A 115,343-nucleotide genomic window follows, 5' to 3' on the forward strand; every position below is an offset into this window, starting at 1 on the left:
GTCCTCTTGCTGGTCTATTTATGGGCGATTTCGCAAACACCTGTGATCAAGCGGCTATTCCAGTATCACGGTGCGGAACACAAAGTCATCAGCGCCTTTGAAGCAGGCGAAGAGCTGACTGTCCAGAACGTTCAGAAATACAGCCGTCTGCATTACCGCTGCGGAAGCAGTTTTATGATGCTGACGATTATCCTCGGCGTTATTATTTACTCCGTAGTACCATGGGATAATCTTTGGGAACGTGTGATCCAACGGATTATTCTGCTTCCTGTCGTAATCGGTGTTTCGTTTGAGGTTCTGAAGGGTACCAACGCAGTAAGAGAAATTCCAGGTCTCAAATACTTGGGATATCCTGGACTATGGCTGCAGCTGCTCACTACCAAAGAACCAAAGGATGATCAGGTAGAAGTATCCATCGCCTCTTTCAATCGTATGCGTGAGCTTGATGCAGAGATTGAAGCCAGAGGATATACGGAGGCAAGTGTGTCAGGCGGCATATTGGATCCTGCGAAAGGATGAGTGTCCTATGATCAGGCATGCTTTAATTTTTTGGATTTCAGTAATTCTTGCAATATTCGGTTTTGTGATTGGAGTCTTGACTGAGCCTTTCTACACGCTGTCGAAGCTGATTCTCCCCTTAGTATTGTTAGCGATTATCTATTATGCTTACAAAATGGGACCAGGGAAATACGCTCGCAGCAGTAATGGATCTAGAATCAAAGTCAAACCTTCGCAGAAAACCATGACCAAGGTAGCTGGGATTCGCAAGACACAAGCAGCACCAGGCAAACGCAAAAGTTATCCCTTCCAAGTCATCGAAGGAAATAAAGGGAAAAACGATGATCAGCTTCCGAAGTACCATTAACTAAATTATGACAAACACAAAAAAGCATCTCCACGTTTCAAAATAACGTGCGGGATGCTTTTTTTCTGATATTATGAAGCTTGCTTGTTATCGGGGGCGCCATTCCTTAAAGAAGTCTTCCCCTGCTTTCAGTCCGGCGGCATACAATTCGTCGCTTTGCATCTTCGTAATATTAAATTGGGTCGTGCCGATACCAAGCGTTGGGATGGTTACTGTGCGGACATATTTATCATCTTCAATATATTTCTCATCATGAGCAGACAGCATGGTACTGACCATAGCTTGCAGCATACTGAATGGTCCCCTAATCCTGTGGGGCTGCGGGTCGGTTTTACCTACTGTTTGATACCCTACGGTAGGGATTCTTTTCCCCGGCACTTTACTATTCTCGTTCATCCCGTCAAATAGCCATAAAGGAAAATTGCTTAATAATCCTCCGTCCACAACGTATACAAATTGCTCAATAAAAGACTTCCCTCTAGCGGACTGTCCATTTAACCTGAGCATCACTGGATCAAAAAAATAAGGAATACTGCAGCTCATACGGACAGCCTTAGCCACCTCAAAATGTTCAGGAGAGATTCCATACTGTTCCAACCCATCTGGTAAGACCAATATCCGGCCATTGGTAATGTCAGAAGCAATTATAGATAGTTTGCCTGGAGGCAGATCACGAAAAGTGATAATTCCCTTTTTAAGCAAAAGCGATCTCATCCACGATTCCAAGGCTTCACCCGAATACAATCCCTTCTTCAATAACACTCGCAGTGCAGGACCTACCCAAGCCGTATTATAAATGGGAGCTCGCTTCATAAACGATGAAAAAGAAGTTCCTTGGATAATCCGACTCATTTCCTCACCTTCATAACCCGCAGCCAGTAAAGTCGCTACAATCGCGCCTGAGGAGGTTCCAGCGACCTTTTTAAAGGTTCGCCCCGCCTTTTCCGTGGCTTCAACTGCTCCAGCGAGAGAAATCCCTTTTACTCCCCCTCCTTCAAACACAGCGTTAATCTCCATACACAAAAATCCCCCGTTTCCCATAGATTCTATTGCTTATCTATGAGCACGGGGGAGCATTCATGACTCCTTATCTAGAACAGTTATCTTATTTGGACTGAAAATAAAAGGTCAGCAAATTTGATAATCCAAACGGATTGCGGACTACAATGTCATTTGCTCTGAACATAATACTGCCTGCAACCTCTTTATATTTCTCATTATATTTAAGCTGGTTGATGATTTGGTCGCCACTTTGCCATTCTGCTTTCTGGTCACTTGCTCCAACCTTATAAGCAGCTTGCCCAATATAGAGCTTAACATTCGTATTCTCTACCTCTTTAACCCACCAATCTACTAGCTTATCGTAGCGGGCAGTGCTAAAGGACAGACTCCAATAAATTTGCGGTGCGACATAGTCAATCCAGCCTTGCTTGATCCATGTCCGAACATCGGCGAACATATCGTCATAAGCGGTAACTCCAGCTGTGGTATCCGAACCTGTGCTGTCTTTTTTGATATTACGCCATACACCAAACGGACTAATTCCATAAGAAACCTTCGGTTTCACCTTATGAATCTGTTCTCCCAATTGGCGGACGAATTCATTAATATTATCGCGGCGCCAATCCGCCTTAGAGGACAGGTTCTTCGTGTTATAAGTCTTATAAGCAGTATCATCGGCAAAAGATACACCTGAAGGATAGAAATAATCATCCAAATGGACACCATCTACATCATAGCCTTTGACGACCTCCAACACTGTATCGATAATATGCTGGCGGGCTGCTGGGATCCCTGGATTGATGTATTTTTTACCTCCTGCGTCTACAATCCATTCCGGATTTGACTTAGCCACATGATTACTTGCTAATGCAGATGTAGAAGCATCCGTTGTCGCGCGGAATGGGTTGAACCATGCATGGAACTGCATACCGCGTGAATGTGCAGCGCTGACCATATAGCTCAACGGGTCATAACCCGGATTTTTTCCTTGGGTGCCGGTCAGCACCTTAGACCAAGGAACTAGAACAGAAGGGTACAGGCTGTCTGCTGAGGTTCTAACCTGTACAAAAACAGCATTAAAACCAACAGCTTTTAGCTTGTCCAGCAGATTATCAAATTCTTGTTTTTGTTTCGCTTCGTTACCTGCAGAAGCTACTGAAGGCCAGTCCAGATTAAATACTGTAGAGATCCAGGCTCCCTTCATCTCCTTGTTAGCCGACGCACCAGGGATACTTGGAACTGTTGGCGAGGTCGGTTTTGGAGTCGCTGTAGGGGCTGGGGTCGGCGTTGGCGTAACGACTGGAGTCGCTGTAGGTACTGCTGGCGTTTCCGGATCAGCAGCCTGCGGCGGCTCTGTATTAGAGTACAAAGAAATATGTTTGGTAGTCTGATCCCAGATAACCTGTAACCCCAATTGCTCACTTACAAAACGAAGCGGCACCATAACCCGTCCCTGCTTAATCTGTACTGAGGTGTCGAGGGCTACAGAAGCATTATTAACTAATGCACTTTTCTGGCCACTGGTCAGCTTGATCTCTGTATCTCCTTGCGTGATTGTAACTGTCTTACTGCTTTGATTCCAAACTACTCCAGCACTCAACCCTTTACTAATGACGCTAATTGGCACCATCGTTACATTCGAAGCTGTGATATACGGCGGCACATCGCTTGCCAGCGCCTCGCCATCCAGTTCAATGGTAATCTGCACAGCTGCCGCACGTGCCCCAGGAGACCATAAAGGCAGAAACAATACTAATACTAGCAATCCCAACATCCATTTACGATAATTCATAATTCCTCCCCAAATCTAAAATAATATGTATCCAATAAAAAAAGAAAAAACGGATCAATCCTCCAAGTTGATGTACCGATTCCACCCTTCAAAAGAGCGGTATCAATCTCAGCCAGAAAAAGGACTTATCCGTTTTGACGCTAAAAACTGGGAAAGGTTGCACTAAACAAAATAGAAACGGCTATACCATCAAGTAGTTTATGCTCACCAAAGCCTTGCTGGGCATAACTTTAAGGACGGTATCCGTTTCGGGAAAAAACATTTCAAGAATCGCTTGCCAGTTCATTGTGAATAGCATATAAAGTCTGCAGACGTTCTTCATCGCGGCGGAAATATTCCACCAACGTTTCGATACGTGTAATCGAATCCCAACTTAGGTGGTGCTCGATCCCTTCAACATCATTATAGATAAATTCCTGCTGTACTCCGATCAAACCGAGGAATTCTTCCAATAGTTGATGACGATCAACAAGACGTTTCCCTACTTTTTTCCCTTTGTTGGTTAGGACAAGCCCACGATATTTCTCATAGATGAGATATTCGTCCTTATCCAGTTTTTGGATCATCTTGGTCACAGAGGAGGGATGTACTTCCAGTCCCTCGGCAATATCCGAGACCCGCGCATAACCTTTCTCATCAATGAGCTTATATATGCGCTCCAAATAATCCTCCATGCTGGGTGTTGGCATTAAAATTTACCTCTTTTCTATAATGAACCTGGCGCCGAGCCAAACCTTGCTCTAACAATGATACATGTTTCTAACGCCCCTTGGCAAGTCCTTCAAGAGAACATGCTGAGGAGTTACCCATGATTGCCATGCTTCTAATGAGACTCAGTTAGGCATAATAAACTTACTCATCTTTCAGAAGGAGCGTGAATTCATGACTATAGTGACACCTGAGACCCCTCCCGTAAAGAGAACCAGAGCTTGTTTTCTTCGAGCCGGATGCTTTAAATTACCCGAAAGGTGAACGGATCATGGAATGGGTGAAGGCTAACAATATTCCCTATCGCATGACTACATCGCATAACCGCATAATGAATTTCCCGGGTGACACAGAGGTCGAGCAATATAAAATTGCCAAAAGAACACTTGTAGTCGGCCTGCGCAAAACCTTAAAGTTTGACCAATCCAAACCCTCCGCAGATTATGCAATTCCGATCGCAACTGGCTGCATGGGCCACTGCCATTATTGTTATTTGCAGACTACTTTAGGTGCAAAGCCTTACATTCGTGTATATGTAAACACCGAAGACATCATTGACGCCGCCAAAAAATATATCGAGGAACGTAGCCCTGAAATCACGACTTTTGAAGCAGCCTGTACCTCAGATCCATTAGGACTGGAGCATATTACCGGATCTCTGTCAGAACTCATCACATTCATGGCAGCGGAGCCCCTTGGCCGCCTGCGCTTTGTGACCAAATACCAACATGTTGAACCTCTACTCGATTTGCAGCATAACGGACATACCAGAATTCGTTTTAGCGTAAATGCTGACTATGTGATCAAAAATTTCGAGCCTGCTACCTCGCGGTTTGAAGAGCGAATTGAAGCGGCTGGAAAGGTCGCACGTGCCGGCTATCCACTGGGCTTCATCATTGCCCCAATTATTTGGTATGACGGCTGGCAGGAAGGCTACGCGGAGCTGCTGGCCAAATTAGCCAAGACCCTCCCGCCGGAAATAGGAAAAGGTCTAACCTTTGAAATGATTCAGCACCGATTCACCAAAACAGACAAGACTGTAATTGAGAAACGTTATCCGAAATCTAAACTAGAAATGGACATGGAGAAACGTAAAAAGAAATGGGGCCGCTGGGGACAGAACAAATATGTCTATCCGGATGAACAGCAAACCGCCCTGCGAGAATTTATCACAGAGCGGATTTTCGAGCATTTTCCTGAAGCAGGTATTGATTACTTCACCTAAGCTCTAAAAATTCTTGTATTTTAAAAAATTAGCCAATCCGGCGTTATTCCTTGTAGCCACACTGTTATCCGGAACATTTGATCCGTGAACAGCAAAACACCCATAAATACCATTAGGACGCCGCCAATCTTCATCAGCAGATTCGAATACTTGAGGATACGCTTCACTCCGCCAAGGAAAAAGGCTAAAAGAAAAAATGGCAAAGCAAATCCGATGCTATACGCGGTAATCAATGTAAACCAAGTGCCTGGATCGCTTGCCGACAGTGCAATAATTGCCGTCAAAATCGGTCCGATACAAGGTGACCAACCAGCAGAAAAACCAATTCCGAAAATAAAGGAGCCCACATAACCCGCCGGTTTCCATTTTAAATCAAGCTTCCGTTCGCGAAGTAGAAACTGGGGCTGAAAAATCCCAATCAAAAATAAACCCATTACAATAATTAGAATCGCCGACAATTGCCGGATCAGATCACGCTGGCCATTAAAGAATTGCCCGAATAACCCAGCCCCAAAACCAAGTGTGTAAAAAACAGCAGAAAAACCTAATATAAATGCCAATGTATGAGTCAGGGTGCGTACACGAACCTCTTTAGAGTTGCTGCCTGATTTTAATTGTTGAACGGATAACCCGGTAATGTACGATAAATAAGAGGGGTACAGCGGTAAGCAGCATGGCGATATAAACGATGCCACCCCTGCGGCTAAAGCAATTCCTGCATTGATATTAGACAAAATAGCGGCTCTCCTTCCGGCATTCGAGTCACTTCATGGAGCTGCTTATGGCTCCTTTTTTTAATATAAGAAAGGATTAATTTCTCATTATTACTTTTCTTATATTCACACCTAAACGCTTATCGTCCTTACAAGGACACCGAAGGCGTTTACGCTTGCCTAATGCGATACCGATTACTTAATTCGCTGTTTATGCTGGCAATCCCTTTTTACCGATCAAGGTTAATACCAATAATGATATGAGCAAAAGCACAATAGTTGCACCGGGAGCCAAATTCCACACTCCAGCTACTACTAGTCCTCCTACAACGGCAATCTCCGAAATGATAACCGCCAGGATGACCGAGGATTTAAAGCTACGAGATAGCAATAAGCTGATTGCGACCGGAATAGTCAACAAAGCAGATACTAATAGCGAGCCCACAATCTTGATCGCTGTGCTAATCACAAGTGCTGTCAGGATGGTGATCAGCATGTTAAGCAGCTTCACCGGCAGCCCACTTACACTTGCTGCATCCTCTTCAAAGCTAAGCAAAAAGAACTCTTTAAAGAACATCGATACTACTACTACAACAGCTATAGTCACTATGCCTACCACGATCAAATCAGTATTATCGAGCGTATAAATGCTGCCGAACAAATAACTCATTACGTCAGCATTATAACCTTTTCCTAAGGTGAAAAAGAGTGAAGCCAACGCCACTCCGCCGGACATTATAATGGCAATCGACAGCTCCGCATAACTCTTATAAGCCTTGCGAAGCTTTTCAATCGCGAAGGACGCTACCACTGCAAAGATAAGGCCTGCGCCCAGCGGATAAAATCCTGTTAGAAAACCGAGTGCTACCCCCGCTATAGTAACATGAGCCAGCGTATCACCAATCATGGATAATCGTCTAAGCACAAGAAAAACGCCTATAAGCGGCGCCGTTATACCAATCAGCAGTCCGCCCGCAAGCGCCCGCTGAAAAAAATCGCTAAATAGTATTTCCAACTTAAACTCTCCTTCATACAAACTCAAACCATTTTAAAACCATTTTAAAACCTTTTTTAAACCTTTTTCAAACCTTTTTCAAACCTTTTTCAAACCTTTTTCAAACCTTTTTCAAACCTTTTTCAAACCTTTTTCAAACCTTTTTCAAACCTTTTCGATCCCTCCCAAACCCTCCCTTCCAAGGGAGGGCCCCAAGGGCTCTGCCCTCTGGACACCCGTTAAGTGCAACTAGCGTAGGAGTTAGTGTTACTGAACATAGATAGGTCGGGGAAAGATCGCTTTCGTCCCTAAAGGGACACGCTTGTACTTTGGTGGTGCTTAGGTAAGAGAAAATAAGAAATAGGAACAAGGTTAAAATACCTCTTAATAAAACCATGTCTACTGACTAACTTCCACACGCAAGTTATGTATGCCCTGAGAACAGAGGCACCCCTGTTCAGAGTTCAATTATGACTTAAGAGAGCGTGTGCTGCAGGTTCTCTTCTGTGCAATTCTGGAGATCATGTGAGTGGCGGGAGTAAAAGTTGATTTTACCATTTGTCTGCACGGGCTCATGACCTAAATAATTTTTAATCATGTCGATATCATGCGACACCATCAGGAAGGTCATATGATGATGAGCATGCATATGCGTAATTAATTCAAAGAATCCCGCTTGTGATTCGGCATCAATACCCACGGTAGGTTCGTCCAAAATCAGCAGGTCAGGATGGTTAATCAGCGCCCGAGCCAGAAAAACACGCTGCTGCTGACCGCCTGACAGCTGGCCTACTCTTTTCTCCGCAATATCTTGTATCCGCATGACTTCAAGTGCATCCTCACATTGACGATGCTGAGCCTTAGATACTCTGCGGATCAGATTCTTGTTATTATATAGACCTGACAGAACTACTTCACGCACCGTTGCTGGAAACAATGGGTTGAAGGCATTTTTTTGCGGAACATATCCGATCCGTTCCCAGTCTTTAAACTTGCGGACAGGCGTTCCGAATAATTTAATTTCACCACTGCTCGCCGGAAGCAAGCCGACGATCATTTTCATCAATGTTGTTTTACCAGCACCATTAGAACCAATGATACCAAGGAAATCTCGTTCTCTTACACTATAGTTAAGATTCGATATCACCTTCTGTTCCCCATATGAAAAAGAAAGATCCTGTATATCGATGATATGCTGATGGCAGTCCAAGGATACCGATTGCATGCTTAAGTACCGCCTTTCCCTTATACTTTCCTTATTATTGTAAGGCCATAATCAGATTTTGCAAATTTTTCTCCATCAGAGTGAAGTAATTATCTCCGTTCTTCTCTTGCTCCGCAGTAAGTCCCTCTACCGGATTAAGCACCATAGTGGAAACGCCCGCTTCGGCTGCAAGTGTCTTAGCCAGTTTATCGGAGACAAGCTCTTCAAAAAAGATATACTTGATCCCTTCATCTTTTACCATTTTCGCAAGCTTCACTAAATCCTGTCCGCGCGGCTCGGCGTCCGGCGAAAGTCCCATAATCGCATGCTGATCCAATCCATAATCACGGGCAAGGTAAGAGAAAGCCTGATGTGATACTACGATCTTATGGTTGGGCAGCTTAGCAAGCTCCTCTTTGAATTTACTATCTAATGCCTGCAGACGTTCAGCAAGCTTATTGTAACGCTCTTCATAACCTTCTTTATGCTCAGGATCCACGGACTGAAGGCTTTCTTTAATATTCTGAGCCATAGTAATGGCTGATTTTGGACTTACCCAAGTATGCGGGTCCGTATGCAGGCTGTCTCCTGAGGCATTACTGTTATGATCCGTATCCTCATTTTGATGAGACTCTTCCTCACTTGCCCCATGATCATGCCCGTCATCTTCATCGGTCATGATATAATCAATACCTTGGCTTACTTCAACCGCCTTAACTTTACTGCTGCTATCAAGGCCTTTTAAAAAGTTAGGAACCCAGCCTTCTAAGCCTGCACCGTTATATAGAAATAGCTGTGCCTTAGAAGTGTTGATAATGTCTTGACTGCGCGGTGTCCAATCATGTGGCTCCACACCCACTGGAAGCAGGTTAATAGCATTGATATCTTCCCCGCCAATCTCCTTAGCAAACTCGTAAATAGGATAAAAGGTTGTAACTACATTTACTTTCCCTTCAACTATACTTCCACTGCTCTTAGGTCCGCATGCACTTAGTGTAAATACCAGTACCAGTGCAAGGACGAGCAAACTTATACGCGATTTCATTGCTGCCATTATATTGATCTACCCCTCAAATCGTAAATTTTACTATTAGTAGTATAATAGTAATCGTTACGATAAGTCAACAAAGTATCCAAAAAGAAACGGCAATATCGCCTTTAATAAAAAAGGAATGTTCCCTCAGCCAACCCGGCTGAAGAAGCATTCCCTTGATCAAACAACCTCATTAAAAAATTTCTACAACAGTATTGTCTTATTTCACTACTGCTCCGTTTGGCATGCTGTCCGGCACGGTAGCGATCGTTAGCTGGTCACCTTTAGAAGCCGCCAAAATCATCCCTTGGGACAACTCCCCACGTAGCTTCACTGGCTTAAGGTTTACGATACAGATCACTTTACGTCCTACCAGCTCTTCCGGTGTATAGAATTTCGCGATACCAGAAACCACTTGCCGTTGCTCATAACCCAGATCCAGTTGCAGCTTCAGCAGCTTGTCAGCTTTTTTCACTGGCTCTGCAGCAATAACTTGAGCAACACGCAGCTCTGCTTTAGCGAAATCGTCAATGCCGATTTCCTCTTTATGCTCTTCCACTGGCTCGGAGTCCGCAGCAGCAGGAGCAGCCGCTTCCGCCACTTCAGCCGCAGCTTTGCCAGCGCCCATAGCCTCGGCAATATAAGCTACCTCTTGCTCCACATCCAGACGCGGGAAGATTGGATTGCCTTTCACCAGCTTTGTTCCCGCCGGAATCAGGCCAAAAGTCTTACCGCTATCCCAAGTCGTTAACTCACCAGGCTCAATACCCAGCTGTTCCCAGATCTTCGCTGGTGTTTGTGTCAAGAACGGCTGCAGCAGGATTGAAGCAGTACGCAGACCTTCCACAAGATGTCTCATCACAGAAGCCAACTCGGCAGTTCTATTTTCATCTTTGGCAAGTACCCAAGGTTGGGTCTCATCGATATATTTGTTGGTGCGGCTAATGAATGTTCCGATAGCTGTCAGCGCCACGGAGAACTCCATTTTTTCCATAGCTTCTTCTACTTTGGCATAAGTATTCTCAGCTGCAGCTTGAAGCTCACCATCAAATGCTGTTACATTCCCGTCATATGCCGGAATCTCGCCTGCAAAATACTTTTCAACCATAGCCCCTGTACGGTTCAACAGGTTACCAAGGTCGTTGGCAAGGTCATAGTTAACCCGGTCTACAAAGCTTTCCGGTGTGAACGTGCCATCAGAACCAAACGGTACTTCGCGCAGCAGGTAATATCGTAATGCATCCAAGCCATAACGATCAATCAGTGTCACAGGATCAACTACGTTACCTTTAGATTTCGACATTTTTCCATCTTTCATGAGCAACCAGCCATGGGCAAATACCTTTTTCGGAAGGGGTTCACCAAGCGCCATCAGAATGATCGGCCAGTAAATTGTATGGAAACGAACAATTTCTTTACCAACGATGTGTACATCCGCGGGCCAGAACTTGTCATACAAGGTGCGATCCTCGGAACCATAACCCAGAGCAGTAATATAGTTAGTCAAAGCATCAATCCACACGTACACGACATGCTTCTCGTCGCCCTTAACTTTTACACCCCAATCAAAGGTTGTGCGGGAAACTGCCAGGTCTTCCAGTCCGGGCTTGATGAAATTGTTAATCATTTCGTTCTTACGGGATTCCGGCAAAATAAACTCTGGATTCTCCTCGTAAAATTGCAGTAACCGATCCGCATATTTACTCATCCGGAAGAAATAACTTGCTTCCTTCACCAGCTCAACCGGGTGGCCGCTATCTGGGCTTTTTGCACCAGTAATCACACCGTTATCATCACGCACAATATCAACTAATTGCGTTTCTGTGTAAAAGGTTTCATCTGGGATACTATACCAGCCCTCATATTCACCTTTATAGATATCTCCTTGCTGCAGCAACCGATCAAAAATATCCTGTACCACTTTTTTATGACGCTCTTCCGTAGTACGGATGAAGTCATCGTTCGAAATGTCCAGCTTGCGCCATAGCTCCTTAATACCAACAACAATGTCGTCTACGAACTGCTGAGGGGTCTTTCCTGCTTCCTCTGCCTTCCGCTCAATCTTTTGTCCATGTTCGTCTGTACCGGTTAGATAACGCACTTCGTAGCCGCGCAGACGTTTGTAACGGGCCATTGCGTCTCCTGCCACGGTTGAATAAGCATGTCCGATATGTAGCTTGTCACTCGGATAATAAATTGGTGTCGTTAGGTAAAACGTTTTTTTCTCACTCATTCGGTAATCATCCTTTCTTATTAAAAAACAAAAAACTCCCGTCCCCATAATGGGGCGAGAGTATAACTCACGCGATACCACCCAAATTTCCTGTCTCTTCACAGAGCACAGGCTTCGCCAGTTCCCTCGCGGGAACTGTCCATTAACGCTGGATCACGCTGTTATCTTACGTGAACCTCAATTGCAGTCCCCGCTCGAACACAGTTCCTCCCGGACCATATTCAATCTAACGCTCCATACCGGCTTTCAGCACATTCCGGCTCTCTGTAATGGACGTAACGATTTACTTATCCGTTCTTCGGAATTCATACTATTACTTGTGAATATACCCAAAGGTAAGGCACCATGTCAAGTCGCAGGGGCAGAATCCTTCTCAGCAGATTCATCTTGAAGCGGCGGCACAGGATCAAGTCCTCCAGGATGAAAGGGATGACATCTGGCAATCCGCTTAGCTGCAAGCCATGAGCCTTTCAGTGGACCATGGACTTCAATGGCTTCCAAGGCATAGGCAGAGCAGGTTGGATAGAAGCGACAGGTTGCTGGTTTAATAGGGGAAATGTACCTGCGGTACACCCGAATAGGCGCCTGAATCGTTCTGCGTAGGGTCACCATTTCTAAAGTCCCTTTTGTTTATCTGATGCTGCAACTAGTTCTTCTTCCCGGTTCTCTTCACATTCTTTGCAATAACCGAACACCTCAAATTTATGCTTGACTACCCGGAATTGATCGGGTGTATCCGTTAAATTCATCGGGCAGAAATTAATCGGGTAGGTCTTTTGGCATTGAAGGCAGATCATATGATGGTGATGATCCTGATGATTGCAGCTTCCCTTGAACTTCACTCCGTCTTCAAAGACAATCTGTTCAAGCACACCAAGCTCTTCCATTACACGAAGATTGCGGTACACCGTATCAAAGCTAAGCCCGCTATACTTGCGGCCCATATGCTCATATACATCCTTCGCTGACAAATATCCCTTATTCTCGCCGAATAACTGGGCAAGCGTTTTGCGTTGGTCGGTGATTCGCAGTCCTTGCCCCGACATGACTTCTAATATTTGTTCTGTCGACAGCATACGCTCATCTCCCATAAGATCAGTTCATTTATATTTCACTCTCTTAATAATGCCCCAAAATAAATGCCCCGTCAATGAAGCACAATGAAGCACCCCTACATAACCAATGAATTATTATATTTAAACAAAAGCCCGGCTGCGTATTCCTTTACGGAATATTCAGCCGGGCCTTTATTGTAGATAATTCCCCAATAGAGCTTATAGGGATATTCCTATTCTGTTATTTCTTTGCTGGAAGTGGAGTGATGAGGAAATTGACCGGCAAGTTACTGCCTGAAGCTGCTGTGAACAAAATCTCCACACTGCCGCCATACTCACCACTACGATAAACCACACTGTTCATATCAGCATTAGCAAGACTTCCCACGCTTGGCATATGCACGATTTGATTATTAACCATAACCGGCCCCATATAGTTACCGCCACGTGGATTAAACGTAATCAAGGAGTTTGGTGCAACATTTTCGAATCTGATCTTGTATAATACCCCGAAATTACCGGCATTGGATGCTTCCGTACCTGCCATTGGGTCTACGCCAGCCAGGTTCTTATCACTGGAATTATCGCCTAGCAGAAGTTTTGCAGGGGTTTTTCCTACCTCATCGGTAACCGTGATAATACGAGTAGAATCTTCGTAAGTTCCCCGATTATGCACTCCGTCTTGATCCAGAACTGGAAGTGTTGGAAGTGTAGTCAGTGGATCTTTATTCGCATCAATTAACATGACATTATAATCGATTGGATAATCACTAAATAAGTCCGCTTGCAGTGAAACAATTTCACTTGGTTTCATCGCAATTTGGTTTAGATCCGTCAGAATTGAGACGCTTTCCCCGGGTTGCAGAACAATCGTTTTATAATGCTCATTTGTAAGCATAGATTTCCAATAACGTTCTACAGACATTTTACCTGTACCTTCAGGATATGTGCTTGGGCCTGCAAAGCCAACATATTCTGTTGTAAGCGTAGTTGGGTAAAGATTGTTATTCGTAGCAATCACATACACTTTAGCTTTAATATTCAGGTTATTCTTGTGGTGAATCAAGAAGCGGGTTTTACCTAATGAAGTCTCACGGTAAGTAACACCTTCTGTATACACCGTTTCTGGGCTGTTGCTGCGAATTAGTTTATAAGGCTCGGAAGAAAGATTATAAGCTACTTGCTGCCAAGTAGGAACCATCGATCCATCGATGCTAAACACACTGCCCGGAGATGCAAATAATCTGTTGAAATCTTCTTTACTGTACAAGATTTCATCCGAAATATTAACGGTTTTCTCAAAGGTACTGATCGCGCCATGTGAATCTTTTACTTGGACAGCAATTGTCGCTGGACCCGGAGTAAAGAAAGCTTCTGCTTTGTTCGTCCAAGTTACGGTAATTTCATCACCATCAGGATCGTTACTTAGATCGGTATAAGTAATCATTTCACCCATCTTATATGAATCCTTGTCTGTAGTGAAATTAGCAACTGGAGGTGTATTAGGTTTAAGCACTGTGATGGTCATGGAGTAAGGATCACTCCACTGTTGATTCGCATCCATTACGGAATAGGTTACTACATAATATCCTGGTTGATCATAGATATCCTGCTTGTTACCTCCCCAGCTTTCATCCACAATAGCTACACCATTTGGTGACGAGCTGGAGGTAACGAAGGTCACTGGTTCGCCGGCGTAAATTTCAGTTGGCACTGTGAAAGAAGCTTTAGGTTTGTTGTTTAATGTAAGGATTACCCGCTTTTGTACATTATCAACGGTGTAAGGAATGCCCAGTGCCCCAGTTATGGATGTCAATGGAACCATGAAAGTACCCTTGTATTGGTAAGCTGGACCTTTCATTGTCTTCTTTTCACCATTAACTGTATAGACCTTGCTGTCGGTCTTAAAGCGCATAACGTCGCTTCCCTTGGTAACAATGGTTTCTTTCGTTTTATAATCATAAACGTATTTCACACCTACACGTTCTACCATAGCCCGGATCGAAACGTAGGACACGCCGTTTTTCACTGCCATAGGCTGATTAGCTAAATATTCCTGGCCGTTCTGATACATTTTGTTGCTGTTCATCATAAGGATAAGCTGATTGCTAGCCGCAGCACGAGCACCATCTGTAGTTGTAGTAGGTTCTGTAGTAACTCCAGGTGTTGCAGTTGGAAGCGGTGTTGCAGTAGGTTCAATTGTTGCTGTAGGTTCAACAGTAGTGGTAGGATCAACTGTCTCTGCAGGAATAGGAGTTGGTGTTGGTGACACTACTCCTCCTGGCGTCTCCGTCGGCAATGGCGGCAATGGATCGGTAGATTCTGGCATTACCTCCGGCGCAGCTGAAACAACTGTCCCTATTACAGTAGTATTACTTGGGGTATTATTGACAGCTTCAGCAAAAGCCGGCACTGCCGAGGCGGCCTGAGATACAGCCAAAACAGCAACTAACGTTAACTTTTTCAAATCCATGATATAACTCCTCTGCTCCTATTTGTAAATATAAGTAGGACTCTATCTTTTTCATACTCCTCTTATATTCCCCGCAAAATGCTACCACCCACGATAGGGCGGCAAAAAGCTTTTGCCACGATCGTCATAACAAACATAGTATTAGACGCATGCCACTATAAAAAGTTTCATTATTAAGTAAAGAAAGATTAACGCTGTATTAAATAACATTCTACAACCACGCTGTTTCCCCTGAAAAAAATGAGATTTTTTCTATAAATATGTTTATTTTTCGTCTGACTATATTCGCTTTCATTTGCTTTTGTTACAATGTATGGAAGAATATCTTTTACATGCGAGGGATAACATGTCCAAAAAAATCTCCATCCTCGTTCAATTAATCATGGGCTTCTCTCTAATCATCTTCACCATCGTAGGATTCACCATTTTTTTGTCCTACCGCTCTTCCTCTCAAGCTGTTTTAAACCGCTCCAACCAATATATCCTGGAATCCGTCAAGCAACTTCAAGGTAAAATGGACGCAATTCTTCAGGATAACGATAAGCTTTCTTCTACGATCATGTTCAGTCCCTTGATTCAAGAAACCTTGGGAGACTTAGCGTTGTCACGTTCACCTCGTACAGACGCCATGGAAATTACTCGTTACATAGATCAACAGACACGTTCCATAAACTCTGACATCCAGTTCAAGCTGCTCGGGCTGTCCGATGATCAGGTGTATACCAACAGCAGTTCCTTAAAGGTCATCTGGGACAGCGAAAAGGAAATCCGTGATGCTTATTGGTTTCCGGCTATAGCACAGAATAAAGGCCGAATGGTCTGGTTCGGTGTAGATGTATGGCAGAACGGTAATATCCCTGTGGTGATGGGTGCCAGACAAATTAATGATTGGAATGATCTAAACCGGTTAGGAACCCTGTTTCTTGTCCTCCCTGTCGAGGTTATCCATAACGCTGTCAGCCAATTTCACCTCGGCAAAAATGAGAAAATCCAAGTTGTTGATTCATTTAATACCATTGTCTATTCCACAGATCCAAAAGAAATTGGACTCTATATGAACGACGGGCTTCTAAAACAATTCAGCAATCATAAAGCCAGAATCATTCCACAAAAAATAAACTCACGCAATCTATTCGTATCCTATGCCTATTCCGACTATAGCGAGTGGAGCGTTTTTGCTTACATTGATTCTAAAGACGCTGTCAAAGATTTAAATACGATTCGCCGGAATATTATTTTAATTGGCCTGCTGGGGATGGGCGCTGCCCTACTATTCACTTTCTTTTTCTCTTGGACCCTATCCAAGCCCCTTCGTAATCTGGCAACCAAGCTGAGCAATGTCGAACGGGGAACTACTTTACCTTTTGTAAAAACAACCATGAACAAAGAAATGGCTATCCTTTATTCAAGCTATAATTCGATGCTCCAAAACCTGGATCATACTATCGCTGACCTATCCAGCAAGCAGATCAGTGAAAAGCAAGCTCAGATCGTAGCACTCAAAGCGCAATTCCGCCCGCATTTCCTTTATAACACTTTGAATACAATCTATTGGTCGCTCGCCAACAAACGCATGCAGGAAGAGTCCCAAATGGTACTCGCTCTAAGTGACCTGCTCCGCTATAGCATTGACCGCGGATCCGAATTCGTTACAGTTGAGGAGGATTTAAAGCAATTAGAACGGTTCATTTTTCTCCAGAAGCTGCGCTACGAGGACAAATTGCAGATTGATCTTTTTGTAAATCCTGAGGTTATGAATGGCCAGCTTATGAAATTAACCCTTCAGCCACTTGTCGAAAATGCCATTACTCATGGACTTGAACCCACACTTCGGGAAGTATGGCTAATTCGCATACGTGCCTATAGTGAAGGAACATCTCTGGTGTTAACTGTAGAAGACAACGGGGACGGCATGAGCGAGGAAAGTATGGCAGACGCATTAGTCGGCGGTGAGGTTAATCCGGAGAAGCTGCTTCATACCGGAATTGGACTATCCAATCTAAATCATCGCATAGAGCTGATCTACGGACAGGAATTTGGTCTACAGCTATCAACAAGCGAGCTTGGTGGCTTATTTGTGAAAGTCACTGTTCCATTACAGTATGATCAAAGTTAAGGAGGCACAACGATGAATGTGTTAATCGTGGACGACGAAAGTTTTGTTCGCCGTTCTCTGTCAGAAATGCTGGGAAGTGCGAATCATAACTTTAGCATTATTGGCTCGGCAGAGAACGGTTTAGAAGCTGTGCAACTGTTAAAAGAGCATATGGTTGATCTGGTGATATCCGATATACGAATGCCCGGCATGGATGGACTGGAACTTGCAAAGCATATCCATGAATGTTATCCAGACACTGAAACCGTGCTGCTCACAGGTTATCAGGATTTCACCTATGCTAGTCAAGCCATCCGTTATGGTGTAAAGGAATATTTGGTTAAACCAAATTCAGTAGAACATATTCTTGAAGTCGCAACAGGCGTATATGAACGTCTTCAATTGAAGAAACAGCAGAGGCAATTAACGCAGCTGAGAGAAAAAAACCTTCGGGAGAAACGCTTATCTGATCTTCTTTACGGTATCCCGTTACCCTATTTTGAAGAACAACTTATTCCTCCTTTTCATTCCTTTGTAGTCATAACCGTAAACCATCTTGGAGTAGGCATGCCGCAGAACTGGTCGGAACAAGCCATGTATGCAGCGGTCGTTAATATATTAGAAGAATGTTTTGCGCTGTACGCCAATGTTGTTGGTATTCAAGAGGAGCAGGAAGCCATCATGCTATTATTCTATCCTCTTGAGCAGCCTAACGGCGTGGATGAGGTATTGACACAAGAACTGCTGCATAAGCTGTCGGGTATTCTGAAATCGCCATTCTGTGCAGGGGTCTCCAACCCTCACTATCAATTGGGGGCACTCGCGACCGCCTATCACGAGAGTCTGGAAGCTTGTCAGCAGGTCAAAAAAGAGAGTACGCCATCCGTTATCTTTTTCAGAGACCTCACCATACATTCGGCTTCTCCACAGCTCGCTGAACAATTACAAGTAAAGGCAACGCGCAGGGTAATCTCTATGATGATTGAGGTTATGAATTCCCGGCTCCAAGAGAATCTCTCCCTCAAAATGATCGCAGATGAACTGTATATGAATCCTACCTATCTCGGCCGATTGTTTAAAGATGATGTAGGGGAACCTTTCTCTAGCTTCCTTACCAAACTTCGTATTCAAAAAGCTACTGAATTATTAGAGAATGTTACTCTCAAGGTATATGAGGTTAGCGAATTAGTAGGCTTTAAGGATCCTGCATATTTCAGCCTTATTTTTAAGAAATACATGGGGATGACTCCTCAGGAATTTCAGAAGCACAACAAATAAAGTAGAGGTGTGTTTCTCTTGAATGTAAATGGTAAGTTGATTACTGTCCTATTAGCATTTGGCTTATTACTTAATACAAGTGGTTGTCAGCTCTCCCCTTCCAAGGAAGATACCGCTTTACAAGACCCGATACAGCTGAACATCTGGCTCACTGCCGGATCAGGTCTTGAGTCGCTCATTGACCAATATCAATCTCAACATCCCGAGCTAGAGATTCATATTCAAACCTCCACCTCCACGCAGCTTCCAGCCAAGCTACAGACTTCATTCGCAGCAGGTTATAGTTCCCCGGACGTGGCTGCCATTGATATTAGCTATTTGGATCGCTTCAAACAGTTCCCTGATTATTTTTATAACCTAAAAACTTTTGAAGCTGACAATCTGAAGGACCAGTTTCTGAATTGGAAGTGGCAGGAGGTGCTGGGTAATGATTTTATTTTCGGATTACCAACGGAAATTGGACCCTATGCCATGTTATATCGAACGGATATATTCGCATTATCAGGTCTCCCTACTAAACCAGAGGAAGTGGCTAAAGAAATCCAAACTTGGGAGCAATTCCTTGAAGCGGGCACCAAAGTACAGGAGAGAACAGGAAAAGCTTTTGTAAATGACTTGGAGAACCTCTATCTCACCCTTCTACGTCAGTCCAAGCTTCAATATTACAGTCCCACAACGCAAGAATTGATCCTCGACAATAATCCAGCGGTCAAACGAGCCTGGGACTTCTCAATTCATGCCCTTAAGCTAAATCTGTCCGCCAGTATTGCAGTGGATACGCAACGCTGGGGTGCAGGCCTGCTCAACGGAGATTTTGCAGTCATGCTCTGTCCGGCTTGGATGATTGGTCATATCAAGAGCAGCGCTCCAACTGCCAGCGGTTTATGGAATGTAACACAAATCCCAGAAAACAGCGCTAATCGCGGAGGCTCCGTTCTGACCTTACCAAAGACAGGTAATCATCCTGATGAATCCTTTGCTCTTATTAAATGGCTAACCGAACCAACGCAGCAATTGGTTTCTTTCAAGGTACAAGGGGCTTTCCCTTCCACCCCCGAAATCTATGATGACCCAGAGATCCACGATCTGCATGATCCTTATTTTCCTAATTCAGAGCTTGGTCTGACCCTTTCGTCAGCAGCAAAAGCAGTAATTCCGACCTATTACGGCCCTCATCACGCTGACGTGGAGACAAGCATGCTCGAATACTTGACCAAAGCTGAAAAAGGCGAGCTAACTCCTGAACTGGCTTGGACCCTTGCTGTTCAAGCCGCAAAACAAATAGACAGCTCCTTCCGCTAAGTAATATCATAAAAAAGGCTCTCCCCGGCTAAATTAGCCTGCTGGGGAGAGCCTTTTTTTAAATCATTTTCGCTTTATTTTTGCGCAGCCAGGAAAGCATCCAGCTGTTTTTGTTTCTCTGCAATAATCTTATCGAGCCCTGCCTTTTTCAGCTTATCAGCATACTTAGTCAGTACGGTATCAGGATCAACAGAACCCGTATCCAAACTGATGTCGTATTCATCCATTACAGCTTTACAAGCAGCCATTTCAGTCTTCATCGCGGAGGCGTCGAAGTTGAAACCAAGCGCTACAGAAGCTTTACCTTTAGAGTTAAAGGCTTTGAATTGTTCCCATTTGTCTGGAGCTTCACTTTCCCACACGGGGTTCAGGAATTGACTTCCAAGCATCCAAGCTGCAGCCGTATTATAATCAGCTGTTTTGTCTGTAGCTTTGATCGTATCACCACTTACGACTTCATAGTGAACACCTTTTATACCGAAAACAAGCAGATTGTTGATATCTTTATCTGTGTGCAGAATATCTAGCACCATCATAGCCCGGGCCGGATCACCAGAGGAAGCAGAGATCGCAAGCATAGATCCAGCAGCATCACTTGTAGAAATCGTTGGATCATTGAATGCAATTTGTTTCAGCTTGCCAACCAAGCCGGTAGCATTCGCCAGCTCACTATCTTTACCTGGTTTAAGCGATTGCACTGTCATAAAGACATTGCCAGCCTTCATTGCATCCTGAGTCGAATTCGTAGCAACTGCGGCGTCTTTGTTAATGTAACCCTTTTTCATATACTCACGAGTAAGTTTAATGATTTCTTTATAACGATCCATCTCAATCATCGATTGAATCTTAGTATCTGAGGAATCTTTAAGCAGAACACCAGGAATGGCAGCATCACCAAGGGTATCGTATTGTGCCATGTACTGTGAGTTAAAGGTCTCACCTTGTTTGAAATACAATGGAGTCAGGTCAGGTCTTTTCTCCTTCACTACTTTGAGAACTGCATCCAGATCTTGAATGGATTTCACATTCGACATATCGATGCCCAGTTCATCCGCAATATCGGAGCGATAGACAACCCCACCTTGTGCAGCCAGCTCCTTGTTTGTAGGAACAGCATAATTCACACCATTGATCGCTGAACCTTTTAAGAATTGTGGATCCAGATTTTTTAGAATCCCTTGGCCGTATTCATTTAGGAGATTACCATATTTGCCGCTATCGTCATTAATCGGGAGATAAGCGCCTTTAGCTGCATTCGTTACGTAGTTCTTCCATTGAGCTGTAAAGATGATATCGAATTTTTCCTGACTCGCAATTTTCAGATTGACATCATTGTCCCATGGACCCCAATCGATCGGTGCGATATCCAATTTGGCGTTGATTTTAGGTTCCAATAACTTATTGATTTCATCTTCTACTGCTTTTTCATCCTTTTGCACTGCACCGACATAGATTAACTTGACGGTATAAGGCTCCAATTCTTTTGCCGGTTCGGCAGTAGGATCTGCGGCTGGCTCATCCGTAGCAGCAGCATTGGTAGCGGTTGCATTTTCGCTTGGAGCAGGTGAAGCTGCTTCATTATTCCCGTTATTCCCACCGCAGCCTGCTAAACTAAGACTCAGTACCATCGTTAGCAATAGTGTCATTAGTGCGCTTTTTCTAACAGCTTTCATATACACCATAACCTCCCTCAAAATATTTATATATGCTGAATCGGCCGTTCACACCTTAGCATAAAGCGGCCGAATTAAGCCATGACAATCGTCCTTAACCTTTGACAGCACCCACGGTAAGCCCTTTAATAAAATACTTCTGGAAGAAGGAATATACAAACACGATAGGTCCAATACCAATAACAGCCATCGCCATTCTTACCGTTTCTGTCGGAATATTGATCTCTACACCTTGTGCAGCTAAGGCAGCCATCGCCTGAGGACTTGCAGTCAGGAACTGAACATTCAGCATCGTCTTATACATTAGGTATTGTAAATTGACATGACCTTCGGGTGAGATAAAGATCAAACTAAGGTACCAATCATTCCAATAGGCCAGGGTCTGAAACAAACCTACTGTAGCTAACACTGGCATAGACAAAGGCAAAATAATTTGAACGAAGATCCGGAATTCTGGTGCCCCATCGATCTTAGCAGATTCGATTAAAGCTGGTGGTATGGTATTGGCAAAAAAGGTCCGTAAGATGATAACAAAGAAAGCAGAAACCAGCAGCGGCATAATTAGAATCCATAACGTATCCTTCATATGCATCATTCGCGTGTAGACCAGATACCAAGGCACAAGGCCACCATTAAACAACATTGTAAAAAACATAAAAAATGAGAAGAAATTACGATGTGGAAAATCTCCACGTGAGATAGGGTAAGCGTACATAGCCATAATGATAAGACTCAGAATCGTGCCCACCACAGTCACAAATAACGAAACGGAAGCTGCATCGATAATTTGCCAATAATCTTTTAACAGAAATTCATAAGAAGAAATATCCCACTTGTTAGGAAAAAAGCTGTACCCGTTCTGAATAACGGAATTCTCGTCCGAAAACGATACAATAACTACGAGGATCAGCGGCACCACACAAATCGCTGTGTATATCCAAAAGAATATATTAATTAGCAAATTAGATATATTAGATATTTCATTGGGTTGTCTTTGCCGTTTTGTGCGCTTTCCTGTACGCCGTGACGACCCTATTGCTGTTTCTGTCTGGCTCAACACTCCCACCTCCCTTTAAAATAAAGCATCATCTTTACTGATTCGTCGCACTGCTAGATTCGCCAAGAAAATCAATAGAAATCCTACAACAGATTGAACGAGACCCGCGGCTGAAGACATTCCTATATCACCGATTGCAAGGAAGGTCTGATATACATAAGTGTCGATAACCTGCGTCGTCGAGTATAATGCTCCTGCATTTCTCGTAACCTGAAAGAATAATCCGAAGTCTGCGTTAAAAATCCTACCTATCTGCAGCAGCGTCATTACTATAATAACTGGACTGATCAGGGGCAGCGTGATTTTTCGAATCTGCTTCCATTTAGAAGCTCCATCAATAAGTGCCGCCTCATAATATTCATTATCTATTCCAATGATAGCGGCCATATATATAACCGTTGTATACCCAATCTCTTTCCATATCTTCACAATTACAAGAATCCCAGGCCAATATTTAGACTGTGAATACCATTCGATAGGATCTACCCCAAAGAACGGGAGTAATGTCTTGTTCATGAACCCATGCTCTGCACTCAGAAAGCCGTATACTAAGTAACTTACGACGACCCAAGAGAGAAAATAAGGGAGAAACATAGCGCTTTGATGGAATTTCGATAGCCATCTGCTACGCATTTCGTTAAACATAATTGCGAAAGCTAGCGAAAAAAATAGCGTCAGTATAATAAACGCTGTATTATACAATAACGTATTCCTCGTAATGATCCAGGCCGTCTCCGTCGAGATTAAATATTTGAAGTTTGCTAACCCGACCCAATCACTACCCAGAATCCCTTTTTGGTAATTGATATCCTTAAATGCAATTACCGTTCCTAACATCGGTATGTAGTTATTGATGATTAGAATCACTATCGCAGGTAACATCATCAAATAGAACACCCAATATTTCTTCATTACTCTAAGAAAATTCGGCGTTCTTCCCCTGCCTGGTTTCTTTACTTCTGACAAGCTGACGGAAGGATTCGTCACACTCATTTTTGGTTCCCCCATTCTCCATCATCCCATTCTTAAGTCCCAAATACTCTTGCTTGCCTAACGTTTTGCGTATCCTCCTTACACTCTAATTAAAACATATGATAATTTATGGGAGTATAGGGAACATATTATATTTCTATAAAAAAAGAGACGATTATCCTCGAAAATCAAGGAAAACCATCTCTTCAGCCTCTAAATAGAGGCAAAAAATTTAATTAATCATAGCTTATGTACCTTAATCGCATTTATCACAGCCAAGAACTGATCGATAATCTTTGCTCTTTATCACAGCCAAAGGCTGGTTGATAATCTTCGTACTTTATCACAGCCAAAGGCTGATCGATAATCTTTGTACTTCATCACAGCCAAGGGCTGGTCGATAATCTTTGTACTTCATCACAGCCAAGGGCTGGTTGATAATCTTCGTACTTTATCACAGCCAAGGGCTGGTTGATAATCTTTACTCTTTATCACAGCCAAGGGCTGGTCGATAATCTTTTCTCTTCAGCACAGCCAAGGCTGGTTGATAATCTTCGTACTTTATGGTCGATAATTCCTGTCTTAGATTAACTAGGCAATCAGCCCTTGTGTTCTCAGAGAGGCCCACATCCGTAGGTGTGGGCCGGCCCCTATACTACTACGAAGTGGGGTGAGGGAGAAGGAACGGAAAGGAAGTTTGGAACTGTAGGAGCGTAGCGTTCGCCTTTATCCTCGGATTTCAACCGCTAATAGCGGTTTCTAATCAAGAAATCTGAGGATAACAGCGACCGGAAGTCCAAACATTCCTTGTAGCGACGCTAACCTCGCCACTCAGCAACAAACATTCCTTGGAGCGACGCTAACCTCACCACTCACCACTCAGCAACAAACATTCCTCAGAGCGACGCCGACCTCACTGCACTTCGGTCCGGCATCGGTCGCGATACTCCTTAGGCGACATCCCCGTCTGCTTCTGAAATACCTTGGTAAAATAACGCCGCTCCTGATAACCAACTCCCGAGCCAATCATCGTAATACTCTTATCGCTGTTAGTTAGCATAAACTTAGCAGCTTCAATTCGTTGTAGGGTCACGTATTCCACAAAAGTCATAGCAAAACGATTCTTAAATAAGAGACAGAAATAACTGCCACTAATCCCGATCTTATTCGCCACTTCCTCAATCCCAATATCAGAATGGAGATGTTCTGTGATGTACTTAGCTGCTTGGTTCATCAGCTGATCCGGTGTTTTTTTGCCAGAATCATCTTCACCTTCAGGGATTTCCTGAAAAATTGGAATGCTATTATACAGTTTATTCTTAAACTGCTTACTACGGATCTTAGCCCCAATTTCCCGTACCTTATTGCCAAGCTCTTCATAATGTATCGGCTTACAAATATACTCTTTAACACCTAGCCGAATCGCTTCCCGTGCATAATCAAACTCCTGATATCCGGTAAGAAGCAGCACCTCGCTATCCAATCCCATCTCCCGCAACTTACCGATAAAAGTTAACCCGTCCATCACTGGCATACGGATGTCACATAACACAAGATCAGGCTGTTTCTCCTCGGCAATACGCAAAGCATCCATTCCACTTCGCGCCATACCGACAACCTCCATCCCCATCTCCTGCCAAGGCAACACCCTGTTCAGATTATTCAGAATTGGGGCTTCGTCATCAACCAATAATACTTTTAGCATAATGATCTTCCCCCTGCTCGTATTTAGGTATGACACATTGGATAATAGTACCATGACCTGGACTAGAACAGATAAATATTCCGTACCTGTCACCGTATTCAATGCGGATGCGATCTGCTACACTGCGAATACCAAGACCTCTGCGTTCAAGATTCATCCGGTTATCCCGTTCAACCTTAACTTCTTGCTCCACAGGATCATTCACAATATATTGAAAAATAGCTAACTGAGACGGTGTAATACCAATACCATTATCTTCAATACGTAAAATCAAATCCCCCTGCTTCTCCCAAACTTTCACAGAAACATGACCTTTGTAATCAATGCCCTCAAATCCATGTTGAATGCTGTTCTCTACAAGCGGTTGTAAAGTGAGTTTAAGGATACCGCAACTCATCAATTCATTCGGAATATCGATCTCATATTCGAACAAATCTTCAAAGCGGAATTTTTGTATATCCAAATAATTGCGCAAATGTTTAACTTCTTCATCCAGCGTAATCTCTTCCCGATCCTGAATGCTAATTCGCAAAATACTGGCCAGCCTGTAGACCATCTCACTAACTTTTTTACCTTCATTCTGTATAGCGAGAACATTGATTGATTCTAATGTATTGAATAAAAAATGTGGTTTAATCTGTGCCTGCAGAACACGCATCTCAGCTTGATTCTTGCGACGCTGCTCCACATGAATTCTGTTAAATAACCCATTAATTTTATCCATAAGATCATTAAATCCCTTAGCAAGCAGCGTTAACTCATCATTTCCTTTAACTTCTACCCTAGTGGTCAGATCTCCGTCTTCAACCCGGCGCATAAAACGAACAATGACGGCGATGCCGCCGGTAATCCGGTTCATAAAAAATAAATTGAAGATCACAGCTGCCAATAAGCAAAGGAAAATCACAGCGACGAACCAGCGAGCAAATACTGTAACTTCGTGAGACAACGTATTCCAAGAAGTCACAGATACCAGACTCCATGGATAGTCCTTCAAGTGATACATGGAAAGAATGCTTTTCTCCCCGTTGTACTCTGTTTTGAAACTCTGAAACCCTTTTTTAAAGGTAATCTCTTTATCCGCGAAAGACTGGAAGTCCTGTCCATCCAGCTTTTGATCTGGGTCAAAAAGAATCATTCCATCATCATTTACAAGCATAAAGGAAACATCCTGATTGCTATCCCCAATTTTTAGATTGCGAAATATAGATTCGAACTCCCAATTCTTGATCTGCACAACTAGGATACCTATGTTCTGAAAGAAGCTCAATTCCTTCACTAAGCGAATTTGTGTAAACACAGGTTCAGTACCCGTAAGCTCGGGATACTCGTGAGGAGCCAGCCATTTCGGCACACCATTCAAGTCCATAACTTCCTGGTACAGATCACTTTTTTTGAATGTATCATAGGGTAGCGTTCGGAAATTTTCCTTGTTAAAAAGCGACACGATTTCAGAGTTACCTCTACCGTTAAAATTGTACAAAAACGCATAACTGATCGATGGATGATTAAACAACAGACTACGGAAATTGCGCTGGCTCGCATTCAGATTCAGTTGCTCAGCATCAGTCAAATCCTGATTGGTAGGATCATCTGCACTAAGGGCCATATGAAATACCGAGGTAGCAATTCCGTTGTCTGTAACGTTATCCATATCTTTTAGTACATTAGAAATACTGTAGCTAATCGCTTTAAGTGAGTATTCCGACTGCTGGCTGTACTTTTTCTCAATAGAATTATAAGTCACAAAAAACATAAGCATGCCTAGAATAAATAAAGGAATGATAATCAGGCCCAAAAATGCCGTAAATAATTTATAGCGCAAATTCATCGGCTAGTGCTCCTGACTGAGAATAAAGTTATCCTTTTACGCCGCCCGCTGTTACACCTTCAATAATCTTCTCCTGCAGAATAGCATAAATGATAATTACCGGCAGGACGCTGAAGACGATACCGGCTGACATTTGTGCATAGTTCATTTGGTATTGATCACGGAATTGGACCATACCTACTGGAAGCGTTCGCAGCTCGTCATTCGACAGGAAGTAGTTAGCTAGCAAGAACTCGTTCCAATTTCCCAGGAAATTAACAATGAATACAGTAACCATAGCCGGAACCGTTAGAGGTACAATAATTCTAGCAAAGATACCCGGTGCCTTCAAGCCATCCATGACCGCAGCTTCTTCTATTTCTCTAGGTAAATTTCGCATAAATGCTGCTAAAATAATTATGGTAAATGGAATCGCATTGGCGATATAAGGAATGATCAACGCCCAGTGGGTGTTCAGTATTCCTAACTTACGTACAATCGTATAAATCGGCAGCATTAAAGCATTATTCGGAATGAGCATTCCTACTAAAACCAGTGAGAACAAAATAGTATTCCATTTCCCCTGACGCATCCGCGTAACCGCAAAAGCAAACATAGACGCAAGCAGAATGGACACTACAGAAGCAAGTATCGAAATGTACAAACTGTTGAAAAGGTAAGTACTGATCTTGGCATTTACCCAAGCTTCGACGTAGTTATTGAAGACGAATTCCTTTGGAATGCCAAAAGGATTAAGCGCAATCTCATTATTATCCTTTTTCACAGAAGAGAATAATACGAATAGGAAAGGAAACAGGATCACTAACAAATAGAATAAAAGGGCAATATGTGGCAGACTCTTTTTCAGGGCGCGTGGCATCAGTATTCAATCCTTTCTGTACGACGTGCAATCAGCAGCTGATAAAGGACTGTAACCACCAGTGTAAACGCAAAGATCAGGACAGCGATGGCATTTCCGTATCCATACTTAAAGTTCGTGATCGCATATTTAATCATGTATGTTGCCATTACATCGGTTGAACCTGCAGGTCCCCCCTTAGTCATAACGATGACAATATCCGCCGCTTTCATTGCTCCAGCAATGGATAGCATAATTACAACCGAGATGATCGGTACGATTAGTGGGAGCGTGATACGGGTAGCGCGTTGAAATCCGGTTGCGCCGTCAATGGCTGCAGCTTCATCCAATTCACCAGGAATAGCTAGAATCGCCGCTAGGACCATAACGATATAAAATCCAGTCCACTGCCAAGCATTCGTCAACAAAATAGAAAGCATTGCAAATCTCTCATCTGACAGCCAGTAAATAGGATTAATTCCTACTAGACTAAGGAGCTTATTAAAAAGTCCAATGTTGGGCTCATAGATAAACCCCCAGAGAATACCGATAACTGCTGTAGACATAATGGAAGGCATAAAGACTGCTGTCTTATATAAGCCTTTTAACTTCTTCACATTAGAAATCAATAACGAGAAGAATACGATCAACGGTACCTGGATACATACGGAGAAAAGAATAAACCAACCGTTGTTCTTAACGGATATCCAGAATCGTTCATCTCCTAATGCTTTCTCATAATTACTTAATCCGGCTGATTTAACCGTCTCCGATACACCGTTCCAACTGGTAAAACTGTAATAAATAGAACTGAAAATGGGGTAAATGAAAAACATCGTGAACAATATCAATGCTGGAAGAACGAAAAGGAAAAATACCACTGGATTTCTTAATGCTTTATTCATGACTACCTCCGGTTGCTTTGACATCTGGCGAATAGTGAATGCTTCAGATCAAGTGCAAACACATATTTTCTTTGATTTTAAAAATGTACCCTGGATTTAGCACCAGGGTACATTCAGTTTGCAGCTATTTATTCAACTGCTGCGTTTGCTTCTTCTTGTACCTTTTGCAAAGCTTCGCCCATTTTCTCAGGAGTCGTCTGATCGCCAATCAGTTTTTGAATTTGAATGTTACTGATTTCTGTAGTTACATCAGCTTGAACAAGAGAGTCAAATGCTGGGAACGAAGATTGTGAGTTGTTAAGTACACCTACGATTTCGCTCATCAGATCATCAGTAATATTCTCATTCAATACGTTTTGGTCAATCTTCATTGCTGGCAATACACCATCTTCAACAAGTCCACGCAATTGCATTTCTTCATTAAATAAGTTTTTAATAAAAGATTTCACAGCAGCCAATTGACGTGGATCTTTCTCAGCAGATGCAGAGAAACCATAACCATTGTTTACATCGCGCATCAATGCAGTTTGGTCGCCTGCTCCGCCTTCAACTGCTGGGATATTGAAGAAGCCAACTTTACCGATCAAACCTTCGCCAGATTGGCCAGTTTTAAATACGGAGGATTTCCAAGTACCATCATACAGCAGGATCGCTTCACCACTAGTGAATTGTGTTGTGTATTCAGCATATTCAAAGCCAAGTTCGCCTTTTTTGAAATAGCCTTTATCAACCCATTCTTTGTATTTCGCAAATCCTTTTACTACATTTGGATCAGACCATTTAGCTTCGCCTGTTGCAAATTTAGCAGTTACATCTGGACCTGCATAACGTGACCACAAGTGGTTAGCTAACATAAGTGGTACCCAACCAGCTTTGGATGCACCAGCCAAAGGTACTTTTCCATCAGCCTTGATATCAGCCAATTGTTGTTCCAATTCGGCAAACGTTGTTGGAGCCTTCCAGCCCTTGCTTGTATAGTATTCTTTGTTATAGAAGAAGCCTTCACCAGAACCACCGATAGGCAATCCATAGATTTTTCCTTCATAAGTGAAAGGATCAAGATTTGAGAATTTATCCTTAATTCCAAGTTCCTCAAGAATTGGAGTCAGGTCAAGTAATTTACCTTCTTTAGCATAGATCTTGGAGTCAGGGCTACCGAACAGATCGAAGATTTCCGGCGGATTACCCGCAGCCATTTCACCACGCAATTTTTCTTTACGGTTTACATCTGAATCTACCCCATCGAGTTTAAAGGTCAGACCCGGTACATCCTCTTGTACCTTGTTAACTACTTCTTCGAGAATAGCCAGACGTTTCTGCTTGTCTGCACCGATTTGAGTGTGACGAATCGTCATTTCAAATGGCTCGTTATTTACCGGTTCTTCTGTTGCAGGAGCATTTGTAGCGGCTGAATTAGTCGCGGTAGCGTTTCCATCTCCTTTGTTAGAAGACTCATTGTTGTTGCCTCCGCAACCAGTCAGTAAAGCTGATGATACGAAAATCAGGGACAATAGCAAAGTCATACTTTTTTTCATTTCTTGTGACCCTCCCTATATATTGATGTGCTTTACACTTCTTATTATAGAAAACAGACTTCATTATCGTAAGGTTAAGATTCATCCACTATAGGGATAAAAATCTCTAATGTAAGCGGAATCAACTACATTATAAGTTATATTACATAACACAATAATGTTAAATTGCTTAATTTATTTGTTTTTCTCATCACAAAACTTTGTTTTCACTCTAGAAACAATTAATAAAACATCCAAATAGTCACATTACCTGACATATTCATTTATTATCCATCCCATTAACCACGTGTAACTATAGCATGTCTTTATTAGGAATAGTATAAAACCACCCCCTCAGAGGAGCTTTATCCCCTCCCTTTTTACTTCCTCATAACAAAAAACCGCACCTTCAGTGATCAACCACTGAGGGTACGGTCTCTCTTAAAAATATATATCTATTATACCAATGCCGTTTGCTTACGACCTTCTTCTACCAAGCGATATGCCCGTTGCACTTCTTCTTCTGTTGGAGAAGGTACTCCATCCAGTTCATAAGCTTTGCCGAGCATTTCCCATTTATAGATACCCATCTGATGATAAGGTAAGATTTCGAATTTCTCGACGCCATTTAAGGTTCCAATATAACGACCTAAGTTAATGAGATCCTCTTCACGATCATGAATACCAGGTACATATACATGTCGGATCCACATCTTACGATTATGGTCTGAGAGCCAGCGTGCAAGCTTCAAAGTTCGATCATTGGATTTACCGGTTAACTTGATATGCGCTTCTTCATCAATATGCTTCAGATCAAGCATAACCAAATCTGTAACGTCCAATAAGTCATTAATCTTGTCACCTTCGTTGTAGCCATTACTATCTAATGTGGTATGCAGATTCCAACGTTTTTTCACTTCCGTGAATAACTGCTTTACAAATTGCGCCTGCAAGGTTGGTTCTCCACCGGATACAGTTAACCCGCCACCGGATGAACGATAGTAGTTTATATATGGCTCGATCTCCGAAAGCACTTCTTCTAGAGTCATTTCTTTACCTTCATCTAAAGCCCAAGTATCAGGGTTATGGCAATACTGACATTTCAGCAAGCAGCCTTGCATAAACAAGACAAATCGAATACCAGGTCCATCAACGGTTCCAAAGGTTTCCAAAGAGTGTATGCGACCTTTAATCATAGGATGTCATCCTTTCGCCACGACAGACTAACAGTCCCTCTTTCAACGATGAAGCTTCCTGTCTTTGAGACTGTCATATCCCTAAATCGCGGCTATAAAATTTAAAATTTTAACAATTCTCAAACAAGATATTACCGCCCTTGAGACAAGGGCGGTATCTTCCTTGCAATTATTTCAATGTAGTACTAATTCAAAGATCTTCATGACAGAAACAAATTACATCGAACCGTGGAATGTACGGTTGATTACATCCATTTGTTGTTCGCGAGTCAGCTTGATGAAGTTAACTGCATAGCCGGATACACGAATAGTCAATTGTGGATAGTTCTCTGGGTGCTCCATAGCGTCCATCAGCTGTTCACGGTTAAATACGTTAACATTCAAATGCTGAGCGTTGTTATGGAAGTATCCATCCATCATGTGTACCAGGTTAGACTTACGGGAATCCTCGTCTTTACCAAGTGCCTTAGGTACGATGGAGAACGTGTTAGAGATACCATCTTGTGCATCGGAGTAAGGCAGTTTAGCTACAGAGTTCAGGGAAGCCAAGGCGCCTTTCTTGTCACGTCCGTGCATTGGGTTAGCACCCGGTGCGAAAGGTTCACCTTTCTTACGTCCGTCAGGTGTAGTACCTGTCTTCTTACCGTACACTACATTCGAAGTAATGGTCAGTACCGATTGAGTTGGCACAGAATCACGATATGTTTTGTTTTTACGGATCATAGTCATGAAGGTTTCAACCAATTCTACTGCGATGCTGTCTACAGCATCGTCATTGTTACCGTAGCAAGGGAATTCGCCTTCGGTTTCGAAGTCGATCGCAATACCTTGTTCGTTACGAATAGGTTTTACTTTGGCGTATTTAATTGCGCTTAGTGAGTCAGCTGCAACGGACAGCCCAGCAATACCACAAGCCATCGTACGCAGAATGTCACGGTCATGCAGCGCCATTTCGATACGTTCGTAAGAATATTTGTCATGCATATAGTGAATGATGTTCAAAGTGTTAACATAAGTTTTAGCCAACCACTCCATCATCGGTTTGAAACGTTTCATTACTTCGTCATAATCCAGATATTCAGAAGTGATCGCTGGGAATTCCGGTCCAACTTGTGCTCCGGATTTTTCGTCTATACCACCATTGATAGCATACAGCAATGCTTTTGCCAGGTTGGCACGAGCGCCGAAGAACTGCATTTGTTTACCGATGCGCATTGGAGATACGCAGCAAGCAATCGCATAATCTTCACCCCAGTATGGACGCATTACATCGTCATTTTCATACTGAATTGCACTAGTTTCGATGGAAACCTTAGCACAATATTTTTTGAAGGCTTCAGGCAATTTTTCGGACCACAGTACAGTTAAGTTTGGTTCCGGAGCTGGACCCAAGTTGTACAGGGTGTTCAAGAAACGGAAGCTGTTCTTGGTAACACGAGTTGTTCCGTCTTCAGCCATACCACCGATGGATTCAGTTACCCATGTTGGGTCACCGGAGAACAGATCATTATAGTCAGGTGTACGCAAGAATTTCACGATACGCAGTTTCATTACGAAATGATCGACGATTTCTTGTACTTGTTCTTCAGTCAAAGTACCTTCAGCAATATCGCGTTCTGCATAGATGTCCAAGAAAGAGGACACACGGCCTAGGGACATCGCTGCACCATTTTGCTCTTTAACTGCTGCAAGATACCCGAAGTATACCCATTGAGTAGCTTCTTTGAAGTTGGTCGCTGGTCTGGAAATATCCATACCATGAGCGGCTGCCATTTCTTTCAATTCGCCAAGTGCACGAATTTGCTCGGACAGCTCTTCACGCAAACGAATAATATCTTCAGTCATGGAATCAACTTCAAGCTCAGTTTGTTGTTGTTTTTTGTCTTTAATGAGGAAATCAATACCGTACAGAGCAATGCGGCGGTAGTCGCCGATGATGCGTCCGCGGCCGTAAGCATCAGGAAGACCTGTAATTACGCCGGATTTACGCACAGCTCTCATGTCTGGTGTATATGCATCAAATACGCCTTGGTTATGCGTTTTGCGAATGTTCGTAAACATGTCAACGATGTTTTGTGGAAGCTCGAAGCCGTAAGCCTTCGTAGCATCAACCATCATCTTGATCCCGCCGAATGGCTGGATGGAACGTTTGAAAGGAGCATCAGTCTGTACGCCTACAATTTGTTCCTTGTCCTTGTCAATGTAGCCTGGAGCATGTGAAGTGATTGTGGAGACAGTATCTAGGGAAACATCCCATACGCCGCCTCTTTCTCTTTCTTCCTTGCTCAATTGGGAAATAATCTTCCACAGTTCAGTTGTGTTACTAGTAGGTCCTACGAGGAATTCTTCGTTTCCTTCATAAGGCTTAATGTTGCTTGCGATAAAGTTGTTAACGTCAACTTTTCTGGACCATTTACCTTTTGTAAAACTTCTCCAACCGGATTTCACTTCTTGTACATCTTTTTCAATCACCGACATGCTAAATCCCTCCATCTATATTTATATTATATTTGTAGAGATCGCGGGCTTGAAGGTTGATCCCGTGTCTCGTGATCCCAAGAAAAATATGGTTGTTCGAAAATTCACAATCATTGTTCCATATATGGGACCGTTGTTTATATAAACATTTTAGTTTATTTTCTATAAATAGACTGTGACAAATATCACCTTTCCGGTGATATTTGTCACTTATATCTAATCCACAACCATCCTATTATCTACTTAACCAAATATTAATTATCAAATCTTCCGTAGAAAGCGTTACGATATACATCTGCAAGTTCAGATACCAGTGGCAGCTTAGGATTGGCAGTTGTACATTGATCTTCAAATGCACGGTCAGCCAAGTAATCTACATGGGATTCAAAATCCTTAGGATCAAAGCCCAATTGTTGGAAGGATTCTTCGATACCCAGTTTTTTGTTCATGTCGCGAATAGCATTGATCAGGCTAGTTACACCTTCTTCAGTTGTGCGAGCTGGCAATCCCAGAATACGGGCGATTTCTGCATAACGCTCGTCAGCTACGAAGTGTGAATATTTAGGGAACGAAGCGAACTTCGTAGGTTTCTTAGCATTGTAACGAATAACGTGTGGCATAAGGATCGCATTAGTTCGACCGTGAGCAGTGTGATATTGACCGCCCCATTTATGCGCCAAGCTGTGGTTAATACCCAGGAAAGCATTAGCAAAGGCCATACCAGCAAGTGTTGATGCGTTATGCATTTTTTCACGGGCAACTCTGTCGCCTTCAAGAGCCGATTTTTCAAGGTATTGGAATACCAATTGGATTGCTTTAATTGCCAGACCATCCGTGTAGTCACTCGCCATAACAGATACATAAGCTTCGATGGCATGTGTCAATACGTCCATACCTGTATCAGCTACAGCAGTTTTTGGCAAGCTATATACGAACTCTGGATCAATGATAGCTACGTCTGGAGTTAGCTCGTAGTCAGCCAAAGGATATTTAGTGTGTTGTTCAGTTGTTTTATCGGTAATAACTGCGAAAGATGTTACTTCCGAACCTGTACCCGAAGTAGTTGGAATCGCTACAAACTTAGCTTTGTTTCCAAGTTTAGGGAATTTGTAAACCCGTTTACGGATATCCATGAATTTTTGTTTCAGACCATTAAAGTCTGCGTCTGGATGTTCATAGAATAACCACATTCCTTTTGCAGCATCCATTGGGGAACCACCGCCAAGTGCGATGATGCAGTCCGGTTGGAATCTGTTCATCATTGCAGTACCTTTTTCAACTGTAGTTGTTGATGGATCTGGTTCAACTTCCGAGAACACTTCGATTGCTACAGGAGTTTGGCGTTGACGCAGGTAATGTTCAACTCTCTCAACATATCCAAGCTTAACCATCATTGGGTCAGTGATAATTGCGACACGTGTGATATCAGGCATTTTGGTCAGGTACTGAGTAGCGCCTTTTTCGAAATAGATCTTGTCAGGTACTTTAAACCATTGCATATTCACGGTACGACGATTCACCCTTTTCACGTTGATCAAATTGATTGCTGTAACGTTTTGCGACACGGAGTTACGACCATAAGATCCGCAGCCCAGCGTCAACGAAGGGATGTTAGTGTTATAGATATCGCCGATCGCACCATGAGTGGAAGGCGAGTTAACGAGAATACGTCCTGTTTGCAGACGGTTGGAGAACTTCATGATTACTTCTTCGTTGTTGGAGTGGATAGCCGAACTATGGCCCATACCACCAAATTCAACAACTTGTGCTGCGCGTTCGATACCTTGATCTGCGTTTTTAACTTTGTAGCAAGCAAGCACAGGACTCAATTTTTCAGCGGACAATGGATATTTAGTGCCTACACCTTCAAGTTCTGCTACCAGAATCTTAGTGCCGGCAGGAACTTGAATGCCGCACATTTCAGCAATTTTCACTGCGGATTGTCCAACGATTGCTGGGTTAACCGCACATTTATCAACGTTCATAGCGCCGCTAGTAAGTTTGGCAGCTTCTTCTTTGTTAACAAAGTAGCAGCCATTAGCGATCATTTTCTTTTTCACTTGATCAAAGATTGGTTCTTCGATAATAACAGCTTGCTCGGAAGCACAGATCATACCATTATCAAATGTTTTGGAAAGAATGATGTCCGTTACGGCTTGATCGATATCCGCGCTCTTTTCGATGAATGCAGGTACGTTACCAGGACCTACGCCAAGAGCTGGTTTACCACAGCTATAAGCTGCTTTTACCATTGCAGAACCGCCTGTTGCGAGAATAAGTGCAACGTCAGGGTTGTTCATCAAAGCGTTTGTTTTGTCCATCGTTGGCATTTCAATCCATTGGATACAATTCTCAGGTGCGCCAGCTTTTACAGCCGCATCATGAAGAATTCTAGCAGCTGCTGCACTACACTCTTGCGCAGATGGGTGGAAACCGAATATAATAGGGTTCCGTGTCTTAATCGAAATCAACGCTTTAAACATCGTGGTGGATGTAGGGTTGGTTACCGGTGTGATACCCATTACAATTCCGACGGGCTCAGCAATTTTTTGGAAGCTTTCATAAGCATTGTCTTCAATAACGCCTACTGTTTTATCGTATTTAATTCCGTGCCAGATATATTCTGTCGAGAAGATGTTTTTAGTAATTTTGTCTTCGTAAACCCCGCGGCCAGTTTCTTCTACAGCCAATTTAGCGAGGTACATATGTTTGTCGAGTCCAGCCAACGCCATTGCATGAACGATTGTGTCAACTTGCTCTTGATCCAGCGCCATGAATGCCTCATGTGCTTTTTTCGCTTTATCCACTAAAGTCTGAATATACTCTTCAGCGGTAGTTTGTTTAACTTGGGCGGCGACTTCGTTCTTAACTGCCATCTCCCTCGTCCTCCTGTCAATTTTTAGGTTGTTTTTCTCTACACATTTATCTTATCACATCATTTCCACCTTGTATAGTGAAATCTTTCACAAAGTATAAAGTTTTTTTGATTTGTTTTCAAAGCGCTTTCATTCAATCATATTATAGCTTTTTTACCATTATTTATGCTTTATTATTCCTTAAATTTAAAGTTTATGTTTAAAAAGACAAGAACTGATACCCATTTTCTACCTTTCCGCTCGCAAAAATATTTTAAAAAAGCAAATCTAATTTTGTTGACACTCTATTTTTCCATTGGCCTCTAAAAAATAGTCGGATGCCCCCCGTCGTGTTGATTTATAAAAATATCAATAATATAAACATAAAAAAACCGACTCCTATGGAGCCGGTTCTGTTCTTCCTAGCTATTCTACTTTAATTGTGTCGAAGAATTTCTCTTGCACTGTTTTGGCAGCAGCTTCAAGCTGTGTCTTGGAATCTGTTCCTTTTTTGGAGAACAGCTCTTGAATTACATTGGACATGGTTGCGTAGTAGTCCTGTGTATTGTATTGCGCTTCCGGTTTACCGTCCAGCAAACCTAAAATATCAGGGCTGTATTGATATACATTTGTATATTTATCATACACAGCTTTCGTTTTCTTGCCGAAGTCAGAATCTGCAGAATAGTAATCTAAGAGCGGCGGAATAAAGTATTTACCATCCGTTGTACGTTGTTGCAGAACCGCATCCAGTGCTTCTAGACCTTTATCGGAGAAGTAATCAAATGTAATATAACGGAATGCCATTTCTTGCTCGTCTGGTGTTGCATTTGGATTGATTACAAGGTAGTCACCACCAAGTACCCCGGTGTGTTTTCCGCCTTTTTCCATTGCAGGCATTGGATACGTAAGTACATCTTCTGGTTTCAGACCGCCTTGATTCAACGCTTGCTCAATAACACCGTCAGATCCAGCCATTACCATTGCTGTACGACTTTGTTGGAATGCGCCTACAGCATCACCCCAGCCCAGTGCCCAGTCCTGAGGAATCGCGTTTGCTTCCCATCTAAGTTTCTTGTAGAAATCCAGCGCTTTAATCCCAGCCTCAGAATTAAAAGTAGCTACAACCTTACCGCCTTCTATCTTCTGAATTTCACCGCCAGCTTCGAACAGGAAGTTGGTCCAGTTCCAACCTGCTTCATTCCCTTTACCCATTGGAGCAATACCGGAAATACCTTTTTTGGTATCAGCTACGCCTTTGGCGGTATTCAGCATATCATCCCAAGTCCAATCCATAGGTGGAACAGCAACGCCTTTTTCGTCCAGCATTTTTTTGTTGATCATTGTGGTTGTTACATAACCCTTTTGAGTTACGCCGAAGACTTTACCGTCAATGATAAATTGATTTTGGAGAACCGGGTTAATTTGATCCTTAAATTCGTATTTATTCCACAGATCCGTAATGTCAGCTACCCAGCCTTTTTCAACTAGGAATTTTGCTTCTGTAGCGTAGGTGTTAAAGAAGGTTGGAGCTTCATTCGCTGCCATTTTGATGCCGATTTCACTTACATTGTACTGCCAATCGTCTTTGACGATTTCAACATTCGGATATTCCTCTTGGAAACGTTTGATCTTGTCATCTTCCTGTGCTCTAACTTCGGTTAGGTCAGGGGTTGGATAGTGAATTTTGATGGTCACTTTTCTTTGTGTGATATCATCAGTTGGCGCTGCTGTAGCACTGCCAGCATTATCTGTTGCAGCATTCGTTGGCGCAGTAGTCGCTTCCCCTTCCTTGTTTCCTGTCGTGTTTCCGTTATTGTTATTACCGCCGCAAGCGGTTAACAACGATCCGGCCACAAGGAGGCTTAGTAGCACGCTAGAGTACTTACGCATTGAAACTCCCCTTTTCAATTCATAGTTATCTTACATATCGATCATAAAAGAGAAATCGTTTACAAACGAGGTGCATTTATATTCCTTTCATGTGCATGTTTACGATCCGTGACTAAATCCGTCGATCCGCGCTTATCCCTTAACTGCTGATAATGCGACGCCACGCATAATGAACTTTTGGAAGATCAGGAAGACAAGGATCGGCGGCAACGATACGATAAATAGGATGGCGAATTTAATATTCGTATTAAGTGCCTTTACATTAATAACGTATTTATAGATTGCTGTCGCGAGCGTATATTTCTCTTCACTGTGCATAACCAGAGATGGCCAGAACCAGTCATTCCATGCTGTAGAAAAGATAAAGATCGCCAGCGTAGCAAAAATCGGAACCGACAATGGCACTGCAATGGAGAAAAAGCTTCTCGGCTCAGAGGAACCGTCAATCCGCGCTGCTTCAAAAATTTCAGGATGTATCCCATCAAAAAAGTTCTTTAAGAGTAGAAAATAGAATGTATTCGCACCAGCAGGCAGCCAAAAAGCAGCGTACTGATTCAGTAATCCAAGCTCTTTTAGATTGACAAAGTTGGGAATCATATAGCTGGTCGCCGGAATAAACAATGTCATCAGGAAAAAGAAATAAATTGCCTTTCTGTAAGGGACATTCATACGAGAAATGCTGAAAGCAGACATTCCCAATACTACTAGTGTCACGACCATATTCCCCACAAAAATATAAATGGTGTTTTTAAGGAACATCAGCAGATCAATGTAATTCATCGCTTCCTTAAGGTTGCTGAAGTGCCATTCCTGCGGGAAAAAATGCGGTGGGAATGAGTTCACCTCTTGATTCGATTTCAGTCCGTTAAATAACGTCATACAGATCGGATACAGCATGCTGAACACCATAATCAAAATAACCACGCACATCAAGCCATAAACGATCTTATTGCTTGTTTTTTTCAAATCATGTTCTGAGAGAATCCCTCTGTCTGCGCTCTTCATCTTAGTTGTCCTCCTTGTTAAGCTTGAACTGTAAAATGCCCAAACCACCTAGGACAATGAACATTAGCATGCCAAGCGCAGTCGCTGTTCCATAATCGAGTCGCGTAAAAGCATATTTTACGATCAGCAGCGCATAGGTAAGCGTAGTATTATTCGGCCCACCATCAAGCAGCGCCATTTGTGACTGATACCCTTGTGAAGTCCCGATAATCTGTAATATCAACATCAAAATGATCAAATTACGTAGCGAAGGCAATGTGATGTACTTTATACGTGCCCACACACCAGCCCCATCAATCTCAGCTGCTTCATACCAATCCCGCGGAATGCTGAGTACAGCAGCCAAGTATATTAACATCCCTGATCCAAACTGCTGCCACGTCTCCATAAAAACAAGAGAAATCATCGACCACCTTGTATCTGTCAGGAAGGCAACCTGGTCCACACCAAGCGTGCTTAATACCGCATTGATTGGGCCCACCGGATCATAAAGCCATCTCCAGAGTCCATATAGAACCACACCAGGCATAACGAAAGGAAGGTAAGCCGCTACCCGTACAAAGCCCCCAAACCTTCTCAGCTCCGAGATCATAATGGCAAAAGCGATCGGAACCCAGAACCCGATAATAAGACATAGAAGCATGTAATACCCTGTATTTTTTAATGCGGTCAAAACATCTGGATCACTAAGGGCTCTAGCGTAGTTCTCAAAACCAACAAAGCTATTTCTTTTTACAAAATCAACATGGTAAAAGCTGTACAACAAGCCTTTAAAAATTGGCACCCACAGGAACATTACAAAAATAATCACAGCAGGTACGAGGAACATATATCCCCAAAAGTTTTTCTTCCAGCGGTTTTGCTTGTAAGGTGTACCCTTCAGCGCCGGCGGATTTTCGGATACAACTGCGGTTTGATTCATCAGGCTCCCTCATTCCATTTTTCTTTCAGCATTTTTCGCAAAATGCTTCCTACCTTAAATTGTAGAAAATGAGGGTTGTACTGAACATGTCTAAATCTACCGAAGTAGTATGTGTTTTTACTTCTTCAATTCACTGGGGCTAATCCCATAATATTTTTTGAAAATTTTACTAAAATGCTCTGGTGATTCATAACCTACACGCTCGGCGATTTCGTATCTGCGAAGATCTGTGTTCAAAATCATCTCCCGGCTTTCTTCCATCCGCAGCTTAATTACATATTCCCACAGGTTGTAACCTGTATTTTTCTTAAACAAATAGCTCAAATAATTAGGACTGACATGGTTTTTCTTAGCCACTTCATGGATGGTTAATCCTTTTTGCGCATAGTTCTCGTCAATATACTCTCTCGCTTTCTCTACAATCAGATTGCTGCGTGTATGAAGCTCTTCTACTGAAGGATCGGTTGTGTAGCTGTTCCAATTAAAATCCCCGTAGTAAAACACATAATGGTCATTATGTTCATTATTCCAAAGAATGGCTTTGGAGGCTTGACGGTTCAATACAGCCATAAATGATAGACCCTTGAGAATCTGGCTGATGCCGATGACTGCATTTAAGTGCAGATATTTTTGAATATTAAAATGAAGACTGCGGCCAAGAATATCTAGCCTATTGATTTGACTGGCAGACGAATCTTCATAGCTTTTTTCATCCCATTGAATAATGATCGTTATTTCTTCATCCTCTGCGTAAAAGGCTGTCGAGTTCCACTCCTGATCCATCAGCTCTTTGGCGATATTCAGCGCGGCATAACAAAGAAGCCGTCTGTCCCGCAGGGTGTAGTGCTTCTCCTGATTCATTCCAGCCAGAGGCACCTTAATTTTTAAGACGGAAAAATACGGCCCTTGCAGCTTCAGGTTATCCAGCTTTTGTAAGCGTTCTGCATCACACAGTACACCTTCAGGCTCATTGAGCAGCTCATTTAATAACTTGCTGTATTCCGGAAGCGGCTCTTCCAGCCGAAAGCTTTCGTTAATCCCTGACATGAAAATGTCCAATTCTGGTGATGGTTTGCCCATCTTAAGCAGCACATTTCGCACCGAATCCAGAAATTGCTCACTGTTCAAAGGTTTGATCAAATAATCCTTCGCGCCAAGCCTAACCGCCATTTGCGCATATTGAAATGTCTCGTGTGCAGAAATCACGATGGTCTGTACCCAGGGTTTGGCCAATTTTGCATGCTGCATCAGATCAATCCCGCTCATTGCGCCCATCTGAATATCAGTAACGAGCAGGTCTATTTCCTCCATCCGAATGCAGTCCAGCGCTTCAAAACCACTGTTTGCTGTATAAATATGGTCTATGTTTAACCCCGAAGAAGCTAATAAATTGCTCAGCCCTTTACAAATCAAGGGTTCGTCATCCACAACTAATATATTGAACATATCTGTATGCCCCCCTTCCTTAGTCCTGATTCTCTGATTTCGGAAGCTTAACCGTCACCAATGTACCGCCCTCTTTACGAGGCGTATAGCTGATGCCATAATCAGAGCCAAAGTGTAAATGTATGCGCTGGTTAATGTTGCGAATCCCGTAACCGCTGGCCGGATTTGGACTGTCGTCATTCAGCACAGCTTCAATGGCCTGATAATCAACAGACTTATAGCCGTTATCTTCAATAGTGATCTCGACGGTATCGTCCACACAAACTGCGCTAATGATGATTTCCCCATCCTCGCCCATATTTTTGACACCATGAATAATAGCATTCTCAATTAACGGCTGCAGGGTAATTTTAGGAATTAGATTTCTTTTCGTATCTGGGTGAATCTCCATTACAACACGAAATATATAATCATACCGGTGCTGCTGCAGCTTGATATAGGCCGTTGCATGCTCCAGCTCTTCTTCAAGGCTAATCAGCTCCCTTCCCCGACTGAGGCTAATCTTCATAAGCTTGGATAATTCCTTGATCATCTCGGCGGATTCAACGTTGCCTTCCAGCGAGCTTTTCCAGTAAATACTCTCTAAAGTGTTGTAGAGCAAATGCGGATTGATCTGCTGATAGAGCAGTTGAAGCTGTGATTCCTTCTGTTTTAGCTCCATCTGATATTTATAAGTAATTAGTCCATTAAGCCTGCGGGCCATGTCATAGGTAGATCCAATCAGCACACTGACCTCATCGTTGCTCCCTCTTTTTGGCGTCTCAGGGACACGATTGCCTGGCTCAAACTTCCGGACGAAAAAGGCTAACTTTTGCAATGGCGTCATTAATGAACGCCAGAAATAAGTAATCATGATTAATCCAAAAACAGCATAGGCCACAGTTATGTATTGAATCACACTTTTCATTTCGTTTTGTTGCTGCAGCAGTGCTTTTACGGCGATTTTGTAGACTAGCTTCTGTCCTAAGGCGTGGTTATTATTGACCACATAAATAAAATCCGAGGTAATAACATCCACGGTACCTTCCAAATCCTCAGCAATGACCGTTTCCGGCAACGTAATGATCTCACCAGTATTATTCGTAGTAGAAGCGAGTACACGATTATCCAGATCCGTTAAGTAAATATCACCATCAGGCAACGATATGGATTTGAGGGATTCTCCGATTTTCGCGTCCATCTTGGTAATGACTAAGACCCCAATAGTCTCAGCTTTCCTGGAGATGTTATTGACAGCTCTCATATAGGTAAGAGTCTTCAAGTTTTCCGCTTGCGCACTTAGCTTCCCTGTGAATTTTAGAGATCCGCGGCCCTTTTTCTGGACAACCTCCTCGAACCAATATGGCTCTTCCGCTTTGGAAAAGAAATATACCCCCGCCTTCTTAACCTGCGGGAAATTGGGTGCGAAAAAATAATAATCCTCGGGATCGTATATATAAAGGGAATAATAGATGCCGTCCCCACGCTCAGCTCCCTGCGAGTAACTGACCAACAGCTTTTCTATCGTCTCATAGCGTTTAACCCGCTCCAGGATGGTATCCGAACCCGTCATATTAATCTGCTGAATCAGAGGGTTTTGAATTACAGTGGTAGTAATTTTATTTACGGTATCAATATCTCGGTTAATGATGGTGAAGTTTTGCTTGTTCAGCTCTACATAAGCATTCGTCACATGGCGCTTCAGAATTTGCTCAGCCTTCATATTCCCGTAAATGTTCAAAAACAGAATGGGCGAGATCATAATCAGAAACAGCAGGATAAGCTGCTGTTTGACGTTCAGCTTCAGAATCGGCCGAATCAGCCTAGACAACATCGAGATGCACCTCCGGGTTCAATAACTATATCAAAGTGATAAACGCTTACATATGTTTATTTTAAAGTTTTTTATGTTCATTTGTATGTAGTTTTTTCTGTTGGACGGATAAAAAGAGCACGATGATATGTTCGCCACTACGTGGAGCGTTTGGGCTTACGATCGCTGTTATCCTCAGATTTCCTGATTTTATACCGCTGAGCGGTAGAAATCCGAGGATAAAGGCGACCACTGGCGTTTCTCCAGCTCCAAACCTCCACTTCGCAACTCCATCAACGAACTCTTAAAAACCGCAAACAGAAAAAGGGGCGGACGGCGTAAAGACCACTGCGTGGGGCTAGGAGGAATGAACTCTATATGGAAGAAGTGCGATGTATGTTCTTGAACACTTGAACACTCAAGTACTTCAATACTTGAATGTGCTTTGCTGTTGGGCGTCTGGATTACCGGATGTGTGATGGTGCTGTTGTAGGGCGTTGGATTGCTTGATGTGCGATGGTGGTGTTGTAGGGCGTTGGATTGCTTAATGTGCGGATTACTACTTTTTCAGCGTTTTGCATTCCCACACACCCCTTCACGATGAGCGATCGGACTCAGATGCAGCTATTTGGTCAAATTTCAGCTTTTACGGGGAGTTTCGGACTCCAGAGGCGTTATTCGTTCCAAACATGTGCGATATGAGGGCTTTTCGAGCCAATAGCGACTATGGAGTCCGATAGGTTCGCAAATGAGCCGTATTTTGGCTAATAGCGACTATGGGGTCCGATAAACTGTTGAGCTTTTTGACTAACCTTCTGACTAACTATCTGAATTACTTAATGTGCAACTTGCTGCTTGTTGTGCGTTTGGATTACTTAATGTGCGGCTCAGCTGCTTGTTGTGCGTTTTGCATTCCCATACGCCCTCTTCACGATGAGCTATAGGACTCAGATGCAGCTATTTGGCTAATTTTTGGCTTTTACGAGGAGTTTCGGACTCCAGAGGCGTTATTCGTTCCAAACATACGCGATATGAGGGCTTTTCGAGCCAATAGAGACTATGGAGTCCGATAGGTTCGCAAATAAGCCGAATTTTGGCTAATAGCGACTATGAGGTCCGATAGACAGTCTGAGCTAGCTAAATACAGAGACTTTGCACAAAAAAAGACCGCCCCCAAAGTCATCCGCTACTTTGGAGTCGGTCCCTTGTTCATTTAGAAATTTAGTCTGTCAGCAGCTCATACAATCCTTTTACGACCAGATCAGCTTCTTTCAGCACCTCAGGTTTGCCGATACCTACAACCTTCATTCCAGCAGCTTTACCTGCTTGAACGCCTGCCTCAGCATCTTCAAACACAACACATCCATCCGGCTGCAAGCCTATCTCTTGAGCCGCGATCAGGAATACCTCTGGGTCAGGTTTGGCTAGTGACACTTTGTTGCCGTCAACAACTGCATCGAATAAGTCTGTAATGTTCAGCTTATTCAAAATAAACTCAGCGTTCTTACTGGCTGATCCTAGCGCAATCCCAATCCCACGTGATCTCAATCCTGTTAGGTATTCTTTCACTCCAGGCAGCAGCTCCGATTCCTCGAGTCGAGAAATGTATTCTACGTACAGGCGGTTTTTCTTCTCCGCCATTGCCTGCTTCTCTGCTTCCTCAAATTCCAGGCCACCCACTTCCAGCAGGATATCAAGCGATCTCAGCCGGCTCACACCTTTAAGCCGTTCATTATCCTCCTCCGTGAATTTAAAGCCAAGCTCATCTGCAAGACTCGCCCACGCCAAATAATGATATTTGGCTGTATCTACGATCACGCCGTCCAGATCAAAGATGGCGCCTTTCATATTTTCCAACATTGATTTGCTTCCTCTCCGTTGTGTATTAATATTTATACTCCTGTTTCGACAAAGCCAGTCGAAGGTTCTCACCAGCAGAGCACGACTTGCCTTCTCCGCCTTGCACCGAGAATACTAAGTCTCCACTGTAATCAGCAGCTGTGATCACAGTGACTTCATCCTTACTGATCCGCAGTTGGATGGTATCGCCGCGCAGCGTAACCGGAAGCTGAACAGACTGCCAATGTTGCGGCAGAGATGGATTGATGTGCACAACCCCTCCGTCGTAGTCCAGCCCAGCAAAGCCAAGAACCGCAGCCATCCAAGCACCACCATTCGCAGCTGGATGAGTCCCTCCGATGTAGAGATCCCCTACATATTGCTTAGATTCGCCGGTGAGATCGACGGTAGCCGTACGCATAAAATACGGATAGCCCCAATCCGGTGAACCAATATCAGCAGCTACCAAAGCGTAGATACAAGGGCTTAAGCTTGATCCATGTTCCGTACGCGGTTCGTAAAATTCCCAGTTCGCTTGTTTCACTTCCTTGCTAAAGGAGTGTTTAAACAGATTCAGCATCAACACAACGTCTGCTTGTTTAAGTATGGTTGTGGTGGTAGCTAAGCCATTGCCGCCGCCAAAATACTCATTTTTATTAAGCACACGTGATTTCAGCTCTGTTAGCTCTACATCCTCCAAGGTGAGGTACCGGTCAAATTGTTCAATAACAAGACTGGCAGGATCAGGCTGTGGAACATAAAAGCTATCCAGCATCGTTTTGAACTCCTCCAGGAATGGCCCTGAGCTAAACGGAGCGGACAATTGACGGTAGTCCTCAGGATACTTCGCTTCCAGCAAAGCTGCCGTACGCAAGGCAATCTCCAGCGTTTCTTTAACTAGTGCATTCGTAAACGCATTATTGTTCACACGCTCATGATATTCATCCGGACCTGTTACATCCAGAATCTCAAACCGCTGTTTAACCGAATTATAGTAAGCGTAAGAGTAGAAAAAGCGAGCGCATTCCCAGATCACCTCAGCTCCTCCACTAGTAAGCAGACTTTCATCGCCTGTGAATTGAACATACTTCCAGATCCCATGCACAACGTCACCACTGATATGAACCTGCTTATCGCGGAAATAGGTCCGCATCGGCCGGCCTGTAAATACATCGTTCACATTAAACAGCGTACAGGCATCGTCTCCCGTATCCTGACTTTCCCAAGCATAAAATGCGCCCAAAAATCCATATTCCGCTGCCTTACGGCGAGCACCATCCAATGTATGAATCCGGTACATCATCAAGTTCCGCGCTACCTTAGGATCACTGTGCAGGAAAAACGGCAACATAAACATTTCCGTATCCCAGAATACAGCTCCCTTATATACCTGACCCGATAATCCCCGGGCTGGAATAGACACCTTCTCCGAAACTGTAGGGGCAATGATTAACAGCTGATAGATACTATATCTCAAGGCAAATTGGGCAGCTTCATCACCTTCGATGATTACATCGCTGTGTGACCATCTCTCGTCCCATAACAGACGATGAGCCTTAAATAACCCCTCAAAACCCAGCGCCTCAGCAGCATGGACAGATTTAACAGCTTCCGACTCCGGCTGATCAGCATCAAGTCCAGTATAGACTGCTACATACTTAAACCATTCATACGTCTCACCCGCACGGGCATCAAAAGAAATCCGGCGAACAGTAGCCCCATCTTCCAGTAGCTCCTCACCAAAACTGAATACCGCCCTCTCCGCCACAACAACCGGAATCTTCAATTCTCCGCTAACAGAAGAAGAGATCAGCACCTCGTCCTTGAGCTGTACCTTTTGTCCGTAAAGATGAGGCCCATTGATATCCCACACATCTACGTCAATTCCCGTCTCAATCGCTACTCGGCAGTCTTGAGTACTGCGAATAGAGTATTTACTAACGAGCAAGTGAAGATTATCCTGGCTTACGAAACGATCTGCGGTAAACGTCAACGCCCCACCGTCAGATACAGCATATTCAGTGCTCCGATGATGAATGGCATTTCGGATATTCAGCTCCTGAGTATGAGCGACCGGTTCACAGTCAAGCACACTTAAGAGCTGATCATTACAGAAAACTTTGGTCAACAATCCATTAGGGGCATTAACTGGTTCTCTCCATTTGTCCCCCTCTTTGTCATATAGTCCTGCGAGGGTGACAGCTACTAGCTCAGTTTTACTGAATTCCTCCAGTGTGCCGCGATACCCCATGTAGCCGTTGCCTAACATATATTTGTTACCGTTCGTCGTCACAAGCTGTTTATCAAAACAACTCTCCTTTACGATCCAGTTCATCCTGCCAGCATCCCTTCGCCTAGCGGAAGCGTCTTCCCGGAAGCATCCACTGTAATCGACTGTCCGTACACTATAATTTCGGTACTTCCACCATTAACCGCAGTGATTGTTACTGAATTTTTGTCGACCACAATTCTCAGAAGCACTCCTTCATACAATACTTGGAAGCTATATTCATCCCAGCGTTCTGGCAGGGTTGGCTGAAAGGACAGACGTGCTCCATCCGAACGCATTCCACCAAAGCCGTAAACAATATTCATCCAAGCAGCTGCAATTGAGGTAGTATGCAGCCCTTCACGGGTATTGCGGTTATAGTTGTCTAAATCCAGTCGAGTAGCAAATTCAAAAAACGAATATGCTTCCTCGGGTTTGCCGATTTCACTCGCCAAAATGGAGTGGATCGAAGGTGACAGCGAAGACTCATGAATACATCTAGGCTCGTAATATTCATAGTTCGCCAGCTTCGCTTCTTTAGAGAATTGTCCGCTGTACAAGAACATAAACATAAGTACATCCGGCTGCTTAATCATGTCATAGCGATACAAACGATCATATGACCAGTTCGAATATAACGGGAATTCTGTAACAGGAATCGAATGAATATCAATATGTGGCATATCGAAGAACCCATCATGCTCTTCATAAACTCCTGTCACTTCGTCAACCGGAATCCGCATATGCTGCGCCTTGTTTTCCCAATCGGTGAGTTCCTCGTCATGAAGTTCTGTTTTCTCTACCACAGCTGCAAAAGCAGCAGGAGCCTGTTCTTTCATCTCCCGAAGAGTCTCTAGGGTGTATTCAAAAGATTGTTGAGCCATCAGATTAATGTAGCAGTTGTTATTGACCATCAATTGGAACTCATCAGGGCCCATAACGCCAAAATAACCATATTCCCCGCTGCGTTGCCCCCATTGGCCACGTGTAGCATAGAATCTGCTGATCTGAATCAGCATCTCAGCCCCTTTACTGTGCAGGAAGCTTTTATCACCGGTATTTTTGACATAATGCCAAATGCCATAAGAAACAGCAGTCCCTACATGAAGCTGAAGATTAGAGTGCTGCCAGAGATCACAGCTTTCTGTTCCATCTATAGTAGCAATTGGATAGCAGGCTCCCTCACAATCCACCTCTTTAGCGCGCTGCATAGCCTGCGGCAATGTTTTATATCTGAATTCCAATAAGCTCCGGGCAGCCCTTGGATTATTGAACATATAGAACGGTAAGCAATAGGATTCTGTATCCCAAAAAGCCAACCCACGATATACTTCACCCGTCAGCCCTTTGGCACCAATATTAAATCCGGGATGATCGCCATGATAGGTCTGATAAAGCTGGAAGATACAGAAACGAATACCCTGCTGATTCTCAGGATCGCCCTCAATTCGGATATCACTTGTCTCCCAGATGCCCTTCCAATAAGCTGTCTGATCAGCGATTATTTGGGTATCTGTCAACTGGCTTGCTGTTTCAGCAAGAGACAGACCTTTGCTCCACAGCTCTTCAGCTGTATGGGCAGAATCACTATCCGAATAGTTCATAACCAGTTTGGTAAAATAGGAGACTTCTCCTTCCGTAAGGTCCAGGGTGAAATTTTGTCCAATAAATTTATCACTCTCGACAGCAGTGAGCTGTAACGGCTGCGAGGATTGTAAGGTAAAGCTTGAGAACAGCTTATTCCCAGTATTCACTGTACTCGCCATAATAGCAGAGGACGCTCCACTTACTCCGCTGCGGAGACTGTTCCACATACATTCGCCGCGTTCTTCATGAATAATGCCGAAATCAAGACCTGTACAAATGTCCACGCTCCCCGAGAAATTAAGAGGTTCAAAATCTACCCGCTGCAACCCCAAATGAGACATAGTCATACTGACCAGACGTGTAAAGACTACTTTTAGCGACTTGCCATCGTTTAGATGCCAGACTAGCTCTCTCCGGTACGTACCTTTACGAAGATCCAACCTACGCACATAATCCGTTACGTTGCTTTTTGCTAAATCAAGCTGTTCACCATCTACAGATAGACGTGTATACAGCCAGTCCACCGCATTCACCATATATCTCAGCGAGCGAATAATCCCTTTATAGTGATTGCCAATATCCAATTGTTCATTTAATCCATTAAAATAACTTCCTTGCAGGGTGTCACCTGAATATCCTTCCTCTGCATATCCCCGTACACCCATATATTCATTACCCAATGAAAAAATAGATTCCGAAGTCCGATTTCGCTCTGGATCAAAGCCCTCTTCAATAATTGCCCACGGATCAACCTTAAGATATTTGTCTGCTACTTTAGCCATATATGATTTCTCCTTCTCCTGATTTTTGCTCCAATTTCAGGATATCGCTGCATAGCAGTAGAGCCAATGTCCGACCGTAATGAAGATGTGTGCATTTATACGGAGTTGAGATAAAACTAATTTCTTGAACATGAATTTCAGCTATGTTATATGTTACAATCTAACGGGGACGCAAAAAAACAGCGATTAACCCAGTATTTGAGAATAATGGATAGCCGCTGTTCATATATCATAAACGTGAGATCACTTACTCTTTTTTAGTTAAAAAGAATATTACATCGAACACTTTAGAAGTGAAATTTATCACAATGTTGAAAATTCGACACTTTTAAACGATTTTTTATAACCAATTCGAGGGATTTTCAAGGTATAATTAATTTAAAATTTACTGAAAAACTGAGGGAATAAAGGGGATGTCGATTATGCTAAAAGAACATTACAATGTTATCGAAGCCCACGGAAATACAAACTGTTTCTCCGAACAGAATTTCAACAGACTTCTAGTTACAATGAAAGAGCGCATAGTTCCAGAGGGTTCACATCTATTCTGGGAAGGCGACTACTCGGATAAATTGTTTTATATCAAACGTGGACGTGTGAAATTAACTAAATCTACTGATGAAGGTAAAGAACTCATTCTTTATATGTATCAAGCTGGCGATATGGTAGGTCAAGCAGATCCATTCTTCAGCACTAAGCATAGCTTTACAGCCGAAGTGATTGAAGAAAGTGAAGTTGGCGTCATCGAACAAAAGGATCTAGAAATTCTCATCTGCCAACATTGTGACTTTGCTATCGACTTTATGAAATGGATGGGTATTCATCACCGTCTCACCCAAACTAAATTCCGTGATCTAATGATGTACGGCAAACCTGGTGCACTATGCTCCACGCTCATTCGTCTTGGCAATACCTATGGTGAGAAGAGCAGCGATGGTGAGAATATCCTTATCAACAAAAAAATTACGCATACAGATTTGTCCAACATGATCGGTGCCACTCGTGAAAGTGTTAACCGGATGCTGAGCGACCTGCGTAAAAAAGATGCTGTTGAGTATGAGAACGGTATGATTGTCATCAAGGACCTTGGCATGCTGCAAGAAATTTGCCACTGCGAACTGTGTCCGAACGAAATCTGCCGGATCTAATTCCGTTATAATATACCCTCTATTCACCTCAATGAAACATACATGACCCAATTATTCTGCATAATATAAAATAGAGTGGTCCAAGGCGCCTAATGCAGGTGTCTTTTTTTTATATTCAACAAAAAAAGAGCTAAACCCAAGATCGGTTCAGCTCTAATATAGTTAATTAAAAATGGATTTAACGGTTATTGCGAGTACCACGCACTGGTGAGATCAGCCAATAGGCCATGCCGACAAATACGCCCCCACCAATGATATTCCCCAAAGTTACAGGGATCATATTATGCAGCCATCCAGCTATCGTAATGGTTTCCGGATGATTCGGAAGCAACACAGCAACACTAAGCAGAGTCATATTAGCCACACTATGCTCATATCCGCTTGCGATAAAGGCGAACAGACACCACCAGATTAAAATTAGCTTAGCAGATTCACTTTTAGCACGTGAGGACATCCATAGCGCTAAACAGACCAGCCAGTTACATAGGATTCCACGAAAAAACAGCTCAGAGAACGGGAGACTCATTTTTTTAGCAGCGGCTGTAAAGATCAAATGCTCTGGCGGCGCAGCACTGAATAACCCAGTCCCACGAATTAAAAGCGCTAAAATCACTGCACCCACCACATTCCCGATGAATACAAGGATCCAGTTCTTAACGGTATCCCAGATACTGGTTCTGCCTGCCAGTGTACTTACAGTAAAAAACATATTATTCCCAGTAAACAGTTCTGAGCCTGCAAATACTACAAGCGTCAAGGCGATGCCGAAGGATGTACCCATAATAAGCGGTTGGAAAGGTGATTTAGCAGCTGCTAGCGGTGCTCCTAGAGAGAAAATAAGGATAATCCCAATGCCTACATAAGCACCTGCCAACAGGGCTGCTAGAAAATATCTTGGCAAGCTTTCATTCATTTTGTCCCGCTTACTGACTGCCGTCTCTACGATGCTCTCCACACTTTGCGTAAACATAATACTCCACCCCACCGTTTTCTATTAAATCTATTACTACACTCTTCGGTGTCTACACGCTCACTGTAACTTTCTCTCCGTCCAGTGTGACTGGATAAGTCACAACACTACCTTGGTCTGGAGCCTGCACCTCACCCGTGCGCAGATCGATTTTCCAATCGTACAGCGGATCGTACAGATAGTGACCTGACACGATCCCTTCCGCAAGCGGGCCACCCTTAGGATGAGGACTACGATTCTCTACTGCATAGATGGCTCCGTCAGAGGCACGAAATACAGCCAGTTCAACAGCTCCAGCAATCACTACACGGCCAATCTGCAGCAGGAAATCCTGTACTGAGCCTATTGCATACGTTTGTGTGGTCTTATTCATTGGTCTCTCCCCTTCTGTGTGCGTTATATCCGCTAGACTCTTGTTTCTTCAAAAAGCGCAGTACGAGTGCTACTGTCATTAAGCATTTTTTTCCAAGGATCCGTCACCTGAGTCAGAGCAAAGTCAATCCGTGCGGCCAGCTCTTTGCGGTTATCTTCATTATTCAAAATGACCATTTGAATCTGCTCAAGTCCCATACGCTCAACCCACTCGGAGGTTCTCTCCAAATAATTGCCGGTCTCACGGTAATATTGCATCACAGCGGAGCACACTTCGATCAACTCTTCATCGGTCTTAATTTTGCAGAAGGAATCAGCAATCCGTGGTTTGATCCCACCGTTACCACCGATAAATACTTCCCAACCGCCGTCATTACCGACGATGCCAATATCCTTCGTGCAGGATTCCGCACAGTTACGTGGGCAGCCGTTGACAGCTATTTTAAACTTGGCAGGAAAATCAAGACGTTCATACTTACGTTCTATGAGCGCGCCCATTCCCAGCGAATCCTGTGTACCGAAACGGCAGAACTGTGAACCCACACAAGTCTTAACCGTACGTAGCGATTTGGCATAACCATAACCTGATGGCATATCGAGCTCTTCCCATACCTTCGGCAGATCCTCTTTTTTCACCCCGATTAGATCCAGGCGTTGCCCACCAGTCACCTTCACAACTTTTACATCATATTTAAGGGAGACATCAGCGATTTTCTTCAAATCCTCTGGTGTCGTTACCCCGCCGTACATGCGTGGAATAACGGTATAGGTTCCGTCTTTCTGAATATTGGCTCCCATACGTTCATTAACAAAACGTGATTCCTTCTCATCTTGATGTGTATCCGGATTTAGCATCCCCAGATAATAGTTAATCGCCGGACGGCATTTAGAGCAGCCTTCCTCTTGTTTCCAACCCAGTACATGCATAACCTCTTTAGTAGTACTAAGACCTTTAGCTGTAATCTCAGCAACAATCTCATCCCGGCTAAGCGTTGTACAGCTACAGATACCTTGCTTGGCAGACTGTTCAAAACTATCACCCAGGACAAATTGTAAAATTTGTTCTACAACCGGTTTACAACCTCCGCAAGAACGCGTCGCTCCTGTACATGCTTTGATCTCGTCCACAGTAGTAAAACCATTTTCTATGACCGCATCCACAATCGCTTTTTTCGTAACCCCATTACAGCCACAAACGATTTCTTCGTCCGCCATAGCTTCTACAGATGTGCTCTTTTTGGCTCCGCTTCCGCAGCAGCCCGTACCCATGACCTCTGTATAAATCTCATCGGTCATTACAGCACCTTGTTTTACTAACTTTTGCAGGTTAGCCGATTCCGTCACATCCCCGAACAGGACTGCACCAACAATGACATTGTCTTTGAGCAGAATTTTCTTATAGGTTCGCTTCCATTCATCTTTGCTTGAGATTACAGTGTGCTCAGGGGAATCCATAAACTCACCTGCAGAAAATACATCCACACCGGAAATTTTTAATTTGGTGGAGACAACAGAACCTTCATATGGATTTGTATCACTTCCGCAGAGATGTTTAGCTAGAACCATACCCTGCTCGAAGAGCGGCGCTACTAATCCGTAACAAACTCCGCGATGTTCGGCACATTCGCCAATGGAATATACATTCTGCATAGAGGTCTGCAAATAATCGTCCACTACAATTCCACGATTAACAGCAATTCCGCTTTCTTTTGCCACAGTTATATTCGGTTTGATGCCTACAGCCATAACTACAAAATCAGCTGCAAGTGTAGTGCCATCACTAAATTGTAAACCACTTACTCTCTGTTCCCCTGTCAATTCTACTGTTTGTTTGCCCATGGCAAATTTCACGCCTTGACGCTCTAGCTCAGCTTGCAACATAGAGGAGGCATTACGATCAAGCTGGCGCTCCATTAGATCTTCCATCAGATGCACTACAGTAACGTCCATGCCAAGGTTCACAAGACCCTTTGCCGCTTCCAATCCAAGTAAGCCCCCGCCGATTACCGCCGCTTTGTTGTATTGTTTAGCCGCAGCTAGCATCGCATCACAATCTGCAATATCCCGGAAACCCACTACGCCTTCCTTATCACAACCAGGTACAGGTAAAATAAATGAATTCGAACCCGTTGCAATAATCACTTTATCGTAAGAAACAGCCATACCGTTATCCGCAATTACTTGCTTGGAATGCTCGTCAATTCGCGTAACTGTTGTTCCTGTATGCAAAGTAATGTTGTTATCTTCATACCAGTTCCAGTCGTTTAGGATGATATCGTTGATGGTTTTGCTGCCTTCGAGAACATAGGACAACATGATCCGATTATAATTGGGGTGAGGTTCGCTTCCAAAGACCGTAATGTCATAAGCTCCACCTAGCTTCAATATTTGCTCTAGCGTACCTATGCCTGCCATACCGTTGCCGACTAATACTAATTTTTCTCTCTTCGCTGCCATAGTTAGGTGCCTCCTCAGTCTTATCCGTTCTTGTTGAACTTTGCTTCAACTTATCTTCTACATAATGAAATTATACATTTCAAAATTTAAGAGAGATTGTGATTACAGTCACATTAAATGTGAATGTTTTCACATAAAAAATAAGACAACTTTGTTAGGTTCTAAATTCTAATAAAAAAAGCCAGATCACAGGTTCTGAATAACCGTAGATCTGGCATTTATGTACTTTTTTTAACGTATAGCCAATAAAATCTCCAATTCATCCTGCACTCTAAGCTTCATGTCCATTCCATTCTCAAGCAGCTGCTTCCCATTCACCTTCATCTTCCAAACTTCATTGCTAAGAGGAGTATAATCACCAATGGATAACACCTTTTTGTTGTCTTCGGTCAACTGCACCACACTGCTGTTCTTCAACAAACCTCTCACTGTTAAATCTTCAGTAAATCCCATAACATATGAATGATTCAAATTCACTTGCTCACTTCCGCCATTCACGGTCAACAACACAATTTGAAGCGGTTCCTCTTGTTCCTTAGACATCGCAGTAATTACTAATTTTGATTCATGCCCGACGGTTCGACCCCAATCCTCAGATCCAATGGTCTCCCCATCCATTTGCAGCTCCCAATTCATTCCTGGACTGAGTGAAATATTATTTACCGTTAGAATGCTTGTGTTATCCTCAGAAAAGGTGGCCTTCCCACTACCTTTCAGTAGGTCAAAGATCGTTATCCCTTTTCTGTAGCTCTCGCTAAGCTGCTTGTCCAAAGGGTTGGTCAGCAAGTCATTTCCCGCAACGATAAGCGAAAGCGTAGGCCCGTCTGATCCTGCTAAGCCATTATTCCCTTCATTATTAACGTCAGCAAGAGTCGAACATCCACCTATTATGAATACGATGACTAATCCTAGTAACAACCTCCACATATATTTCGTGGGCATAGTGACACCGCCTTGTCCCGCCTAATGACCACACAGCGTCTCAGGCTTGTAGTAAGTTATGCATACTGTCTATTTAAGAATAACGTAAATAAGCTTTGTTCTCAAATATAAAAAAAGTCCCCTAAGGGACTCTTTGAAAACTCATTTTTTCTACTGGAATCTAGGGAACAATATATTATTCTCCAGATGAACATGTTCAAAAGTCATGCTCTCCAGCTCCTCTAGCCGGGCATAAGTCAAACGATAGGTTGTACAAGCATGAGCCGGTGGGGTGAAATCATCTGTTATTTTGCGTATTTGTCTCAATATATCGCCTGCTGAGTCATGTTCACTCTCAAGGTCAATTAATGCCTCACGAAGTATGGTCAGCCCTTCTTCACTTGGATTGGCATCATACGCTAATAATTTTGGAAACTCGTCTTCCTCTTCTTTAGCTGTATGCTGTAGCAGATCTTCCTTGAGTGCATTAAACAAACTATATAACTCTTCTAAATGAGGTGAATCTCCGCCATGAACCCGGTATACCTTAGTTACATTTTGGCTAATCAGGGGCAGTTCTTCCCGCAGGTAATGGTGATGTTTACTCACAATATGGTCGATTAACTCTGCAGAAGGTGCTGTGTTCCATGCGAGTTCTTCTTGTGGTACCGGATATTCCTCGAACAGCTTGTTGAGATCACTAATGATCATCTCTTGATCTAGTCCACGCTCTACAGCTGCTTCAGCAAGAGGTTTGGCGCCTCCACAGCAGAAATCAATCCGTTTGGACTTGAAATAATCCGCAGCTTTTGGGAATTGCAGCACAATATCTTTTACCAGGGCATCTGGAGTAAATCCAGGTTGCACCGATTGCTTATGCTGTAAATCTGAAATTCTATCATTAGGTTGTTTAGTTTCCATAATAGTTCCTCCTCGGGATATGTGATCAGGTTCTGAAAAAATCTTTTCTACCTGTTCACCTTAACCCTGAAAGGAGTTTTGACTTGTGATTGTACTCACGAAAATTGTATCTCTTTTTTGAACGAAAAAGGTCAATCATGGAGATAAATCCCCACAATCGACCTGTCATTTGTTTACCACACGGGCAACAGTAATGTTATTTGTCTTACATTTATCTATTCGGTCACACCAAATCTGTATCTTTTATTGAACATAAGCCTGCATATACGTTCGCTTACCCTTTGCGTCCTTTAAATAAGGTCCTAAACCAGCAAAGCGGGAGTGATCCATATAAACACCGGTCATCCATCTGCCTTCTGTCAGGCCACCATTCCATTTGAGGACAAGGTCAGGGGCGGATATCCATTCCTGATAAATCTGTATATTCTGATCTTTGTACTCTTTACAAGGCTTAGACTGCTCCAGTAGACGTAGATCGTTAAGATAAGTTGGCACGAAATAAGAGGATATCGTATGCAAATCATCTTCATCAAAAAAGGGCTCATCCCCTAAAAAGGGTTTGAATAATACGGTATTCTCGTACATGGACCAAATTAAGGCTTGTAGCACCATGCTCTGGCGAATGCCATTATGAAACTTATATTGTCGTTGATTACCTGCCATATTCACTTCTTGAAGAGGTTCCGTCGACTCCAGGCAATGCCGTTCACAGCCGATACATTTCCAGCCAGAAGGACTTTGAATCCATTTTTGAAAAATAGTTCCGCTATCATTGTTGCCTTTGTAGAGTGAAGAGATAATGCTGTAAGGCACACCAATCCACGCATCCCATAAGGAATCTGGAAGATGGCTATGCAGCATGAACAACGTCTTGTCATAGATGAGCTGTACTTTGATCGAAGCGTTCTCCAGCTCAGTAACATCCTTTTTTCCATACGTTATTTCCCGGGAATACAGGGTGGTCTTCATCTCCCTCGCCTCCTAATAGTTTTGCTATGCCTGTACTCCAGCTGAGTAGATTTGAGCAAAAACCAATATTGCAAGCGTTTCCATTCAAGGAACATACAACGTTTTTTCTATTATATTACAGATTTTTTCGATCTGTGCAAGGTTTTTATTTAAAAATTGAAAAGCCCTCCTCCGTTCTTCAGGAAAAAGGGCCACAACACGACTTTGATTTCTACTCTACCCAGCTCTCAGCCCAAGACTGAATCTGCTGCATAACAGGCTCCAGCGCACGGCCTTTGTCTGTTAGTTCATATTCAATACGTACAGGTGTTTCCGGGTATACATGTCTAACCAGAATACCCTCACCTTCCAAATCCTTCATCCGCTCGGACAGCATCTTATCGCTCATTGAAGGAATGAGGCCGGAAATATCTTTAAACCGCTTCGGTCCACTCATCAATGTCTGAATAATAAGTCCATTCCAACGTTTGCCTAAGAAAGAGAAGGCTGTCTCAAATCTGGGACACATCGAAATTTGATGTTCTTCCATTGTTCTCACCTCTCACTAGCGAAACTTACTATTAGTTAGTATATATAATATTAACACATTTCATCCCTGATGAACATCGTTTACTAAAAAAAGTTCATCTGACATTATCATTATATCCTCGTTGTCAATCCCCTGTATGTGCTTTAGATTCCCTTTGAGCAATCGCTTCTGTCACGATTTGCGCCAAGTCATCATTTCCGAATAAGGAGAGTACGCCGAGAACTGTGTCATCGGAAATATCCCCTGCTTCCTCCGCAGAAACCGTTAGGGCAAGCGCTTTTCGCAAGGCTTCATTCCCTTCTTGCTGTGGATAAGCCTGCAAATATAAACTGTGCGGGTCGAGTCCTTGATTCACGCACCACTGGGCGAATACAAGGATCATCATCTCTTCCTCCCGCTTATAGCTTTCGATGATTTGTTCCTCCACTAATTTACGGTTGTCTTCCATATTTTACTCCTTTCTTAGAGACCTCATTCAGCAAGCTGAGCTGCCAATCTATGACTAGGCAGAACTGCTGAAGCAGCAATACTGCATAACTCTGGTGTATTTATATTGTTCAGGAAATGATCTACCACTCCACCGAAACCTCTTCTATCCAGCACCGTATCCCAGCTTCCAAAGCTCTGGGTCCGTGGCAAAGCATTTTTTTCATATAGGATGGCTTGGTCCAGATCTGCCACTTCCACCGAACGGCCATTACCGTGCAGCTCCAGCTTCTCCAAATCAACACCAGCCTCACGAACCATACTATACATCCCCACTGAGCCTTGCTCCCAACCCAGCATTCCAGATGCCTGGACAAGTCGCCCCTCTCCATTGGATTGAAGATTACTGCGAAGCAGCTCATACTGATCTCCACATAACCATAACAGCAGATCAAGCATATGAATCAAGTCGTCATGTACAGTCTCACGGCTGCTGCCTAATTGCAGCTTCGTGCGATGTTTAATCGCGTGGCAATGGCTAATGCCTCCAGCTTCCTCGAGCCAACTCTTGGCGGTGACATACATTGGGGCAAAACGCCGATTAAAGCCCACTCCTAGCAGCAGCCCTTTATTTTCTGCCAGCTCTGCCATCCTTCTGGATTCTTCCAGATCATAGGACAGCGGCTTATCTACATACACCGAAATCCCCTGTTCGAGACATTTTGTTACTATATCATAATGGGTCGTCGTTGGGCTATGCACAAATACTGCATCCAGATCCCAAGACAACAGCTCGTCCAAATTTGTCGTACCTTTAGGAAAGCGATAGGCATTAACAGCTTGCTCTACTGTTGTGGACGAGTGACTGAGAACCCCCACTACCTCAACTTGTCCATGCTGAGAGAGCAGTGGCAAATATACTTTGCGGGCGATATTGCCAATCCCGATGATGGCGACTCTTTTGCGTACAGAAACGATCACTGATCTAACTCCCCTCTTTATAATTCAAGAATTTATCTCTCTCTTTGTTCTCTATAAATGCTATTATACCTGCTTGGCGTTCGCCGACAATGATCTTCACTTCAATATTTACTTTTTATCCCGTATGATGAGATGAATGAGTGGAAGAAAGGGTATATTAGCTATGAGAAAATGGTTCTCGATTATTCTTTATGTTTCGGGCACAATCCTTGCGTTTATCTACAGATATGACATCCTTAGCTGGATGAAAGAGGATCATAATCTTTTTGGCTCTATAGGGATCGCAACTTTACTGGCTCTCTTTCCAGTTGTACCGTACAAAGCGGTCATCGGATTTTTTGGTTATGCATACGGAAGTTTGGCTGGTGCTTTAATTTGCTGGGTAGCTACAACCCTTGCTGCCGCATTCCTTTTCGGCGTAGTGAAGTTCTTATTTCAAGATCAAGCGAGAGCTTATCTGACTTCTATTCCCTTACTTGAAAAATTCACAAAAGGCATAGAACGGCGGCCCTTTGCTTCTATTGTCTTAGCACGTCTCTTGCCGATTATCCCGCAGACCGCAGTTAACATCTATGCCGGAGCAGCCGGGCTGCCCTTCTGGAGTTATCTAGCTGCCTCAGCTATTGGAAAAATCCCAGGCATCGCCTTGTATGCCTTCCTTGGGGATCAACTGTTCCAGAACCCTGGAAATGCGATTATAGCCATCGTTGTTTATGCCATTGTGCTTATTATAGCCGGACTAAGCTTTCGTTACAGTTCACAGGAAGTAAAAAAACACTAGGTAACAGAGAGCTTATTTGGCGGAAGCTAGCAGGCTGTGGTTATTTGCTTTATAATTAGATTGTGATCTATTTAATTGCATTACATGAATGGAGGGATATTAATGAGTGAACATCAGACTAACCATATAAATTCCAAGGCGGAAAAAGCAACCTTTGCAGGTGGATGCTTCTGGTGCATGGTCTCGCCGTTCGAGGAATTGCCAGGCATTATTAGTGTCGTCTCCGGCTATACTGGCGGGCATACAGTGAATCCTACCTATGAAGAGGTATGCTCCGAAACCACAGGACATGTTGAAGCGGTACAAATTACGTTCAACCCAGAAATTTTCCCTTATAGCAAGCTGCTTGAATTATTCTGGCAGCAAATTGACCCAACCGATGCGGGTGGACAATTCCATGATCGCGGCACCTCTTACGGAACGGCTATCTTCACCCATTCTGAAGAGCAAAAGCAACAAGCAGAGGCTTCCAAGGCAGCTTTGCAAGAAAGCGGACGATTCGCTAACCCGATTGTTACCCCGATCCTCCCGGCAGCAACCTTCTATCCTGCCGAAGAATATCATCAGGGCTACCATCGTAAGAACCCGGGCCACTACAAACGTTACCGTAAGGGTTCCGGCCGAGAGGATTTTATCGAAACCCACTGGACACATAAAGAAGATAAACTAAGCTTGAAAGAACGTCTGACGCCACTTCAATATGAAGTCACTCAGAATAGCGCTACAGAGTCACCTTTCCGAAATGATTTTTGGGATCACCACGGAGAAGGCATTTATGTAGATATCGTATCTGGTGAAGCATTATTCAGTTCGCAGGATAAATACGATTCCGGTTGTGGCTGGCCCAGCTTTACACGTCCAATCCGCGATTACGCCGTGAAGGAAAAGACGGACCTCAGCCATTTGATGGTTCGCACAGAAGTGCGCAGCAAAGTAGCAGATTCCCATCTAGGTCATGTCTTCGACGATGGTCCAGGGGAAAACGGCCTGCGCTACTGCATTAATTCAGCGGCACTGCGATTTATACCGAAAGAGGATCTGGAGAAAGAGGGCTATGGCGAGTATCGTGTACTCTTCCAGCCTGCCTAATCTTCGATAACGTGCGAAACTGTACTGTCTTATAGAAAAGCCTCCAATTCACGGTATACCATGAATTGGAGGCTTTTTAATTCATAGGAGCTTATTCTTTATTCTCGTCCTCGTTCGCTTTCTTATCCTTTATTGAGGTTGTCACCTTTGGCTCTGCTGGTGCAGGGAGTACCTCCTTGTTCAGCTCCCGATTTTCCTGCCGTATCCGCTGGGTCTGCTGCTCCCGTCGTACGCGGATATTTTTGCGGGCAAACCAAACGATGGCTAAAATAATGCCCGCACCGATTAGAATCGGCAATGCGCCTGCAAGAATTACAAAAATCCACTGAAACATAACAGATAGTGCGTTCAGGCTTCCTTTTAAAGCATCTGATGCGCGTTCCAGCAATGGACCTTGCTCTGCCTTTTCCTTCACAGCTAAGCTCTCATCCGTCTGGTACACTCTAAGCTCTACCGTTGAAAAGGATACGTTCTGATCTATATATCGCATTCTGCCTTTGATCTGCTCAATCGTTTCTTGAATCGAACCAAGCTCGTTTGCAAAGGCGACCAGATCACTTGATTTCGTTGCTTTTTTCATAAACTCAGTATATTGAGCTTCCATTAACTGCTTTGCCTTCAGACGCGACTCTAGATCAACATACTCCTCCGAGACATCCTGACCTTGAATGCTGCGCTGTAGCGATTCGTGTTTTACTTTTTCCAAATTATTCAGAAAAGGAGAGAATCCGGAGGCTGGCACCTTAAGGATAAACGTCCCCCCTTGCTCATATTGCGACATGTTCTCGTTAAACTCTATAATATATCCTTTAGCCATCGTTACCATGTTTCGAATTTCAGTCTGAGCTTTACCGTAGTCTTCTACTTCCATAGTCAGATTGGCATGATAGATAAGCTTCTTGTTCAATCCTTCCACGACATCACTGCCCGTGAATCCCGCGTTTGCTTGATCCGTGTTCTCTGATGTCAAACCTTTTTCAACTGGGGCTTCGTTGCCTCCCGCTGCTGTCTCAGCCTCTGCTGAGGTATTCTTATCCGCTAATGTAGCTTTTGAAGATTGCTCAGTTGTTGCTGCAGCAGAATTACTCGTATTTCCGCCGTCACTAGCTAATTTGTCAGCTGCCGAATTGTTATCACCCGAGCCACAACCTGCCAATACCACCGCAAGAATTAATAAACATAAGTAATGCAGACCCCATTTGCGCATTCTCATTCCTCCAAAAATGTAGTGGTAATCCCTAGCATTGTAACGTTACGGAATGTCATGTTCTATACAGATCTCTTCCGTCTCTCATTTCTTTGACGCCCCAAAACTTGGAAGGTTGCACTGGAATATGGAATTTCGGTAAATTTCTTTTGGTTTTTCATGTTGAAATACACAAAAAGCCGCATTTCTGCGGCTCTTATTGGACATATTTTTTATGTGGGAGGGGTCCTGAAAGTTAAAGAACTCATTTGCTTACAAACTCATTATTTGGTACAATTACCACGTCTAACCTAGTAAAAAAATCCAAATACCCTCTATTCATAATGAATGAGGGCGTGACACGGCTTTGCTGAGACAAGCTCCACCTTGCTGAACAGAGCCGTTCTTTGAATGATACTGTCAATTACTAAAAGGGGAGGTGAACCCTCATGGCAAAAGACGTAGTTTGTGAAGTTAACTCCTGCACCCACTGGGCAGAAGAGAACAAATGCAGCGCTGAATCGATCTTCGTAGCTTTCCACAGCTCCCAAGAACCAAAACGCGCAGAAGAAACAGATTGCAAAACTTTCGAAAGTAAATAAGTAAATGCCTAAAGGGACCCTCCACGGTTCCTTCTTTTTCTTTTTCATTCTAACAAGATTGAGAATTATTATCAAGTAGCTGATTACAAAAAAATAATTGAACTAAAAAGCCAGGGTAAATTACCCTGGCTCTAATTTATTTAAGTCTATTTAGAAGCAATAACCCCTGTCTTTTCCCTCGCAATAGCAGCAGCTCTTACCATGTTACGTAGTGCATCCTCTGTCTCCTGCCAGCCACGCGTTTTCAGACCGCAATCCGGATTAATCCAGAACTGTTCAGGGTCAAGCACCCGCAGCGCACGATCGATATTCGCAGTCATTTCTTCGACAGCTGGAACCCGCGGGCTATGGATGTCGTACACTCCAAGACCGATTCCTTTATCATAGGCCTGCTCCTCAAAGCTGATAATCAGCTCACCATGGCTACGTGAAGTCTCAATGGAGATTACATCAGCATCCATAGCCGATATTGAATCGATCATGTCATTAAATTCGCTATAGCACATATGCGTATGAATTTGTGTCGTAGCCTTCACATGGTTCGTGGCAACACGGAACGACTTCACTGCCCAGTTCAGGTAATGCTCACGGTCTTCTGCCTTTAGCGGAAGTCCTTCACGAATAGCCGGCTCATCCACTTGAATCATTTCGATGCCTGCATCTTCCAACGCTTTTACTTCATGGCGAAGGGCAAGAGCAATTTGATTGGCTACCTCTTCCCGGCTGAGATCATCACGTACAAATGACCAATTGAGGATAGTAACAGGGCCCGTCAACATTCCTTTAACCGGAAGCTTCGTCAACGATTGTGCATAGACACTTTCTTTAACAGTCATAGGCTGTATAAATGCAATATCCGCGTAGATCACCGGCGGCTTAACGCAACGGGAACCGTAGGATTGAACCCAGCCATTACTAGTAAACAAGTATCCATCCAGCTTTTCTCCGAAAAACTCCACCATATCTGTACGCTCGAACTCGCCGTGGACCAGAACATCCAGACCTAGCTTTTCTTGGAAGGTAATTGCATCCGCGATCTGCTCACGAACAAATCCATCATAACGCTCCTGATTCCAGACCCCTTTACGCCATTTCAATCTCGCCTGGCGCACTTCGACTGTCTGCGGAAAGCTACCAATTGTAGTGGTTGGCAGAAGTGGAAGCTGCCATTTCTCTTGCTGCACCTTTAAGCGCTCAGCAAAAGGCAGACTGCGTTGGTCTGGTAGAGCTGCAAGTGCAAGCACTTGCTCCGCCACATCCTTACGGCCACGCTCAGGTAGTGCGCGGAACGCTGCAATAGCTTCACGACTAGCGGCCAGCGCTGCTTGAGAAGCTTCTCCTTTATCTGCGATGGCTGCTCCGAGCAGACTAAGCTCTTTAAGCTTCTCATCGGCAAAGGCTAACGCATTCTTAACTGTCGCCTTCAGCTTCACTTCACCTTGAACGGTGACTGGGACATGCAGCAGACTGCAAGAAGGCTGAAGAATAAGACGATCAAGCGGTACATGAACGCTGAGCTTTTCTACCAGTTGCAGCTTGGCGTCTAAATCGGAACGCCAAATGTTCCGTCCATCAATAATTCCGGCACCCAGCCATTTGTCCTTCGGCCAGCCAAGACGTTCGATGGAAGCCAGATTCGTTCCACCATCGTGCACAAAGTCAAGACCCAAGCCTTGAACAGGCAGCTCTAGCAGTGCCTCCAGCGGCTCAGCAGCTTCAAAATACGTCTGTAAAATAATATTCAAGCCCGGCACGGAGCCGGCAATGTCTGTGTATATCGAGTTAAGCAGTGTTAATTCTTCTTTACTTATGCCTGTAACAATCGCTGGCTCATCGATTTGTACCCAGCTTACCCCTTCTTGCTTCAGTTCCTGTAGCAGTTGAACATAGACTGGAACAAAACGTGCAGCAATCTTGGCGATATCTGCCGCTGCGTAACCTTTGGACAGCTTAAGGAAGGTATACAGACCTAAAAGTACCGGTTTACCTTCAATCCCTGCCTGCGATTTAGCAAAACGATAAGCCGCTAGAGGTTTGTTTTCAGTCAGGCGTGGTGTTTGTGTGCCGATCTCTGGAACGATATAGTGATAGTTCGTATTGAACCATTTGGTCATCTCGCAGGCAGTAGCCTCAGCATTACCACGGGCCATTGCAAAATAAAGATCAAGCCCGATGTCGCCGCCATCATACGCATACCGTGGAGGTACGATTCCAAACATAACAGCCGCATCCAACACATGATCATAAAATGTAAAATCATTTACCGGAATAAGCTCAATTCCTGCTTCTTGCTGGGTCTTCAAATGCTGCAGCTGGATTGCTGCCATTTCGGAGCGGAATTGCTCCTCATTTATTTTCCCCTGCCAGAATGCCTCCAGTGCCTTTTTCCATTCGCGGTTCTTTCCGATTCTCGGATATCCAAGATTGCTTACTTTTACCTTATTCGTCATTTCGATACACTCCCTCTTCAATCTCTTATTTCAAACTCCAAAACTACTTGCTTTCCTATAAAAAAGAGCGCCCTTCCCTAAAAAAGTCAAAGGGAAAGACGCCCATGATATACCCATGGTTAACGTCTAACACCTCCCTATCTTCCGTAGGTGAAGCAGTGCTGTTGAAACAGGCAGGTCTCCTGGCTAGCGGCGTCAACATCTTGAGCAGTCTTCCCAGCAGTAGTAAATTGCCAGTGACCTCTGTTGCTCGAGATTCTTCCGTTACAGTGGCGGGACCGCATCGGCTTCGAACCGAATTTCCCTATTAAGCCTACCGAATTACTATTTTCCGGTCAGCACCTGTCTCCGATATCATTCATCATTTGAGTGTCTTAATCTGATGTCATCATACGTGAAAGCCCCAGCAATCTGCAATAGATTACTGGGGCTTCTGTTATATCGATTCCTTATAACGGACTTAGAAAAATACGAAATATACTACAGCAGCAAGAATTATACGGTATATAGCAAACGGTAAGAGCTTGATACGATTGATCAGTTTTAAGAAGAAACGCATCGATAACAGCGCAAATAGGAAGGCACTAATAAAGCCTGCAATAAAAAACGGCAGCGCGTCCATGGTGAAATATTGCCAGTTCTTCATCAGTGACAACAGACTGGCACCTGCCATGATGGGTACTGCCATAATAAACGTAAAATCAGCAGCGGCACGATGGCTCATCCCGAGGATTACGCCACCAGAAATCGTCGAGCCCGAGCGTGAAAATCCAGGCCATAACGAAAAACACTGTACAAGACCTACACCAAGTGCCTGTTTGTATGTAATCTGATCTACACTCTCAGTTCTGATCTTCTTCGGCCCAAACAGATCCGCAATAATCATTAATATAGCCCCGATCACTAGACCAATTAACACCGTTGAGGTAGAGAATAAATGCTCATCAATATAATCATTAAACAGAACACCTAACACACCTGCAGGCACTAACCCTACCAGAACCTGTGTCAGCTTGAGGTGCCCGCCCTGCTCTAACTGCGGTAGCTTCTCTGTTACAGGATCCAACTGCTTACGGCTGAAACGCCTTAAGCCCAACAGATCAATGAATCGATTTCTAAAAATCACAACAACCGCTAATATAGAACCCAGTTGAATAACTATTTTGAAGGTATTTGCCGTATATTGTCCAAATAACTCCTGTGATTTCAGCCACATATCATCAACAATAATCATATGACCTGTGGAGGATACTGGAGCAAATTCGGTTAAACCTTCAACAAGCCCCAAAATAATGGCTTTAATAATCGTTAATAGCTCCATGTGTTTCCCTCCTTTTTAATAGTCATTTCTATTATCAGTCCTCCACCCGCTTAGCCCTCAGTGTTCATTCTCCGGCTGCGTTTGCGGAAGTACAGAAACCCAAGAATAACTAATCCGCCAGCAATTAGTACATAGACCACATTGGAGTACACATCCATGTACATGGCAATGTCTTCCCAGGATTCGCCCAAAGCCGCGCCAATAAGCACAAGCAGCAAATTCCATCCCAATGTGCCAATCGTTGTGAAGATCATAAATACTCCAAATTTCATACCTGACATTCCCGCCGGAATCGAAATCAGACTGCGGACCAGCGGAACCATCCGACAAAACAATACAGTCCAATAGCCATATTTATCAAACCAGGCGTCAGCCTTGTGGATATCTTTTTTAGTGACGCGAATTAGGCCCCCCCAGCGTTCAACCAGTTTCTCTAACCGGCTCACATCCAATAATCGGCCAATATAATAGAGAATTACTGCACCCAGTAGTGATCCAGCCGTGGCAGCAATGATTACACCAGGTATAGTTAAGCTCGTCGTAGTGGTCATAAACCCTCCAAAGGGCAGGATCACTTCTGAAGGAATTGGTGGAAATATATTTTCAAAGGCCAGCATCAGAAAAATACCGAAGTAACCAAACTGCTCCATAAAATCTGTAATCCATGCTTGCATTCTTGTTACCCCCATTTCTCATATCAAGTTCTTCTTCAGGTTGCGTAAATAGCGGCTGCGAATAAAAAAGAAGTATAGTCCTTGAACAGCCAAATATCCGAGTAACACCGCGCCTGTCTCCGTTGCGATAGATAAGTAGAACAACCGTTGAAGCGCAATAAAGGCAAACACGCTGTGTAAAATAGCTATTCCGACCGGCACAAAAAACAATAGAGCGAGCTGAACTGTGACTATTCGATTGAGTTCTTTATCCGTAAGCCCCATCTTGGACAAAGTGGAATATTGATTGCGATCATGATCAAGATCGGTATATAACCGGAAGTAAAGAAAGCTGCCTGCCGCGATAAAAAAGACAGTACCCACCAGCAATGAAGCAAAAAGCATTGTGTTATACAATGTTTTCTGAAGCTCAAACAGCGTGCCGCTGATCACAATCGCATACGGAGAATCACTTTCATAGGACTGTTTGCCTTTATGGGCAAGATCATCTGCGATACCTACCGTCTGTGGAAAATCCTCTACATAAAAACCTGTATAAAGATCCGTCTGCACGGGATCAATAGCGCTGTAGAGCTCATCACTGATCACGACACCACTAAAATCCCCGCCATCTCTACCATCCAGCTCCGGCAATAAATATTCAGCAATGGGGACTTGCGCGGTATAACCTATTTCTTTAATGGCAAGTCCTTGCTGCAAGGAATAGACCACTTTTACTCTGCCTTCTGTTAAACTGCGATCCCGCTGTGAACCAATCATCACCAGACCTTCATTGCCCACCAGAGCACGCTCAGCCGTTGTGAAACCTGCACGTTGCAGGGCGAGATTATAATCACTAAAAGCAATCAAGGGAAGGCGTAAAGTGCGATCGGGTCCAGTCTGAGCTTCGACCTCAGCATATTTAATCGGGATACTAAGCGCTTCATAAGGGAGTCCGTGCGTCTTGAGCTCTTTCTTAATTTCGTTCAGATGCTGATCAAAGGGTACATCCGCCTGATTTCCTTTAGCTACATAACCCACTGCTGCAGGATAATCCAATTTCAGCTCTCTGGAAAGTGTATGTATCGATGCAAATACCCCTACTGAAGTGAAGGAGACTGCGGATACAATCGTCACCATAAAAAACATTCGGCCATTCTCTTTCCAGCGGTAGGACAAGCCCGATAAAGTGATGATATTCGTACGATGCCAATACAAGCGCCGAATGTCCTTAAGCAGCTTAACCACACAAATACTTAGCTGGGTATAAAAGAGATACGTCCCGATAACCGTAATCGCAACGACCGGAAACATGACTTTCTCTACGGAAGCAGCTTTTGCAGTAGCCGCCATATAATAACCACTGATCAGCAGTACAGCAGAGATAAATGACAATATAAACGATACTTTGGGTTCTTCTTCTGCCTTACGTTCTCCCTGAAACAGACGCATCAGTGACTCATTGCCGATAAAAACAAAGGTGCAAAGCGATATCAGAAAAAACAATAACACGAAGCTGCAGATCGTAAGCACAAGTGCCTGCCATGGGAGATGAAAGGTTAACAGGGGAATTCCCAAAAAAGTGGATCCGATCATCAGGAATAATTTGCCCAGAAGTAACCCGAGAAGGGTACCCGTCAGGATGGCAGAGGTGCCGATCATCATATTTTCCAGAAAAACCATGGTGTTTAGCTGTCTCTTCGTCATTCCATGCATCAATAAAATTCCGAACTCCATCTTCCGCGACTGCAGGAAGGATCCAACGGATACGAGCACGAACAAAGAACAAAAGACATAAATAATTGCCTCTGCCACCATCATCGTATGAGCCGCCGTACTATAAATTAGGCTCTTTGAAATATCCGGATGGTAAATAAACAAAGCGCACACGAAAAAGATCATCACCGAAAAAGCACTGACGACAAAATAAGCGGCATATTTGCGTTTATTACGTGTTACATTCCTATAAGCGAATTGCCGAAAGGTCATGGCTGGTTCCCCCAAGCAGAGACAGCATATCAATAATACTTTGGAAGAAAGCGCCTCTATTACTCCCTTTGTACATTTCACTATAGAAACGTCCGTCTTTAATAAAGATGACCCGGTTGCAAAAGCTCGCAGCCACTGCATCATGCGTGACCATCAGCACCGTAGCTCCTTCTTCCTTATTCACCTCTGTCAACATATTCATGACTTCCCCTGAGGCTTTGGAATCCAGATTGCCTGTGGGCTCATCCGCCAAAATTAACGCTGGACGATGAATCATCGCCCGGGCGATAGCCGCCCGCTGCATTTGTCCGCCTGAGACCTCATACGTGCGCTTCTTCAGTAAATGTTCGATACCAAGCAAGGTAGTGACCTCTTTTAGCCTGCTCTCCATCTCTGGGACACGGGCACCTGCAAGCGTTAAAGGTAATACGATGTTCTCCTCTACAGTGAGCGTATCCAGTAGATTAAAATGCTGAAAGACGAAGCCTAGCTCATGACGGCGAAAAAGTGCCTTTTCTTTTCTGCTAAGCAGATTAGGATCTCGGCCGTTGATCAGAATCTGACCGGAGGTCGGTTGGTCGATGGTGGCAATCGTGTTGAGCAGCGTTGTTTTCCCACTCCCTGATGGGCCCATTATGCCAACGAACTCCCCCTTTTCTACAGAAAAGCGGATATGATTCAGCGCCTGAGTGGACACTTTACCCTCATATATTTTTGATAAATTATGAACATCTAGAATGGGCAAGTGTTACCTCTCCTTCTTTCGACTGGATTGCCTTCATTATACAAAGTGTACACATGGGCTGCTATTTCTGAAACTTACAATGCCCTTACACATTTGTAAGGTTTGTTATATGCTGCTCCCTAAATACAATCCGCACGGTGGTCCCGCTTCCTTCTTCGGAACGGATACTCACCTCATGTCCAAGCTTGCCGCAGATCTGCTTCACGAGATATAAACCCATCCCCGTAGATTCCTGGAAGGTTCGTCCATTCACCCCGGTAAAATATGCATCGAACACGCGCGGCAGATCTCCTGCTGGTATGCCCACTCCTTCATCCCGGATCTCAAGCACAGTCTGCTTATCTTCCGTGACCATCCCTTGAAAAAAAACATGTTTGCCCTCTTCAGTCGTATAACGTACAGCGTTCGTAATCAGCTGCGTAAGGACAAAAGTGAGCCATTTTTCATCCGTAGTTACGGTAATCTGCTCATCTATTTGTATAGCTGGAAAAACTCTTTTTCGAATAAAAAGCCGCTTCTGCTCAGAGGTCACACCACGCACGATTGTCTCCAAATTCAGCCGTTCCACATAGAAATCGTGTTCAAAAGTATCCAGACGGGCCGTATAAAGCACGGTATCCAGTCCTTTTTTCAGACGATCCAGTTCATCACCAATTGCCGTAAAAGGAGGGCCATCCTTATCCTGAATGATCAGATGAATGACAGACAACGGCGTCTTCATGCCATGTACCCATTGATTAATAAAGTGAATATGTTCTTCTAATTTGTGGCGGTAGCTGTGCAAATCATTTTTGTAGAGGCGGAATTGCGACCCCAGTAAACCTCGCAAGCTTACGGCTAGCGGAGAATCCTGTGCAGGGCCACCTGCCTCATCGAGAGAGGAGGGCGTAGTCTCCAAACGTTCATAGAACGTGCGATTGGTGACATAACGGTAAGCGAGGTAGCCAATCAGTAGACAAGTGCTGAGCAGCGCGGCATATAAACTTACATTCAGACCGCTGCCTCCATCCAGCCGATATACTAATGTGATCAGGACTAGCTGGGCTAGATAAACCACGATCAGGGGGAACTGTTCCCGTAAAAACAACTTCATTCCTCATCCCCCCAATTCGGAATCAAACGGTAGCCTTGACCGCGCACGGTTTGTAGTCCATCTGTGATAGCGAGAGCAGCAAGTTTTTTGCGTACACGGGTAACATATACATTTAATGTATTTTCATCCACGAAGGCTTGATCATCCCAGATTTTTTCGAGCAGCCTGTCCCGGGTAACGATGACTCCGGACTTTTGCATCAGCTCATCTAGTATTTTGGCTTCCGTGTGGCTTAAGTCCACTTTAGCTTCGCCTCGGGTAAGGATTAGCCGCTCTACATCCAGCGTCATTCCCGCAACGTTCAGTGTGCGTTCATTATTCCCTCCGGCATAGGTGCCGTAGGCGCGCCGCAGCTGACTTTTGATTTTGGCCATCGCGATTTCGTAATCAAAAGGCTTAGTGATATAATCGTCGGCTCCATTTTCCAGCGCCATTACTTGGTCCATTTTGCCATCGCGGGCAGATATAAAAAGAATAGGGCAGGTTGAAATTCCGCGAATTTGGCGGCACCAATAATAACCATCGTATTTTGGTAAATTAACATCAAGGAGCACCAGATGTGGCGCGAACGCCTCAAACTGAGTGCGGACCCGCTCAAAATCACTCACCGCCTGCGTATCATATCCAAACTTATGTAAATAATCCTGCAGCAAAGCCACAAGTCCACGGTCATCTTCTATAATAAATATTTTAAACATATCATACCTCCGGTCCAGCCTTAACAATATAAGGGGGTCTGCCAAATAATATATACACCGTGCATAGGGTTAGTCAAATCAGAAGGAAGAAAAAAGAACCCATGAAGCACCTATTTACGGCACCTTCTAGGTTCTTGGATAAGTTAGGTTTGAGGATATCAACTAGTCCCATTGTTTCTTCTGAATCCCGGCAAGAACTCGCTCTACAGGTGCCCAGCCGATAAGTTCTGGTTGGCTCCAGCCTGGAGCAGCTTGCAGATGGCAAATTTCCATGTAGTGATCTATCCTTACTTTATCCCAGGCATGAATGGCCTCGCCATTCCCAAGGGCCAAAGCTACATGCCCCCAATCCTTAAGCTCACCGTCCACCAAACCTGAGCAAGCATAAAAAATAAACGCGCCAGCTGGCGGAGCCCCGGTGTTCTTGTGCGCATCGTACAGCTCAGCGGATTCACGTGCATCGCTGCCTCCCCACATTTCGATCCCATTGCTTCTTTCATATGCATCTTCAACAAAAGCAAGACAACGCAGCGGATACTCCTGCGACCCCAGCCGCTCTTTAGCCCAACTAATAGCATTCTCAATTTCCTTGCCAAATTCCACGTCCATTACCAATATACATTCCTCCAAAGTACGATTTAGTGTTGAACACATCATACCTGAACCAGCTACTCATGAACTGGTATTATATAGTTATTAATTAAACTATCCCAATCCTACCTGAGTGGTCATCTACTTCGGCCAACCATTACTTACAAAAACATAAAAAACCGTAAATGAGCATAGCCCATTACGGCTTTATCAAACTATAAATTGGTTTAAGATTACAGTAGTGGTGGTGGCAGCGGTGGCAGTGGTGGTAGCGAGGTAGCGGTGGCAGCGATAACGGTAGTGGAGGACAATTTAGAGTTGATATTGCAGACGCCGAACGGTGATATCCCATCGAACATAAGTAACTTATTGCTTGTTGAAGTAACTTATCTGTGGATATATAGCGCTTATAGAGATGTATACGCTCGATCGGCTCTATTCTATGGGATTATACCGCTCCTTTGGCCGCAACTACTCCATCCGCTCCATTCTACGGGATTTATACCGTACATTTGACCGTATACGCTCGATCGCCTCTATTCTACGGGATTTATACCGTTCATTTGGCCATATACGCTCCATCGACTCCATTCTACGGGATTTATACCGTACATCTGGCTATATGTGCTCCATCGGCTCCATTCTACGGGATTTATACCGTACATTTGGCTATATACGCTCGATTGGCTCTATTCTTTATACCGTACATTTGGCTATAGGTGCTCGATCGCCTCTATTCTGCGGGATTTATACCGCTCATCTGACCGTATACGCTCGATCGGCTCTATTCTACGGCATTTATCCCGTTCATTTGACTGTAGGTGCTCCATCGGCTCCATTCTACGGGATTTATACCGTTCATATAGCCGTAGGTGCTCCGTCGGCTCCATTCTGCGGGATTTATACCGTTCATTTGGCTATAGGTGCTCCGTCAGCTCCATTCTACGGGATTTGTGCCGCTCTTTTGGCTATATGTGCTCCATCGGCTCCATTCTACGGGATTTATACCGTTCATATAGCCGTAGGTGCTCCGTCGGCTCCATTCTGCGGGATTTATACCGTACATTTGGATATATGTGCTCCATCGGCTCCATTCTACGGGATTTATACCGTTCATTTGGCTATAGGTGCTCCGTCGGCTCCATTCTACGGGATTTATACCGTTCATTTGGCTATATGTGCTCAATCGGCTCCATTCTACGGGATTTATACCGTACATTTGGCTATAGGTGCTCGATCGGCTCTATTCTACGGGATTTATACCGTTCATTTGGCAGTATCGAGTAAATCAAAGGCACTTTTACCCTTCTTTCGCGTCACACTAGCTCATTCGAGCAAATCAAAGGTACTTTCGCCCTTCTTTCGTGCCACACTAGCTAATTCGAAGTAAATCAAGGGCAATTTTGCCCTTCTTTCGCGCGATACTAAACCTTTACAGCAAAACAAGGGCATTTCTGCCCTTGTTTCACCATCCCAATATAGCACCACCGCTGAAACGATGCGTCCTCTTGTAATGTTGTATACCTCGTATGCTCCACATTTCGTACGCTCTTTGCTACATATGTTCAGCAATTCCACGCTCACTCCACATTTCGTACGCTCTTTGCCTCATATGCTCACTATTTCCACGCTCACTCCACATTTCGCGCGCTCTTTGCCTCATATACTCAGTATTTCCACGCTCACTCCACATTTCGTACGTTCTTTGCTTCATATGCTTTCCACGCTCACCATATTCCGCGCGCTCTTTGCCTCATATGTTCAGCATTTCCACGCTCACTCCACATTCCGTGCGCTCTTTGCCTCATATGCTCAACAATTCCACGCTCACTCCACATTTCGTACGCTCTTTGCTTCATATGCTTTCCACGCTCACTCCACATTCCATATATCCTCTACTCCCACGCTATGCGCTTCGCTCACGCAGACTTATCTGCCATCCAGCAAATTACCAAGCCCACCAAGCACGCTTCCTTCTTCTTTCCGACCGCTGTTGCCGGCAGCGGACAGGATGCGATCGGCCATTCGGCTGAATGGCAGCGATTGTACCCACACCTTGCCGGGTCCGCGCAACGTTGCGAAGAACAGGCCTTCACCGCCGAACAGCGCGGTTTTGACCCCTTTTACAAACTCAATATTGTAATCCACCGAAGACGTCATAGCGACTAGACAGCCAGTGTCCAGCTTAAGCGTCTCTCCCGGTTGAAGTGTGCGTTCCATAACATAACCGCCAGAGTGTACAAATGAAAGTCCATCACCCTCCAGCTTTTGCATAATAAAACCTTCCCCACCAAAAAAGCCAGTACCCAGCTTACGCTGAAATTCAATACCGATTGAAACGCCCTTTGCCGCGCAAAGGAACGAATCCTTTTGACAGATGATTTTTCCACCGTATTGCTGCAAGTCGAGCGGGATGATTTTGCCTGGGTACGGAGCAGCAAAGGTAACACTTTTACGCCCATAAGAACCACTGTGTGTGAAGACAGTCATAAACAAGCTTTCACCTGTCAACAGACGTTTGCCCGCGCCCATCAGCTTCCCCATCAAGCCACTTCCACGCGAGCCTCCGCTGCCGTCACCAAATATCGTCTCCATTGTTATTTCCTGATCCATCATCATGAAGCTCCCGGCTTCGGCAATTACACTCTCTCCTGGGTCAAGCTGCACCTCTACACACTGTATTTCCTCACCCATAATGGCATAATCAATCTCATGAGCACTCATCCCGCAGTTCCTCCTTATAATTAAAGTCATCATGTGACTTATGAATGAAAATATATACGTGCGTTGCGATTCACGGTTTCGCTAATCATAACTATCCATGAAAACCGCCTATATCCTGCAGAAAAAATCAACCAGAGGTTCTGGCTGACCTTAATCCTGGTATCCCTGAAAAATGATATTTATACCAGCTTTCTTCAGGTTACTGTACCACATCTCTTGTCAATACTTGATAATATGTTACAATACTTTTTATACTTAAATGTTTATTTAGTAGTCTAATTCTAATGATAAAGGTGAAATGAATGAATCCACAATCGGAATATGCAATTCTGCTATACTATAAATTTGTAAAAGTGCCGGATGCAGAACTATTCGCCCAGGAGCATTTGGCTTACTGCAAAGAGCTTGATGTAAAGGGACGAATTCTCATTTCTGATGAAGGCATTAACGGAACACTATCAGGTACGGTTGCCCAAACCGAACAATACATGAAGGATTTGCGCGCAAACCCTCTGTTTAGCGATATCGTCTTCAAGATCGATGAGGCTGATGCTCATGCCTTCAAAAAGATCTTCGTTCGTTATAAAAAGGAACTCGTGACGTTCCGGGTCGAGGATGAACTGGACCCTAACGTGATTACCGGAGAGCATCTGGCACCTAAAGATTTCTACGAAATGATGCAGCGCGACGATGTGGTGATTCTGGATGGTCGTACCGGCTACGAATTCGATCTTGGTCATTTCCGCGGCTCCATCCGCCCCGAAGTAGACAGCTTCAAAGAATTCCCGGACTGGATTCGCGAGAATATGAGCGACCTTAAGGATAAACCAATCCTGACCTACTGTACAGGCGGGATCCGCTGCGAGAAATTAAGCGGGTTTATGATGAAGGAAGGCTTTGAGCAGGTGTACCAGTTGGATGGCGGCATTGTGACTTATGGTAAAGACCCTGAGGTACAGGGCCAACTGTTTGATGGAAAATGTTATGTCTTCGATGAGCGGATCTCCGTACAGATTAATCATACCGACGAGGATATCGTTGTCGGACGTTGCCATCACTGCGGTCAGCCAGCTGACCAATTTATCAATTGCGCCAATGATGCTTGTCATCTTCAGCATATTTGCTGTGAGGACTGTGAAACACAGCACAGTGGTCATTGTTCGGACGAATGCGAAGCTATCACGAATACCGTGGGCTAAATAAAAGACAAGCTGGTCGCAAATGTCTCTACACGATTCAAAGACGAGCACAAGTGAGTCTTAAGTTAACTAAAAGGTGGCGTGCAGGATTTTCACTGTACGCCATCTTTTGTTATGAGCGAAACGTCCGAACAACGCCCCTAGGACTGCACCCTTTAAAATACGTCATATCCAACAAAAAAAAGTCAACCAGAAATTCTGGCTGACCTTAAATGTAGTATATCCCCGAAATAAGCTGTTTATACAGCCTTATTCACATTACCGTACCATCATGAGGTTTACGCAAAGTAGATTGAATCTTTGGCGACTTCACTAGCTTTGGTTTGCCTAAAGAGGTTGTAAAGGTGATCACATAGCCGGCTACGACTACTGCCATCACTGTATACATCGTTTCTTTAACAGGCATATAAAAGAGTGATAGTGCCAGAACGATTACATCCATCATGATGAATACCGTACCTACTTTGATTCCCTTCCATTCACTAACCAGCAGCGACAAAATATCGTCTCCACCGCTAGCCCCGCCACTCCGCAGGATAATTCCCGCTCCTAAACCTGTCAGTACGCCGGACAAAAGAGCTGCTAATGCCAAATTGTCCTGCAAGTTGATGACCAAACCGGAATAACGTTCCATGAGACCATAGAAGATTGTAAAAGCTCCTACAGAAACAAAAGTGTTGCACACGAACGCTTTCCCTTTGAACATCCATGCTATCAAGAGTACTGGAACGTCTAGAAGCAGAGTTGAAATCGAAGGTGAAATTCCTAATACATATTTGCCAAGCAGCGATAATCCTACGAATCCGCCCTCTGACAAATGATTCTGAAAATTGATGTGATAATAAGTAAATGCAAGCAAAAATGTTCCAAACAAAATGACTGTCAATCGGAGCAGTACATTCACTCCGTAATTGTGGTTCCTCATACAGGTCTCCCCTTATCGTATATGGCGGCTAGACGTCCCACCAACCTCTACGACGGGTAAAACCGGAGGTATCGCTCCTTCGCATATATATACTCCTTCCCCTCGCAGAGGCGGTTCGTCAAGTAACAACGGTTTACGCACCTTCTACAGGGAAGCTAAGTATAAGACAGATCATAACGTTTCCAAATCGTCCTTTGGGGAATCGTCCTTCGGGGACACATGGTATCCTGATCCTTTCTCTAATTTGATAAGTTCTGTTTACATTATACCACGGAGCCACCCTACTCTAAACAGTTTGCCAGAAAAAAGCAGGAATCACTCTGTACTCCGCAGCAAACGGTTGATTGTTTCACGTCTTACACCGATCAATTGCCCTATTTCTTCCTGGGTCAATAACTCTGTTAGCGCTGCGCCATGAGAATAGTCATTAAACCAGCGGGTTAGCAATTCCATACGTTCTGCAGGTGTACCTACAGTAAGATGATCCAGCCGTGTCTGCATAAACCGTACCTTCTCCTGAAGCAGTCTGGCGATTTCCATCGCTTGACCAGGATCATCCCGCAGCTGTTGATACCATTCTGCTGATGGAACTGCCTCCACCTCGCTCTTCATCATCGCAACTGCCGTTCCATGCGCCTCCTTTGGCGAAATGAGTGAATGATGGGGAACCATCTCACCAGGATACAGGATGTTAAATAACACCATGTTCCCATTCTCATGAAGTCTTGTGACCTTGAACAGCCCGCTTTTTACCTTAAATAAAAAATCACAGCTGTCTCCTTGGCGGAACAAGACTTCCCCCTTATGTAATATCATCTCGCTCGCTCCTTTTCCTTCTGATTATATATATTTTCAATTATATAAAATTAAACCTCATTTATGGAGATAAATCTACCTATGGGCGAGGAAAGGGGTAGATTAAAGTCCATGCAAAAACTGCTGGACACCAGAATGAAAATTCTGGCACCCAGCAGTTCAATTTACTTATAAAGTTACTTTGCTTCAAGCGGTTTCTTCCATAATCCGAGCATCAATCCGGAGATGACCGAACCGATCAGAACAGCCAACAGGAACAACAGCGCGTGGCTTGAAAGGGCAGCTACAAAGATCCCGCCATGCGGAGCAGGCACGTTGATATTCCAAAGTTGTGTAAGACCTCCAGCAACGGCCGAACCAAGAATACAAGAGGTTAGGACACGAAGTGGGTCGGCTGCGGCGAATGGAATGGCCCCTTCCGTAATGAACGACAAGCCCAGCACATAGTTCGTTAAGCCTGATTTACGTTCTTCTTCCGTGAATTTATTCTTAAAGAAAGTAGAAGCCAGTGCTATTGCAAGTGGAGGCACCATCCCCCCGGCCATTACAGCAGCCATCATGAAGCCGTTGGTATTGCCACTGGTAGTGAATACACCGATGGCAAAAGTATAAGCAGCTTTATTGAAAGGTCCACCCATATCTATGGCCATCATGCCACCGAGAACCAGGCCCAGAATAACAGCATTAACAGTTCCAAGATCATTAAGCCAATCAATCAGTCCTACATTGATCCAGCTAAAGACCGGATCGAACAGGTAATACATCAATCCACCGGTAATTAGAAGCCCGAATACCGGGTATAACAGGATCGGCTTCAGTCCGTCAAGTGTTTTAGGCAGACCTGCAAATACTTTACGTAGTCCGATAATTACATAACCCGCCAAGAAACCAGCAGCCAGCCCGCCGAGGAACCCAGCGTTGGAATTCAAGGCCATGTAGCCCCCAACCATACCTGGCATCAGAGCCGGACGATCACCAATGCTAAGCGCTATAAATCCAGCAAGGACTGGAATTAGGAAATGGAAGGCACCATCTCCGCCACCGATTGTCTGCAGTAACTGGAACAGCGGATGATCTGCTCCACCTACTTGTTCAATCAGGAAGGAGATTGCTAGCAGAATACCGCCACCGACTACAAACGGAAGCATGTGGGAGATCCCATTCATTAAGTCCTTATATATTTTACTGCCGATACTGCCAGATTTCTCTTTAGACCCTTCGTCATTGCCACCGCGACCTTCATTGTGATAGATCGGCGCTTCCCCATTCATAGCTTTACGAATAAGCTCTTCCGACTTACGGATGCCATCACTTACCGGTCTTTGCAGTACAGGTTTACCGTCAAAACGGGCCATTTCCACCTTTTTATCAGCTGCAACAATTACACCGCTTGCACGCCGAATCTCATCAGGGGTGAGTACGTTTTTGGCCCCTTCTGAACCATTCGTCTCTACACGGATATTAACTCCCATTTCTAGAGCTTTTTTCTTAAGGGCATCTTCAGCCATAAAAGTGTGCGCAATGCCTGTAGGACAAGCAGTTACAGCTACGACAAAAGCTTGGGAATCCGGGTTGCCCACGATTACACGTTCAGGCTCTGACTTTGCGGCAGTTTCAGCAGCTTCGTTCTCTTTCTCCTTAGCTTCGCCTTCCGCCTGCTTGGCATCAAACAAAGCTGATACCTCATCCGGAGTCTGAGTATTCATAAGCTGTTCAATGAACTCGCTATCGATCAGTAGTCTGGACAATGAGGCCAGTGTACGAAGATGCACATTGCCTGCTCCTTCTGGAGCGGCAATCATAAAGAAGATACGTGCTGGCTCATCATCAAGGGATTCAAACTCCACTCCCTTTGCGCTCTTAGCAAATACAACCGTCGCTTCATTTACCGCTTTAGTCTTAGCGTGCGGCATCGCGATACCGCCACCAATCCCAGTACTGGATTGCTCTTCGCGCTTCAGAATCATCTCTTTAAAAAGGATCGGATCATTAATTCGGCCACTAGCAGCAAGACTTGCAATCAATTCATCAATTGCAGCTTCCTTAGTTGTAGCTTTTAGATCCATGATCATAGTTTCTTTTATCATTAAATCCGTTATTTTCATCATGTTCAACTCCCTTAAGTACTTTGAATGCTGTCGGCTTACACTTCTGAGATTTGGATCAGCGGTCTCAGCTGTTCAATGAATTCTCTGTCCGCTAAATCATCAGAGAATGCGGTTGCACTGCCCGAGGCAACGCCTGCACGGAACGCCTCCAACAAGTCTCCTGTCAAAGACAGTGTCCCTACAAAACCAGCGATCATGGAATCCCCTGCACCTACAGAATTTTTCACTTTACCTTTTGGTGCGTTGGCGTGGTATACCCCTTGCTCCGTAATGAACAAAGCCCCTTCACCCGCCATGGAAACCAGTACATGTTTCGCTCCTGAATCCAGCAGCTTGCGTCCATAAGTAATAATCTCTTCCCTCGTGTCTATTGTTACGCCGAATAGCTCTGCAAGCTCATGATGGTTCGGTTTAACCAGCAATGGCTGATACGCCAGCGCTTTTTGAAGTGCAGCACCAGTAGTGTCAATGACGAATTCCGCTCCACTCTGTTTGCACACAGATATAAGCTTGTCATAGAAATCTGCACCCAGTGATGGGGGAACGCTTCCCGACAAAATCACTACATCCTCCGCGTTCAGAGCAGCCAGCTTTTGCAATAGTGCGTCGGCTTCCGGAACAAGAATGGCGGGTCCAACACCGTTAATCTCCGTTTCTTCTCCATGCTTGAGCTTGATGTTAATCCGCGTATCATCAGAAACAAACACGAAATCGCTTGAAATTGATTCTTCGTGTAACCAATCCTCAATATATCGGCCGGTGAAGCCGCCAAGGAATCCCATAGCCTTATTCTGAACCCCAAGCTGTTTAAGCACTCGGGATACGTTAATCCCCTTCCCTCCGGGAAGCTTCAAATCACGTTTCATCCGGTTCAAGTCACCCAGTCTCAAATCTTCCACTTCCACGATATAATCAATGGAAGGATTAAGCGTTACAGTATAGATCATGATTATCCCTCAATTATGTTGGTTTTCTAAGCCATAGATTACCGATCAAAAATACGGCATCTGTAATTTCTCCAAACGATCACACGGTAATTCATAATTGCTTATCCTATATAGAATTTATACCAGCGTGAAATCCACACCCAATTGCGTGATCTCACGGATGAATTTGTCAGACGCTCCTGAATCTATAATGCAATGATCCATTTCCGTCACATCAGCAACCTTGCTAAAGGATACCTGCCCCAGCTTACTGTGATCTGCCAGTAGAATAACTTGCTTGGCGACTGCGATCATTTTGCGTTTTGTAGCTGCCTCTAACATGTTCGGGGTTGTGATGCCTTCCCGCAAATCCAGTCCATTAGTAGCAAGAAAAGTTTTATCCACTCTCACCATATCTAAGGAACGTTCTGTCATCGGTCCAACAAAAGCCATCGTATCCGGGCGAAGCATACCACCTGTAATTGAGACTTCGATATTGCGGCAATCCCGCAGCTCATTCAGCGCCATAATCGAGTTCGTAATGACTTTGATATTCGAAAAGTTCTTCAGCTCTCTGGCAATCTGCAGTGTTGTTGTTCCTGCATCAAGCAGTATAGCGTCACCCTCCTGAATCATCTCCACTGCTTTGCGGGCAATCCGTTGCTTCTCATCCAATAAATGATCTTCCTTATCAGGATAAGCCGCCTCAAAATTGACACTCTGCAAGGAAACTGCTCCGCCATGAGTACGCTTTAATAGCTTGGCTTCTTCCAGCTCCTTCAGATCACGGCGCACAGTAGACTCGGATACGCCCATTTCCTGACTTAGCTCCTGTACAGAAGCTCTTGAGTTTTTTTCCACAAAAAGCACGATTTTTTGTTTTCTCTCTTCCTCAAACATCATCGTGGCTCGCTCCTTTATGTGAGAGCGCGACCTGTACAATTCCTTGCGCTCATCTATGAATTTTCTTGACCGTTAATTGATTATATGTGACCGTTATTGATCGTTTGTGCTCGTTTATGATTTTAACGGCGTTTTCATCCTATGTAAAGTGCTAAAAAGAGACAGTGCAAAATTACATCCCAATTGCCTATCTCATATACGGCATTTATAACATATTAATAATACATACCGGGAAAAGCGGGTGATCAGAAATGGCCAATGGAAGAAACCGTGGGAGAAATAACGGTAACAGCAATGCTAATAAGAATGGGACCACCAATAACACTAATCCAGTGGAATCCGCAGAACTTAGCGCTGAGGATTATGAGATCATCGCAGCTGGACTTGTAGCATTAGGTGAGATTTTTTCCTTTTTATCTCTTGTTAAAGCAAGACAAGTTACCAAAGAAACTGGAGGCGAGGAGGTAGTTCCTGAAATCTTCACTTTATCCACTAGAAAATCTCATAAACGAAAATCAAGATAATCCACGAAAAAAGCAGCGAAGTAGTGATATACCCTTGTTATATTGCGATCTTTTTACTTGGCGTAACCTTTGTAACTAGAACCTCTATATGGGTATGCCAAGAACTACCTATAAGGAATTACCCGCTTTTGAATCAATACTTGTAAATTAGGGTTATTAAACTACATAGATATAAATTTGAATTTTGGGGGATGTTTTTATTGCCACAACAGAAGTATTTTCGGACAAGCCTTGCTATTATCGCCTTTTTACTGATTTTGTACTTAGGCTCCAAAGTAATGTTTCTCTTCGCGCCACTAGGTGCCATTTTCAAATTATTACTTGTTCCCATGATGTTATCAGGGTTTATGTACTACCTGCTGCGTCCGTTAGTAAGAATCCTAGAGAAAAGAAAATTAAACCGGGCGTTCTCCATCCTGCTCATTTATTTTCTGATTGCGGGCTTGTTCGTTCTCTTCTGGATTCTAGTCTGGCCGACACTGCAAGAACAAATTCAGAACTTTATTGATAACACTCCCTACCTCGTGCAAGGTTTGCAGGATCAGTTCAATGCATTGAGGGAGAATCCGACACTGTCACGTTTTTTCAAAGGGGATTCTGACGTCGCGGCCCGTTTATCAGAATTTCTTAGCGATACTATTACCTGGGTTACCAATTCCATGTCCAATTTGATTGGCGTTGTTTCCAGCATTGTAGTGTTAATCGCCACTTTGCCCATCATTCTGTACTACATGCTAAAAGATGACTATAAGCTATCGCCTAAACTTCAAGGCTTAATTCCGAGAAAATATCGGAAGGAAGGCCAAGAGATGCTTGGAGATATCGACAGCGCATTAAGCAGCTTCATCGTCACACGTGTGGTGCTAAATGTCGTACTCGGTATTATGTTATATATAGGATTCCTTATCATCGGACTGCCTTACTCCCTGTTACTCGCCGTAATTTCAGTGCCTCTTAACTTCATTCCATATGTGGGTTCATTCTTAGCAGCGATTCCGGTAATAATAGTAGGTTTCATTGAATCACCGACGATGGCCATATGGTCTCTAGTCATAATTTTCATTGCCCAGCAGATCCAGGATAATGTACTCTCACCGATTATTTACGGAAAATCATTGGATGTTCATCCACTGACTACGGTCATCCTTGTCCTTATAGGTGGAGACTTCTACGGTATTATCGGAGTTCTTATTGCGCTCCCTGTTTATATGATTATAAAAATTGTTTTCCTGCGCGTGTATGAGATTATTATTGCAGACCGTAAAGATGAAGCTGAGCCTATCAAAAAAGAGGAGCTATAACGGTTGTGATCTACTTCGTGAACGGGCGGAGCTTAACTATAAAATAAAAAAGGGTACGTCTCCAATCACTCGGAGTCGTACCCTTTTTTATTCTTTACAGGTTCCTGAAATCACCCTCGTAAAGAACGAACTACAAAGATGTGATTGCCCTTCATCAGGTTTTGGCCGTTCTGAAGTGTAACTGAACCTTTCGTATGTGAGGTAATAATCGTATTAAAGGCAATAAGCTGATCCTCTTTCCAGACGCTGACCGCCGATTTAAAATACACTGCATTGTCAAATTGCTGCCGATCCCTCATCACATAACCCACGGAATGGAGAACTGGAGGCAGCGCTCTTTCTTTTGGAGCCAGAGCCTTAATAACAACAATATCCCGAAACGGCACAGCAATTTCCTGATGGCCAATGACCGCCACCGATGCGGAAAGGTCCCATTTGCGCAGGATTCCCTTCATAATGGTATAAGGTTTCTCTCCGCAGTACATTATAACGGGTTTACCTACCCAATGCTTCATAGCTACCTCCCCTTCGCATCACTCCATAAATTATAAGTCCGGAATGAACCAATCTATTCCTTCCATACCCTGCGACTCTAGAAATTGATTGGCCTTCGAGAACGGACGACTGCCAAAGAATCCACGATGCGACGAGAGAGGGCTTGGATGAGGTGATTGCAGCACCTTATGCCGGCTTTGGTCGATGAAAGCACCTTTTTTCTGCGCATGACTCCCCCATAATATAAATACCATGGGCGTAGTTCTTTCATTCAGCTTTTGCATTATGGTGTCTGTGAATGTCTCCCAGCCCAGACCTTTATGTGAACCCGCCTCACCCTCACGTACCGTCAGTACGGTGTTCAGCAACAACACTCCCTGCTCTGCTAAGTGCAATAAAGAGCCGTGGTTCGGAACAGGCACACCGACGTCCTCCTTCAGCTCTGCATAAATATTGCGCAGTGACGGAGGGATACGTACCCCCGGATTGACAGAGAAGCTTAGTCCGTGAGCTTGTCCGGGACCATGATAAGGATCTTGACCTAAAATAACTACACGAGTCTCCTTATAAGGCGTTAGTTTTAATGCTGTGAACAATAATTCTTTTGGCGGATAAACGGTATGTTCCTTATATTCTTCTGTTAGTACATCCATTAATTTTAAAAAATAAGGCTTTTGCATTTCATCCTGCAATACCTCATCCCAATCGTTGCCAAACATCCCCAAACTCCTCCTTTAACCGAAACCATAGCGATATAGTTTTTTATTTCCGACCATAATCCGCTTTGATCTCGCCCCACTCTTTTGTGTGCCACTTGAGCACCTTATTGTCATATGTATTGGTTTGCAACCAACGCTCTGCCCGATCAATAAGCACCCAAATTTCCTCTGTTGAAGAATCGCGCGGCAAGGTTGTTGCCACCTTCTTCTGCTTCACCCACTTCATTGCATTTACAGAATCACTGTAAACCGTTTTATCGCTTCCCTCTTTCTTCAACAACGCCAAGGCATGGACAATCGCTAAAAATTCACCTAAATTATTAGTGCCCTTTTTGATCGGACCACAGGAGAAAATGATATCTCCCGTTTGTGTATCTACACCCTTATATTCAACAGGCCCCGGATTACCACGAGTCCCCACATCTACTGAAATACTGTTGTAATCAATCTCCTCAGAGTTCTCTACTGTAGCACTGCGTTTAAAAGAACTTGTCCCCTTAGACTTTGCTGCACCAGCTGCACCAGCTGCCCCTGTTCCCCAATTCCCCTTCCAGCCCGCTTTATATGCCGCATCAGCTGCTGCTTTGGATTCATAGGATTTATATTTTGCACCGGTATAATGATCTGTCTGTGCCTGGCATTCTGCCCAAGTGCTATAGACTCCCGGTTGTTTACCTTCCCAGACTACATAATATTTCTGCTTGGCCATGGATAATGCTCCTTTTCTACTGCCTGTACTTATTGTAATCCATATTGCTCGTGAATTCATCGGATAAATCACATTTTTCAGGTCATACTATACGCCAGAGATGTCCAGGCCTATATTACCATTTGTAGATTGATTGGTAAATTACTAACTAATCACTCTATAGTAAGCTCGAAGGATATCAGTACAATTACTTAGGGAGGTTATACAGATGAGAAAGATAGCAAGTGTTGCTGCGGTATTTGCTTTTGTGTTAATGGTCGGATGTGGAAATGCAACAGATAATGCTAATAATGCTACTGCAACAAGCACTCCTGAGAACACAAATAACGCGGGTACCACTAATAATGCAGGCACCGCTAATAATCAAAATAACACCACAGATGCTGTAACCTCAGCTTCCGTAGTAGATAATGAAGAAGCCTTCAAACGCGCCATCAGTCCAGAGGGAACCTGGATTGCTGCCACACTTAAAGACTTAACCTTCACCGAAGATCTCGTCGTGGATGGAGAATTCATGAATAAAGAGGAACCCGCCAGAAGAATTGCTCTATACACACAAGATGCGGATCACAACATCACCAACTCCTTCAAACTGACTGCTCCAAAATTGACCATCAAGAGTAAAAACGCCCGTATTCAAGGCGGCACTTTTATTGGAGATGTATACGTAGAAGCGGATGGTTTTACCCTGGTGAACGCAACCGTTGAAGGCAATGTCTACTTCGCAAACGATCAATATAAATCCACCTTTAATTCATCCGATCAAGGAAAAGTAACTGGTGTTACAGAAGTGAAAAAATAAGCTTCAACCCCAAAAAGGTGATCTGAAGTCGTTAAGACTTGAGACCACCTTTTTTATATACATTTTTATTCTTGATAAAAACCATCTTTGAAAAAATTGTACCATCCCTCGACGGTTTCGATTGGGAAACCCTCTAACTTCTTCATAACTTCCCTTGCAAATTCTAAAGCAGCCGTACCATTAGCAGTAATGATATGTTCACTCGAAACTGCCTGTTTTTCTATATAATTTGCATCTCCTTTATAATTAGGAGCGTTTTGTTTTAAATAATCCAATGAATTTCCGGTATGCGGTATGTTGTCTAAATAGCCATGTTCAGCCAAAAAAGTTGTAGCGTCACATATAGCGGCAATAGGTACACTCTCCTGCAAACATTTTTCAATCACTGGAGTAATAGCTGAATTATCTTTCCAGCCTGTGCCACCAATTAAAATTAACATTTCATACTGAACAGGTAAACTGTCTAAGTATAGTCAGGTACAACAGTAAATCCACCCATAGATTTGACATTGTCGCTAGTTAAAGCAACTGTGCTTACTTTAAATTCACTCTCCGGCTTATTTAGTTCGGCACTAATATATCCGCTTTCCCAATCAGCGTAGCCATTGGATAGAAACATCAAAACTTCTTTTTTCATATATTAGCACTCCCTTTAAGTTCTAACGTCACTTCCGCCACTTCTCGCCCATTTACCAGCAGCACAATCCGGTGCTCTCCTGGATAATGACGCCGAGTTGTTAAATCAGCCCAACGATGTGTCCGTTTACCTGACAGAATTCTACCTCCAGGTACGGTCTTATCCGATAACAAAAAAGATTTACGAGAGGTTCGACCTGCCGCTTTCACGAAATAGATTCCGTATTCAATCCGAATCCGTGCCGGAGCTCCCTCACGAACTTGAAGCTTATACTGTAATTCAGAGCTTTCGCCAATGGTCAGGATAGAAGGTTCCAATAGAATTGAAGCACTCGTTATAAGTGGAGTAGCTTCGTCTGTCTGCTCTGCGTATCCGAATAAAGCCATAATCTCTGGCTCAGCTTTACGAATCAAAGAACGGCAGCCGTGCCGCACAATCCAGTCTGTATCGGGATGTGTTCCCTTCCAGCGCCGAGCGGTATCGAGCACCACTTCCGGATGATCCTTCGCAATATCATTCAAATTATTAGCGACACTTTTACGTACATACAGGGATGTATCCGCCTTAAGCTGCTCAAGTACAGGTAATACCGGAGCCGGGTCAAGCTTGAACATGGGGAGCGCCTGTCCCCAAGGCAGACGAGGCCGACAGCCTTCACTAGCCAGCCTACGTACATGCTCATCAGGGTGCTTCGCCCATATCTGCATTTGAGCCATCATCCGCTCTGGTTCCCGCAAAAGAAACGGCCTAACTGCAAATTCAGCCGATGATTTCGCTGTGAATCTTTCCAGCGCCTGCATAGACAACGCCCAATGTTCGTCTCCTTGGCCATATACCTCAACGAAATCCGGAAAAATTAAATACGGAAATCCTACACATTCCTCAGCAATGGCGAATAGGATAGCCAGCGCTTCCTCATAAGGAAGCTGTAAGTGGCTGCCCAACGTCTCGGTGATCCGCCGCATTCTTGCCTTCAGCTCAAGCGTATCCCACGGTTCAGTCATGGCTGAGCTTACAAATGCCTCAGTATCGAAGACACTATGTACGCCACGAATCTTTTCGCCGAACTCACGCAGAAATTGTTCATTGTACATTGCTTTTAAAGGTTCAGCCATTCGATAATCCCTCATTTTCATCTTTAGATCAGCAAACGTGATTCTGTCAGGAAATCGTAGCACACCCAATTTGACACCAGTATGTCAACTTTGGCAGCTAAGAATTAATTAGTACCTTTACCTCTTCAATCCCTTGTTGGGCTCGACTGTTTAACGCACGTTTATCTTTAAGGTTATGTTCTTTAAGTTCGTGTCCAGGATCAATGACCAGCGGCTGTGAGATTACATCCTCGAGGATTTGAACAGCAACCTTACATCCTTGAAATAACAGTTCTTTTGTGATCACTTGATTATGAGAACGAATGATTTCAAGCATTTTTTCCGCATAAATCAGTCTAACCAAACTATCGGCGCTCATAATATTCCGCGAAGCAAAAGAAGCCACTTTTTCCACAATCCAGCTATCCTGATAATTCCGCGAGATGGATTCCAGTATCGTAATCGCATCCCAGTCCCGTATCGACAACTGCTTGACGTGCTCCGTGGCCCATTCCTGCAGCCATTCCAGCTCCACTTCTCTTGGAATTTCAAAACTCTTGTACTCCTTAAGCACTCCTGCTTTATGCATATTTAAAAAATGACCCAAAAACTGAATGTACAGCTCCTTGGCTCTTTGTGTCTGTTCCGTCATCTGGCAATCATCCTTTCATTATCCAAATCATATCCATTCCCCGGTTTCTTTTCAAATTAAAAAGATAAAAAAGGACAGGTAGCGAAATCATCGCAATACCTGCCCTTTAATAACTTCGGGTTATGGTAAATAGTTTGCTTCAACCGGAGGGTTTTTCTCCACTATTTTCAATTCTAGACCTCCGAATCTCTTCGCCAGCTTGTTATATACCAGCGCTACCAGCATACCCACCAATCCATAAATGAGTATCAAAATAACCGGCATAATCAAATAAGGGATACCCATAACAACCATAAACGTCTCTTTAATGATAAGCCCGATCACCACCATCCCTAAACCTACTATAAACAATAGCAGTGTAGGAATGATCATAAAATAGATAGTCGTTTTAAAAAAACTCTTTTTGTTAATTTCCAGCACTTCATAGTCTTTCATTATGTAATCCCCTTAATTTATTTAGAGTGGTAAAATTCCCCTCTTTGTTTCATTAAAGATGATCTTAAATACAATTTCAACCAAATTTCTCATATTTTCGACTTTTACCAAAGAATTCTTCCTAAAACTCAACGATAAATCATGGTAAAATAACTCCTATGGTTTAATATATCATCATGTACAAGATGTCACCGGAGGGAATAACATGCCACAAACACTAGTGAAAAACATTGATTTTTTTATAGCTGCCTTATCCCAAACCTATATTTCTGCGCTACAGCTTGATCCTGATGGAATGTATTCAGAGGTTGCTTCAGGAATTGTTGAACTGTTCTCTGATGAACAAGTACGGCTGAGAAGATATGACGGATCAGTATCCCATTATGCAAGAGACAATACCAAATTTCAGCGATGACAAAAGGACGTGAACTGGAAAAAGGTCATTGTGAATGATCCTCTTCCAGCTCACGTCCTTACTCACTCTGCACACAACTAATCTAGCACGATCCATTCGCCTTCAGCATCCGCTGACTTCATTTCTGCTTCCACGATTCTTAGAGACTCCGCTGTACTCTCTGGCGTACAAATAATGATAGGCTTATCCTGGATAATGACATTCAGAAAATATACAAGCTCTCTATAGTAGCCAACATCCGGCGAAAGTTCCGCTATATAGCCTGCCCTGTCATTCGGATTGACCTTGACCTCGCTGCCGTCAAACACTATATTTCCTCGTTCAAAATTAACCCGATACCCCATGTAAAACCCAAAATCACCTTCCAGCGTCCAATCCACCTGAGCATTAATTACTTTTGCATCCTTATAAAAATAGTGAGTCGATGCGATATCATATCCGCTTCCCGGAAGGACATTACGTCCTAAGGATGATACTTTATCCGGTCTGCCGAACAGATAGTTAATCATATCCGTATCGTGAATATGCATATCCATAATGCCTCCACCGCTTAGTGTCTCATCCAGAAACCAATCCTTAGGAGCACCAGATCCCCTGTAAAAATACCCTTCCGTGACCTGACCGAACTGCCCGCTCTCTATCACTTCTTTTAAATACTCATACCCCGGCCAAAAACGGAGACAATGTCCGATCATCAGTTTTTTCCCATAGCGGACTGCCGTCTCCACCATTTTCAGCGCTTGTGCGGAAGTTCTGGCCATCGGTTTCTCACAAAATACATGATATCCACGTTCCAGCAGCGAACAAGTCATTTCCGCATGCAGATAAGTAGGAACCGCAATGTCGATCATATCCAGTTCCTCACTGGCTATCATTTCCTCAAGATCATCGTATAGATTGTAAGCTGACAAATCATAGACTTCCTGGGCAGTGCTCATATTCCCGGCTGCTTTTCCATCCTTTAATTCCTCAATTCGCAAATCACAGATGGCTTTAAGGGCAATGGGCTGCCCCTCTTCCGTTAAGCGCACATAATTATCAAAATGCATCCGGCCCATAAATCCAAAACCGATCAAACCTATTTTCAACATCGTGAAGTCTCCTTTACTAAAAATATGGCACTTAAAGTATCCGTATCCAGGTACCTTCCTGATCAGCCGATTGGATTTCAGCCTCAATGATTTCTATGGACTGAGCCGCACTTTCAGGCATACATAGGGTCACTGGCTCATCGTTCTGAATGACTTTTAAGAAATATACCAACTCTCTGTAATATCCGGTATGCGAAGAAAGCTTCGCAATGAACCCCGGTTGACAATTAGGATTCACCTTAACTTCCGCGCCATCGAAGACTACATTCCCCCGTTCAAAATTAATCCGATAGCCCATGTAAAAACCAAAGTCGCCTTCCAGTGTCCAGTCCGCTTGGGCATTGACCACTTTTCCATCCTGATAAAAATAATGAGTGGAGACGATATCATAGCCACTTCCCGGTAAAACCTTCCGCCCAAGCGTTGATACTTTATCCGGTTTTCCGAATAAGTGATGGATGATGTCCGTATCGTGTACATGCATATCCAGCATACAGCCACCACTTAGCTCATCATTGACCAGCCACCCTTTAGGAGCACCGGAACCCCGGTAAAAATAAGCCTCTGTCACTTCACCGAACTCACCGCTAGCTATGATCCCCTTCAAATATTCATATCCCGGCCAGAAGCGAAGACAATGGCCAATCAGCAATTTTTTTCCGCTGCTTTGCGCCGCCGCTACCATCTTCCAAGCTTCTGCGGAATGTCTCGCCATCGGCTTTTCACAGAACACATGATACCCTCGTTCCAGCAGCGAACAAGCCATTTCAGCATGCAAGTACGTAGGTACTGCAAGGCTAATAGCATCTAGTTCTTCTTTTTCGAGCATATGCTCCAAATTCTCATAAAGGTTGTAAGGGGATAAATCATATACCTCGTGGGCCGTGTCCATATTTCCCGCGGATTTAGTATGTTTAAGGACTTCAATCTGGGGGTCACAAATGGCAACCAGAGAAATCGGATGGCCGTCTTCCTGTAATTGAACATACTGATCAAAGTTCATTCGGCCCATAAATCCAAAGCCCACCAGCCCCACTCTGAGCACAGCCTTCACCTCTATTAAACTTAGTAACTAGTGCGTCCTAAAATAGCATCCATCGCTGCAGAAGTATTAAAAATGATTTGCTCCGAATAATGCGTGTATGGCGGTATCATTTCTCCAGTAACATAATTGCTGTAGCCGATCTCTTGCAGTGCTTCCATAACAGCAGGATAATCCACATCCCCAGCAAGTAGATCAACAAATCCATGAAGTCCTCCCGCTGCCCGGCGGTAATCTTTGAAATGCACCTTCTTGATTCTATGGCCTAGAATCCGTATCCACTGCTCTGGATAACCAGAATGAACGATATTCCCTACATCCAGATAGGAACCTACATAATTGGAGCCTACAGCATCTATAAAAGAACGTAATTCGAGCGGAGACAGCAGGAATTTATTCCACACATTTTCAATCCCAATAGAAACACCCGCCATTTTTGCATCCTGAGCTAGATCACTGATCGCCTTCAAGGCTCGATCATAAGCTTTTTCATAATCGACTACTTCACAGCCCTCAATAAAATCCACACCAACCGCACCAGGAATGACAAGAATCGTATCTACGCCAAGTGTTGCTGCCAGCTCCAATTGTTTTTTACATACATCGATAGCCTTCGTCCGGTTCGCCGCGGATTCACTTGTCATGGCATATGACCAATATAGTCCTGTCGCCAGTCCTGCAATTTCTAACCCCATCTCCTGAATGGAATTTCTGATCTTAATAGCTTCTTTCTCAGTGGTTTGCAGGCCAAGTTCACCCGATTCATTCAAAGACAATTCAATTCCATCGAACCCCGCCGCTTTAGCCAGACGTGCACATTCTTCGATCTCAGTACCTTCGCGAAACGACCAAATGTTTATTCCCTTTTTCATCTGAATCCTCCTCAAATTTGTTATTTTCCGTCTTTTAAGATCCTGCCCTAAATACCCTTATATCCTTGATTTATTTATATTATAATAGATTGTAAGTTAGATTTATTTAGGTGAACAAGAGATTTTTTGCACGATTCCGGTCTATTTAGTAAATCATTTTATACTGTATGGGAGGTTTATTCGTGGCTGAAAAAGAACCCCGTTATCCCCTGAGAAAACAGGTCCCTTCCCGGGAGTGGTCACCTGGCATTCACTACGCACAATTCCAAACCCTCTCACCTTGCCTCTTTCCAAGAAGAAGATTGTATGATTTCGAGCTGCTATACGTTCGCCAGGGGAAATTATCAACAAAAATGGATACGGAGGAATATATCCTGAATTCAGGACAACTGATATTCCTTTCTTCCGGGGTATATCATCAGAATGCGATTGTGTCAGATTCGGAAACCAAACTCATTGGGATCCATTTTGATTTTTTTGGGGAATCGATTATTACAAGCGATGAAGACATGCTGGTCAATGAGGAGGAGGTTATGGCCGAGAAGTTTGCCTTGGAAGCTGTGACCGCTCCTTTTATGCCATTGTCACAGGAGCCCATTTATACCCCGCCACCCGAATGTATTCATGCGATGGAACAGCTCGTGCATGAATTTACGATGCGGCCTGCCGGTTATGAATGGGTCTGTCGGGGGTTACTGCTCGGCATTCTAACCTCGCTGCTCCGAACACAAAGCTCCCGAAATGCAGCCAAATCTTCCGTTCATACCGGGCGGATCAGAGCTTTAATCGACGAGATGGATTCAAAGCTAGCAGACCGCTGGAGTAATAAATTCATGGCTGGTGCCATGAATATGCATGAAGACCATTTCTCCAAGCTATTTCGTGAGGTGGCTGGCATGCCTCCTGGTGAATATCTCCGTTCCATCCGGCATCGGGAAGCACGCAAGCTGCTGCGCGAAACGGATTGGCCGATTGAACAGGTCGGTGATAACGTTGGTTATCCTGATATCCATTATTTCAGCAGGGTATTTACCGCGAATGAGGGGATTTCTCCGCGGGCTTATCGCAAGTTGTCCCGGATACTCTAGATACGGAAACCCCAGAATATCTCAATCCAAGTGAGAAAAACCTGCCAAAAACATTGAGGGGGATGGATCATCTGCTTTGTATGATACCTGTGGGGGCCGATAAACAATATACATTGTACGGTGAGATGTGCAATATGCGGGGCGGCGAACGTTCGTGTTTTCTGCGTTAATGCAGTATGCGGGGACGGCTCTAAAACTAATTAGGGAAAAACTCCCTGAAAATAATCAATATTCGCTCTAAATGAACGAAATCAGGGAATTCCTCCCTAATAATAAGAGGAATTTCTATAATTGCTATCAAATCAGCTAAACTTTAGGGAGATTTTCCCTGATTATTAGTCTGATGACCAAAAATCCCGGAATTTCAGGGAGAAATTCCCCAATCACTCCATCGAAGCGGTACAATTCAGGAAAGTTGGAGATAACAGCGGCCGGAAGTCTAATTATTCGCCGTAGTTACGGCTGACTCCTAATGTGTGATCTCAAATTGAAACCACACACTTTCCATCCCACCCAACTCTATTTCTTGGATCACGGCATTGTCCATCAGGATCGTCGTCTTTTGGATCTCGGAAGTGTTATTTACGGCACAATATCGACCCGTCTCAGGATACGCATGACATTCAACATTCGGATTCACTGAGAACCATGAATACAACTGCTCCTCTTGATGTGCAGCCCAAAAGATCGCTCGGCTGAGTAGTCTGGTATTCTGAATACTGTACGGAAGTCCAGCGATATAAACGCCCCGACCCTGACCAAATGAATTCACGGCAAGATTGCAGCTGCCTTGGTGCACATCCAATATTTCTGCTCCGGCCTCCGCTTGATAAACCATGGTCATCCCTTCACCATAATCGATCTCACCTTCCAGATCTTCCGTTATGAAATGATCCTGCACAGGCGTTACCTTGGGCTTATTGATGCTTGCTGTAAATCCAATCTCCTTCTGAACCCCTAGAATATCCGCTAGTTGAAAAAGAACCCCTTGATGTTCATAAGCTGATGGATCACCAATCCCAATAAAACCGCCCCCTTGATCCACCCACTCACGAAGTGTTGCCACAACTTGCGGATCGCTCCATTGATCTCCACCGCTCCAAGAGGTATGGACATCACCCGCGTTAATAATCACACCGATACTAGGATTAATCCCACTTAACCTGATGTCATCAAAGCTTATAAACTCAATGTCGAACGGCAAGCCCGCCAATGACTCTAATGCCCCTATGTAGGAATAACATCTTTGATTCCATAAAGAATGAGCCACTTGATGTGTCTGCCAGCTTCGAAGGGAACCCCAGGTATTCAGAACCGCTACTTTAAAAGGAGCTTTAAAGGGCTGTGTCCCTTCTGCATTAGCATGAATCCCTTTGAACTGCGTCGCAATCTCTGTCACATGATCAATAAAATCCGGGAATTGATGCGCTAGACTCAAATATCCGCCATACCCCATCCTGCCAACTGGTTTGCGCATGAGCGCACGCCGGCATTTGATCCAGATCGGCATGGACTCTCCGACAGGGTCTCCCCCTTCAAAAAAGACATCTGGAAAGAAATAAGGATAGAAACGTGCCTCGGTATCCTTAATAGGTATATCCGCAATCATACGGGTTGTAACGCCATCTCCTGCTGCCCCAACCACTGCGTCGAGCCCGATCTCCGGAAAATATTTGCCATAAGGCTCTGTGCCCGCCCAGTGATCTCCAAAAAACATAATCGCTTTCTTCCCGAAATCATGCACCATATCTACACATTGTTTCGCATAACCTGCGATGAATTTCTGATTGAAGTCCATCCAGTCCAGATATCTTTGGGTCGGGTTCTTAAATGGTGTGTTATATCGCCCCTGATCCACAAAATCTTCTGCAGTCAATCGGTACCCATAAGCTTGTTCGAATTGCTCTAACGCAAGTGGACTTACACAACTGAGATAGCCAAACCAATTCACTTGTTTCTCCTTACCTTCCTTGTTAAAAATCAAATCAAAATTATAAAAGAAGGTCGTAAAACGTACGATATCTGTCTTGGGATGTTTCTTCAGCCAATCCTCCAGCACCTTCAAAACATGCTCTTGAGCCTCGGGATAACGAACATCCAACGGTAAACGATGCTCCTCATCCCAATCATTCGTGATGTGGTTGTACATGGAGACCGGCTCCCATTTCTGGTAGGCCAAGAAACTGACCGTATACTTGTGAAATTGTACCGCCTGCTCAAATGTGACAATTCCCTCTGCGTAACTCCAACATTCAGAAGGTAATACTTCTCCTGTAGTCCGGTTTACAACCTGCCAATATTTTTTTATATCCACATCTGTGTTAGGACTAAATTGATCGACAAAATAATCAGCCATAATATCGATGGTCTTCACCCTTGAAGTTACTATTACTGGAGCAGACATCAGATAAATCTGCTGTCTATATTGCGGATGCTGCTTCGCCCACTCGTTGTCCTCACGGACGAGACAAAGCGTTGAATAAATTTGCAGACCCATGTCGAGAATGTCCTGCGATAGATTCGTGCCATCACTGTCACGTACGGCATCTACACCCCATCTTTCGACGAGATCACCTATGACCTCTTCCATCCCTGTTTCACCAGGCAGTGTAAATCTTCCTTTGTCCACGTAACTTCCCTCCATGTCTTTGTTGTTCAGCCCTTAATTCCGCCTGCGCTTATTCCTTGGAGCAATTGCTTTTGTCCTATCACATATAAAAGAATTGTTGGAATCAGCACTAGGATCAGCGCGGCAAATAGTGCACTCCAATCTGTAGCATAACGTTGAACCTCAAAAAGATTGGCTAAACCTACTGGCAATGTTTTTTTGCTATCACTTTGAATTAAGACCAATGCCAGCGGATACTCATTCCAAAAGCCCATCGCTGCCAGCATACAGACCGTCACAATCCCCGGTTTAGCAAGCGGCGCAACAATTCTGACGAGCACTCCTGTGTTGCCACAACCGTCAATCTTAGCGGCTTCTTCATAATCTCTAGGGACGGACCGCAGAAATCCACTTAATACAAAGATGGCAAAGGGAAACTGCAGAACAGCATAGATTAAACTGAGCATCCCGCGATTGTCCAACATCCCGAATGAATTCACCTGCAGAAATAAAGGAACCATAATGTAGGAGGCTTGCAGAAAGATACAGGCCATATAAAGGTTAAGGATTAGTTTGGAGCCCCAAAACTTAAATCTCGTTAAGACATAAGCCATAGGAACCACAAAAATAACTAGAATCGCCGTGGATAACACCACAAGAAAGATAGAGTTCAGGAAATAACTCCCCATCTTGGATTTCTGAAAAGCACGTACATAGTTATCAAAGTGTAAGGCTTGTGGTAAGGAGAAGGGGTCGGTTAGAAATTCCGTATTGCTTTTAAATGAAGCTAAGAGATTCCATACAAACGGATATAACAAAACAATGGTGGCTACAATCAGAAACAGCCGCGTGATCCAGTTGGCAATATTCATTTTTATAAGACTCTGTTGATTGCTCGTCATCCTTCTCCCCTACCCTTCTGCTCGATTTGTAAGTAGTCTGGACAGAAAAGAAAGCACAAAGGCGAACACCAGCGTAAAAATAGCAATAGCCATGGCATAACCAAAGTTCGCATTTTGGAAAGCTTGCGTGTACATGTAGTGGAGTAAAACAGTAGTTCCACCTGCCGGACCACCGCCAGTCATTACAGTTACAACTATAAAACTTAAATTGATCGTACCTGCCAGGGACAACACAAACGTAATGCCAATAATATCTTTTAGCAGAGGGATCGTAATGCTGGTAAGCTTCCGGAAATATCCCGCACCATCAATAGTCGCCGATTCAAACACATCCGCAGAAATCCCGTCAATCGCAGCGATATACATGACCATATAATAACCAACCGCTTGCCAGATCAGTGTAACGGCTACACACCACAATGCTGTTCGGCTATCTCCAAGCCAAGGTCTGCTCAGTTGATCTAATCCGATGCTCTCCAGAATATTATTCAAAATGCCCATGTTGGGATGAAACACAAAGGACCAGATAATTCCGACTACCGTCAAAGAGATGATACTTGGGAAAAAGAATACGGTTCGGTAAAATCCTCTTTCCTTCAGCTTCGTCTGCGTTAATAGAAAAGCAAGCACCAGCCCAAAAATCAATGTAATTACTGGCACAACCAGCATCAGTTTAAATGTATTGCTCAGAGCTTTGAGGAACATCTCATCTTGAAACATATATTTATAGTTATCCAAAAAGATAAACTTGTTCTCATCACTCATCCCGGTGGCATCCGTAAAAGACATAAAAAATGCCCGAAAGGTTGGAATAATCATAAATACGAGGGTTAACAAGAGCGTAGGAATCGTGCATACCGCTATGAATAGCTTAGGATTTCTGGTTTTCGCTGTCCTAATCTTTGATTTTCTCTGTCTAGGAGCTACTTCTGCCAGCTGCATTTCAGACATCTTTCTCACTCCTCTTCATACAAAATGCATCCCGTTCATAGATAACCTTATCCATTTCTAACAGGATGCATTTGCATGAGATACTATAGATTATTTACTAGCTGCTTTCTCTTTACGAATCTGTGCAAAAGCTTTTTCCACATTATCCATCCATTGATCCGTGGTCATCTGGCCTGTCATCACTGGTGTGACCGTATTCTTGAACATTTCAGTGACTACACTAACCTTGGAACCCTTCGGTAATGATTGCCAGCCCTGTAGAATAGAAATGGAACCATTATAAGCCTCAAACATGTCATAGACACCTTTAGTCAAAAATGGCTTAGACAGCTCCTTCGCATCGTTAAGCGCATACGCCCCATTAGCTTTTTCCGCGAATAGTTTCACAGACTCATCGGTATACAGGAACTTCAAGAATTCCTTAGCGAGCTCAGGATTTTTGGCCTTAGCAGGGATGGAGAATTGCTCGTAGCTGGAAAGCACATACTTCTGATCGCCTTTATTGAACACAGGTACAGTTGTCATCCCAAATTCAAACCCATTTTCTCTAGGTGAATCCTTCATTTCATTTTCCATCCAGTTGCCGTTTACGATAAACAAAGCTTTACCCATCATCATATCGGTCTGCGACTGTGTATGGTTCAAGGCAACCGTGCCGTCCATCAGATAACCGTCTTTAGAGATTTTATAGAAGATATCCAGTACTTTTTTGATCGTGTCGTTCTTAAATGAACCTTCCTCATAAGCAAAGACTTTATCCAGCGTTTCTTTTCCCCCCGCACTGGCAATGGCCGGGTAGAGAATTTCCTCCAAATAATCCGGATAGATGCCTTGATAAGTGAATAAAGCCCGCTTCGTTTTAGTTCCATCTGCATTAACCAGGTAGTTCTCCTCTTTGTTCAGCTCATCACCTAAAGCAAAGAACTCCTCCCAAGTCTCAGGAACACTCCAGCCTTTTTCTGCGAACAGTGTTTTATTGTAAATCAAGCCCATCGGTCCAGCATTAAAAGGTGCGAGATACGTCTTTCCATCTTGATAGGGCTGAAATCTTGTACTGTCCAGCATCCCCGGAAGAATCATGTCCTTAATTGTCTCCTCTTTATCAAGCGCTTTGCTTTCAAATACATCGCTGATATCTAGCAGTCCTTTTTCTTTAATTAATGAAAGCACGATGCCACTTTGCTCTGTATCTGTAACAGACAGGAAGTCGGGAGGATTACCCGCAACAATCTGCGGCCGGATTACTTCACCAACTTTTGGATTAATCGTCATGTTCACTTTCACACCTGGATAAGTACTTTCGAATTTGCTGACAATTTCATTCCAATAATCCGCACCATATCCCCCTTGGAATACAGCAATACTAAGTTCCTTGTTATCAAAATCTTTAGCAGGTTCTTCTTTAGTATTCTCGGCGTTCGTTGTACTTGTAGCTTGCGCTGTGCTCGCAGCTTTCGTTGAATCCGATTCATTAGAGGCAGCAGGTTTATTATTGCTGTTCCCGCAGCCGAGCAACCCCACACCTAGCAGCATTACTGCTAATAATGTACTCATAGTCTTTTTCATAAACGCCCTCCTTAAGATATTCTTGTAAACGCTTTTTTAATAATTTAAGTATAAAAGGATTTACGCTATATTTACATTTACAATACAAACCTACCTATGTATTATCTTATCCATCTTCCAATGCAAGCTCGTATAAGCTTATTCATCAGGGTCACATAACCTGTAAACTTAGCCGTTAACGGAATGGATAATATTATCCATTCCATAGATTATTCTCACTTTTCGCCGCTGCATATATATTCCATTGTTCTTTTTATGTTAACTTGTAAGTAAAAGATAGTGAATGGGAGGTCATCCACCTGAGTCGACGTAAAGGGAAGCTGCATTTTCCTAATCCTCCGCAAATCATGCGCAAGGTTAAAATTCAAAATCGCTTAACCGTCATTTTCTTAATCGTTTCTGTGATCCCAATCATCTTTATAGGTTTCTACTCCTACACCATTTACTCCAAATCCATTAACAATAAATTAAGTAAATCCACATTTCAGGCTTTAACGCTGCTTAATCGAACGATGTTAAGTGAACTTAACAACTATCAATATCTTGCAGGCTCTGTTTCTACCAATAGTATTATTCAGGAGCGTTTATCGGCAGCACCAAATGAACCCGCTCCTAGCAATGCTGCCATTAATCATGCCATGGACAATTTATATAGAACCATCTACCCCGGATATGTCCAGAACGTTCGGGTCATCGACGCCAAGAACCAACCTATCTATGAATTAGGCTACGACGGCATCCCCAATCCTAAGTATGAAGAAATTATGAAACAAGTAGAGCTGAATGCCCCTTATGACAGTCTTAACTACGTAAAAAGCTATCGCGCTTACAATACCATTGTCCTGGGCCGGAAAATTTTTGATCAAGATGACATTGGCGTTCCCTTAGGTCATGTGTTTGTTTTTATTGGTGGGGAGTTATTTTCAAAAGTCATTCTTTCCAGTGTGGATTTAGGTACAGGTTCCAGTCTCCTTATTATGAATAGGGAGGGAAAAGTAATGTCCTCGAATCAAAAGGATACTCCGCTAGGAGAACCCTATTATAAAGATGAGCTTTTTAAGCAAATCAAGACACAAGAGGCAAAGAAAAACCATTCCTTCCAAGGCATGGTCAATGGAAAAATGCAGCAAATCTCTTATATTAACAATAATCAATTAGGCTGGTACATGATTTCTACCGTCCCCTTCTCTTATATCAATTCAGAGACAAGTAAAATCACCACTGGACTACTTATTGTTGTCAGCATCATTGTAGTCGTGTGTATTCTAATTATTATCGTATTGTATAAAAGCATCCTGAAACCAATCAAACAAATCATCGTCTTCTGCAACCAAATTTTTTATGGTGATCTATCGAGTCGGATCGAAGATCACAGCAACGATGAAATGGGCGTGTTGGCCAATAGAATTAACAGCATGGTCAGTAGAATGGAACAGCTGATGAAGGATCAAAAGAAAGATCTGAAAAGAAGACGTTCGCTCGAATTGCAAATGCTGCAATCGCAAATTAATCCTCACTTTCTTTTTAATACACTTAACTCCTTACGATGGCTGGCGATGATTAACCAGGTTCCCGTCCTTAGCGACGGCATCTCCTCACTAGCTGAATTGCTGCGTAGTACCATTATCGATCAAGATGAGCAAATCACCATCAAGCAGGAGCTGAACAATCTGGATCATTATTTTGCCATTCAAAAAATACGTTATGCCGACAGGTTTGACATTGAATATGACTTGGATGAGTCTTTATTACAGAGCATGATCCCCAAGCTCATCCTGCAGCCGATCGCAGAGAACGCGATTCTTCATGGGGTTACAGATATAGGAGGAAAAGTTCTAATCCAAATTAAGGTATACGCAAAAAATGAATATACCCTTATTATTGAAATCATCGATAACGGAAAAGGGTTTGACACCACCAAATCAGAAAAGGCTGACAATCTGTCGGGTATCGGAATTTCAAATGTGGCCGATCGCATTAAACTTCAATACGGTGAGAGTTACGGGCTGTTCATCACAAGCTCTATGGGTCATGGAACCTGCTGCCGCCTGATTATCCCTATACAAACATACGAACTTAAGGGGTGATACTATGTATCCTATGTATAATGTAATGCTAGTGGATGACGAACCGATTGTTAAAGTTGCGCTCAGAACCATGATTCCATGGGAAGAGCTTGGATACATGATCTGTGCTACTGCCTCTGACGGAGTTGAAGCCTTAACACTTGTAGACAAGTTTAATCCCCATATCATCATTACAGATCTCAAAATGCCTAATATGGATGGTCTGCAGCTGATAAAAGAACTGAATAACAGAGGGTTTGCAGGAAAAATTCTGGTGGCGAGCAACCACGGGGAGTATGAGTTAGTTCGTGAAGCCCTAGTGCTTGGTGCTGTAGATTATATGCTGAAGATTAGTATGAAAACGGGGGATCTGATCCATTTGCTGGAGAAATCTACGAAGCTAATTCAAGAGCAGCTTCAATCTAGGCAGCAGCAGGAGACCCAAACTCAGTTATTGCAGCACAATTTAAAAAGTGTGAAAAATGCGCTTCTAAAAGATTATTTCACCGATCCTTATTACGATGTGCGGCAGCTTGATCAACATGAGGCTATAACGTTTGCTTTCAGCGAAAGCAGCTGTTATTTATTCTACATTACTTTTGAGCAGAATAACGCCACCCATAACGAAAGACAAAATCACATCTCCGTATCCTTTATTGAAAACATCATCTTAGATATCTTGGAGACCGTAGATCAGTTGGAAATTATTCAGCTTGAATCTAATGGGCTGCTGCTTCTAATCTCCTGTGATACCTTAGACGATCATCAAATTATCCGCACAGACTTTATCCAGAGGGTCATTCGGTTAATCAAAATGTATATTTCTATCACCCCTACCATTGTTTTTTCTGATCCTGTACGGGGATATGCTGAAGCAAAACGAACCCTAGAACGATGTAAAGAATCCTTGCTAATTCAATTTTACAACGAAATAACGATTATAGATCCAAAGGATGTCCATTTAAAGGATACGCTGGACTTCGAGGATGTACATGATTTCTCAACGCAATTAATTCAGAACTGGAAGCTTTCAGGGGTTGAAGCCGTTACTCAAGCAACTCAGCAATTTCTTGACATCTGTAAATCCAAGCAAATTAATCCTGCTGAAACCAAAAAGTTCATTGTAAATTGTCTGCATTATCTTCCCTTATGCGATGCCCATCTCATTGTCGAGGATCCAAAGCTTTTGAAGAACTATATAGAAAATATCGCCAGCAGTAAACGTACCACTGACGTTCTATCTATAATGGAGCTTGTGTTCCAATTATTCTCCCATCAAAAGCAACAGATCGTAACTACACACAATAGAGATGTTAAACAAGCGATTGACTATATCAACACACATTATCAGAAGAAGCTGACCTTATCTCTGATTGCCAAGCATGTCAACTTAAGTGAGAACTATCTGTCCAGAATCTTCAAAGAAGAAGTGGGGCAAAGCATCATTCACTACATTAATACTGTGAAAATGGAAAAAGCCGCAGATTTAATACTTAAAGGGAATCCATACATTAAAGAAATTTCCACGCAAATCGGTATACACGATCAATTTTATTTCACCCGGTTATTCAAAAAACACTTTGGTGTTTATCCTAGTGAATATAAGAATCACGTTCAGGCCACGCTTGGTTCAGGAAATTAAGACCATTCACACTTTTTATTGGAATGCGGTTCCTGATTTTATGATCCTTTCACAACCTGAATGAACCCTTCTTTAGGTGCAAATATGGAATTAAACAACAATTCTTTTGTTTAACCGCTCCAGCTGCAGAAGATGATGACGATAGTGCATTTCAATAAGTAGGAACCATTCCTCCGCGCATAGTCCACCGAATCGCGGGTGAGAAACGGTATTTTGTTTGGACGCTTTCTCAAGAGAGGGTTCGATCTCTCTCATTCTTTGGATGACTGTACGTAACCCTTGAATTAATTGTTCTTTGCTCTCCGGCTGCTCCGGCGTATATTGGGCGGAAGGCGGAACCTGAATACGAATGGGCGGAAAGCTTCCTTGCGCAAATATAGCCGCACCATCCTCAGTTTTCCCCACATGAGCTACTAAGGGATCATGGTCGAGCACAAGGCATTGATCAATATTACGAAGCTGCATATACAGCGCCGAGTTAATGAGATGCTGAAACATCTGTCCGATGGACCACTCGTTTTCACTCGGCTTTTGCTTCAGCTGCTCCAGATTGAATCGCTCCAATTCTTGAATATAGCATGTCGCAGTTTCTTCAAATCGTTGTAAGACTTCTTTTGTTGTAATCATCATATATCAGCTCCTGTAGTCATTGATGGTCCAAGTATACAAAAACGCTACTGACAGCGTTATGTCAGTAGCGTTTTAACATTATTTCTATTTCATTTCTAACCTGATCACGGAAAGATTCGGGCTCCAGCACAACCATACCGCCTCCCCAGCCAAGCACCCATTGCAGCAATTCCCCTGGCTCGCGAACGCGAAAAGTAACAAGTAACCCCTCCGCATGCTCCTCAATAGTTTCCATATAGAAATTATTTGATTCCCTTACCTTATCGGCTATGTCAGCTTGGACTAAGATAAGCACATGAACGTTGCGATCATCAGGAGGTTGGTATACCTCCAGATGAAAATCTGCTGGCAGTATAAATTCATCTTCCAGATTAATAAGCTCCCTCATTCGGGATAACCGGAAATGACGGATGTCTTGACGTAATTCACACCAGGCGATGAGTACCCATGACCCGTGATGAAGTACAAGTCCATAAGGAGCAACCGTACGAATACTTTGACGGTTCCCATCGGCTTCGGCGATTCTTTTGGAATAACGAAATCTTATTTTCCTTCCCTCCAATATCGCTCCACGAATGGCTTCCAAACATGCCTTCTCTTGTATGGGTGCTATATCTTCTACGGATGCAAATAAACGAAAACTTTTGCGAATCTGTGATGCTTCACTGCGGATAGCTTCCGGCAGGATAGCTTCTATCTTTGCTTTAGAACTTCTAGCCTTATTACCATAGTGTGCATCAAACCGCTGCTCGATAAAATCAGTTCCGATAAGCAATGTCACTGCTTCATCCAGCGTGAAACTAACGGGTGGCAGGAAATACCCCTCGATTAAGGAGTAACCCTGCCCTGGCGCTCCTATAATGGATACGCCCGCTTCACTCAGTGCCTGAATATCCCGATAGATCGTTCTTACGCTCGTTTCAAACCTAGCAGCCAAATCCTCCGCCCGCAACATTTTGTTACGCTGCAGTTCAAGCACTATAGCTAACAACCGGTCCATTTTGTTCATACGACTCCCCCTCCCCGAACAATCTCATCAACAGCTCGTCGATACCCACCCGAGTTCCGAAACGATTCACTGATATTGGAGACAGCTTTTTTATAAGATAAATCGCTTAATACATGATCTACGGCTTCTCGTAGGTGATTTGCAGTTAAACTTTGCATTTGTAACTTAATGCCTGCTCCGACATGGACGACTTGCTTCGCAATTATTGGCTGATCCGCACTTTGTGGAATTACAATTAGCGGAACCCCGTAATAAAGCCCTTCATTGATACTGTTCATTCCACCATGTGTAATAAATAACTTTGTGTATTGCAGTATATCCGTTTGTGGAACATAATTTTTCACGAAAAAGTTTTGCGGAATTTCCCCTAAATCAGTGATTTGGACTTTATCTCCAATTGACATCACAATAGTGTGCTCCGTGTTCCCCAATGCTTCAAAACAAAGTTTATAGTATTCAATGGCTTGGTTAAAAACTGTGCCAAGTGAAATGTAAATTAGACTTTTCCCCTTAATTGCCATGAGATCGAATTTTTCTGGAGCTAATCGTGAAGAGATGGAGGGTCCTACAAAGATATAAGACGGGTCAAAAGCTTCTCCCTCAGGTTGAAACTCCCTAGTTGTATAAACGATAGTAAGTGGGGCAGGATTACAAAACACTTCATAAGGGGATTGGATGTCCACATCATATTTGCCCTTCACCATTTGCGTCAAGCTTTGGAATTTATCCTTTATAGGATTAGTTACTTCTGCAGGGACTGTAGTATAAAATCGTTCTAACATGTCATCGAATGCTGCTTTTGTCTGCGCAAAAGAAGTACAGGAGCTAATGGCCGGAAGCTTAAGAATTTGAGCTAGCAAACGTCCACAACCAAACATAGAATCATGGATGATGTAATCAAAATGCTCCCCTTTGATCTGTTCAAGAACGCTTGGAATAACTATATCTGCCGTAAGTAAAAGGCCGTTGATTCTTTCCAGTACATAATTTCTTCCACCTGAGATAAAAGCTTGTATAAATTTCTGATCGTCAAATGTTCGTACTGTAGCCCCCGTCATTTCCATACGCTCTCTGTAAGCTTCTATACAAAAGTACACTACCTCTTCGCCACGCGAAATAAGCTCTTCCACAACGCCAATCGTGGGATTGATATGTCCCTCTGATCCACCATTAATAAATAACACACGCGCCAATTGTAATCCTCCTTAACTATAAATCATTTTTATATTAGATATTATAAACATTAATTTTACTTATATCGCTCTAAAAGGGTATAGTAATATAGGCTTTAAAACCATTTTAATAATATAGAGTATACCCTTATTAGAGGAGAGATCATATTGGAAAGAGTAGTTGGAACAGTTGTACGTGGACTTCGCGGACCTATCATTAACAATGGGGATAACATTGAAGAAATCGTAGTTCAGACGGTATTGAATGCAGCAACAGTCGAGGGTTTTTCGATCGAAGATCGTGACATTGTGACCGTAACTGAATCCATTGTTGCTCGGGCACAAGGAAACTATGCGACGATTGACAATATTGCTGCTGATATAAAGGGGAAATTCGGCGAAGAAACCGTAGGTGTTATTTTTCCAATCCTTAGCCGTAACCGGTTTGCTAACTGCTTACGCGGTATTGCCAAAGGGGCACAAAAAGTAGTCCTAATGTTAAGCTATCCAGCTGATGAAGTAGGCAACCACCTTGTAGACATCGACGAACTAGATGCTAAAGGTATCAATCCATGGACGGATGTATTAACAGAAGCTCAGTTCCGTGAGTTTTTCGGCTATATTAAGCACCCATTCACAGGGGTTGACTATATTGAATATTATAAAGGTTTAATTGAAGCTGAAGGTGTGGCTTGTGAAGTCATCTTCTCCAACAACCCAAAAACCATTTTAAACTATACAAAAAATGTATTAACTTGCGATATTCACACTCGCTTCAGAACCAAACGTATTCTCACAAACAACGGTGCTGAAAAAGTATTTGGCTTGGATGATATTCTTACACAATCAATCGATGGCAGCGGCTTTAACGAAGCCTATGGTCTGCTAGGATCAAATAAAGCAACAGAAGAAAGTGTAAAGCTATTTCCAAATAACTGCCAGCCTATCGTGGATGGTATCCAAGCAAAAATCAAAGAAATGACAGGTAAAACTGTAGAAGTTATGGTTTATGGCGATGGAGCATTCAAAGATCCAGTCGGAAAAATCTGGGAGCTGGCAGATCCAGTTGTCTCCCCTGCTTACACCGCCGGACTTGATGGAACACCAAATGAAGTAAAATTGAAATACTTGGCCGATAACAACTTCTCTCATCTTCGTGGTGAAGAGTTAAAACAAGCTATTTCTAAATACATCCAGAATAAAAATGATGATCTAGTTGGTGCGATGGAAGCCCAAGGGACTACACCTCGTAGATTAACTGACCTGATTGGATCATTATCTGATTTGACTTCTGGTAGTGGCGATAAAGGAACACCAATGATTTATATCCAAGGTTATTTCGATAACTACACAAAATAAGAGTAGTACAACAAAGGGAGTCTCTAAACGAGGCTCTCTTTTTTACTTTCTGGGTTATAATAAAAGCAAACAGCGGCATGCGGAGGATACTATGAACATAAGAAGGATTAAATATTTTATAGATCTCGTGGAATGCAGAAATTTTACGGAAACAGCTAAAAAGAACTATGTATCGCAGACCACCATTAGCCAACAAATCGCCGCGCTTGAAGAGGAATTCAACATTCAATTGATTGACAGAAAGCAGATCCCTATTGAGCCAACCAAAGCCGGATGGCTTTTCTATGGCGAAGCCCTCATCCTCTGGAAGCAATATAACCTTATGAAGATGAGCATGGAAAACTTTCAAAAGTATAATACGCAATCCTTGAGTATCGAATATGCGGCGATGACGGATATCCAAAGTTTGTTGAAATTGATTCCCTCGTTTCAGGATCATCATCCGAATATTAAGCTGGAACTGAATAAAGTATTGCTAAAAGATATTGCAGAATACTTGCAAAAAGGGATTTACGACGTGGCTATTGCCTTTGATTCCGAGTTTCAGGGAAAAGAGGACATTGTAACCTATCCCTTGTATAAGGGACGTTATTGTGCGGCTGTGAGTCACCACCATCCCCTGTTTCATCATGAATCGATCGCCAAAGAGGAGTTATATGAACATCCACTAGTCATGCTGAATCCAACAGCTATTGGAAACTCTTATCATCTAATGATCCAGCATGCAATTGAAGACGGCTATCAGCCGAACATTCTTCGAACCGCAGACGATGTGGAGACAGAATTGTTTTATATCATCACGGAGAATTTGATTGGCTTTTTCCCGGATAACTATCAGCTCGCTTATCTTCAAGATGAAGTCCGGCTAATTCCCTTAGATGATTCACACCATACCTTTGCAATCGAAGCAGGTTATCTCAAAAATAATACAAACCCGGCCTTGCCTTCCTTCCTGCAACAAATCCAAATTGGATTTAGCAATCGACCATAAGTTTTATGTGTTAAACTATGTTACTTTTTTCACATACTATAAGGGTATAATTCATTTCAACAAGGAGTGACAACGATCATGGGTAAATTATTGTTGACTGGTGTCGATGGAAATCTAGGGAAGCAAGCTGCGGAATATTTGTTGGAGCTGGTAGATAAAGACCAAATCATTTTTTGCGCTTACGATCCAGCATGTTTGAAAGAATATGCGGAACAAGGGATTGAAACACATGTGACCAACTTTAATAACAAGGACGGCCTTGCCGAAGCTTTTGCTCATGCCGATAAACTCGCTCTAATCTCCATGCCTTTTGTTGGAGAAAAACGCCAAAATGCACAAAAAAATGTGGTCGATGCTGCCAAAGAAGCTGGAGTCAAACAAATCATTTATACTTCTCTAGTAAACGCAGCCGATGAAAGCAATCCAAGCGTAGAAAAAATCGACCATGTATATACCGAGCGTTATATTCAAAGCGTTGGGCTAGATTATATCTTCCTTCGGAATTCCCAATACGCGGAAGCCATGATTACCAATTACTTCACGTATGTGAAGGGTGACGGGGTATTAACAAACAATCAAGGTGACGGTAAAATGGCTTATATCTCGCGGAAGGATTGCGCAAAAGCCGTTGCGTATGCCCTAGCCTCCAATAATTATCAGGAAGCGATTCTAAATATAAACGGACTTGAATTGATGACAATTACCGATTTCATTAAGATTGGTAATGAAGTAACGGGCAATCATATCACCTACAAAGAAAACACGGATGAAGAAAATTATGCCGTATTCGAAGCAATGGGCGTGCCTAGAACCACCGACGGTGCATTTAAAGAAGGCTCCGAAGCACCCTTTTCTTCAGAAGGTATGGTTACTTTCGGACAAGCTATTCGTGAAGGAAAAATGGATGTTTATACAGACGACTTCAAACAACTTACTGGTCATGACCCTCTGACCGTGAAATATATGTTTGAACATGCCGATGAATTCCAGGTTGGCGAAAGACACTCTAAAGACAATTAAAAGCTGACACACTTACTTCCTAGGCTAAATCACCCCCGTTTATTAAACGGGGGTGATTTCTTTTATACTGAGCGTGGCAAAAAAACTCCGTAAAGCTCAATCATATGCTCGCCCTGGAGATAATTAGGGAATTCCCCCCTTATTACCAGAGGATTCTGGTCATCAGACTAATAATCAGGGAATTCTTCCCTGAAATTTAACTGATTTGGCGGTAATTCTTGATATTGCTCTGTTTTTTAGGGAGTTATTCCCTAATTTCATTCATTTAGAGCAATTATCGGCTTTTATTAGGGAGGTTTTCCCTAATCCCCCGTCACAGTATAGATAGAACTAGCCAAGTATATCGGTATGCTCACTGTAGAACAAAATACACCTTTAACCGTACGGATAAACATCCGAATGGCTAAAGGTGCTTTATCTTTATCTCTGTCTACTTTTTAATTAAAGTTAGTTCCAGATCTCTTCAGCAATTTCTTTAATATAAGCAAGCTTACGCCATTGCTGCTCTTCTGTCAGGTGGTTGCCTTCTTCCGTAGAAGCAAAGCCACATTGCGGGCTAAGGCAAATCCGGTTTAGATCAACGTATTGCTTCGCTTCCTCAATACGCTTCAGAATATCCTCCTTGCTTTCAAGCTCACCAAATTTGGATGAGAACAGACCTAACACAACCTGCTGATTGTCTTTCAAGAAACGCAATGGCTTGAAGTCACCTGCACGTTCGGTATCAAACTCCAGATAATAACCCGAGTAGTTATTGATATTAAGAAGCGTTTGCGCGATAGGCTCGTAGCCTCCACCTACTCCAGCATAAGTCGAAACATAATTGCCCCGGCATACATGGGTCGTTACAACAAGGTCTTCCGGCAGACCAGTTACAACTTCCTCATTCAATTTTGCAAGTTCGCTTGCATATTCAGCTACGTTAACGCCAATCTGATTCATAAATGCTATAAACTGTTCGTCGCAAAGCGCTCCCCACGTACAATCGTCGATCTGAATACTGCGGCAGCCCGCTGCATAGAAGGCCAGAATCGATGCTTTGTATGCTTTGGCAATATCCGAGATAAGCTCTTCGCGATTCGGGTATAATTCATTTGTGCTTTCCTTGTTTTCCGCCCGATCTAGCTCGAACAGGAATTGTGCAGCCGCAGGAATCGATTGACGCGTAACAACGTCCTCACCAGCAGCACCTTTTAAAAATTCATAATGCGAAACAAAAGGATGGCTGCTGTAGCTTATTTTCCCGGTCAGTCGGGCTGTTTCTGGTCTGGACTCTGCACCGTTAAATTGGTAACCTTGGTCAATAATTGTCCGATCTACACCGTCAAGTCCCCAGAAGAAGTCGAGGTGCCACCAAGAGCGGCGGAATTCGCCATCGGTTACTGCTTGAAGACCCACCTCTTTTTGTTTCTGCACGAGCTTAACGATTTCGTCGTTCTCTACTTCCTTCAACTGCTCGGCAGTAATTTCACCATTCTTGAATTTTAATCTAGCATCTTTCAACGCTTGGGGGCGCAGGAAGCTGCCCACGATATCATATCGAAATGGAGTAACGGTTCGTTTTTGGGGTACGGTTTGAATGCTCATATATTAATCTCCTCGTAAACAAATTATTAGAATAAATATAGCATAACCGACTGACTAAACCGATCTACCAATGAGCTATGACAGGTTATAAGTATTAACTATAGCTAGATTCAGCGTGATAATTAGAAGGGCATGATAAAAAAAGAAGAGGCGCATGAATAGCGCCTCTTTCTTAATAAATCATATCGACGGATATTACATAGTAATTAGACTCCGCAGTCACCTCAAACCCAATCGACTGATAGAGGGATAATGCCTTTCTATTTTGAGTGACCACGCCAAGACGAATCTGGAAATCCCTCTGATCTCGCAAGATTTTAACTACCTCTGAAAGAATTTCACGTCCGTATCCTCTGCCTTGACACGAAGGAAGCACACAAAAATCATGTATAACCGCTGTATTTGTATCTAAATAATTGACTCTGATCATCCCAACCGGAATCATGTTGTCCACAGCAATGTAAGTAATCCGTGCCGGTTCTCTTGTACGAGTTAAATAATTCCTAGTCCAGGACTCTGAATCACCAAAAGCTTGTGATGAACATTTAACCATGAACTCTAAATCCTGATCTTCTTCTAATCGCACAGCTAAACCGGAGTGGCTTGATCCAGCGATTTGTGCCCGATTAAAAACCATGAGGAATTCAGACGGTGCAGCACTTGCCCCTAAATACCGTATATAATCCATCCCTGATTCAGAATTAGAAGGTATCCTAAAACGGCAAGTTTGTATGCCTTGCATTTGCATATCTGATGCGGCACTTTTCAGTAAGTCGTGGAATACACCTTGGCGACGAAAGTCCGGGTGAACCATTCCGTTAATATTAGCTTCGATGCCATCCGAAGTATACCAACTGAGAAATCCGACTAATTGGTTATCGATCTGGCACAATAATGCCTCATCTCCGTCTATCTCCTTAAGGCTTTCTAAACCCACCCTCAAACTTGACCTGTCGGACGTCTTGCAAAGATGTTCTAATATTCGGATTTGATCAATCGATTGCTTTGAATAGTCTTTCATTGTACTAATTTTATATTCTTGCATCTAGTACCCTCATTAAGAAGGAAATACGCAGTTTATGGACGAGTAGGCGTTATCCTTCTAAATTCTGTCCACCTAATGATAGTTACCAATGGAACCGCCTCCTAAAAGTCAATGTCTTCACTCTAAACCAGGGTAATCATAAAACAAACCTTATAACTAAAAAAATGATAGCAATTATAGCCACAACGATCAACAGATTGGTTACCTCACTCCAGAATCCTGGAACGCCTTCAGTATGATATTTTTGCGCATTTACATCATGGTTTGCTTTATGGCCTCCAGGGTCCGTCATATTGGGATTAGGTCCTGAATTAAAAAAGTCAGACATAAAAACAACTCCTTCCCATGAATATAAACCATATTATACCAGTTCATTGCCATTTTAACGACAACTTAATGCCACCTTCAATATATCGTTTGTCGGAGGCTCTTAGGGAGAATTTTGACAACCATATCGTAAGAATGATCAATCATTAAATAGATATCTGACTCTGGTAAGGAGCCATCCAAAACAATCGTATTCCAGTGTTTTTTGTTCATGTGGTATCCTGGCCGAACGCTCTCATGCTGCTCTCGCAAGTTCCCTGCAATCACCGGATCACATTTTAGATTTATGTAAGCATAATTCCCCTTATTCTCAAAAATAAGCGCGAACATTTTACCGGCAATCTTAATCACCAATGGATCGAATCCGAAAGGATAGTCCTTTGTTGCTCCGTTCTTTTGTAAACAGTATTCGATAATATTATGGGTCAAAATCAGTCCCTCACCTTCTTCATTAAAACGAATCCTGTATACCTTATATCAAATATTATAACTGAAATAAACCTAACACTCTTGCCCTTGGCAAAATGAACTCGTGAGTAATCCTTTCAAGTGCACGAAACCTGAATAACCTTAAATACGTTAAAGTAATATACAAATCTACAGGAGGTTTTTATAATGAGATACATGCTGCAGGCGCACCAATAACCTGTCCTTGCTGTCAAAACGATACCTTTGATCTGGATTATAAACTGCTTAACACAAGCGGCGCATCATTTTTAGGCTTTGACTGGGCGAACAAAAACGCTGCCATCCTTATTTGTAAGCGATGCACCCATATTTCATGGTTTATGAAAGAACCAACATCTGATTAGTGTTTGGTAAAAATAAATTATTAGACTGGATCCATTAAAACAAGCAGCGGCGGACCAAGACTTGATAAATAAAGTCTTAGACTGCCGCTGTTGTCGTTCCAATAACGTTCCTCGTGAGCGTAATCACCTTAAGTGACAAGGTCATCTTACCGTCTGGTAAACGAGACCTATGGCTCCAGAATCAAAGGTCTTGTTTTCGATTAGCTTAAGATTTCTCTTCTCCTTGAGACCTTGGAATAATGGCAATCCCTTACCGATCAGGACGGGAGAAACCGTAATTTTATACTCATCAATTAAATCAAGCTGCATAAGGTGGTGTGCGAATCTAGGACTGCCGAGGATGACCATATCCTTGCCGGGCTGCTGTTTGAGGTTATTGATCTCTTCCTCGACAGCTTCTTTCACGAGTCTGGAATTATTCCATTCGACTTTCTCCAGCGTCGTGGAAAAAACGATCTTAGCTGTCTTTTCGATCCACTCGGCATGATTCCGTTCATGCTGCGAAGCTGATGGGTTCGAAGGGACAGATGGCCAGTAACTGTGCATCATCTGATAAGTCCCACGTCCCCAAATGACAGTGTCGGCAGTACTCAGAATTTCTTTCGCATGGTTCTCCAAATCAGCATCGTAGGAAACCCAGCCAATGTCCATTTCACCATTCGGCCCTTCTACAAAACCGTCAAGCGATGCGTGAAGAAATAGAACGAGTTTTCTCATTTTCAGTTCTCCTTTGTTCATGAAGGATATCTACATTAG

The 115,343-nt window shown here is 43.4% G+C and carries 98 protein-coding genes, 1 pseudogene, 1 riboswitch and 1 other annotated feature (1 of these 101 running past the window's edge); of the genes and pseudogenes, 22 read left to right on the plus strand and 77 right to left on the minus strand.

The window, feature by feature from the left end:
* Positions 1 to 519, plus strand: partial view of a DUF1385 domain-containing protein gene (locus tag MHH86_RS21845; protein WP_036682868.1) — the 3' portion only. The gene continues 480 nt to the left of window position 1, outside the view; the window shows 519 of its 999 coding nt (coding positions 481–999); the start codon falls outside the window, past its left edge; its stop codon occupies positions 517 to 519.
* Between the two features lie 7 nt (positions 520 to 526).
* Positions 527 to 865, plus strand: coding sequence for a hypothetical protein (locus MHH86_RS21850; RefSeq protein WP_036682871.1), 339 nt, complete (start codon positions 527 to 529; stop codon positions 863 to 865).
* A gap of 87 nt (positions 866 to 952) precedes the next feature.
* On the opposite strand, the gene MHH86_RS21855 is transcribed toward MHH86_RS21850, so the two are convergent.
* The 3 genes from MHH86_RS21855 to mntR form a co-directional block, all read right to left on the minus strand.
* On the minus strand, positions 953 to 1,882 hold the full coding sequence (locus MHH86_RS21855) for a patatin-like phospholipase family protein (protein ID WP_341160173.1): 930 nt from the start codon (positions 1,880 to 1,882) through the stop codon (positions 953 to 955).
* An 88-nt stretch (positions 1,883 to 1,970) separates the two neighbouring features.
* Positions 1,971 to 3,659, minus strand: coding sequence for a family 10 glycosylhydrolase (locus MHH86_RS21860; protein WP_076146795.1), 1,689 nt, complete (start codon positions 3,657 to 3,659; stop codon positions 1,971 to 1,973).
* A gap of 263 nt (positions 3,660 to 3,922) precedes the next feature.
* The gene (gene mntR / locus MHH86_RS21865; RefSeq protein WP_036682880.1) at positions 3,923 to 4,348 is read right to left on the minus strand and encodes a transcriptional regulator MntR; all 426 of its coding nucleotides are present in this window, start codon (positions 4,346 to 4,348) and stop codon (positions 3,923 to 3,925) included.
* 233 nt (positions 4,349 to 4,581) lie between these two features.
* Here mntR and splB point away from each other — a divergent pair.
* A pseudogene (gene splB / locus MHH86_RS21870) lies at positions 4,582 to 5,592 on the plus strand (spore photoproduct lyase); the annotation flags it as partial.
* 20 nt (positions 5,593 to 5,612) lie between these two features.
* On the opposite strand, the gene MHH86_RS21875 reads toward splB, so the two are convergent.
* From MHH86_RS21875 to MHH86_RS21910, 8 genes are all read right to left on the minus strand, one after another.
* Entirely contained in the window at positions 5,613 to 6,326 is a 714-nt protein-coding gene (locus MHH86_RS21875; protein WP_076146793.1) for a cytochrome c biogenesis protein CcdA, read from the minus strand.
* 190 nt (positions 6,327 to 6,516) lie between these two features.
* Positions 6,517 to 7,320, minus strand: coding sequence for a metal ABC transporter permease (locus MHH86_RS21880; protein ID WP_036682884.1), 804 nt, complete (start codon positions 7,318 to 7,320; stop codon positions 6,517 to 6,519).
* Between the two features lie 454 nt (positions 7,321 to 7,774).
* Positions 7,775 to 8,524, minus strand: a complete 750-nt coding sequence (locus MHH86_RS21885) for a metal ABC transporter ATP-binding protein (protein ID WP_036682888.1) — start codon at positions 8,522 to 8,524, stop codon at positions 7,775 to 7,777.
* 34 nt (positions 8,525 to 8,558) lie between these two features.
* The gene (locus MHH86_RS21890) at positions 8,559 to 9,557 is read right to left on the minus strand and encodes a zinc ABC transporter substrate-binding protein (RefSeq protein WP_076274222.1); all 999 of its coding nucleotides are present in this window, start codon (positions 9,555 to 9,557) and stop codon (positions 8,559 to 8,561) included.
* A gap of 199 nt (positions 9,558 to 9,756) precedes the next feature.
* Positions 9,757 to 11,769, minus strand: coding sequence for a methionine--tRNA ligase (gene metG, locus MHH86_RS21895; RefSeq protein WP_038572547.1), 2,013 nt, complete (start codon positions 11,767 to 11,769; stop codon positions 9,757 to 9,759).
* A gap of 47 nt (positions 11,770 to 11,816) precedes the next feature.
* Positions 11,817 to 12,077: a binding site (T-box leader), on the minus strand.
* Between the two features lie 40 nt (positions 12,078 to 12,117).
* Entirely contained in the window at positions 12,118 to 12,381 is a 264-nt protein-coding gene (gene yidD / locus MHH86_RS21900) for a membrane protein insertion efficiency factor YidD (protein WP_036682893.1), read from the minus strand.
* 2 nt (positions 12,382 to 12,383) lie between these two features.
* Positions 12,384 to 12,845, minus strand: coding sequence for a transcriptional repressor (locus MHH86_RS21905; protein WP_036682896.1), 462 nt, complete (start codon positions 12,843 to 12,845; stop codon positions 12,384 to 12,386).
* 220 nt (positions 12,846 to 13,065) lie between these two features.
* Positions 13,066 to 15,297 (minus strand): stalk domain-containing protein, encoded by a 2,232-nt coding sequence (locus MHH86_RS21910; protein ID WP_038572549.1) that lies wholly within the window; start codon positions 15,295 to 15,297, stop codon positions 13,066 to 13,068.
* A gap of 346 nt (positions 15,298 to 15,643) precedes the next feature.
* Between MHH86_RS21910 and MHH86_RS21915 the strand changes: the two genes are divergently transcribed.
* The 3 genes from MHH86_RS21915 to MHH86_RS21925 are packed head-to-tail and all read left to right on the plus strand — an operon-like array spanning position 15,644 to position 19,972.
* Positions 15,644 to 17,413 (plus strand): sensor histidine kinase, encoded by a 1,770-nt coding sequence (locus MHH86_RS21915; protein WP_036682901.1) that lies wholly within the window; start codon positions 15,644 to 15,646, stop codon positions 17,411 to 17,413.
* Between the two features lie 12 nt (positions 17,414 to 17,425).
* Complete coding sequence (locus tag MHH86_RS21920; protein WP_036682902.1) at positions 17,426 to 18,670, plus strand: response regulator; 1,245 nt, start codon at positions 17,426 to 17,428, stop codon at positions 18,668 to 18,670.
* Between the two features lie 18 nt (positions 18,671 to 18,688).
* Entirely contained in the window at positions 18,689 to 19,972 is a 1,284-nt protein-coding gene (locus tag MHH86_RS21925; RefSeq protein WP_052097224.1) for an extracellular solute-binding protein, read from the plus strand.
* Between the two features lie 74 nt (positions 19,973 to 20,046).
* On the opposite strand, the gene MHH86_RS21930 is transcribed toward MHH86_RS21925, so the two are convergent.
* The 19 genes from MHH86_RS21930 to MHH86_RS22020 all read right to left on the minus strand — a co-directional run bounded on the left by MHH86_RS21930 (position 20,047) and on the right by MHH86_RS22020 (position 50,531).
* Complete coding sequence (locus tag MHH86_RS21930) at positions 20,047 to 21,645, minus strand: ABC transporter substrate-binding protein (RefSeq protein ID WP_038572551.1); 1,599 nt, start codon at positions 21,643 to 21,645, stop codon at positions 20,047 to 20,049.
* A 94-nt stretch (positions 21,646 to 21,739) separates the two neighbouring features.
* Positions 21,740 to 22,702: a carbohydrate ABC transporter permease gene (locus tag MHH86_RS21935; protein WP_235219483.1), complete on the minus strand. Its 963-nt coding sequence runs from the start codon at positions 22,700 to 22,702 to the stop codon at positions 21,740 to 21,742.
* Between the two features lie 15 nt (positions 22,703 to 22,717).
* Positions 22,718 to 23,695 carry an ABC transporter permease subunit gene (locus MHH86_RS21940; protein ID WP_235219484.1) on the minus strand — a complete coding sequence of 326 codons (978 nt, stop codon included), beginning with the start codon at positions 23,693 to 23,695 and terminating at the stop codon, positions 22,718 to 22,720.
* Between the two features lie 892 nt (positions 23,696 to 24,587).
* The gene (locus tag MHH86_RS21945; RefSeq protein WP_036682908.1) at positions 24,588 to 25,379 is read right to left on the minus strand and encodes a response regulator; all 792 of its coding nucleotides are present in this window, start codon (positions 25,377 to 25,379) and stop codon (positions 24,588 to 24,590) included.
* The gene (locus tag MHH86_RS21950) at positions 25,357 to 27,210 is read right to left on the minus strand and encodes a sensor histidine kinase (protein WP_036682911.1); all 1,854 of its coding nucleotides are present in this window, start codon (positions 27,208 to 27,210) and stop codon (positions 25,357 to 25,359) included. Before MHH86_RS21950 ends, MHH86_RS21945 begins: the two co-directional genes overlap by 23 nt.
* A gap of 28 nt (positions 27,211 to 27,238) precedes the next feature.
* Positions 27,239 to 28,069 (minus strand): carbohydrate ABC transporter permease, encoded by an 831-nt coding sequence (locus MHH86_RS21955; RefSeq protein ID WP_076317032.1) that lies wholly within the window; start codon positions 28,067 to 28,069, stop codon positions 27,239 to 27,241.
* Positions 28,069 to 28,953, minus strand: coding sequence for a sugar ABC transporter permease (locus tag MHH86_RS21960; RefSeq protein ID WP_036682917.1), 885 nt, complete (start codon positions 28,951 to 28,953; stop codon positions 28,069 to 28,071). Before MHH86_RS21960 ends, MHH86_RS21955 begins: the two co-directional genes overlap by 1 nt.
* Before the next feature lie 128 nt (positions 28,954 to 29,081).
* Entirely contained in the window at positions 29,082 to 30,488 is a 1,407-nt protein-coding gene (locus tag MHH86_RS21965) for an extracellular solute-binding protein (protein ID WP_036682919.1), read from the minus strand.
* Positions 30,489 to 30,925: 437 nt separating this feature from the next.
* Positions 30,926 to 31,663 carry a pyruvate formate-lyase-activating protein gene (gene pflA / locus MHH86_RS21970; protein ID WP_036682920.1) on the minus strand — a complete coding sequence of 246 codons (738 nt, stop codon included), beginning with the start codon at positions 31,661 to 31,663 and terminating at the stop codon, positions 30,926 to 30,928.
* Positions 31,664 to 31,879: 216 nt separating this feature from the next.
* A complete protein-coding gene (pflB, locus tag MHH86_RS21975; RefSeq protein WP_036682923.1) occupies positions 31,880 to 34,141 on the minus strand; it encodes a formate C-acetyltransferase in 2,262 nt (753 codons plus the stop codon).
* A 254-nt stretch (positions 34,142 to 34,395) separates the two neighbouring features.
* Positions 34,396 to 37,017 carry a bifunctional acetaldehyde-CoA/alcohol dehydrogenase gene (adhE, locus tag MHH86_RS21980; RefSeq protein ID WP_036682925.1) on the minus strand — a complete coding sequence of 874 codons (2,622 nt, stop codon included), beginning with the start codon at positions 37,015 to 37,017 and terminating at the stop codon, positions 34,396 to 34,398.
* Between the two features lie 405 nt (positions 37,018 to 37,422).
* Complete coding sequence (locus tag MHH86_RS21985; protein WP_036682927.1) at positions 37,423 to 38,889, minus strand: extracellular solute-binding protein; 1,467 nt, start codon at positions 38,887 to 38,889, stop codon at positions 37,423 to 37,425.
* A 132-nt stretch (positions 38,890 to 39,021) separates the two neighbouring features.
* Positions 39,022 to 39,894 (minus strand): carbohydrate ABC transporter permease, encoded by an 873-nt coding sequence (locus tag MHH86_RS21990; RefSeq protein ID WP_036682930.1) that lies wholly within the window; start codon positions 39,892 to 39,894, stop codon positions 39,022 to 39,024.
* 1 nt (position 39,895) lies between these two features.
* Entirely contained in the window at positions 39,896 to 40,816 is a 921-nt protein-coding gene (locus MHH86_RS21995) for a sugar ABC transporter permease (protein ID WP_076317033.1), read from the minus strand.
* Positions 40,817 to 40,933: 117 nt separating this feature from the next.
* Complete coding sequence (locus MHH86_RS22000) at positions 40,934 to 42,262, minus strand: response regulator (RefSeq protein ID WP_076146780.1); 1,329 nt, start codon at positions 42,260 to 42,262, stop codon at positions 40,934 to 40,936.
* Between the two features lie 19 nt (positions 42,263 to 42,281).
* Complete coding sequence (locus MHH86_RS22005; protein WP_036682936.1) at positions 42,282 to 44,075, minus strand: histidine kinase; 1,794 nt, start codon at positions 44,073 to 44,075, stop codon at positions 42,282 to 42,284.
* Positions 44,076 to 45,275: 1,200 nt separating this feature from the next.
* Positions 45,276 to 45,914 carry a beta-phosphoglucomutase gene (gene pgmB / locus MHH86_RS22010; RefSeq protein ID WP_051491264.1) on the minus strand — a complete coding sequence of 213 codons (639 nt, stop codon included), beginning with the start codon at positions 45,912 to 45,914 and terminating at the stop codon, positions 45,276 to 45,278.
* A 25-nt stretch (positions 45,915 to 45,939) separates the two neighbouring features.
* A complete protein-coding gene (locus MHH86_RS22015) occupies positions 45,940 to 48,228 on the minus strand; it encodes a glycosyl hydrolase family 65 protein (protein ID WP_036682941.1) in 2,289 nt (762 codons plus the stop codon).
* Entirely contained in the window at positions 48,225 to 50,531 is a 2,307-nt protein-coding gene (locus MHH86_RS22020) for a glycosyl hydrolase family 65 protein (protein WP_036682942.1), read from the minus strand. Before MHH86_RS22020 ends, MHH86_RS22015 begins: the two co-directional genes overlap by 4 nt.
* Before the next feature lie 422 nt (positions 50,532 to 50,953).
* Here MHH86_RS22020 and MHH86_RS22025 point away from each other — a divergent pair, with 422 nt between their 5' ends.
* Complete coding sequence (locus MHH86_RS22025; protein ID WP_036682945.1) at positions 50,954 to 51,679, plus strand: Crp/Fnr family transcriptional regulator; 726 nt, start codon at positions 50,954 to 50,956, stop codon at positions 51,677 to 51,679.
* A 178-nt stretch (positions 51,680 to 51,857) separates the two neighbouring features.
* On the opposite strand, the gene MHH86_RS22030 is transcribed toward MHH86_RS22025, so the two are convergent.
* The 9 genes from MHH86_RS22030 to MHH86_RS22070 all read right to left on the minus strand — a co-directional run bounded on the left by MHH86_RS22030 (position 51,858) and on the right by MHH86_RS22070 (position 60,225).
* The gene (locus MHH86_RS22030; RefSeq protein WP_036682946.1) at positions 51,858 to 52,649 is read right to left on the minus strand and encodes a formate/nitrite transporter family protein; all 792 of its coding nucleotides are present in this window, start codon (positions 52,647 to 52,649) and stop codon (positions 51,858 to 51,860) included.
* Between the two features lie 52 nt (positions 52,650 to 52,701).
* Complete coding sequence (gene nirD / locus MHH86_RS22035) at positions 52,702 to 53,022, minus strand: nitrite reductase small subunit NirD (protein ID WP_036682949.1); 321 nt, start codon at positions 53,020 to 53,022, stop codon at positions 52,702 to 52,704.
* 32 nt (positions 53,023 to 53,054) lie between these two features.
* The gene (gene nirB / locus MHH86_RS22040; protein ID WP_036682952.1) at positions 53,055 to 55,478 is read right to left on the minus strand and encodes a nitrite reductase large subunit NirB; all 2,424 of its coding nucleotides are present in this window, start codon (positions 55,476 to 55,478) and stop codon (positions 53,055 to 53,057) included.
* Between the two features lie 231 nt (positions 55,479 to 55,709).
* Positions 55,710 to 56,420, minus strand: coding sequence for a hypothetical protein (locus tag MHH86_RS22045; protein WP_036682955.1), 711 nt, complete (start codon positions 56,418 to 56,420; stop codon positions 55,710 to 55,712).
* 150 nt (positions 56,421 to 56,570) lie between these two features.
* Entirely contained in the window at positions 56,571 to 57,266 is a 696-nt protein-coding gene (gene ric, locus MHH86_RS22050) for an iron-sulfur cluster repair di-iron protein (RefSeq protein WP_036683205.1), read from the minus strand.
* A 297-nt stretch (positions 57,267 to 57,563) separates the two neighbouring features.
* Positions 57,564 to 58,289 carry a hypothetical protein gene (locus MHH86_RS22055; protein WP_036682956.1) on the minus strand — a complete coding sequence of 242 codons (726 nt, stop codon included), beginning with the start codon at positions 58,287 to 58,289 and terminating at the stop codon, positions 57,564 to 57,566.
* Positions 58,290 to 58,500: 211 nt separating this feature from the next.
* Positions 58,501 to 58,818 carry a helix-turn-helix domain-containing protein gene (locus MHH86_RS22060; RefSeq protein WP_036682958.1) on the minus strand — a complete coding sequence of 106 codons (318 nt, stop codon included), beginning with the start codon at positions 58,816 to 58,818 and terminating at the stop codon, positions 58,501 to 58,503.
* Between the two features lie 124 nt (positions 58,819 to 58,942).
* The gene (locus tag MHH86_RS22065; RefSeq protein ID WP_036682960.1) at positions 58,943 to 59,266 is read right to left on the minus strand and encodes a hypothetical protein; all 324 of its coding nucleotides are present in this window, start codon (positions 59,264 to 59,266) and stop codon (positions 58,943 to 58,945) included.
* Between the two features lie 23 nt (positions 59,267 to 59,289).
* On the minus strand, positions 59,290 to 60,225 hold the full coding sequence (locus MHH86_RS22070) for a Gfo/Idh/MocA family oxidoreductase (RefSeq protein ID WP_036682963.1): 936 nt from the start codon (positions 60,223 to 60,225) through the stop codon (positions 59,290 to 59,292).
* A 163-nt stretch (positions 60,226 to 60,388) separates the two neighbouring features.
* Between MHH86_RS22070 and MHH86_RS22075 the strand changes: the two genes are divergently transcribed.
* Both MHH86_RS22075 and msrA read left to right on the plus strand, forming a co-directional pair.
* Positions 60,389 to 61,006 carry a VTT domain-containing protein gene (locus MHH86_RS22075; protein WP_036682965.1) on the plus strand — a complete coding sequence of 206 codons (618 nt, stop codon included), beginning with the start codon at positions 60,389 to 60,391 and terminating at the stop codon, positions 61,004 to 61,006.
* 102 nt (positions 61,007 to 61,108) lie between these two features.
* Complete coding sequence (msrA, locus tag MHH86_RS22080) at positions 61,109 to 62,095, plus strand: peptide-methionine (S)-S-oxide reductase MsrA (RefSeq protein ID WP_036682967.1); 987 nt, start codon at positions 61,109 to 61,111, stop codon at positions 62,093 to 62,095.
* A 91-nt stretch (positions 62,096 to 62,186) separates the two neighbouring features.
* Here msrA and MHH86_RS22085 read toward each other — a convergent pair whose 3' ends face one another.
* Positions 62,187 to 63,302: a DUF4349 domain-containing protein gene (locus MHH86_RS22085; protein WP_051491265.1), complete on the minus strand. Its 1,116-nt coding sequence runs from the start codon at positions 63,300 to 63,302 to the stop codon at positions 62,187 to 62,189.
* A gap of 428 nt (positions 63,303 to 63,730) precedes the next feature.
* Here MHH86_RS22085 and MHH86_RS22090 point away from each other — a divergent pair, with 428 nt between their 5' ends.
* A complete protein-coding gene (locus tag MHH86_RS22090; protein WP_076098619.1) occupies positions 63,731 to 63,883 on the plus strand; it encodes a DUF1540 domain-containing protein in 153 nt (50 codons plus the stop codon).
* A gap of 146 nt (positions 63,884 to 64,029) precedes the next feature.
* Here MHH86_RS22090 and metE read toward each other — a convergent pair whose 3' ends face one another.
* From metE to MHH86_RS22130, 8 genes are all read right to left on the minus strand, one after another.
* Positions 64,030 to 66,333, minus strand: a complete 2,304-nt coding sequence (gene metE, locus MHH86_RS22095; RefSeq protein WP_036682970.1) for a 5-methyltetrahydropteroyltriglutamate--homocysteine S-methyltransferase — start codon at positions 66,331 to 66,333, stop codon at positions 64,030 to 64,032.
* A 154-nt stretch (positions 66,334 to 66,487) separates the two neighbouring features.
* Positions 66,488 to 66,694: riboswitch (cobalamin riboswitch) on the minus strand.
* A 99-nt stretch (positions 66,695 to 66,793) separates the two neighbouring features.
* The gene (locus MHH86_RS22100; RefSeq protein ID WP_036682972.1) at positions 66,794 to 67,654 is read right to left on the minus strand and encodes an undecaprenyl-diphosphate phosphatase; all 861 of its coding nucleotides are present in this window, start codon (positions 67,652 to 67,654) and stop codon (positions 66,794 to 66,796) included.
* A gap of 50 nt (positions 67,655 to 67,704) precedes the next feature.
* Positions 67,705 to 68,328: a DedA family protein gene (locus tag MHH86_RS22105; protein ID WP_036682974.1), complete on the minus strand. Its 624-nt coding sequence runs from the start codon at positions 68,326 to 68,328 to the stop codon at positions 67,705 to 67,707.
* Positions 68,329 to 68,346: 18 nt separating this feature from the next.
* On the minus strand, positions 68,347 to 70,296 hold the full coding sequence (locus MHH86_RS22110; RefSeq protein ID WP_036682977.1) for an FtsX-like permease family protein: 1,950 nt from the start codon (positions 70,294 to 70,296) through the stop codon (positions 68,347 to 68,349).
* Positions 70,271 to 71,041 (minus strand): ABC transporter ATP-binding protein, encoded by a 771-nt coding sequence (locus tag MHH86_RS22115; RefSeq protein ID WP_036682980.1) that lies wholly within the window; start codon positions 71,039 to 71,041, stop codon positions 70,271 to 70,273. Before MHH86_RS22115 ends, MHH86_RS22110 begins: the two co-directional genes overlap by 26 nt.
* Positions 71,042 to 71,126: 85 nt before the next feature.
* Positions 71,127 to 72,134: a sensor histidine kinase gene (locus MHH86_RS22120; RefSeq protein ID WP_036682982.1), complete on the minus strand. Its 1,008-nt coding sequence runs from the start codon at positions 72,132 to 72,134 to the stop codon at positions 71,127 to 71,129.
* Complete coding sequence (locus tag MHH86_RS22125) at positions 72,131 to 72,832, minus strand: response regulator transcription factor (protein WP_036682984.1); 702 nt, start codon at positions 72,830 to 72,832, stop codon at positions 72,131 to 72,133. The genes MHH86_RS22120 and MHH86_RS22125 overlap by 4 nt, the downstream gene beginning before the upstream one ends.
* A 162-nt stretch (positions 72,833 to 72,994) precedes the next feature.
* The gene (locus tag MHH86_RS22130; protein WP_036683209.1) at positions 72,995 to 73,441 is read right to left on the minus strand and encodes an NlpC/P60 family protein; all 447 of its coding nucleotides are present in this window, start codon (positions 73,439 to 73,441) and stop codon (positions 72,995 to 72,997) included.
* Positions 73,442 to 73,865: 424 nt separating this feature from the next.
* On the opposite strand from MHH86_RS22130, the gene MHH86_RS22135 reads away from it, so the two are divergent.
* Positions 73,866 to 74,813 (plus strand): hypothetical protein, encoded by a 948-nt coding sequence (locus MHH86_RS22135; protein ID WP_340892279.1) that lies wholly within the window; start codon positions 73,866 to 73,868, stop codon positions 74,811 to 74,813.
* Positions 74,814 to 75,352: 539 nt separating this feature from the next.
* On the opposite strand, the gene MHH86_RS22140 is transcribed toward MHH86_RS22135, so the two are convergent.
* The gene (locus tag MHH86_RS22140; protein WP_038572584.1) at positions 75,353 to 76,147 is read right to left on the minus strand and encodes a TIGR00266 family protein; all 795 of its coding nucleotides are present in this window, start codon (positions 76,145 to 76,147) and stop codon (positions 75,353 to 75,355) included.
* 302 nt (positions 76,148 to 76,449) lie between these two features.
* Here MHH86_RS22140 and MHH86_RS22145 point away from each other — a divergent pair, with 302 nt between their 5' ends.
* Positions 76,450 to 77,346 carry a rhodanese-related sulfurtransferase gene (locus MHH86_RS22145; RefSeq protein WP_036682991.1) on the plus strand — a complete coding sequence of 299 codons (897 nt, stop codon included), beginning with the start codon at positions 76,450 to 76,452 and terminating at the stop codon, positions 77,344 to 77,346.
* 253 nt (positions 77,347 to 77,599) lie between these two features.
* On the opposite strand, the gene MHH86_RS22150 is transcribed toward MHH86_RS22145, so the two are convergent.
* From MHH86_RS22150 to MHH86_RS22170, 5 genes are all read right to left on the minus strand, one after another.
* Complete coding sequence (locus MHH86_RS22150) at positions 77,600 to 78,271, minus strand: YitT family protein (protein WP_036682994.1); 672 nt, start codon at positions 78,269 to 78,271, stop codon at positions 77,600 to 77,602.
* Between the two features lie 315 nt (positions 78,272 to 78,586).
* Positions 78,587 to 79,087, minus strand: coding sequence for a Crp/Fnr family transcriptional regulator (locus MHH86_RS22155; protein ID WP_036682996.1), 501 nt, complete (start codon positions 79,085 to 79,087; stop codon positions 78,587 to 78,589).
* Positions 79,088 to 79,263: 176 nt separating this feature from the next.
* Positions 79,264 to 81,192: a fructose-specific PTS transporter subunit EIIC gene (locus MHH86_RS22160; RefSeq protein WP_036682998.1), complete on the minus strand. Its 1,929-nt coding sequence runs from the start codon at positions 81,190 to 81,192 to the stop codon at positions 79,264 to 79,266.
* Positions 81,193 to 81,230: 38 nt separating this feature from the next.
* Complete coding sequence (gene pfkB / locus MHH86_RS22165; protein WP_036683000.1) at positions 81,231 to 82,142, minus strand: 1-phosphofructokinase; 912 nt, start codon at positions 82,140 to 82,142, stop codon at positions 81,231 to 81,233.
* Positions 82,143 to 82,259: 117 nt separating this feature from the next.
* Positions 82,260 to 83,024 (minus strand): DeoR/GlpR family DNA-binding transcription regulator, encoded by a 765-nt coding sequence (locus tag MHH86_RS22170; protein WP_305953507.1) that lies wholly within the window; start codon positions 83,022 to 83,024, stop codon positions 82,260 to 82,262.
* Positions 83,025 to 83,275: 251 nt separating this feature from the next.
* On the opposite strand from MHH86_RS22170, the gene MHH86_RS22175 reads away from it, so the two are divergent.
* Positions 83,276 to 83,548: a hypothetical protein gene (locus tag MHH86_RS22175; RefSeq protein ID WP_036683002.1), complete on the plus strand. Its 273-nt coding sequence runs from the start codon at positions 83,276 to 83,278 to the stop codon at positions 83,546 to 83,548.
* A gap of 191 nt (positions 83,549 to 83,739) precedes the next feature.
* Entirely contained in the window at positions 83,740 to 84,849 is a 1,110-nt protein-coding gene (locus tag MHH86_RS22180) for an AI-2E family transporter (RefSeq protein WP_036683003.1), read from the plus strand.
* Positions 84,850 to 84,959: 110 nt separating this feature from the next.
* Here MHH86_RS22180 and MHH86_RS22185 read toward each other — a convergent pair whose 3' ends face one another.
* From MHH86_RS22185 to MHH86_RS22195, 3 genes are read right to left on the minus strand one after another with little or no spacing between them, the layout of a single operon-like run.
* Positions 84,960 to 85,364, minus strand: a complete 405-nt coding sequence (locus MHH86_RS22185) for a hypothetical protein (RefSeq protein ID WP_036683006.1) — start codon at positions 85,362 to 85,364, stop codon at positions 84,960 to 84,962.
* 30 nt (positions 85,365 to 85,394) lie between these two features.
* Entirely contained in the window at positions 85,395 to 86,063 is a 669-nt protein-coding gene (gene ung / locus MHH86_RS22190; protein WP_036683009.1) for a uracil-DNA glycosylase, read from the minus strand.
* Between the two features lie 43 nt (positions 86,064 to 86,106).
* Entirely contained in the window at positions 86,107 to 86,772 is a 666-nt protein-coding gene (locus MHH86_RS22195) for a ribonuclease H family protein (protein ID WP_036683011.1), read from the minus strand.
* 208 nt (positions 86,773 to 86,980) lie between these two features.
* Here MHH86_RS22195 and MHH86_RS22200 point away from each other — a divergent pair, with 208 nt between their 5' ends.
* Complete coding sequence (locus MHH86_RS22200) at positions 86,981 to 87,574, plus strand: hypothetical protein (protein ID WP_342479425.1); 594 nt, start codon at positions 86,981 to 86,983, stop codon at positions 87,572 to 87,574.
* 65 nt (positions 87,575 to 87,639) lie between these two features.
* Here the strand turns inward: MHH86_RS22200 and MHH86_RS22205 are convergent, their stop codons facing one another.
* The 5 genes from MHH86_RS22205 to MHH86_RS22225 all read right to left on the minus strand — a co-directional run bounded on the left by MHH86_RS22205 (position 87,640) and on the right by MHH86_RS22225 (position 90,392).
* A complete protein-coding gene (locus tag MHH86_RS22205; RefSeq protein WP_235219485.1) occupies positions 87,640 to 88,014 on the minus strand; it encodes a DJ-1/PfpI family protein in 375 nt (124 codons plus the stop codon).
* A 23-nt stretch (positions 88,015 to 88,037) separates the two neighbouring features.
* The gene (locus tag MHH86_RS22210; protein WP_235219486.1) at positions 88,038 to 88,211 is read right to left on the minus strand and encodes a DJ-1/PfpI family protein; all 174 of its coding nucleotides are present in this window, start codon (positions 88,209 to 88,211) and stop codon (positions 88,038 to 88,040) included.
* A complete protein-coding gene (locus MHH86_RS22215) occupies positions 88,208 to 89,326 on the minus strand; it encodes a hypothetical protein (protein WP_036683017.1) in 1,119 nt (372 codons plus the stop codon). The genes MHH86_RS22210 and MHH86_RS22215 overlap by 4 nt, the downstream gene beginning before the upstream one ends.
* A gap of 97 nt (positions 89,327 to 89,423) precedes the next feature.
* Positions 89,424 to 89,957: a hypothetical protein gene (locus tag MHH86_RS22220; RefSeq protein ID WP_036683019.1), complete on the minus strand. Its 534-nt coding sequence runs from the start codon at positions 89,955 to 89,957 to the stop codon at positions 89,424 to 89,426.
* A 120-nt stretch (positions 89,958 to 90,077) separates the two neighbouring features.
* Entirely contained in the window at positions 90,078 to 90,392 is a 315-nt protein-coding gene (locus MHH86_RS22225; protein WP_036683022.1) for a hypothetical protein, read from the minus strand.
* Between the two features lie 205 nt (positions 90,393 to 90,597).
* Between MHH86_RS22225 and MHH86_RS22230 the strand changes: the two genes are divergently transcribed.
* Positions 90,598 to 90,807 carry a hypothetical protein gene (locus tag MHH86_RS22230; RefSeq protein WP_036683023.1) on the plus strand — a complete coding sequence of 70 codons (210 nt, stop codon included), beginning with the start codon at positions 90,598 to 90,600 and terminating at the stop codon, positions 90,805 to 90,807.
* 77 nt (positions 90,808 to 90,884) lie between these two features.
* Here the strand turns inward: MHH86_RS22230 and MHH86_RS22235 are convergent, their stop codons facing one another.
* The 3 genes from MHH86_RS22235 to MHH86_RS22245 are packed head-to-tail and all read right to left on the minus strand — an operon-like array spanning position 90,885 to position 93,812.
* Positions 90,885 to 91,898 carry a Gfo/Idh/MocA family oxidoreductase gene (locus tag MHH86_RS22235; protein ID WP_036683026.1) on the minus strand — a complete coding sequence of 338 codons (1,014 nt, stop codon included), beginning with the start codon at positions 91,896 to 91,898 and terminating at the stop codon, positions 90,885 to 90,887.
* A gap of 31 nt (positions 91,899 to 91,929) precedes the next feature.
* On the minus strand, positions 91,930 to 92,952 hold the full coding sequence (locus MHH86_RS22240; RefSeq protein ID WP_342479426.1) for a Gfo/Idh/MocA family oxidoreductase: 1,023 nt from the start codon (positions 92,950 to 92,952) through the stop codon (positions 91,930 to 91,932).
* A gap of 11 nt (positions 92,953 to 92,963) precedes the next feature.
* Positions 92,964 to 93,812 carry a sugar phosphate isomerase/epimerase family protein gene (locus MHH86_RS22245; protein ID WP_076104352.1) on the minus strand — a complete coding sequence of 283 codons (849 nt, stop codon included), beginning with the start codon at positions 93,810 to 93,812 and terminating at the stop codon, positions 92,964 to 92,966.
* 182 nt (positions 93,813 to 93,994) lie between these two features.
* On the opposite strand from MHH86_RS22245, the gene MHH86_RS22250 reads away from it, so the two are divergent.
* Entirely contained in the window at positions 93,995 to 94,900 is a 906-nt protein-coding gene (locus MHH86_RS22250) for an AraC family transcriptional regulator (RefSeq protein ID WP_076098612.1), read from the plus strand.
* Positions 94,901 to 95,369: 469 nt separating this feature from the next.
* Here the strand turns inward: MHH86_RS22250 and gnpA are convergent, their stop codons facing one another.
* The 4 genes from gnpA to MHH86_RS22270 form a co-directional block, all read right to left on the minus strand.
* Positions 95,370 to 97,529 carry a 1,3-beta-galactosyl-N-acetylhexosamine phosphorylase gene (gnpA, locus tag MHH86_RS22255; RefSeq protein ID WP_342479427.1) on the minus strand — a complete coding sequence of 720 codons (2,160 nt, stop codon included), beginning with the start codon at positions 97,527 to 97,529 and terminating at the stop codon, positions 95,370 to 95,372.
* A gap of 26 nt (positions 97,530 to 97,555) precedes the next feature.
* Positions 97,556 to 98,380 (minus strand): carbohydrate ABC transporter permease, encoded by an 825-nt coding sequence (locus tag MHH86_RS22260; protein WP_342479428.1) that lies wholly within the window; start codon positions 98,378 to 98,380, stop codon positions 97,556 to 97,558.
* A 39-nt stretch (positions 98,381 to 98,419) separates the two neighbouring features.
* Entirely contained in the window at positions 98,420 to 99,361 is a 942-nt protein-coding gene (locus MHH86_RS22265) for a sugar ABC transporter permease (RefSeq protein ID WP_235219487.1), read from the minus strand.
* 90 nt (positions 99,362 to 99,451) lie between these two features.
* Positions 99,452 to 100,927, minus strand: coding sequence for a carbohydrate ABC transporter substrate-binding protein (locus MHH86_RS22270; RefSeq protein ID WP_341031265.1), 1,476 nt, complete (start codon positions 100,925 to 100,927; stop codon positions 99,452 to 99,454).
* 347 nt (positions 100,928 to 101,274) lie between these two features.
* Here MHH86_RS22270 and MHH86_RS22275 point away from each other — a divergent pair, with 347 nt between their 5' ends.
* Together MHH86_RS22275 and MHH86_RS22280 are read left to right on the plus strand one after the other, a co-directional pair.
* Complete coding sequence (locus tag MHH86_RS22275; protein WP_036683043.1) at positions 101,275 to 103,014, plus strand: sensor histidine kinase; 1,740 nt, start codon at positions 101,275 to 101,277, stop codon at positions 103,012 to 103,014.
* Positions 103,015 to 103,018: 4 nt separating this feature from the next.
* A complete protein-coding gene (locus MHH86_RS22280) occupies positions 103,019 to 104,635 on the plus strand; it encodes a response regulator (RefSeq protein WP_342479429.1) in 1,617 nt (538 codons plus the stop codon).
* Positions 104,636 to 104,725: 90 nt separating this feature from the next.
* On the opposite strand, the gene MHH86_RS22285 is transcribed toward MHH86_RS22280, so the two are convergent.
* The 3 genes from MHH86_RS22285 to MHH86_RS22295 form a co-directional block, all read right to left on the minus strand.
* Positions 104,726 to 105,259 (minus strand): DinB family protein, encoded by a 534-nt coding sequence (locus MHH86_RS22285; protein ID WP_076141648.1) that lies wholly within the window; start codon positions 105,257 to 105,259, stop codon positions 104,726 to 104,728.
* A gap of 67 nt (positions 105,260 to 105,326) precedes the next feature.
* A complete protein-coding gene (locus tag MHH86_RS22290) occupies positions 105,327 to 106,274 on the minus strand; it encodes a YafY family protein (RefSeq protein ID WP_076104346.1) in 948 nt (315 codons plus the stop codon).
* Entirely contained in the window at positions 106,271 to 107,467 is a 1,197-nt protein-coding gene (locus MHH86_RS22295; RefSeq protein WP_076141635.1) for a macrolide family glycosyltransferase, read from the minus strand. The genes MHH86_RS22290 and MHH86_RS22295 overlap by 4 nt, the downstream gene beginning before the upstream one ends.
* Positions 107,468 to 107,614: 147 nt before the next feature.
* On the opposite strand from MHH86_RS22295, the gene MHH86_RS22300 reads away from it, so the two are divergent.
* From MHH86_RS22300 to MHH86_RS22310, 3 genes are all read left to right on the plus strand, one after another.
* A complete protein-coding gene (locus MHH86_RS22300) occupies positions 107,615 to 108,805 on the plus strand; it encodes a coenzyme F420-0:L-glutamate ligase (protein ID WP_038572605.1) in 1,191 nt (396 codons plus the stop codon).
* Between the two features lie 91 nt (positions 108,806 to 108,896).
* Positions 108,897 to 109,796: a LysR family transcriptional regulator gene (locus MHH86_RS22305; protein ID WP_076141636.1), complete on the plus strand. Its 900-nt coding sequence runs from the start codon at positions 108,897 to 108,899 to the stop codon at positions 109,794 to 109,796.
* Positions 109,797 to 109,874: 78 nt separating this feature from the next.
* Complete coding sequence (locus MHH86_RS22310; RefSeq protein ID WP_076141637.1) at positions 109,875 to 110,816, plus strand: NAD(P)H-binding protein; 942 nt, start codon at positions 109,875 to 109,877, stop codon at positions 110,814 to 110,816.
* Positions 110,817 to 111,263: 447 nt separating this feature from the next.
* On the opposite strand, the gene MHH86_RS22315 is transcribed toward MHH86_RS22310, so the two are convergent.
* From MHH86_RS22315 to MHH86_RS22335, 5 genes are all read right to left on the minus strand, one after another.
* A complete protein-coding gene (locus MHH86_RS22315; protein WP_038572609.1) occupies positions 111,264 to 112,403 on the minus strand; it encodes a 5-methyltetrahydropteroyltriglutamate--homocysteine S-methyltransferase in 1,140 nt (379 codons plus the stop codon).
* Between the two features lie 172 nt (positions 112,404 to 112,575).
* Positions 112,576 to 113,340 (minus strand): GNAT family N-acetyltransferase, encoded by a 765-nt coding sequence (locus MHH86_RS22320; RefSeq protein ID WP_170914240.1) that lies wholly within the window; start codon positions 113,338 to 113,340, stop codon positions 112,576 to 112,578.
* A 244-nt stretch (positions 113,341 to 113,584) separates the two neighbouring features.
* Complete coding sequence (locus MHH86_RS22325; protein ID WP_076148251.1) at positions 113,585 to 113,776, minus strand: hypothetical protein; 192 nt, start codon at positions 113,774 to 113,776, stop codon at positions 113,585 to 113,587.
* A gap of 77 nt (positions 113,777 to 113,853) precedes the next feature.
* Complete coding sequence (locus MHH86_RS22330; RefSeq protein WP_076148249.1) at positions 113,854 to 114,204, minus strand: MmcQ/YjbR family DNA-binding protein; 351 nt, start codon at positions 114,202 to 114,204, stop codon at positions 113,854 to 113,856.
* Between the two features lie 524 nt (positions 114,205 to 114,728).
* The gene (locus MHH86_RS22335) at positions 114,729 to 115,304 is read right to left on the minus strand and encodes a dihydrofolate reductase family protein (protein WP_038572611.1); all 576 of its coding nucleotides are present in this window, start codon (positions 115,302 to 115,304) and stop codon (positions 114,729 to 114,731) included.
* Between the last annotated feature and the right edge of the window lie 39 nt (positions 115,305 to 115,343).

Source organism: Paenibacillus sp. FSL F4-0097 (assembly GCF_038593125.1).
GTDB classification, from domain to species: Bacteria; Bacillota; Bacilli; order Paenibacillales; family Paenibacillaceae; genus Paenibacillus_AQ; species Paenibacillus_AQ odorifer.

Excerpts from the sequence above, each read along its gene's own strand:
- MHH86_RS21850 (WP_036682871.1), top strand. The coding sequence starts at position 527 with ATGATCAGGCATGCTTTAATTTTTTGGATTTCAGTAATTCTTGCAATA.
- MHH86_RS21855 (WP_341160173.1), bottom strand. The coding sequence starts at position 1,882 with ATGGAGATTAACGCTGTGTTTGAAGGAGGGGGAGTAAAAGGGATTTCT.
- MHH86_RS21860 (WP_076146795.1), bottom strand. The coding sequence starts at position 3,659 with ATGAATTATCGTAAATGGATGTTGGGATTGCTAGTATTAGTATTGTTT.
- mntR (WP_036682880.1), bottom strand. The coding sequence starts at position 4,348 with ATGCCAACACCCAGCATGGAGGATTATTTGGAGCGCATATATAAGCTC.
- MHH86_RS21885 (WP_036682888.1), bottom strand. The coding sequence starts at position 8,524 with ATGCAATCGGTATCCTTGGACTGCCATCAGCATATCATCGATATACAG.
- MHH86_RS21890 (WP_076274222.1), bottom strand. The coding sequence starts at position 9,557 with ATGGCAGCAATGAAATCGCGTATAAGTTTGCTCGTCCTTGCACTGGTA.
- metG (WP_038572547.1), bottom strand. The coding sequence starts at position 11,769 with ATGAGTGAGAAAAAAACGTTTTACCTAACGACACCAATTTATTATCCG.
- yidD (WP_036682893.1), bottom strand. The coding sequence starts at position 12,381 with ATGGTGACCCTACGCAGAACGATTCAGGCGCCTATTCGGGTGTACCGC.
- MHH86_RS21905 (WP_036682896.1), bottom strand. The coding sequence starts at position 12,845 with ATGCTGTCGACAGAACAAATATTAGAAGTCATGTCGGGGCAAGGACTG.
- MHH86_RS21910 (WP_038572549.1), bottom strand. The coding sequence starts at position 15,297 with ATGGATTTGAAAAAGTTAACGTTAGTTGCTGTTTTGGCTGTATCTCAG.
- MHH86_RS21915 (WP_036682901.1), top strand. The coding sequence starts at position 15,644 with ATGTCCAAAAAAATCTCCATCCTCGTTCAATTAATCATGGGCTTCTCT.
- MHH86_RS21920 (WP_036682902.1), top strand. The coding sequence starts at position 17,426 with ATGAATGTGTTAATCGTGGACGACGAAAGTTTTGTTCGCCGTTCTCTG.
- MHH86_RS21930 (WP_038572551.1), bottom strand. The coding sequence starts at position 21,645 with ATGAAAGCTGTTAGAAAAAGCGCACTAATGACACTATTGCTAACGATG.
- MHH86_RS21940 (WP_235219484.1), bottom strand. The coding sequence starts at position 23,695 with ATGAGTGTGACGAATCCTTCCGTCAGCTTGTCAGAAGTAAAGAAACCA.
- MHH86_RS21945 (WP_036682908.1), bottom strand. The coding sequence starts at position 25,379 with ATGCTAAAAGTATTATTGGTTGATGACGAAGCCCCAATTCTGAATAAT.
- MHH86_RS21950 (WP_036682911.1), bottom strand. The coding sequence starts at position 27,210 with ATGAATTTGCGCTATAAATTATTTACGGCATTTTTGGGCCTGATTATC.
- MHH86_RS21955 (WP_076317032.1), bottom strand. The coding sequence starts at position 28,069 with ATGCCACGCGCCCTGAAAAAGAGTCTGCCACATATTGCCCTTTTATTC.
- MHH86_RS21960 (WP_036682917.1), bottom strand. The coding sequence starts at position 28,953 with ATGAATAAAGCATTAAGAAATCCAGTGGTATTTTTCCTTTTCGTTCTT.
- MHH86_RS21965 (WP_036682919.1), bottom strand. The coding sequence starts at position 30,488 with ATGAAAAAAAGTATGACTTTGCTATTGTCCCTGATTTTCGTATCATCA.
- pflA (WP_036682920.1), bottom strand. The coding sequence starts at position 31,663 with ATGATTAAAGGTCGCATACACTCTTTGGAAACCTTTGGAACCGTTGAT.
- pflB (WP_036682923.1), bottom strand. The coding sequence starts at position 34,141 with ATGTCGGTGATTGAAAAAGATGTACAAGAAGTGAAATCCGGTTGGAGA.
- adhE (WP_036682925.1), bottom strand. The coding sequence starts at position 37,017 with ATGGCAGTTAAGAACGAAGTCGCCGCCCAAGTTAAACAAACTACCGCT.
- MHH86_RS21985 (WP_036682927.1), bottom strand. The coding sequence starts at position 38,889 with ATGCGTAAGTACTCTAGCGTGCTACTAAGCCTCCTTGTGGCCGGATCG.
- MHH86_RS21990 (WP_036682930.1), bottom strand. The coding sequence starts at position 39,894 with ATGAAGAGCGCAGACAGAGGGATTCTCTCAGAACATGATTTGAAAAAA.
- MHH86_RS21995 (WP_076317033.1), bottom strand. The coding sequence starts at position 40,816 with ATGAATCAAACCGCAGTTGTATCCGAAAATCCGCCGGCGCTGAAGGGT.
- MHH86_RS22000 (WP_076146780.1), bottom strand. The coding sequence starts at position 42,262 with ATGTTCAATATATTAGTTGTGGATGACGAACCCTTGATTTGTAAAGGG.
- MHH86_RS22005 (WP_036682936.1), bottom strand. The coding sequence starts at position 44,075 with ATGTTGTCTAGGCTGATTCGGCCGATTCTGAAGCTGAACGTCAAACAG.
- pgmB (WP_051491264.1), bottom strand. The coding sequence starts at position 45,914 with ATGTTGGAAAATATGAAAGGCGCCATCTTTGATCTGGACGGCGTGATC.
- MHH86_RS22015 (WP_036682941.1), bottom strand. The coding sequence starts at position 48,228 with ATGAACTGGATCGTAAAGGAGAGTTGTTTTGATAAACAGCTTGTGACG.
- MHH86_RS22020 (WP_036682942.1), bottom strand. The coding sequence starts at position 50,531 with ATGGCTAAAGTAGCAGACAAATATCTTAAGGTTGATCCGTGGGCAATT.
- MHH86_RS22025 (WP_036682945.1), top strand. The coding sequence starts at position 50,954 with ATGCTAAAAGAACATTACAATGTTATCGAAGCCCACGGAAATACAAAC.
- MHH86_RS22030 (WP_036682946.1), bottom strand. The coding sequence starts at position 52,649 with ATGTTTACGCAAAGTGTGGAGAGCATCGTAGAGACGGCAGTCAGTAAG.
- nirD (WP_036682949.1), bottom strand. The coding sequence starts at position 53,022 with ATGAATAAGACCACACAAACGTATGCAATAGGCTCAGTACAGGATTTC.
- nirB (WP_036682952.1), bottom strand. The coding sequence starts at position 55,478 with ATGGCAGCGAAGAGAGAAAAATTAGTATTAGTCGGCAACGGTATGGCA.
- MHH86_RS22045 (WP_036682955.1), bottom strand. The coding sequence starts at position 56,420 with ATGCCCACGAAATATATGTGGAGGTTGTTACTAGGATTAGTCATCGTA.
- MHH86_RS22055 (WP_036682956.1), bottom strand. The coding sequence starts at position 58,289 with ATGAAGACCACCCTGTATTCCCGGGAAATAACGTATGGAAAAAAGGAT.
- MHH86_RS22060 (WP_036682958.1), bottom strand. The coding sequence starts at position 58,818 with ATGGAAGAACATCAAATTTCGATGTGTCCCAGATTTGAGACAGCCTTC.
- MHH86_RS22065 (WP_036682960.1), bottom strand. The coding sequence starts at position 59,266 with ATGGAAGACAACCGTAAATTAGTGGAGGAACAAATCATCGAAAGCTAT.
- MHH86_RS22075 (WP_036682965.1), top strand. The coding sequence starts at position 60,389 with ATGAGAAAATGGTTCTCGATTATTCTTTATGTTTCGGGCACAATCCTT.
- msrA (WP_036682967.1), top strand. The coding sequence starts at position 61,109 with ATGAGTGAACATCAGACTAACCATATAAATTCCAAGGCGGAAAAAGCA.
- MHH86_RS22085 (WP_051491265.1), bottom strand. The coding sequence starts at position 63,302 with ATGCGCAAATGGGGTCTGCATTACTTATGTTTATTAATTCTTGCGGTG.
- MHH86_RS22090 (WP_076098619.1), top strand. The coding sequence starts at position 63,731 with ATGGCAAAAGACGTAGTTTGTGAAGTTAACTCCTGCACCCACTGGGCA.
- metE (WP_036682970.1), bottom strand. The coding sequence starts at position 66,333 with ATGACGAATAAGGTAAAAGTAAGCAATCTTGGATATCCGAGAATCGGA.
- MHH86_RS22100 (WP_036682972.1), bottom strand. The coding sequence starts at position 67,654 with ATGGAGCTATTAACGATTATTAAAGCCATTATTTTGGGGCTTGTTGAA.
- MHH86_RS22105 (WP_036682974.1), bottom strand. The coding sequence starts at position 68,328 with ATGCAAGCATGGATTACAGATTTTATGGAGCAGTTTGGTTACTTCGGT.
- MHH86_RS22110 (WP_036682977.1), bottom strand. The coding sequence starts at position 70,296 with ATGACCTTTCGGCAATTCGCTTATAGGAATGTAACACGTAATAAACGC.
- MHH86_RS22120 (WP_036682982.1), bottom strand. The coding sequence starts at position 72,134 with ATGAAGTTGTTTTTACGGGAACAGTTCCCCCTGATCGTGGTTTATCTA.
- MHH86_RS22125 (WP_036682984.1), bottom strand. The coding sequence starts at position 72,832 with ATGTTTAAAATATTTATTATAGAAGATGACCGTGGACTTGTGGCTTTG.
- MHH86_RS22130 (WP_036683209.1), bottom strand. The coding sequence starts at position 73,441 with ATGGACGTGGAATTTGGCAAGGAAATTGAGAATGCTATTAGTTGGGCT.
- MHH86_RS22135 (WP_340892279.1), top strand. The coding sequence starts at position 73,866 with ATGGGATTATACCGCTCCTTTGGCCGCAACTACTCCATCCGCTCCATT.
- MHH86_RS22140 (WP_038572584.1), bottom strand. The coding sequence starts at position 76,147 with ATGAGTGCTCATGAGATTGATTATGCCATTATGGGTGAGGAAATACAG.
- MHH86_RS22145 (WP_036682991.1), top strand. The coding sequence starts at position 76,450 with ATGAATCCACAATCGGAATATGCAATTCTGCTATACTATAAATTTGTA.
- MHH86_RS22150 (WP_036682994.1), bottom strand. The coding sequence starts at position 78,271 with ATGAGGAACCACAATTACGGAGTGAATGTACTGCTCCGATTGACAGTC.
- MHH86_RS22155 (WP_036682996.1), bottom strand. The coding sequence starts at position 79,087 with ATGATATTACATAAGGGGGAAGTCTTGTTCCGCCAAGGAGACAGCTGT.
- MHH86_RS22160 (WP_036682998.1), bottom strand. The coding sequence starts at position 81,192 with ATGAAAATAACGGATTTAATGATAAAAGAAACTATGATCATGGATCTA.
- pfkB (WP_036683000.1), bottom strand. The coding sequence starts at position 82,142 with ATGATCTATACTGTAACGCTTAATCCTTCCATTGATTATATCGTGGAA.
- MHH86_RS22170 (WP_305953507.1), bottom strand. The coding sequence starts at position 83,024 with ATGATGTTTGAGGAAGAGAGAAAACAAAAAATCGTGCTTTTTGTGGAA.
- MHH86_RS22175 (WP_036683002.1), top strand. The coding sequence starts at position 83,276 with ATGGCCAATGGAAGAAACCGTGGGAGAAATAACGGTAACAGCAATGCT.
- MHH86_RS22180 (WP_036683003.1), top strand. The coding sequence starts at position 83,740 with ATGTTTTTATTGCCACAACAGAAGTATTTTCGGACAAGCCTTGCTATT.
- MHH86_RS22185 (WP_036683006.1), bottom strand. The coding sequence starts at position 85,364 with ATGAAGCATTGGGTAGGTAAACCCGTTATAATGTACTGCGGAGAGAAA.
- ung (WP_036683009.1), bottom strand. The coding sequence starts at position 86,063 with ATGTTTGGCAACGATTGGGATGAGGTATTGCAGGATGAAATGCAAAAG.
- MHH86_RS22195 (WP_036683011.1), bottom strand. The coding sequence starts at position 86,772 with ATGGCCAAGCAGAAATATTATGTAGTCTGGGAAGGTAAACAACCGGGA.
- MHH86_RS22200 (WP_342479425.1), top strand. The coding sequence starts at position 86,981 with ATGAGAAAGATAGCAAGTGTTGCTGCGGTATTTGCTTTTGTGTTAATG.
- MHH86_RS22205 (WP_235219485.1), bottom strand. The coding sequence starts at position 88,014 with ATGTTAATTTTAATTGGTGGCACAGGCTGGAAAGATAATTCAGCTATT.
- MHH86_RS22210 (WP_235219486.1), bottom strand. The coding sequence starts at position 88,211 with ATGAAAAAAGAAGTTTTGATGTTTCTATCCAATGGCTACGCTGATTGG.
- MHH86_RS22215 (WP_036683017.1), bottom strand. The coding sequence starts at position 89,326 with ATGGCTGAACCTTTAAAAGCAATGTACAATGAACAATTTCTGCGTGAG.
- MHH86_RS22220 (WP_036683019.1), bottom strand. The coding sequence starts at position 89,957 with ATGACGGAACAGACACAAAGAGCCAAGGAGCTGTACATTCAGTTTTTG.
- MHH86_RS22225 (WP_036683022.1), bottom strand. The coding sequence starts at position 90,392 with ATGAAAGACTATGAAGTGCTGGAAATTAACAAAAAGAGTTTTTTTAAA.
- MHH86_RS22230 (WP_036683023.1), top strand. The coding sequence starts at position 90,598 with ATGCCACAAACACTAGTGAAAAACATTGATTTTTTTATAGCTGCCTTA.
- MHH86_RS22235 (WP_036683026.1), bottom strand. The coding sequence starts at position 91,898 with ATGTTGAAAATAGGTTTGATCGGTTTTGGATTTATGGGCCGGATGCAT.
- MHH86_RS22245 (WP_076104352.1), bottom strand. The coding sequence starts at position 93,812 with ATGAAAAAGGGAATAAACATTTGGTCGTTTCGCGAAGGTACTGAGATC.
- MHH86_RS22260 (WP_342479428.1), bottom strand. The coding sequence starts at position 98,380 with ATGAATATTGCCAACTGGATCACGCGGCTGTTTCTGATTGTAGCCACC.
- MHH86_RS22265 (WP_235219487.1), bottom strand. The coding sequence starts at position 99,361 with ATGTCTGAAATGCAGCTGGCAGAAGTAGCTCCTAGACAGAGAAAATCA.
- MHH86_RS22270 (WP_341031265.1), bottom strand. The coding sequence starts at position 100,927 with ATGAAAAAGACTATGAGTACATTATTAGCAGTAATGCTGCTAGGTGTG.
- MHH86_RS22275 (WP_036683043.1), top strand. The coding sequence starts at position 101,275 with ATGCGCAAGGTTAAAATTCAAAATCGCTTAACCGTCATTTTCTTAATC.
- MHH86_RS22280 (WP_342479429.1), top strand. The coding sequence starts at position 103,019 with ATGTATCCTATGTATAATGTAATGCTAGTGGATGACGAACCGATTGTT.
- MHH86_RS22290 (WP_076104346.1), bottom strand. The coding sequence starts at position 106,274 with ATGAACAAAATGGACCGGTTGTTAGCTATAGTGCTTGAACTGCAGCGT.
- MHH86_RS22305 (WP_076141636.1), top strand. The coding sequence starts at position 108,897 with ATGAACATAAGAAGGATTAAATATTTTATAGATCTCGTGGAATGCAGA.
- MHH86_RS22310 (WP_076141637.1), top strand. The coding sequence starts at position 109,875 with ATGGGTAAATTATTGTTGACTGGTGTCGATGGAAATCTAGGGAAGCAA.
- MHH86_RS22315 (WP_038572609.1), bottom strand. The coding sequence starts at position 112,403 with ATGAGCATTCAAACCGTACCCCAAAAACGAACCGTTACTCCATTTCGA.
- MHH86_RS22325 (WP_076148251.1), bottom strand. The coding sequence starts at position 113,776 with ATGTCTGACTTTTTTAATTCAGGACCTAATCCCAATATGACGGACCCT.
- MHH86_RS22335 (WP_038572611.1), bottom strand. The coding sequence starts at position 115,304 with ATGAGAAAACTCGTTCTATTTCTTCACGCATCGCTTGACGGTTTTGTA.